This window comes from Trichococcus sp. (assembly GCF_055118575.1).
In genome coordinates this window covers 1-115,343 of the sequence record NZ_JBSQPW010000001.1, presented here as the reverse complement: position 1 = coordinate 115,343, position 115,343 = coordinate 1, and the positions used below count along the sequence as shown (strand labels likewise).

Annotated in this window: 97 protein-coding genes, 1 tRNA gene, 1 pseudogene and 2 riboswitches (1 of these 101 running past the window's edge); of the genes and pseudogenes, 32 read left to right on the top strand and 67 right to left on the bottom strand. The window is 48.3% G+C overall.

Going from position 1 to position 115,343, the window contains the following annotated elements; translation table 11 throughout:
• The 4 genes in view from aroC to aroF are tightly spaced (at most 60 nt apart) and all read right to left on the bottom strand, a layout consistent with a single transcriptional unit that may run on beyond the window.
• Positions 1–711: the 5' portion of a chorismate synthase gene (aroC, locus tag ACTCCX_RS00495; RefSeq protein ID WP_463274229.1), read on the bottom strand. The gene continues 387 nt to the left of window position 1, outside the view; the window shows 711 of its 1,098 coding nt (coding positions 1–711); it begins with the start codon at positions 709–711; its stop codon lies beyond the left edge, outside the window.
• Entirely contained in the window at positions 708–2,003 is a 1,296-nt protein-coding gene (gene aroA / locus ACTCCX_RS00490; protein ID WP_463274228.1) for a 3-phosphoshikimate 1-carboxyvinyltransferase, read from the bottom strand. Before aroA ends, aroC begins: the two co-directional genes overlap by 4 nt.
• A gap of 59 nt (positions 2,004–2,062) precedes the next feature.
• On the bottom strand, positions 2,063–3,136 hold the full coding sequence (aroB, locus tag ACTCCX_RS00485) for a 3-dehydroquinate synthase (protein WP_463274227.1): 1,074 nt from the start codon (positions 3,134–3,136) through the stop codon (positions 2,063–2,065).
• A 60-nt stretch (positions 3,137–3,196) separates the two neighbouring features.
• Positions 3,197–4,222, bottom strand: coding sequence for a 3-deoxy-7-phosphoheptulonate synthase (gene aroF, locus ACTCCX_RS00480; RefSeq protein ID WP_463274226.1), 1,026 nt, complete (start codon positions 4,220–4,222; stop codon positions 3,197–3,199).
• A 454-nt stretch (positions 4,223–4,676) separates the two neighbouring features.
• Here aroF and aroE point away from each other — a divergent pair, with 454 nt between their 5' ends.
• From aroE to ACTCCX_RS00450, 6 genes are all read left to right on the top strand, one after another.
• Complete coding sequence (gene aroE / locus ACTCCX_RS00475) at positions 4,677–5,486, top strand: shikimate dehydrogenase (RefSeq protein ID WP_463274225.1); 810 nt, start codon at positions 4,677–4,679, stop codon at positions 5,484–5,486.
• An 18-nt stretch (positions 5,487–5,504) separates the two neighbouring features.
• Entirely contained in the window at positions 5,505–6,035 is a 531-nt protein-coding gene (locus ACTCCX_RS00470) for a shikimate kinase (protein WP_463274224.1), read from the top strand.
• Positions 6,019–6,879, top strand: coding sequence for a prephenate dehydrogenase (locus ACTCCX_RS00465; protein WP_463274223.1), 861 nt, complete (start codon positions 6,019–6,021; stop codon positions 6,877–6,879). The genes ACTCCX_RS00470 and ACTCCX_RS00465 overlap by 17 nt, the downstream gene beginning before the upstream one ends.
• Before the next feature lie 160 nt (positions 6,880–7,039).
• Positions 7,040–7,756, top strand: a complete 717-nt coding sequence (locus ACTCCX_RS00460) for a hypothetical protein (RefSeq protein ID WP_463274222.1) — start codon at positions 7,040–7,042, stop codon at positions 7,754–7,756.
• A gap of 3 nt (positions 7,757–7,759) precedes the next feature.
• Entirely contained in the window at positions 7,760–8,203 is a 444-nt protein-coding gene (locus ACTCCX_RS00455) for a GNAT family N-acetyltransferase (RefSeq protein WP_463274221.1), read from the top strand.
• Positions 8,204–8,222: 19 nt separating this feature from the next.
• On the top strand, positions 8,223–8,447 hold the full coding sequence (locus ACTCCX_RS00450) for a hypothetical protein (protein ID WP_463274220.1): 225 nt from the start codon (positions 8,223–8,225) through the stop codon (positions 8,445–8,447).
• Between the two features lie 87 nt (positions 8,448–8,534).
• Here the strand turns inward: ACTCCX_RS00450 and ACTCCX_RS00445 are convergent, their stop codons facing one another.
• The 6 genes from ACTCCX_RS00445 to ACTCCX_RS00420 all read right to left on the bottom strand — a co-directional run bounded on the left by ACTCCX_RS00445 (position 8,535) and on the right by ACTCCX_RS00420 (position 16,194).
• On the bottom strand, positions 8,535–9,539 hold the full coding sequence (locus tag ACTCCX_RS00445) for a PfkB family carbohydrate kinase (RefSeq protein WP_463274219.1): 1,005 nt from the start codon (positions 9,537–9,539) through the stop codon (positions 8,535–8,537).
• Between the two features lie 421 nt (positions 9,540–9,960).
• Positions 9,961–10,734, bottom strand: a complete 774-nt coding sequence (locus ACTCCX_RS00440; RefSeq protein ID WP_463274218.1) for an IclR family transcriptional regulator — start codon at positions 10,732–10,734, stop codon at positions 9,961–9,963.
• Between the two features lie 131 nt (positions 10,735–10,865).
• Positions 10,866–11,507, bottom strand: a complete 642-nt coding sequence (locus ACTCCX_RS00435) for a YrrS family protein (protein WP_463274217.1) — start codon at positions 11,505–11,507, stop codon at positions 10,866–10,868.
• A gap of 119 nt (positions 11,508–11,626) precedes the next feature.
• Positions 11,627–12,091, bottom strand: a complete 465-nt coding sequence (locus ACTCCX_RS00430) for a threonine/serine exporter family protein (protein ID WP_463274216.1) — start codon at positions 12,089–12,091, stop codon at positions 11,627–11,629.
• Positions 12,088–12,873: a threonine/serine exporter family protein gene (locus ACTCCX_RS00425; RefSeq protein ID WP_463274215.1), complete on the bottom strand. Its 786-nt coding sequence runs from the start codon at positions 12,871–12,873 to the stop codon at positions 12,088–12,090. The genes ACTCCX_RS00430 and ACTCCX_RS00425 overlap by 4 nt, the downstream gene beginning before the upstream one ends.
• A 39-nt stretch (positions 12,874–12,912) precedes the next feature.
• Positions 12,913–16,194 (bottom strand): DEAD/DEAH box helicase, encoded by a 3,282-nt coding sequence (locus ACTCCX_RS00420; protein ID WP_463274214.1) that lies wholly within the window; start codon positions 16,192–16,194, stop codon positions 12,913–12,915.
• Positions 16,195–16,457: 263 nt separating this feature from the next.
• Here ACTCCX_RS00420 and ACTCCX_RS00415 point away from each other — a divergent pair, with 263 nt between their 5' ends.
• The 7 genes from ACTCCX_RS00415 (at position 16,458) to thiT (ending at position 24,030) form a co-directional block, all read left to right on the top strand.
• Positions 16,458–17,093 (top strand): helix-turn-helix transcriptional regulator, encoded by a 636-nt coding sequence (locus ACTCCX_RS00415; protein WP_463274213.1) that lies wholly within the window; start codon positions 16,458–16,460, stop codon positions 17,091–17,093.
• Between the two features lie 15 nt (positions 17,094–17,108).
• Positions 17,109–17,936: a pyruvate, water dikinase regulatory protein gene (locus tag ACTCCX_RS00410; protein WP_463274212.1), complete on the top strand. Its 828-nt coding sequence runs from the start codon at positions 17,109–17,111 to the stop codon at positions 17,934–17,936.
• A 24-nt stretch (positions 17,937–17,960) separates the two neighbouring features.
• Positions 17,961–20,633 (top strand): pyruvate, phosphate dikinase, encoded by a 2,673-nt coding sequence (ppdK, locus tag ACTCCX_RS00405; RefSeq protein WP_463274211.1) that lies wholly within the window; start codon positions 17,961–17,963, stop codon positions 20,631–20,633.
• 308 nt (positions 20,634–20,941) lie between these two features.
• On the top strand, positions 20,942–21,283 hold the full coding sequence (locus ACTCCX_RS00400) for a zinc ribbon domain-containing protein YjdM (RefSeq protein WP_463274210.1): 342 nt from the start codon (positions 20,942–20,944) through the stop codon (positions 21,281–21,283).
• Between the two features lie 644 nt (positions 21,284–21,927).
• Entirely contained in the window at positions 21,928–22,713 is a 786-nt protein-coding gene (locus ACTCCX_RS00395; protein WP_463274209.1) for an NAD-dependent epimerase/dehydratase family protein, read from the top strand.
• A 147-nt stretch (positions 22,714–22,860) separates the two neighbouring features.
• Positions 22,861–23,181 (top strand): hypothetical protein, encoded by a 321-nt coding sequence (locus ACTCCX_RS00390; RefSeq protein ID WP_068561744.1) that lies wholly within the window; start codon positions 22,861–22,863, stop codon positions 23,179–23,181.
• Positions 23,182–23,295: 114 nt separating this feature from the next.
• Positions 23,296–23,397: riboswitch (TPP riboswitch) on the top strand.
• Positions 23,398–23,454: 57 nt separating this feature from the next.
• Entirely contained in the window at positions 23,455–24,030 is a 576-nt protein-coding gene (gene thiT / locus ACTCCX_RS00385) for an energy-coupled thiamine transporter ThiT (protein ID WP_463274208.1), read from the top strand.
• A gap of 397 nt (positions 24,031–24,427) precedes the next feature.
• On the opposite strand, the gene ACTCCX_RS00380 is transcribed toward thiT, so the two are convergent.
• The 13 genes from ACTCCX_RS00380 to ACTCCX_RS00320 form a co-directional block, all read right to left on the bottom strand.
• Positions 24,428–25,294 (bottom strand): YitT family protein, encoded by an 867-nt coding sequence (locus ACTCCX_RS00380; protein WP_463274207.1) that lies wholly within the window; start codon positions 25,292–25,294, stop codon positions 24,428–24,430.
• Between the two features lie 167 nt (positions 25,295–25,461).
• Positions 25,462–25,545: transfer RNA gene (locus ACTCCX_RS00375), tRNA-Leu, on the bottom strand.
• A 131-nt stretch (positions 25,546–25,676) separates the two neighbouring features.
• Positions 25,677–26,606 carry a pilus assembly protein TadG-related protein gene (locus ACTCCX_RS00370; RefSeq protein ID WP_463274206.1) on the bottom strand — a complete coding sequence of 310 codons (930 nt, stop codon included), beginning with the start codon at positions 26,604–26,606 and terminating at the stop codon, positions 25,677–25,679.
• A 71-nt stretch (positions 26,607–26,677) separates the two neighbouring features.
• A complete protein-coding gene (locus ACTCCX_RS00365; protein ID WP_463274205.1) occupies positions 26,678–27,022 on the bottom strand; it encodes a DUF192 domain-containing protein in 345 nt (114 codons plus the stop codon).
• Between the two features lies 1 nt (position 27,023).
• A complete protein-coding gene (locus ACTCCX_RS00360) occupies positions 27,024–29,516 on the bottom strand; it encodes a vWA domain-containing protein (RefSeq protein WP_463274204.1) in 2,493 nt (830 codons plus the stop codon).
• Positions 29,517–29,538: 22 nt separating this feature from the next.
• Complete coding sequence (locus tag ACTCCX_RS00355; RefSeq protein WP_463274203.1) at positions 29,539–30,456, bottom strand: type II secretion system F family protein; 918 nt, start codon at positions 30,454–30,456, stop codon at positions 29,539–29,541.
• 11 nt (positions 30,457–30,467) lie between these two features.
• Positions 30,468–31,427 carry a type II secretion system F family protein gene (locus tag ACTCCX_RS00350; protein WP_463274202.1) on the bottom strand — a complete coding sequence of 320 codons (960 nt, stop codon included), beginning with the start codon at positions 31,425–31,427 and terminating at the stop codon, positions 30,468–30,470.
• A gap of 1 nt (position 31,428) precedes the next feature.
• Positions 31,429–32,823 carry a CpaF family protein gene (locus ACTCCX_RS00345; RefSeq protein ID WP_463274201.1) on the bottom strand — a complete coding sequence of 465 codons (1,395 nt, stop codon included), beginning with the start codon at positions 32,821–32,823 and terminating at the stop codon, positions 31,429–31,431.
• Positions 32,824–32,856: 33 nt separating this feature from the next.
• Positions 32,857–34,017, bottom strand: a complete 1,161-nt coding sequence (locus ACTCCX_RS00340; RefSeq protein ID WP_463274245.1) for an AAA family ATPase — start codon at positions 34,015–34,017, stop codon at positions 32,857–32,859.
• A 14-nt stretch (positions 34,018–34,031) separates the two neighbouring features.
• Positions 34,032–34,742 (bottom strand): Flp pilus assembly protein CpaB, encoded by a 711-nt coding sequence (cpaB, locus tag ACTCCX_RS00335; RefSeq protein WP_463274200.1) that lies wholly within the window; start codon positions 34,740–34,742, stop codon positions 34,032–34,034.
• 63 nt (positions 34,743–34,805) lie between these two features.
• Positions 34,806–35,198 carry a TadE/TadG family type IV pilus assembly protein gene (locus ACTCCX_RS00330; protein WP_463274199.1) on the bottom strand — a complete coding sequence of 131 codons (393 nt, stop codon included), beginning with the start codon at positions 35,196–35,198 and terminating at the stop codon, positions 34,806–34,808.
• 18 nt (positions 35,199–35,216) lie between these two features.
• Positions 35,217–35,789, bottom strand: coding sequence for an A24 family peptidase (locus tag ACTCCX_RS00325; RefSeq protein ID WP_463274198.1), 573 nt, complete (start codon positions 35,787–35,789; stop codon positions 35,217–35,219).
• A 166-nt stretch (positions 35,790–35,955) separates the two neighbouring features.
• A complete protein-coding gene (locus tag ACTCCX_RS00320; protein ID WP_463274197.1) occupies positions 35,956–36,150 on the bottom strand; it encodes a Flp family type IVb pilin in 195 nt (64 codons plus the stop codon).
• A 755-nt stretch (positions 36,151–36,905) separates the two neighbouring features.
• Between ACTCCX_RS00320 and ACTCCX_RS00315 the strand changes: the two genes are divergently transcribed.
• Entirely contained in the window at positions 36,906–37,490 is a 585-nt protein-coding gene (locus tag ACTCCX_RS00315) for a TetR/AcrR family transcriptional regulator (protein WP_463274196.1), read from the top strand.
• Between the two features lie 108 nt (positions 37,491–37,598).
• Here ACTCCX_RS00315 and ACTCCX_RS00310 read toward each other — a convergent pair whose 3' ends face one another.
• Genes ACTCCX_RS00310 through ACTCCX_RS00300 form a run of 3 tightly spaced genes read right to left on the bottom strand, consistent with a single transcriptional unit; the run spans position 37,599 to position 41,008 of the window.
• Entirely contained in the window at positions 37,599–38,051 is a 453-nt protein-coding gene (locus ACTCCX_RS00310) for a SprT family protein (RefSeq protein WP_463274195.1), read from the bottom strand.
• A 13-nt stretch (positions 38,052–38,064) separates the two neighbouring features.
• A complete protein-coding gene (locus ACTCCX_RS00305) occupies positions 38,065–40,248 on the bottom strand; it encodes a Tex family protein (RefSeq protein WP_463274194.1) in 2,184 nt (727 codons plus the stop codon).
• 52 nt (positions 40,249–40,300) lie between these two features.
• The gene (locus ACTCCX_RS00300; RefSeq protein WP_068558428.1) at positions 40,301–41,008 is read right to left on the bottom strand and encodes a metallophosphoesterase family protein; all 708 of its coding nucleotides are present in this window, start codon (positions 41,006–41,008) and stop codon (positions 40,301–40,303) included.
• Positions 41,009–41,344: 336 nt separating this feature from the next.
• Here ACTCCX_RS00300 and ACTCCX_RS00295 point away from each other — a divergent pair, with 336 nt between their 5' ends.
• Complete coding sequence (locus ACTCCX_RS00295) at positions 41,345–42,808, top strand: NCS2 family permease (protein ID WP_463274193.1); 1,464 nt, start codon at positions 41,345–41,347, stop codon at positions 42,806–42,808.
• Between the two features lie 316 nt (positions 42,809–43,124).
• Positions 43,125–45,797 carry a cation-translocating P-type ATPase gene (locus ACTCCX_RS00290; protein ID WP_463274192.1) on the top strand — a complete coding sequence of 891 codons (2,673 nt, stop codon included), beginning with the start codon at positions 43,125–43,127 and terminating at the stop codon, positions 45,795–45,797.
• A 382-nt stretch (positions 45,798–46,179) separates the two neighbouring features.
• Here ACTCCX_RS00290 and ACTCCX_RS00285 read toward each other — a convergent pair whose 3' ends face one another.
• From ACTCCX_RS00285 to ACTCCX_RS00245, 9 genes are all read right to left on the bottom strand, one after another.
• Positions 46,180–48,783 (bottom strand): cation-translocating P-type ATPase, encoded by a 2,604-nt coding sequence (locus ACTCCX_RS00285; RefSeq protein ID WP_272162267.1) that lies wholly within the window; start codon positions 48,781–48,783, stop codon positions 46,180–46,182.
• A 254-nt stretch (positions 48,784–49,037) separates the two neighbouring features.
• On the bottom strand, positions 49,038–49,880 hold the full coding sequence (locus tag ACTCCX_RS00280; protein ID WP_272162268.1) for a DUF6671 family protein: 843 nt from the start codon (positions 49,878–49,880) through the stop codon (positions 49,038–49,040).
• Positions 49,881–49,883: 3 nt separating this feature from the next.
• Complete coding sequence (locus tag ACTCCX_RS00275) at positions 49,884–51,122, bottom strand: L-lactate MFS transporter (RefSeq protein ID WP_272162269.1); 1,239 nt, start codon at positions 51,120–51,122, stop codon at positions 49,884–49,886.
• A gap of 342 nt (positions 51,123–51,464) precedes the next feature.
• Positions 51,465–51,824, bottom strand: coding sequence for a Na-translocating system protein MpsC family protein (locus ACTCCX_RS00270; RefSeq protein WP_272162270.1), 360 nt, complete (start codon positions 51,822–51,824; stop codon positions 51,465–51,467).
• Between the two features lie 305 nt (positions 51,825–52,129).
• Positions 52,130–54,838, bottom strand: a complete 2,709-nt coding sequence (locus ACTCCX_RS00265) for a cation-translocating P-type ATPase (protein ID WP_411354485.1) — start codon at positions 54,836–54,838, stop codon at positions 52,130–52,132.
• Between the two features lie 471 nt (positions 54,839–55,309).
• On the bottom strand, positions 55,310–56,659 hold the full coding sequence (gorA, locus tag ACTCCX_RS00260) for a glutathione-disulfide reductase (protein WP_463274191.1): 1,350 nt from the start codon (positions 56,657–56,659) through the stop codon (positions 55,310–55,312).
• 33 nt (positions 56,660–56,692) lie between these two features.
• A complete protein-coding gene (locus ACTCCX_RS00255; RefSeq protein ID WP_272162273.1) occupies positions 56,693–57,265 on the bottom strand; it encodes a dihydrolipoamide dehydrogenase in 573 nt (190 codons plus the stop codon).
• 54 nt (positions 57,266–57,319) lie between these two features.
• A complete protein-coding gene (locus tag ACTCCX_RS00250; RefSeq protein ID WP_272162274.1) occupies positions 57,320–57,883 on the bottom strand; it encodes a chromate transporter in 564 nt (187 codons plus the stop codon).
• Entirely contained in the window at positions 57,880–58,458 is a 579-nt protein-coding gene (locus ACTCCX_RS00245; RefSeq protein ID WP_272162275.1) for a chromate transporter, read from the bottom strand. The genes ACTCCX_RS00250 and ACTCCX_RS00245 overlap by 4 nt, the downstream gene beginning before the upstream one ends.
• A gap of 249 nt (positions 58,459–58,707) precedes the next feature.
• On the opposite strand from ACTCCX_RS00245, the gene ACTCCX_RS00240 reads away from it, so the two are divergent.
• The 4 genes and pseudogenes from ACTCCX_RS00240 (at position 58,708) to ACTCCX_RS00225 (ending at position 62,169) form a co-directional block, all read left to right on the top strand.
• On the top strand, positions 58,708–59,328 hold the full coding sequence (locus tag ACTCCX_RS00240) for a DedA family protein (RefSeq protein ID WP_411354484.1): 621 nt from the start codon (positions 58,708–58,710) through the stop codon (positions 59,326–59,328).
• 309 nt (positions 59,329–59,637) lie between these two features.
• Positions 59,638–60,047 (top strand): annotated as a pseudogene (gene tnpA, locus ACTCCX_RS00235) (IS200/IS605 family transposase).
• A gap of 216 nt (positions 60,048–60,263) precedes the next feature.
• On the top strand, positions 60,264–61,712 hold the full coding sequence (locus ACTCCX_RS00230) for a transposase (protein WP_272162276.1): 1,449 nt from the start codon (positions 60,264–60,266) through the stop codon (positions 61,710–61,712).
• A 244-nt stretch (positions 61,713–61,956) separates the two neighbouring features.
• On the top strand, positions 61,957–62,169 hold the full coding sequence (locus ACTCCX_RS00225) for an iron-sulfur cluster biosynthesis family protein (RefSeq protein WP_272162277.1): 213 nt from the start codon (positions 61,957–61,959) through the stop codon (positions 62,167–62,169).
• 80 nt (positions 62,170–62,249) lie between these two features.
• Here ACTCCX_RS00225 and gcvPB read toward each other — a convergent pair whose 3' ends face one another.
• The 4 genes from gcvPB to gcvT all read right to left on the bottom strand — a co-directional run bounded on the left by gcvPB (position 62,250) and on the right by gcvT (position 66,750).
• Positions 62,250–63,698, bottom strand: coding sequence for an aminomethyl-transferring glycine dehydrogenase subunit GcvPB (gene gcvPB / locus ACTCCX_RS00220; protein ID WP_272162278.1), 1,449 nt, complete (start codon positions 63,696–63,698; stop codon positions 62,250–62,252).
• On the bottom strand, positions 63,691–65,046 hold the full coding sequence (gcvPA, locus tag ACTCCX_RS00215) for an aminomethyl-transferring glycine dehydrogenase subunit GcvPA (RefSeq protein ID WP_272162279.1): 1,356 nt from the start codon (positions 65,044–65,046) through the stop codon (positions 63,691–63,693). The genes gcvPB and gcvPA overlap by 8 nt, the downstream gene beginning before the upstream one ends.
• Before the next feature lies 1 nt (position 65,047).
• Positions 65,048–65,443, bottom strand: coding sequence for a glycine cleavage system protein GcvH (gene gcvH / locus ACTCCX_RS00210; RefSeq protein WP_272162280.1), 396 nt, complete (start codon positions 65,441–65,443; stop codon positions 65,048–65,050).
• A gap of 188 nt (positions 65,444–65,631) precedes the next feature.
• Entirely contained in the window at positions 65,632–66,750 is a 1,119-nt protein-coding gene (gene gcvT, locus ACTCCX_RS00205; RefSeq protein WP_463274190.1) for a glycine cleavage system aminomethyltransferase GcvT, read from the bottom strand.
• A gap of 454 nt (positions 66,751–67,204) precedes the next feature.
• On the opposite strand from gcvT, the gene ACTCCX_RS00200 reads away from it, so the two are divergent.
• Both ACTCCX_RS00200 and ACTCCX_RS00195 read left to right on the top strand, forming a co-directional pair.
• A complete protein-coding gene (locus ACTCCX_RS00200) occupies positions 67,205–70,636 on the top strand; it encodes a pyruvate carboxylase (RefSeq protein ID WP_463274189.1) in 3,432 nt (1,143 codons plus the stop codon).
• Between the two features lie 263 nt (positions 70,637–70,899).
• Positions 70,900–71,337 carry an acyl-CoA thioesterase gene (locus ACTCCX_RS00195; protein ID WP_463274188.1) on the top strand — a complete coding sequence of 146 codons (438 nt, stop codon included), beginning with the start codon at positions 70,900–70,902 and terminating at the stop codon, positions 71,335–71,337.
• A 79-nt stretch (positions 71,338–71,416) separates the two neighbouring features.
• Here the strand turns inward: ACTCCX_RS00195 and ACTCCX_RS00190 are convergent, their stop codons facing one another.
• The 12 genes from ACTCCX_RS00190 to coaA all read right to left on the bottom strand — a co-directional run bounded on the left by ACTCCX_RS00190 (position 71,417) and on the right by coaA (position 90,187).
• Positions 71,417–72,031 (bottom strand): NUDIX hydrolase, encoded by a 615-nt coding sequence (locus ACTCCX_RS00190; RefSeq protein ID WP_463274187.1) that lies wholly within the window; start codon positions 72,029–72,031, stop codon positions 71,417–71,419.
• Positions 72,032–72,115: 84 nt separating this feature from the next.
• Complete coding sequence (locus tag ACTCCX_RS00185; protein ID WP_463274186.1) at positions 72,116–72,523, bottom strand: secondary thiamine-phosphate synthase enzyme YjbQ; 408 nt, start codon at positions 72,521–72,523, stop codon at positions 72,116–72,118.
• Positions 72,524–72,574: 51 nt separating this feature from the next.
• On the bottom strand, positions 72,575–73,015 hold the full coding sequence (locus tag ACTCCX_RS00180) for a VOC family protein (RefSeq protein WP_463274185.1): 441 nt from the start codon (positions 73,013–73,015) through the stop codon (positions 72,575–72,577).
• 38 nt (positions 73,016–73,053) lie between these two features.
• Entirely contained in the window at positions 73,054–74,022 is a 969-nt protein-coding gene (locus ACTCCX_RS00175) for a tocopherol cyclase family protein (RefSeq protein ID WP_463274184.1), read from the bottom strand.
• Between the two features lie 361 nt (positions 74,023–74,383).
• Positions 74,384–75,967, bottom strand: a complete 1,584-nt coding sequence (locus ACTCCX_RS00170) for a hypothetical protein (RefSeq protein WP_463274183.1) — start codon at positions 75,965–75,967, stop codon at positions 74,384–74,386.
• A gap of 415 nt (positions 75,968–76,382) precedes the next feature.
• Positions 76,383–77,864, bottom strand: coding sequence for a glutamate synthase subunit beta (locus ACTCCX_RS00165; protein WP_463274182.1), 1,482 nt, complete (start codon positions 77,862–77,864; stop codon positions 76,383–76,385).
• A gap of 14 nt (positions 77,865–77,878) precedes the next feature.
• Positions 77,879–82,456, bottom strand: a complete 4,578-nt coding sequence (gene gltB / locus ACTCCX_RS00160; RefSeq protein ID WP_463274181.1) for a glutamate synthase large subunit — start codon at positions 82,454–82,456, stop codon at positions 77,879–77,881.
• Between the two features lie 315 nt (positions 82,457–82,771).
• On the bottom strand, positions 82,772–83,629 hold the full coding sequence (gene speB, locus ACTCCX_RS00155; protein ID WP_463274180.1) for an agmatinase: 858 nt from the start codon (positions 83,627–83,629) through the stop codon (positions 82,772–82,774).
• A 48-nt stretch (positions 83,630–83,677) separates the two neighbouring features.
• Entirely contained in the window at positions 83,678–85,219 is a 1,542-nt protein-coding gene (locus tag ACTCCX_RS00150) for an aminotransferase class I/II-fold pyridoxal phosphate-dependent enzyme (protein WP_463274179.1), read from the bottom strand.
• An 86-nt stretch (positions 85,220–85,305) separates the two neighbouring features.
• Positions 85,306–85,441: riboswitch (SAM riboswitch) on the bottom strand.
• Between the two features lie 288 nt (positions 85,442–85,729).
• On the bottom strand, positions 85,730–87,283 hold the full coding sequence (putP, locus tag ACTCCX_RS00145; RefSeq protein WP_463274178.1) for a sodium/proline symporter PutP: 1,554 nt from the start codon (positions 87,281–87,283) through the stop codon (positions 85,730–85,732).
• A 405-nt stretch (positions 87,284–87,688) separates the two neighbouring features.
• Positions 87,689–89,242 (bottom strand): glutamine-hydrolyzing GMP synthase, encoded by a 1,554-nt coding sequence (gene guaA / locus ACTCCX_RS00140; RefSeq protein ID WP_463274177.1) that lies wholly within the window; start codon positions 89,240–89,242, stop codon positions 87,689–87,691.
• A 21-nt stretch (positions 89,243–89,263) separates the two neighbouring features.
• Positions 89,264–90,187, bottom strand: coding sequence for a type I pantothenate kinase (gene coaA, locus ACTCCX_RS00135; protein WP_463274176.1), 924 nt, complete (start codon positions 90,185–90,187; stop codon positions 89,264–89,266).
• Positions 90,188–90,545: 358 nt separating this feature from the next.
• Here coaA and mvk point away from each other — a divergent pair, with 358 nt between their 5' ends.
• The 4 genes from mvk to fni are packed head-to-tail and all read left to right on the top strand — an operon-like array spanning position 90,546 to position 94,707.
• Positions 90,546–91,499, top strand: a complete 954-nt coding sequence (gene mvk / locus ACTCCX_RS00130) for a mevalonate kinase (RefSeq protein WP_463274175.1) — start codon at positions 90,546–90,548, stop codon at positions 91,497–91,499.
• Positions 91,492–92,499 carry a diphosphomevalonate decarboxylase gene (gene mvaD, locus ACTCCX_RS00125; RefSeq protein ID WP_463274174.1) on the top strand — a complete coding sequence of 336 codons (1,008 nt, stop codon included), beginning with the start codon at positions 91,492–91,494 and terminating at the stop codon, positions 92,497–92,499. Before mvk ends, mvaD begins: the two co-directional genes overlap by 8 nt.
• A 23-nt stretch (positions 92,500–92,522) precedes the next feature.
• A complete protein-coding gene (locus ACTCCX_RS00120) occupies positions 92,523–93,650 on the top strand; it encodes a phosphomevalonate kinase (protein ID WP_463274173.1) in 1,128 nt (375 codons plus the stop codon).
• A complete protein-coding gene (gene fni, locus ACTCCX_RS00115) occupies positions 93,640–94,707 on the top strand; it encodes a type 2 isopentenyl-diphosphate Delta-isomerase (protein ID WP_463274172.1) in 1,068 nt (355 codons plus the stop codon). The genes ACTCCX_RS00120 and fni overlap by 11 nt, the downstream gene beginning before the upstream one ends.
• 399 nt (positions 94,708–95,106) lie before the next feature.
• On the opposite strand, the gene trpX is transcribed toward fni, so the two are convergent.
• The 3 genes from trpX to ACTCCX_RS00100 form a co-directional block, all read right to left on the bottom strand.
• Positions 95,107–96,132: a tryptophan ABC transporter substrate-binding protein gene (trpX, locus tag ACTCCX_RS00110; RefSeq protein WP_463274171.1), complete on the bottom strand. Its 1,026-nt coding sequence runs from the start codon at positions 96,130–96,132 to the stop codon at positions 95,107–95,109.
• Between the two features lie 364 nt (positions 96,133–96,496).
• On the bottom strand, positions 96,497–96,820 hold the full coding sequence (locus ACTCCX_RS00105; RefSeq protein WP_463274170.1) for an AzlD domain-containing protein: 324 nt from the start codon (positions 96,818–96,820) through the stop codon (positions 96,497–96,499).
• Positions 96,813–97,517 carry an AzlC family ABC transporter permease gene (locus tag ACTCCX_RS00100; RefSeq protein ID WP_463274169.1) on the bottom strand — a complete coding sequence of 235 codons (705 nt, stop codon included), beginning with the start codon at positions 97,515–97,517 and terminating at the stop codon, positions 96,813–96,815. The genes ACTCCX_RS00105 and ACTCCX_RS00100 overlap by 8 nt, the downstream gene beginning before the upstream one ends.
• A gap of 152 nt (positions 97,518–97,669) precedes the next feature.
• Between ACTCCX_RS00100 and ACTCCX_RS00095 the strand changes: the two genes are divergently transcribed.
• Positions 97,670–98,392 carry an MgtC/SapB family protein gene (locus ACTCCX_RS00095; RefSeq protein WP_463274168.1) on the top strand — a complete coding sequence of 241 codons (723 nt, stop codon included), beginning with the start codon at positions 97,670–97,672 and terminating at the stop codon, positions 98,390–98,392.
• A gap of 427 nt (positions 98,393–98,819) precedes the next feature.
• On the opposite strand, the gene ACTCCX_RS00090 is transcribed toward ACTCCX_RS00095, so the two are convergent.
• Together ACTCCX_RS00090 and rpiA are read right to left on the bottom strand one after the other, a co-directional pair.
• On the bottom strand, positions 98,820–100,121 hold the full coding sequence (locus ACTCCX_RS00090; RefSeq protein ID WP_463274167.1) for a pyrimidine-nucleoside phosphorylase: 1,302 nt from the start codon (positions 100,119–100,121) through the stop codon (positions 98,820–98,822).
• A 77-nt stretch (positions 100,122–100,198) separates the two neighbouring features.
• Positions 100,199–100,876 (bottom strand): ribose-5-phosphate isomerase RpiA, encoded by a 678-nt coding sequence (gene rpiA, locus ACTCCX_RS00085; protein ID WP_463274166.1) that lies wholly within the window; start codon positions 100,874–100,876, stop codon positions 100,199–100,201.
• 198 nt (positions 100,877–101,074) lie between these two features.
• Here rpiA and ACTCCX_RS00080 point away from each other — a divergent pair, with 198 nt between their 5' ends.
• Together ACTCCX_RS00080 and sdaAA are read left to right on the top strand one after the other, a co-directional pair.
• Entirely contained in the window at positions 101,075–101,755 is a 681-nt protein-coding gene (locus tag ACTCCX_RS00080) for a serine dehydratase beta chain (RefSeq protein WP_463274165.1), read from the top strand.
• An 18-nt stretch (positions 101,756–101,773) separates the two neighbouring features.
• Positions 101,774–102,712, top strand: a complete 939-nt coding sequence (gene sdaAA / locus ACTCCX_RS00075) for an L-serine ammonia-lyase, iron-sulfur-dependent, subunit alpha (protein ID WP_463274164.1) — start codon at positions 101,774–101,776, stop codon at positions 102,710–102,712.
• Between the two features lie 167 nt (positions 102,713–102,879).
• Here sdaAA and ACTCCX_RS00070 read toward each other — a convergent pair whose 3' ends face one another.
• The 8 genes from ACTCCX_RS00070 to murB form a co-directional block, all read right to left on the bottom strand.
• Positions 102,880–103,257: a Rid family detoxifying hydrolase gene (locus tag ACTCCX_RS00070; protein WP_463274163.1), complete on the bottom strand. Its 378-nt coding sequence runs from the start codon at positions 103,255–103,257 to the stop codon at positions 102,880–102,882.
• Between the two features lie 135 nt (positions 103,258–103,392).
• The gene (locus tag ACTCCX_RS00065; RefSeq protein ID WP_463274162.1) at positions 103,393–103,785 is read right to left on the bottom strand and encodes a cyclophilin-like fold protein; all 393 of its coding nucleotides are present in this window, start codon (positions 103,783–103,785) and stop codon (positions 103,393–103,395) included.
• Between the two features lie 235 nt (positions 103,786–104,020).
• Positions 104,021–105,091 (bottom strand): ABC transporter substrate-binding protein, encoded by a 1,071-nt coding sequence (locus tag ACTCCX_RS00060; protein WP_463274161.1) that lies wholly within the window; start codon positions 105,089–105,091, stop codon positions 104,021–104,023.
• A complete protein-coding gene (locus ACTCCX_RS00055) occupies positions 105,088–105,939 on the bottom strand; it encodes an ABC transporter permease (RefSeq protein ID WP_463274160.1) in 852 nt (283 codons plus the stop codon). Before ACTCCX_RS00055 ends, ACTCCX_RS00060 begins: the two co-directional genes overlap by 4 nt.
• Positions 105,936–106,751: an ABC transporter permease gene (locus tag ACTCCX_RS00050; RefSeq protein ID WP_463274159.1), complete on the bottom strand. Its 816-nt coding sequence runs from the start codon at positions 106,749–106,751 to the stop codon at positions 105,936–105,938. The genes ACTCCX_RS00055 and ACTCCX_RS00050 overlap by 4 nt, the downstream gene beginning before the upstream one ends.
• An 11-nt stretch (positions 106,752–106,762) precedes the next feature.
• Complete coding sequence (locus ACTCCX_RS00045) at positions 106,763–107,851, bottom strand: ABC transporter ATP-binding protein (protein ID WP_463274158.1); 1,089 nt, start codon at positions 107,849–107,851, stop codon at positions 106,763–106,765.
• A gap of 189 nt (positions 107,852–108,040) precedes the next feature.
• Positions 108,041–109,744 carry an ABC transporter ATP-binding protein gene (locus ACTCCX_RS00040; protein ID WP_463274157.1) on the bottom strand — a complete coding sequence of 568 codons (1,704 nt, stop codon included), beginning with the start codon at positions 109,742–109,744 and terminating at the stop codon, positions 108,041–108,043.
• 85 nt (positions 109,745–109,829) lie between these two features.
• The gene (murB, locus tag ACTCCX_RS00035) at positions 109,830–110,744 is read right to left on the bottom strand and encodes a UDP-N-acetylmuramate dehydrogenase (RefSeq protein ID WP_463274156.1); all 915 of its coding nucleotides are present in this window, start codon (positions 110,742–110,744) and stop codon (positions 109,830–109,832) included.
• Positions 110,745–111,054: 310 nt separating this feature from the next.
• On the opposite strand from murB, the gene ACTCCX_RS00030 reads away from it, so the two are divergent.
• From ACTCCX_RS00030 to ACTCCX_RS00020, 3 genes are read left to right on the top strand one after another with little or no spacing between them, the layout of a single operon-like run.
• Positions 111,055–111,303 carry a hypothetical protein gene (locus ACTCCX_RS00030; RefSeq protein ID WP_463274155.1) on the top strand — a complete coding sequence of 83 codons (249 nt, stop codon included), beginning with the start codon at positions 111,055–111,057 and terminating at the stop codon, positions 111,301–111,303.
• A 22-nt stretch (positions 111,304–111,325) separates the two neighbouring features.
• Positions 111,326–112,081: an exodeoxyribonuclease III gene (locus ACTCCX_RS00025; RefSeq protein ID WP_463274244.1), complete on the top strand. Its 756-nt coding sequence runs from the start codon at positions 111,326–111,328 to the stop codon at positions 112,079–112,081.
• A 48-nt stretch (positions 112,082–112,129) separates the two neighbouring features.
• Positions 112,130–112,915 carry an SDR family oxidoreductase gene (locus ACTCCX_RS00020; protein WP_463274154.1) on the top strand — a complete coding sequence of 262 codons (786 nt, stop codon included), beginning with the start codon at positions 112,130–112,132 and terminating at the stop codon, positions 112,913–112,915.
• 117 nt (positions 112,916–113,032) lie between these two features.
• Here the strand turns inward: ACTCCX_RS00020 and ACTCCX_RS00015 are convergent, their stop codons facing one another.
• The 3 genes from ACTCCX_RS00015 to ACTCCX_RS00005 form a co-directional block, all read right to left on the bottom strand.
• A complete protein-coding gene (locus ACTCCX_RS00015) occupies positions 113,033–113,272 on the bottom strand; it encodes a hypothetical protein (protein WP_463274153.1) in 240 nt (79 codons plus the stop codon).
• Positions 113,265–113,918, bottom strand: coding sequence for a phosphoribosyltransferase (locus tag ACTCCX_RS00010; protein ID WP_463274152.1), 654 nt, complete (start codon positions 113,916–113,918; stop codon positions 113,265–113,267). Before ACTCCX_RS00010 ends, ACTCCX_RS00015 begins: the two co-directional genes overlap by 8 nt.
• A gap of 156 nt (positions 113,919–114,074) precedes the next feature.
• The gene (locus ACTCCX_RS00005) at positions 114,075–115,055 is read right to left on the bottom strand and encodes a metal ABC transporter substrate-binding protein (RefSeq protein ID WP_463274151.1); all 981 of its coding nucleotides are present in this window, start codon (positions 115,053–115,055) and stop codon (positions 114,075–114,077) included.
• Positions 115,056–115,343 lie beyond the last annotated feature (288 nt).

The window sequence follows — 115,343 nt, the reverse complement described above, 5'->3', positions numbered from 1 at the left end:
CAGCACGGACTCGACGGAATCGAAGAACGGGTTGCCGACGCCTGCCGGGATGCCCAATACGCAGATTTCCGCGGTACCGCCGACGGAATCGCCGCTGGCTTTCGCTTCGCGGATCAGATTGCGCATTTCCTCTTCAAGCGACTCGTTCAATAAAGGCAGTTCTTTCCCGGCAAAGCCCTTCAGCATTTCTGGTGTGACTTCGGAATTAAGGAAGCTGTCGTCTTGGATTTTGGCAACGCTCTTGACATGGCCGCCGATGGTGATACCTTGTTTTTCAAGCAGTTGCTTCGCGATCGCACCCGCAAACACTAGCGGTGCCGTGATCCGGCCGGAAAAATGGCCGCTGCCGCGGTAATCGTTGAAGCCGTCGTAACGGACATAGCCGGGATAATCAGCCTGGCCGGGACGCATCAATTTTTTCATCTGGCTGTAATCTTTCGAACGCGTGTCGCTGTTGCGGATGATTGCCGCAAGCGGGCTGCCTGTCGTCATGTCGTTGAAGTAACCGCTCAGGATTTCAGGCTGATCTTTTTCTTTCCTCGGCGTCGTCAAAGCCCCTTGGCCTGGCGCTCTCCGTTTCATTTCCTCCAGAACTTTGTCCATATCGATCTGATGGCCTGGCGGCAAACCGTCGATGGTGACGCCGATTGCGGAACCATGTGATTCGCCGAAGATGGATACTTTTAATTTATTCCCAAATACACCACTCATTGTATTTTGCCTCCTATAGTTTTATAGTCTTCCCAAAAATTCGGATATGATTTTGAAACGCACTCGGCATCCGTGACCGTGATCGGCTGTTCGCAGACCGTCGCAGCGATCGCCAGCATCATGGCGATGCGATGATCCTTGTGGCTCCAGACTGTCTCCCCGCCCTTCAGCGATTTGACGCCGTGGATCACCAGTCCTTCCGGCAATTCTTCGATGTCGGCGCCCAGATTCTTCAGTTCGCTGGCCGTTGCTTGCAGCCGATCGCATTCTTTGATGCGCAGTCTGCCGGCATTGATGATTTCCGTTTTGCCTTCGCTCAGGCAAGCCGTCAACGCGACCACTGGAATGATGTCCGGGCATTGCGCCGCGTCGATCAGTGTGCCGTGCAGCCCGGCTGTTGCCGAGCCGATCAAACCGTTGCCCTGCTGTTCGAAAGTGACGCCCATCGCTTCCAAAATGGAAACGACGGCGCGGTCACCCTGAAGGGAATCCATCGAGAGATCATCCACCAACAGCTCGTTCCCCAATGCATCTGCACAAAGGAAGAAGGCCGCTTGGGAATAATCGCCTTCGACGCGGTAATCCGTCGCTTTGTAGGATTGCCCGCCCGAAATCCGGAAGAGTTGATGGCCTTCGTTTTCGATGGTGACACCGAAAGCGCTCATGACATCCAATGTCAAATCGATGTAGCCGATCGACTCAAGCGGTGTCGTGATCGTGATGACCGAGTCGCCGTCCAACAACGGCAAAGTGAACAAAAGGCCCGTGATGAATTGCGAGCTGACATTTCCAGGAAATGAGAAATGACCCGGTTTCAGGTTCCCGTCCACTACCAAATCAAGTTCGCCTTCAGTCGGTTTGTAGGAGATGCCTTGTTCTTCGAAAATATCGTAGAAGATCGTCAAAGGACGTTTGCCCAGATTCCCTCTGCCGATAAAGCGGCTCGCGCCTTGGAAAAGCGTCGAGATCGGTACGACAAAACGCAAGGTCGAACCGGATTCGTTACAATCGATCAGGTGCTCAGCAATCGTTGCGCTGTCATCGGCTTTTGCATCTGAAACGTATTGGCCAGCGCCCTTGATGGTCAAAGTGCTGCCATCCTGCTCGATGACCGCTCCGAATGCCTTCATGGCCTCCGTAGTTGCAATGATGTCATCCGAGAGAGCGATATTATCAATCTTGCAGATGCCGTCGGAAAGCGCCGCACAAATGACAGCACGGTGAGCCAAACTTTTTGAAGGCGGGACAGTCACTGTTCCCGATAGCTTATGTGGCTGTATCGTCAAATCCATTTTTATCCTCCTGTGTGTTGCTTCTATTTTGGTTCTTCGGTTTCTTCTATAGTATCGTTCTACATGTTCTCCAGATCGTCAAAGAAAGCGATGGTTTCATCTTGAACGTAACTGATGCCGACTTCCTTCAACAGAATGACTTTCAGATGATCGTCCAGGTTCTTCTTGTCCAAAGTCATGATTGCCAATAAGCTGTCCAAATCAATAGACTCCATGTGCAGTTCCGTAGGCAATCCTACTTGTTTCGCCATTGCTTCGATTGCAGTTGCCGTTCCCAGCTTGGTGAACCCTTTTTTCTCGGAAAGGCGCGTGATTGCGACCATCCCGATTGCCACCGCTTCGCCGTGCGAATATTTGGAATAATTGGTGTAGGTTTCCAATGCGTGCGCAATCGTGTGCCCAAAGTTCAGGAGCATCCGTTCGCCGGTGTCCTTCTCGTCCTCTTCCACGACTCTGCGCTTGATGTCGCAGCACGTGTATAGGATTCGTTCGATGTGCACCATCATTTCTTCGCGAGTATGCAGCGTCTCCAGGAAGCTGAAGAATGCTGCGTCCTTGATACAGCCATATTTGATGACTTCACCGAGTCCATCACGGAAATAGTGATCCGATAAGGTGTTCAGCATTTCCGGATCGATGAACACTTTCTTCGGTTGATTGAAAGCACCGACCAGATTTTTCCCTCTTGCCAGATCGACGCCGACCTTGCCGCCGATGCTGCTGTCCACTTGGGCCAACAAGGATGTCGGGATCTGAATGAAAGGCACGCCGCGCAGGAAGCTCGCGGCCGCAAAGCCCGCGAGGTCACCGATGACCCCGCCCCCTAAGGCGATGATCAGTTCACTCCGGTTCAGTTGAAAATCCAACAATTGGTCATAGATCTGAGGCAGCATCTGGAAATCTTTCGTCTGCTCACCAGGCGGTAAAGCAACCACTAGCGTTTCGTAACCCACAGCCTGCAGTCCTTCCTCCAATTGGGACCCATAATGCGCATTGACGTTATGGTCCGTGATGATGGCGATTTTTTTGCCGCTGTAGATGTTTTTGATTTCTTCCGGAAGACGGTGGCGCAAACCATTTTCGATCAGAATCGTATAGCTGTTTTTCCCGAGTCCCACATGTAATTCAGCCATTCTTTCACTCCTCATTAAGATCTCATTCAGATTTCGTTTTTCATAAAGAAAATGCTTCCTTTATTTTACCGCATCCAAATGCTTTCCTTCAATGGCAATCAATTGTTTTACGACAGCCATCAGCTCTTCGAACTCATTCGGGTCAAGGCACTGTTGGCCATCGCTCCATGCGTTCTCCGGATCGTGATGGATCTCAATCATCAGACCGTTCGCGCCGGACATGACTGCGGATTTGGACATGGATGGCACCAGGTAAGAAGAACCGCCGGCGTGGCTTGGATCGATGACGATCGGTAAATGGGATAATTTTTGGATGACCGGAACTGCTTGGATATCCAACGTGTTGCGGGTTTCCGTTTCGAATGTGCGGATGCCGCGTTCGCAAAGGATGACGTTTTCGTTCCCTTCGGACATGATGTATTCAGCAGACATCAACCATTCTTCGTAAGTTGCGGACAAACCGCGTTTCAACAGGACCGGTGTCTTTGTCTTGCCGACTTCCTTCAAAAGATCGAAATTCTGCATGTTGCGGGCGCCGATTTGGATCAGATCCACATCCGCCTCGAATTCATCGACGAATTTCGTCGACATTAGTTCCGTTACGATCGGCAAACCGGTCGCTTCCTTCGCCAATTTCAGCAAGCGCAAGCCTTCCAATTCCAAACCTTGGAAACTGTATGGGGATGTGCGTGGTTTGAAGGCTCCGCCGCGGAGGAAGTTGGCGCCTGCCGCTTTTGCGCGTTGCGCGATGCTGATGATCTGTTCTTCGCCTTCAACGGAACAAGGCCCAGCGATTACGCCAAAGTAGCCATTCCCGATGCGCTGGCCGTCGATTTCGACAACCGTATCGTCCGGATGGAATTTGCGGTTTGCCTTTTTGTAGGGCTCCTGAACCTTCAATACGCGTTCAACAAGGTGGTGTTGTTGGATGGTGTCCATCGATACTTTCGAAGTATCGCCCACCAAGCCCAAAATGGTCATTGTCTCGCCGATTACCGGGCTTACGATGACCCCTTTATCCGTTAAGCGTTTTGTCAATTCGTTGATTTCCTCTTGTTTGGCCGTTCTCTTCAAAATGATGATCATGTCTTGTTCCTCCTAGTTTGTTTTTGCTTTTAAAAAAATAAAAAACGGTACCCATGTGATATGAGCACCGCTTTAAGCTTCGTTATCCAAAAATGCCGTTGCCTGACGATCCGTCCTGCAAACTATTTTTCGCATCCTTTGATGTTTCTCATATTCGCTCTATGCAATTTTTTCCAAACAAAATATCCAGCGCTAAAATAGAAGCCCCAGAATGTAAAGTATGTAAAGTAAAAGTTTGTTTGTAAAAGATTGATAGCATGCGTGGAACCCATCGGATGACCTCTTTTCTTGTGCATCATTTAATCAGCTGAACTCATAATGAAAACGTCTGATTTCCATAATTATAACAAACACTCTAATCATTGCAAGAGTTTTTTAATTTTTTTTTAATTTAATCTGGGTATTGAAATTTAGATGGCGATAATCTACACTTTCCTAAAAGGAGTGAAACCTGATGCAATTTTTCGGATTATTCGGCGAACATTTGAGCCACAGTTATTCAGAAAGAATCCATTCGACTTTTTTCGATCTGATCGGAATGAATGCCGGTTATAAACATATTGAATTGTCCCCTGCCGAACTCGAAGCAGCAATCGAAGGGATCCGCGTGCTTCAGTTCGTTGGTGTCAACGTGACGATTCCCTACAAACAGACAGTGATGCCTTACTTGGATGAAATCACACCGGAAGCCTCACGCATCGGTGCAGTCAATACGATCAAGGTGAAAGACGGCAAGCTCTCTGGCGCAAATACCGATTATTACGGCTTCGGCACCATGTTGGCTTCGCACGGCATCACAATCGAAAACCGCACGGCAATGGTTTTGGGTTTCGGCGGTTCCGCAAAAGCGGTCGTTCTGTATTTATTGGACAATGGCATCACGAACGTAATCATCGTTTCACGAAAAAAAGGCGCGCTTACCGATATTCCGGATGACCCGCGCATCTCTTTGATGAGTTATGAGGAGATAGCGGACATCTCAGGCGATCTGATCATCAACACGACGCCGCTTGGTATGTTCCCCGACAACATTGGCCTCAGCGCGGTCCCAATCGAAGTGATCCGTCATTTCAGTGCGGCGGTGGATCTGATCTACAACCCGCAGGAAACGGAATTCCTGCGTCTGGCGGAAACAGCCGGCTTGAAGACGTGCAACGGATTGGAGATGTTGGTGCATCAGGCGATCAAATCGCAAGAAATCTGGCTGGAACGACCTTTCGAACTTGCACTGAACCAAGAAATCTACGACAAAATAACACACTAACGGGAATAGGTGAAGGATTTGGGAAAAAATATCATCCTGATTGGAATGCCTGGCGCAGGCAAGACGACTTTAGGCAAATTATTGAGCAATATAACTGGTTTCTGTTTCATCGATTCGGATGCCTACATTGAGGAGAAAACCGGCAAAAGCATCACCGACCTTTTCCAAACCGGAGAGGATCATTTCCGCGGCATCGAATCGGATGCCTATAAAGAAATTGCCAACTTTGAGGATACCATCGTCAGCACAGGTGGTGGTGTCGTCAAACGCAGCGACAACATCGTGGCTTTGAAAAAGAATGGGACAATCTATTACATCGACCGCGCAGTCGAAGACATCACGCATGACATCGAGGTTTCCCATCGCCCGCTCCTGAAGGACGGCCTGGAACGGATCTATGCGCTGAAGGCTGAACGCGAGACTCTCTACCAATCCGCTGCTGATTTCGTCGTCAAGAACGATAAGCCATTGGAAGAAATAGCCGCCGAAATCATCGCGCGCCACTATGGAGCAGGAAAGGAAGGCCCAACCCATGACAATCCTCAATAAGGATCTGAACATCACGATCGTCGGCCTGGGCGTCATCGGCGGATCCTTCGCGATGGCTCTTCACGATGCCGGCTACCGCAATCTTTACGGGATCGATATCGACCAGGCAACCCTTGATAAAGCTAAGTCGCAGGGGCTCATCAAGGAGGGCTATCAGGATGGGAAAGCTATCCTGCCGCAATCCGATTTGGTGATTTTTTCGCTCTATCCCCGTTTGGTGCACGATTTTATCGTCACCCATAAGCATTTTTTCAAGTCGGGGTCGATTCTGACGGATGCAACGGGTGTCAAAAAGTTCTTCATCGAAGACATTCTGTCGGTTTTGCCTGACTCGATTGACTTTGTCTTTGGTCATCCGATGGCCGGACGGGAGAAGAAAGGTATCGATTTCGCCAGCAGTTCCGTCTATAAAAATGCGAATTACATCCTGACTCCGCTCCCTTCCAACAAAGAGGAGAATCTTGCTTTCATGGAGGCTTTGATCATGGAAATGGGCTTCGGGCGGATCACGCGCATCTCTGCCGATTACCATGACGAAATGATCGCATTCACGAGTCAGTTGCCGCATGCGATTGCTGTCGCCTTGGTGAACAGCGATGTCGAAGGCCGGGAAACGGAGAAGTTCACCGGGGACAGTTACCGCGAGTTGACCCGGATCGCCAAAATCAATGAAGAGTTGTGGAGCGAACTTTTCCTGGAGAATAAGGAGAATTTACTGAAGAGCATCCAGACGTTCGAGGATCAGCTCGACCTGATCAAGGCAGCCATAAAGACCGACGACAGCGTTGCGTTAAAGCAACTTTTCATCAAGTCCACCAAGCGTCGGGAAAAATTCGATAGATAGGCAAGTTTTTTATTTTCGAATGCCACCAGAAAAAGGATGCCATCGGGTATCCTTTTTTTGGCGGCTTTAAAGCATCGACAAGTTGCGTATCCCGGAGAAGTCGACTAAAATGAGAGTAGCGGATATGTGCGCTTATTAACCGAAAGAAGGCTGAAAAACCATGCGTGAGACGCTGAAAAAATTCAGTTATGCTGTTGTGCTGTTCATCTTTGCGAGTTTCATCCTGATCACCGGATACGAATTTTTCCGTTTCGTCCAGACGAGAGGTACCGAAAAGCAAGCCGAGCATTTCCTGCGGCTTGTACAGGTCGGCTTCGGGCTGGTTGCCCTGCTTTTCCCTTCGCTCTTGCGGAAACATACGCGTATCCTATTGCCGCAAAGAATTACTTTTATCTATGCGGTGTTCCTCTATTTGGCGCTCCTGCTGGGGAGCCTTGGCGGGTTTTATGACACGGTTGCCGAATGGGATACTATCCAACATGCCCTGAGTTCCGCTTTGTTCGGGGTGCTCGGATTTTCCGTCATCGCCAATCTGCAGGAGGGCGGTGTCGAAAGGCTGAACCTGACACCGGTGTTGTCTTCGCTTTTTTCTTTCTGTCTGGCAACCACGATCGGTGTGCTCTGGGAATTTTATGAATTTTTCGCCGACAGTGTCATGGGACAGAATACGCAACGGACAGCCACAATCGATGGCGTTCCGCTGATTGGGCAGGCCGCTTTATTGGACACGATGGGTGACCTGATCGTGAACTGTACCGCAGCAGCAATCGTCGCTATCCTTGGCTACTTCGCCTTGAAGAGCAACGGCAATTGGCTTGACGCCTATCTCATCACCTTCGATACAGAACCTGAAAACAAGAAAACGGACAAGGGGTAAAAAATGATCACCATACGTAACCTTTCTACTGAGAATATCCTAACGGCGCTTGATTTGAGCGTTGACGATTGGCAGCGCAAATACGTCCGGCCGAACGCGGAAATGATTGCTTTGGCTTACGTTGAACCGGAGGCACTTTTCCCGATTGCGCTCTATGCCGACAATACGTTGGTCGGCTTGGCCTTCATCAGGAAGGCGCAAAAAGCTTCTGCGATGACCCTCGAACAAATCATGATCGGCCAGCCTTTCCAATCGAAAGGGTTCGGGGCAGAAAGCATCCGGGAGATTGCGAAATGGATCGCAATGCAGTTCGACTGCTCCCTTTTGCACGCATCCGTACAGATCGGCAACCAATGGGCCCGCGAGGCACTTGAAACAGCCGGTTTCATGAAGCGTGGCACCGATCTTGATACACGGGAAATCGAAATGATCTATATCATGAAATAAACATAATGGAGGACACAAAATGAAAGCTGGGCAATACGAAGCATACATCAAATGGCGCGACAGCATGGTCGATTTTTCCGAAGATCTCGGCGAGGATGAGGCTGCGCACACGCTCATCTGGGCCGCCGCCGATCCGGAAGCCCGCGATGATTTCAACCTGCTGTTGGCATCCATGACGCTGGACCAAGTCAGCTACCACGAAATGAAGCAGCTGGAGCTGCAATACGACAGCGAATTCATCTGATTTTTAAAGCATTTCCACATATATGCCGACAAAAAGGCAAGCATTCGGTTATTACACCGTTTGCTTGCCTTTTTTATGCGTATTTTCTTATCGTTTGATTGCGCCGGACTCGGAATTTTTGAAGTCTTCCACTTCTTCGGCGGAGAACTGGTTGCAGTCGCCGTGAATTGTGTGTTTCATGCTGGATGCGGCAATCGCGAAATCGACCGTATGCTCAGCTGTATATCCTGAAAGGATGCCATGCAGGATGCCTGCCGCATAAGCATCCCCACCGCCGACCCGGTCAACGATCGGTGTGATCGTATGCACGTTCGAGAAGGTCGTTTCCCCGTTGCGCCACATCGTCCCTTGCAGCACATTGTGGCTGGCGGAATGCACCTGACGGATTGTTGAGTAGAAGACATCGATGTTCGGATATTTTTCCGCCATCTGCTCATAATAATAGGTCACATCCTCCTGTTCGCTCGTATTTTCCGGAATCCCCATCAGATACAAAGCATCCAATTTGCCTGCAGACAGATAGTCGGTCAACGGCAAGATTTGCTGCAGGAAAACTCCACATTCGGCCTGCGTCCAAAGTTTCGCGCGGTAGTTGATGTCGAAACTGACTTTGATCCCGCGTCTTTTCGCTTCCCGCACCAATTCGACAGTCCATGCGGCCCAGTCTTTACTGAGCGCGGCAGTGACGCCTGAGATATGGAAAAGGTTCACATCCTCGAATAATTCATCGAAATCCCATTCCAAAGCCTCCATGCTGGAAAAACTCGAATAAGCCCGATCATACACGACGGATGCCGCCCGTTCGCCCACACCGCTTTCCAAATAATAGGTGCCGAGGCGTTCGCCGCCCTTTTTCAGCAAGGCTGTACAGATTCCGTAACTCTTCAGATGTTTGCGGACCGCAACACCCAACGGATTAGCCGGCACTTTGCTTGCGAAAGCCACTTCATGGCCAAAATTCGCCAGACTGATGCCGACGTTCGCTTCCCCGCCGCCATAATGCCCGGTGAAATTTGTGGAATAGGTCATCAATGTTCCTGGATCTGTAGATAGGCGCAACATGATTTCGCCCAATGTCAAAATTTTACTCATTTTTTCGCACGCTCCTAATTTTGTTTATGGACTTTCACTGAACGCGGTTACATTACTCTTTACAGAATGACGCAACCACCTGAAATGCGTTGTCAAAATCTTTTATTTCCAAATAGGAAATTTGGTTTTCTTTTAGGAAATACTTTGGTTTCATTATACGGTTTCCTCTTAGTTATTTCAACACCTATATGACCGAAATTCCATTTTATTGGCATTAGGATAGCGGACCGTCCCCTAATATTCTGAATTCAGCGGAGAATCGGAGCTCTGCTACTTTGGAAATTTTCTGCAATCTCAGGGATTCTCCTCTAAAACCTTGTTTGCGGGAATCTCGCTAACAAACGCGACCGGCAAACAAAAAAAAATACCCCAAACCGAAAAAAGCTGTCTCTTCAGAGACAGCTGCATCCTTCGCTAATCGTCAGCCGAACGTGTTCGTCCTACCCAATTCGGCCAACAGATTTTTTTTCGTTTCCAGCACTTTTTCGATGGTCTTCTTGCGTTCGAAACGGTACTTTGGTGTGCTGACGCTGAATGCGCCAATGATTTTGTTGTCGACCACGAGCGCCGCCCCGATGCAGATGACATCCAGATCATTCTCTTCGTCGTCGGTGGCAAACCCGGATGATCTGACTTTTTTGACTTCCTCTTTCAGAACAGCCCGATCCGTTATCGTGTTCGGAGTGTCCGCGACCAGCTCGACCCGGTCCAGATACGCCGTTAATTCTTCCTCGTTGAAGGCAGCGAGCATCGCTTTGCCCATCGCGGAGCTGTAGAGATGGTTGGTGTTGCCTATCCGGGAATTGATGTTGGCAATCGCTTTTTGCGTCTCCAACTTGTTGACATAAAGGACCTCATCCTTATCGAGAATACCCAAATGTACCGTTTCATCCAGCCCAGCCTGCAGATTCCGCAAGTATGGATCGGTTATTTTGATGATGTCCAGATTCGCCAGCCGGTTGTTCGCATAGCGGATCAGCGCGCTGCCCAAAGTAAACCGCTTCGTCTGCTCATCCTTTTCGACATACCCGATCAAGAGCAGCGTGTCCAAAATCTTCAGTGCTGTCGGACTGGACAACCCCGTGTTCGCTGCGATGGCGGCCAGACTCTGGGCTTCTTTGCTTTTCGATAAATGATCGATGATCTTTGCCGCTTTCAGCAGGACCGTACCGTAAGGTTTTTTCTCTTCTTCCATTTTTGACACCCCTCAACTGTTTCCTATTTAGAAACATTTTACTCCAGAATAAGCATTTCGTACAGAGACATTTCCAAATAAGCAACGCAAAAAAAGACGCTCTTTAGTAAAAGAGCGCCTTGCTGTCTTGATCAGTTGTTCGGTATTTCGTTCAGTTCTTCAACAAGCGTGACTTGCCAGCCTTCGCCGTCAACCCAATTTAGCTGGACGCGGGCAATTGTCTCTTTCTGGGTATCCGAAACTGTGGCGGTGACTTTCTGGTCGCCGGCATTGCCGATCCACCATTCGATCATGTTATCAGCGTTGATGCCGGTCGCGGCAGCGACAGCTTGCTTGATTTCAACGCGATCGGCTGAACCGTCGCTGTAATCCGTGATATCATGTTCCCCGGTTTGGGTAGTGCCGATCGGTTCCCAGTCGCCTGTATAAGCCTTTGTCACGTTCTCATCGGTTGACGGCACTTGCTCCGTCTCGATGCCGGTGTCTTCCTCTGATTCCTCCTCGGCACTGTCTTTCGCTTTTTCCGAAGACTCTTCGGCTGAAGCGCCCGTTTCGCTGGAGTCATCCGACTCGGTGATGATCATGTTCTCTGAATTTGTTTGATTACCGGCCGCTACGGATGGTTCTTCTTCATTCCCGTAAAAGATGTTGTAGAGCAGCACGAGCCCTAAAACTGCGGCGGCGATGATGCCCAAAACAACAAGCAGCGGGTTGGTGCGTTTATGATTTCGGTGTAAGTCTTGTCTGGTCGGTTTTTGATTGTTCTCGGACATGCGGTAGCCTCCTTCTGAATGATACAAGTCTAGCATATTTGCGAGACGGCTACGTTAAATCCAGTTTACAACTCTGTGTCACAGAAATACGCACACCGCATGCCCTGTCCTCGCAGACCCTACTCCGCAGAGTGTTTCTGAGCCTTCGAAGCCTTTATTCTGGACATAAGCCCGAAAAGGCTGTCCACAATGAAGATCGCCAACGCGATGGCGCCCGATATCTGCAGTGTCAGGACCAGATGCTGCTGCGCCTCCGCATATTCTTTGTTGATGAAGGCGTAGACCGACTGATAAACGCCTGCTCCGGGTACCAAGGCGATGAAGGCCGGGATGAAATAGATCGTCACCGGCGTCTTCAGAAAACGCGCGAAAAGGTGCGCAATCCAAGCGATGAACAGGCTGGCCAGAAAAGTGGCGCCGACGATGTCCAAAAAGGACAATCCGACAAGATAGACTCCCCAACCCAGAGATCCGGCCAAAGCGCCATAGCTCAACGTGCGCTTCGGTGCTTCCAAAGTGATGGCAATAAAATAAACAGCCACGAAAGCAACGACCATTTCCACCATAATGTTAGGCAAATTCATCGGATCACCTCCCCGCCGACGACCAAACCGGCACCAATGCCGATCGCAATGAATACGGCGATCACAAAGGCCTCCAATATTTTGGCCGCTCCCGACATATAATCCCCGCGGAAGGTGTCGCGGATGCCGTTCGTTAATATGGTTCCCGGCAGTAACGGCATGATGGCACTGATGATGATCGTATCCGGTTGGATCGGAAACGTCAATAACTCAAGCAAAAAGGCGGTCAAGACAGCGATCACAAAACTGGAAACCATGTTTTGGATGAACGGGCGGATTTTCCATTTAGCCGCAATGTGCAGGACAAAGGAGACCGCGGCGCTCACTGGGATCATCGCCAAAAAGTCATAGAAGGTACCGCCCATCAAAAAAATGAACAGCTGGATGAACCCGATCAGCGCAAAGCTCTTCTGGCGCCCGCTGTACTGGATTTCGTCGATGTTCTGCAGCGCATCGTAAGCCTCCTGGATGGTCAACCTGCCCTCGACAAAATTTCGGGAAACAGCATTGACGCGGGACACTCTGTTCAGATTCGTCGTGCGTTCCGTGATCCGTTTGACGACCGTGATCGCGTGCATATTCGGACTGTCGAGTGTGGCCACCAGCCCAGTCGTCAAGGCCAGCGCATCGGTCATCTGCAGTCCGGTTTTATTCAGGATGCGCGTCACCGTTTCCTCAACGCGGTAGGTTTCGGCATTGCTTTCCAGCATAATTTGACCGGCCAAAACAGCCGTATCCATGTATAATTCGAAGTCCATTTCTGGATTAGGTGTAACCGTCATCGAGCTCCCCCTTCCCTTTCAAAAACATAACAGTGAATCTTACATTTCCAGCAGCTGCATCAATTCTTCCTTCGTCAACGAGGTGACAGATTGGCCGCCAGCCTGGATGACCGAATCAATCATTTCGCGCTTCTGTTCCTGCAATTCGTTGATGCGTTCCTCAATCGTACCGGTCGCGATCAGGCGGATGACCTGAACGACCTTTTTCTGCCCGAAACGGTGCACGCGGTCGGTCGCCTGGCTTTCGACGGCCGGATTCCACCAAGAGTCGTAGAGGATGACAGTATCCCCGCCGGTCAAATTCAGGCCGGTGCCGCCAGCCTTCAAGGAAATCAGGAAAAGATCCTTCTCGCCTTCATTGAAACGGGTCGTCAGGGTCAGCCGATCCTGATTAGGCGTCTGCCCGTCAAGATAGAAGTAGGCCGCGCCGGCCGCGTCCAGTTTCTCGCGGATGATTGCCAGCATTTGCGTGAATTGGGAGAACAGGACGACCCGTTTGCCGTTCTCTTTGGCCTCCGCCAAATACTCCATCAGCCGTTCCAATTTACCGGAACCGCCTTGATAATCCGACAAAACCAGCGCAGGGTCGCAACAGATTTGGCGCAGGCGCGTCAAACCGGCCAATATCTTGATGCGATTTTCGTTCAGCGTATCCGCATCCACCATCTCTTTTGTTTCCTGACGCATCAACTGCAGCTGCGATAAGTACACGGTTTTCTGTTTTTCGGTCATTTCGATGTAGGCGATCGATTCGATCTTCGGCGGCAGATCCTTCAGCACATCCGCCTTCAGCCTGCGCAGGATGAACGGTTTGACTTTTTTGGCGATCTGAGCCGGTTCCATCTTTTTGAAATCCGTTCTCGTTCCGAAAAGGCCGGGCTGCGCGATGCTGAAGATGGTGTACAGCTCGGACAAGGCGTTTTCGATCGGAGTCCCGCTCAGGGCGATTTTGTTGTTGGCAATGAGCGCCGAAGCGGCTTTCGTCGTCTTCGCGGTGGCGTTCTTGACGCTTTGGGCTTCATCCAGGATGACGGTCCGGAATGCCAGCCCTTCATACAGATCCTCATCGCGTTGCAGCAGCGGATAGGAGCTGATCCAGACCGGAATGTTCTCAGCTTGCGCGGTTGCAATGCAGTCTCTTCTTTCGTTCTTGTTGCCGGTGATGAGCTGCGTCCGGATGCCAGGCGCGAACTGTTGGAATTCCTTCTGCCAATTGTAGAGCACGCTTGAAGGACAGATGACCAAATAGGGTTTGCCTTCGCCTGCACCGAGCGATCCGGCGATGAAGCTGATCACCTGCAGCGTCTTGCCCAAGCCCATATCGTCCGCAAGGATTCCCCCGAATCCGTAATGGTCGAGCCCCTTCAGCCATTTGTAGCCTGTTTCCTGGTAGGGACGCAACGTTGCCGTCACATCCGCAGGCAAGTCGAAGTCGATCTTTTCGGGTTTCTCCATCCGATTGATGAGCGTCATGAAATCCTCATCCTGATGGACGATTTCCGCATCGGTATCCACCCCGAAAGCTTTATAGAGCGGCAATGACATCTCTTTCTTCAGATCCTTTAAAGGCACGTCCAGCTGTACAACCGCATCGGTCAGTTCCTTGATTTCCTTTTGGCGCAGGTCGACGATTTTGCCGTTGGACAGGCGGTGATAGTTTTTGTTCTGCGCGATCTGGCGGACCATCTGTTTCAGGTCGTCCACATTGATGTCGTCGGTGCTGAAAGTCACATCCAAAAGCCGGGACTGGTTGTTGACTTCGATTGTGACTTTCGGCGGCCGGACCGGTTGGTAAAGCAATCTTTCGGCGGACGCGGTCAGGAATATCTCGCAGTATGGAGCGAGTTCTTCAAGGCCTTCGTACAAAAACGGCATGATGTCATCCAAATCCGTCAAGTAGATGGCTTCATCGATAGTGAAGGCGTCGTTGCCCGAGTCGATGAATTTCTGGAACAGAACCTTTTCGGCGATCCTGTCCCGGACGAGTGTGTCGGGCGAAAGCAACTTTTGGGCTTTGACTTCTTGGGTAACGTCTATTTTGGTTTCGCCATAGCGGAAATACAATTCCGTGAACAACTTCTCCATTTTCCAATCCAGATACAGTTCGGCCTTCAGAGGGAATTGCTGATAGTTTGCCCGAACGGAATCATCCAGCGTGATGGTCGCAATCTGCTGCAAAGCCGGCACAGCAATCGCCAGGAAATCACCGGCCGCTTCGGGCGGTATGTGCAGACCGTCATGATCGGACTGTCCAAGCGCATGGTAAAGGCTGAGCAGGCGCTCCTTCATGCTCGGCTGCAGAAAATAGAAGCGGTCGTCCACCATCAGGATGTCCGCCTCATCGAAGAAAAGACTATTCTTCGCCGGTTCGCTTGTTTCATCGAACAGCAGCCCCCCATTCGGCAGTTCGGAAATCGCGAAACGGATCGGCAACTTATCGAACTTCGTCAGCACGTGTTCCGGCAGGAGTTTCTGTCCGTTGGTCTGATAAGCATTTGTTTGGATAGTGACGAACGGCCGTTGCGCCAGCTTCTCCAGTAGCTCCTTCACTATGCTCGGTGGCAAGATAATTTCCTTACGCTCCTCGCTCGTCGGATAATGATGACTGGAAACAGAAGCGGAATCGATTACTTGTTTCAGCAGCAGAAAAATCGCGCGATCCTGCTGGGATAATATGTGTTTATCCGGGGAAAAACTGAATTTCTTTCCGAAAGGGAGCGGATCCCCTTTCAGGATATGATCGATGACCTGCTCGCAATCCTTCACCATGTAAAACTGACTGGAACCTACCCGCAATCGCATACTGTAGCGCGTTGCATAGCGGTAATCGACCATGGAAAGCGTATATTCCACCTGAATCGGTATCCGCTCGATCAGATCGTTTTCCTGAAGCAATTCGAACTGAAGCACATCCAACAGTCTTTTGGTTTGTTCGACATCGTATTTTTTCTTGGCGGGACTGTTGGGCTTCCTGCTCTGCGCCGCTGCACTGCTGAACGGTTTCACTTTTTCTTCTTTGTAACCCGATGAAGATTTGAGTATCGCAAACAAAAATGCGACAACGTGTTTGCATGGCCCCTCGTAGTTTTGGAAAGCCGGGCAAGAGCAATAATAATCATCCAAGTCCCCGTCATCATCCAAATAGACTTCGACTTCGTATTTTTTCGTCCCCTTTATGTCAGCTATGAAAACGGTGTGCGCAGAGTCCGATCTGAATTTTTTCAATGCCCCGCTCTCATACAACTGCTTTCCTTTCATATAGGTCACATCGCTGTATGTCATATCATAAATATCCTGTAGGTCAAACTCAACTTCGTACATTTTCAGCCACACCCTCACATATATAGTCTCTGTTATTTTACCATATAGCAAGGTGCAGGATACCACAAAATTGGCGCCGGCTTTATCGGAAACCGATCTGAATGTGTTCGAGGATGATGGATAACTCCGAAGAATTCATCATCCACTGCACTACCCAATAAAAAATCAAATCACAAAAATGACGTCACTTTTTGTTGACAACGCCCCTAATGTGACATACTATATAAACATTAAAACATCACATTAAGGATGGAGGTGAGGAAATGGAACTCTCAGACAGGCAAAAACAGATCATCGAAATCGTCAAGAAACAGCAGCCGATTTCCGGTGAAAAGATTGCCTCTATACTGGGCTTTGCCCGTGCGACGCTGCGCCCCGATTTTTCGTTGCTTACGATGAGCGGTATACTGCTAGCCAAACCAAAAGTTGGTTATCTCATCAACGAGGAGCACACCAATTCCGTTTTGGTCGAACAGATCGCCAAACAAAAAGTCGAGAAAGTAATGGCCATCTCGGTCAACCTTACAAAAGAAACGAGTATACAGGATGCCATCATCCAGCTTTTCCTGGAGGATTGCGGTTCCCTTTATGTCACCGACAACCGGGAAATACTGGGGATCGTATCCCGCAAGGATCTACTCAAAAGCGCGTTGGGAGACTCCGATCTGAATGCTATCCCGGTCGGAATGGTCATGACGAAGATGCCGAATCTGCACACTGTTTTCAGCGATACGCTCGTTGTCGATGCCACGAAGTTGCTCATCACCCATCGCGTCGACAGTTTGCCGGTGCTTTCCCGCTCCGTGTATGAAGAGACCGGCAAAAAAGAGGTCATCGGAAAATTTTCGAAATCGACCGCCAGCAGATTGCTGCTTGATATATTCAACAAAGACCTATAGGAGGCAAGTGTGCACATGGACCTTAATGCGATTTATCTAGTATCCGATTCCGTCGGCGAGACAGCCGATCAGGTGATCCGTTCCGCCCTCTTCCAGTTTGAGACGGAAAACTACCAATTGAAGAAGTATTCCTACGTGCAGACGCTCGAGGAAATCGACGCCATCTGCGCCAAGGCTGGCGAAGACGAGAAAGCCATGATCTTCTACACCTTCGTGCAAAAGGAGATGGCCGACTACATGCAGGACCGGATCGAAAAAGCCGGCCTGATCGGCGTCGACATCTACAGCCCGGTGATGAAGGGCCTGGGCCAGCTGTTCCAGATGAAGCCGCTGGAAAAACCGGGCATCAACCGCCAGCTCAACAAAGATTATTTCAACCGCGTCGAGGCCATCGAGTTTTCCGTCAAATACGACGACGGACGCGATCCGCGCGGCATCGAAAAAGCCGACATCATTCTGATCGGCGTATCCCGCACATCAAAAACGCCGCTCTCGATCTATCTGGCGAACAAGAATGTGAAAGTCGCGAACATTCCGCTCTTTCCGGAATCGAAGCCGCCGAAAGAGATTTTCTCGATAGCGCCGGAGCGGATCATCGGTCTGATCAATTCGCCGAAAAAACTCAACGAAGTCCGCAAAGAGCGCCTGAAAACGTTGGGACTGCCGCCCTCAGCCAGCTATGCCGGCATGGAACGCATCCTCGAAGAACTCGAATATGCAGACCAGATCATGAAACAGATCGGCTGCGAAGTCATCGATGTTTCGAACAAAGCGATTGAAGAAACTGCTGACCACATCCTGCATTACATGGATGTCATGAACATCAGCCGTAAACATTTATAAACCAACCAGATGGAGGAAAAGAATATGACTAAGCAATGGGTTTATCGTTTTTCAGAAGGCAAGAAAGAACAAAAGATGCTGTTGGGAGGAAAAGGCGCGAACCTCGCCGAGATGACCAACCTTGGCTTGCCCATCCCTCCAGGATTCACGATCACAACGGAATCCTGCATCCATTATTTCGAAGAAGGCAGAACGCTCTGGACCCCGCTCCTGCAGCAGATCGATTCCGCCCTAATCGACCTGGAAAACGCGGTCGGGAAATCTTTCCATGATCCTGCCAACCCGTTGCTGGTGTCGGTCCGTTCTGGTGCCGCCTTCTCGATGCCCGGCATGATGGACACGATCCTGAATTTGGGGCTGAACGATGCTTCCGTCGCAGGCCTGGCTGAACAGACGCAGAACCCGACTTTTGCTTTCGACAGCTACCGTCGTTTCATCCAGATGTTTGCCGATGTCGTGAAATCCGTCCCACGCATCCATTTCGAAGCAATCTTGGATAAAATCAAAAATGAGAACGGTTACGAGTTCGACAACCAATTGACTTTGGAAAATCTGACTGAGTTGGTCGCGCAATACAAATCCGTCTACCAACGCGAAACCGGCGAAACGTTCCCGCAAAACCCACTGGAGCAACTGCACCAAGCCGTCCAGGCTGTCTTCACTTCATGGAACAATGAAAGGGCTATCTTATACCGCGATATCCACAACATTTCGCATGATCTCGGCACAGCCGTCACCGTCCAAAGCATGGTCTTCGGAAACCGCGGCAACGATTCCGGTACCGGCGTGGCCTTCACGCGCAACCCGGCGACCGGCGAGAAAAAACTGTTCGGCGAATTTCTGATGAATGCGCAGGGTGAAGATGTCGTTGCCGGCATCCGCACCCCTTTGGACATCGATACCCTGCAGGAAGTAATGCCAACCGTCTACAATGAATTCAAGACCATCGCCCAAAAACTGGAAGACCACTATGCCGATATGCAGGACATCGAATTCACGATCGAAAAAGGCAGACTGTTCCTGCTCCAGACCCGCAACGGGAAACGCACAGCAGCCGCAGCGGTCGCAGTAGCTGTGGACTTGGCTGAAGAAGGCCTGATCACGAAAGAAGAAGCCGTCATGCGCACCGAAACCGACCAATTGGACAAATTGCTCCATCCTACTTTCGACGCGAAAGCCTTGGTTGAAGCCACCTTATTGGCTACCGGGCTCGGCGCTTCTCCTGGAGCGGCATCCGGACATATCTACTTCTCCACAGCCGACGCCGAAGCGGCACAAAAGGACGGCCTGCCGGTCATCCTGGTCCGCCGCGAAACATCTCCTGAAGATTTGGCCGGCATGATGAGTTCCGAAGGCATCCTGACGGCACGTGGCGGCATGACTTCGCACGCGGCAGTCGTGGCCCGCGGTTTGGGCAAATGCTGCGTGGCCGGCTGCACAGCTGCAGTCATTGATGAAGAAAACAAAACCGTCGTCATCGATGACGTGACCCTGCACCAAGGCGACCTGCTGTCGCTCGACGGCGCAAGCGGCAGAGTCTACGCCGGCACCATCGCCAAACAGAACCCAACTTTGGGCGGCAAATTCAGCACCTTCATGGAATGGGTCAATGAAATGAAAGTGCTGCAGGTCAAAGCCAATGCGGACTCCCCGACTGACGTCAAGCAGGCGTTGGCCTTGGGCGCGGAAGGAGTCGGCCTTTGCCGGACTGAGCACATGTTCTTCCATAATGATCGTATTCCGGTTGTCCGCCAGATGATCCTTTCCCGTTCTCTGGATGAGCGCAAAAAATACTTGGATAAGCTATTGAGAATGCAGCGCCAGGATTTCCAGGAAATGTTCGCCTTGCTACAGGAACGTCCGATGACCGTCCGCTTGCTGGACCCGCCTTTGCATGAATTCCTGCCGACCACGGGTGCCGACAAAGCTGCGCTCGCAGAAGCCATGGGAATCAGCCTGACTGTATTGGAGGCGCACATCGACTCCTTACATGAGGTCAACCCGATGCTCGGCCACCGCGGTTGCCGTCTGGCTGTCACCTACCCGGAAATCTACCGGATGCAGGCGCGCGCTATCATCGAAGGCGCCATCGAAGCAATCGAAGAAACCAACAGCACAATCACACCGGAAATCATGATTCCGTTGGTGTGCGATGTCGATGAACTGCGCTATGTCAAAGCAGAGATCGTTGCGGAGATCGAGGAGGTCTTCGCTGAAAAAGCAACAACCATCCCTTACTTGATCGGAACGATGATCGAGATTCCGCGCGCGGCCGTCACTTCCGATGAGATCGCTTTGGAGGCAGACTTCTTTAGTTTCGGCACGAACGACATGACCCAGATGGGCTTCGGTTTCTCCCGCGACGATGCAGGCAAGTTCCTGCAGGAATACGAAGACAAAGGCTTGCTGAAGCCGAATCCGTTTCACTCGTTGGATGTCAAAGGCATCGGTAAACTCGTCAAATTGTCCGCCAAATTGGGCCGCGAAACCAATCCTGGTTTGGTACTGGGCGTATGCGGCGAACACGGCGGCGATCCCGAATCCATCGCCTTCTTCTCAAGCGTTGGCTTGGATTACGTTTCCTGCTCGCCGTACCGTGTGCCGATCGCCCGCTTGGCTGCCGCGCAAGTTGCGATCAAAGAAAACAAAGCAAAAATGTCTGTTCAGAACGATGCTGTTTTGAGCAACACAATCTGACCAAATTGAAAACAACCCCACCAGCCATCATCATTGCTGGTGGGGTTGTTTTTGTGCAGATTCGGGATTGTCGGATAATTTGAGTTTATCCGACAATCTAAAGGCAACATCCAGACCACGATTCTCGTTTGATGCCCTTCGAACATTCCTGCTCTTTCTGATTATTGGTTATTATTCTTATATTGTCCGAATTCTATTGTCAACAAGGCGAAAATGTGGCAGTATAGAGGCATCTTCCGCCTCGGAAAAAAAGGCCGGAAATGAAAAGTCAGCAGACATTTAATCATAACAACGGAGGAATAACAATCATGATGGAATTACCGAATTGCCCCAAATGCGGCTCCCCTTACACTTACGAAGACGGCGTAATGCTTGTCTGCCCCGAGTGCGCCCACGAATGGAGCGCGGATGCGGCTGAAGAAACGAACGCGGACCAACTGATCGTCAAAGACGCAAACGGCAACCTGTTGCAGGATGGCGACACTGTTACGGTCATCAAGGACCTGAAAGTCAAAGGCAGCTCGAGCGCTTTGAAAGTCGGCACAAAAGTCAAAGGCATCCGCTTGGTCGAAGGCGACCACAACATCGACTGCAAAATCGACGGTTTCGGAGCGATGAAGCTGAAATCCGAGTTCGTCAAAAAAGCATAATACAGATTCAAAACAAAGAAAACTGGCGATGGACCCACAAAGGATCCTCGCCAGTTTTTTTATTATCAGACTTGATCGGGTGATACGTTACCATTCTATCCGGCCTCACGCCTTTCATCAGTACGATGGCTGTCACACCTGACAGCTAGGAGATATACGTCGGATCACCGTTCCTTTCCGTTTTGACTTGTTTTGAGAAAGTAGTATGGTCATCACCCCCGTTTGATGCGTGTATTCATGATGATAAGCTCCGTTGATCCCGATCAGGACCAAGAAAAAAACACATGCGAAAGCACGTGCTCTGTCGGGCAATAGAATGAATGGGAAGATTGTTGCACAACAGATCCGCACTGACCTTGAGAAGCGCGCATTTGCAAATTCAACAAGTCCATCCGACTCACCCCTTCGTTTTCGATTGAAAAGTGTCTTGCCCTTGCCTATCATCTTACCCCTATTATACAGGGATAACGCCCGTGTCTCAATTAATTTACCTACATTTTACTCAAATATAACATTCCCTTTTCGTCCGACGAATCGCCGTTTTTGTAAGGGCTATTCTTTGACATTTTCCGGTGGCTTGCATACAGTTAAAACAAAGACGTTCACGATAGCAACTGTAAAAAAAACAAGGGGGTATTTCGACAATGACCACAATCATGATCACCGGCGCAAGCGGTAATATAGGAAGAATTTTGGCGGATCATCTGAAGGAGAGCTACGAACTGACTTTGGTGGATATCCATTTCCATAACGTCGATCCGGCCCTTTTGGAGGGCACCATCGTCAAAGAGTTGGACCTGACTGTCGCCGGCAACTGGGACGGGCTGCTGGAAGGGATCGATTACGTTATCCATCTGGCCGGCAATCCTTCACCCGATGCTATTTTTGACGATGAGCTTATCGATTTGAACTACAAGATGCCCTTCTACCTGTTCAAGGAATCCTCCAAGTACGAAAACTTCGTCAAACGTATCATCTTCGCCAGTTCCATCCATGCCGTCAGCGCTTACCCGAAAAATGTGCAGGTTCACGTCGATGAACCTGTCCGTCCGGGCGATATTTACGGCGTTTCGAAAGTCTATCTGGAAGGATTGGCCAGTCACTTCGCCTTTACCGAAGGCCAAGAATCCATCGGCATCCGCATCGGTAATTTTGATGAAAACCTCGATGAGCCGATCGTCGACGAAGCGGGATTGGCCGAATACCTGTCTCCACGAGACCTTTGCCATTTAGTCGACTGCGCCCTCAAAGCTAAACTTGTTGAGCCGTTCCTGTTGGTGAACGGGCTATCGGATAACCGCTTCCCACGCTTGGACATCTCACAGGCCAAAACTGCCCTCGGTTATCGGCCGAGCGATGATGCTTTTGTGCTGAAGGGCTATTTCCAGGATGACAACGGCGACCCGGTCGAACTGTCCGAAGAAGATTAAGGATCCTCCGATTTGGGAAGACTTATATTATTTTTACGATTCTGCGTATATCCGCGAGCAAAGTTCTATTGAAGAGCCGGAAATGAACTGATATGATGTTCATTGGAGACAATACAAGTGTCAGATAGACGGAAGGAAGTACACTGAATGGCGAAAAAGAACAAAGGCAACCAGATCCAACGCAGAAATGTGAAACCAACAATACCGGAACTGCATAAAAACAATACTGGCGCGGTAACCAATAAAAAACTGCCGGTCGACGAAGATCCGAAATTGCAGAATTCATTCAATTTTACGATGTACGGCATGCTGATCGGGGCTTCAATCGGTTATTTCGCGGGCAACCTGACTTATGGCTTCGGTATCGGCATGCTGACCGGTGGCATAATCGATTCCTACATGAATACGCAGAAGAAAAAGAAGCGCGAAGCCATCCTGAAGGCGCAAGCCGAAAAAGAGCAGAAATAGTTCATTTCACACAAGTGTTTAGCCATTCTGGCATAGTCCGGGATGCGGCTTTGTGCACCGTGCAACTTGCATAAAAAAATCAACTATAGTAAAGTATAACTTAACTGAATAAACCGTTTCACAAAGGGGGGCCGTCCGCGGCTGAGATTGAACATAGATTCTGACCCTTCGAACCTGTTCGTTAGTACGAGCGTAGGGATTGTGATTGAGAATTGAATTTTATTCTCCTCCTTTGTTGATGGTATGTATCGCCCAATAAAGGAGGAGTTTTTTATGTCAAAAAATCTGAACATCTGGATCGAAGGAACCATCATTGCTGCCTTGGCGACCGTGTTGTCCCTGATTCCTTTCAATATCGGCCCAAGTTTTTCCGTAACGGTGGGAGCACCAGTCATGATGCTTTACTGCCTGCGCCGTGGTCTGATCCCAGGCTTCTTCGCCAGTTTCCTGTGGGGCGTGCTGCACATTCTGATCGGGACGGCCTATATTTTAACGCCGCTGCAAGGTTTCATCGAGTACTTCATCGCCTTTGGTTTCACTGGTTTGGCGGGTCTTTTCACGCCGAAAGTGCAACAGGCGATTGCGGATCAAAATAAAAAAATGCTCTTGTGGAATGTCTTTATAGGCACTGTCGTCGGGACTGTCGGCCGCTATTTCTGGCACACGATCGCCGGCTACTATTTCTGGGGATCCTACGCGCCTGAAGGCTGGAGCGCATGGTTCTACTCCATCACGCTGAATGGCGCCAGCGCCTTGGCGACCGGCGCATTCACCATCATGGTGCTGGCTATCATCGCCAAAACCAATCCGCAATTGTACGTTCCGAAAAAATCAGTCCGCGGATACTGATTCTGTGCCGGAACAACCGTTGTTCATGAACTATGTCGGCTGGTTGCATCCGCATTCGACCGGAACAGCCGGCACTTCGCTGATTTCTCGGTTGTTTGCGTCCGCGTCCGGCTGGAACAGCCGACACTTCGCGGTTCTCTCGGTTGTTTGCTTCCGCGTTCGTCCGGAACAACCGACACTTCGCGGAGAGCTCGGTTGTTTGCTTCCGCATTCGGCCAGAACAGCCGACGCTTCGTGGATCTCTCGGTTGTTTGCGTATGAACGCAAAGAGAACAGCCGACAATCCATGACTTGATCGCCCAATTTGGACCGGTAACCCGGTCATGAAACATCCACTTTTAATTACAGAAAAACTGAGGCGTGCTCCAAAATTGGAGCGCGCCTCAGTTTTTTGATTCTATTCGACTAATCCGGACTGGCGTTCCAATGTGAAACCCTTCCCGGCAACCTCATGCACCTGACCGATGATCACAAAAGCAAATGGATCGATGTCGTTGACCAGGGCATTGATGGCCGACATCTTATGCTGCTCGATGACGCACAGCACCGCTTGCTGCTGCGCCCCCTCAAAAGCCGTTTCGATATTCACCAGGGTCAGACCGACATCCTGCACATACAGCAACGCCTCTTTGATTTCCTCGAACTTTTTGGAAATGATGAAAAGCTGCATCTTATTCGTTCCGGTTACCATCACTTTGTTGATGACGATGGACGTCAGGAACACCATGATGAGCCCATAAAGAATCTCTTCCATGCTGGAAAAGAACGCCTGGATCAGCAAAAAAATGACGTCGAACGCATACATTCCCACTGCAACCGGAATGCGGAAATGCTTGTTCAGGAGCAGCGGCGGAATATCCATCCCGCCCGTAGAAGCGCCGACCTTGAACACCAGCCCCACACCCAACCCGCACAGGATTCCAGCGTAGATTGCCGAAAGCAAGATATCGTCAGTCATATCCTGCAAAGCCGGTATTGTTCGGAAAAAAGTCAAAAAAGTCGGGAAAATGATTGTGCTCAGTATCGTCGTCAAGGCGAACTTCCTTCCCAACAACGCGGCTCCGATGAAAAACATGAGACCATTGAAAATCAGCACGACCAACGAAATGTTCAACCCGAAGAAATGATTCAAAATGATGGCAAGCCCCGTCGATCCTCCGGCGATCAGATTCTTCGGCAATATGAATGCCGCAATCTCAAACGCGACGATGATGTTCCCTGCTATGACTGCAACTATCGGTTTTAATGTATGTAAAAGCTTCAAACAAGCCCCCTCCTTTGTATGGGATAACTTTCAGGAAAAAGATATCCACGCCATTATAACAGATAAATGGATGATGGGAAGAACAGTATGCAAATTTGGAAATAATTTAAAGAAAAAAGGAATCCCGACATCAGATATGATGAAGGAAATCCTTTTTTGAATTATTATGCGGCCAAGAAGACTCGAACTTCCACGGGAGATACTCCCACCAGCCCCTCAAGCTGGCGCGTCTGCCATTCCGCCATGACCGCAAAACCAACTATTTCATTATACTTTTGAAGTGGTTTTCTGTCAACGAAAGTTGCAAAATATTTTTTTGAGCATTTTGTTGATAATCTTAAAAAGCCAACTGTTGAAAAGCCGGCTTCATTATTATGCTCCCTTATTCAATTAAGGTAGATTTAACCAATCCATTCAATAGATTATAGTCGACAGGGTACTCTCCCGATCCGATATTGTAGACGTTCTTAACCTTCAGTACCAATGCAGGATTGTTGCCGTTTGGATCAAAAGATACAATCTCTACCTTGATCAGCACAAGATCCTTGAAATCGATCACCAACTTATTCCCGATATCTGCATATTTTTTTGAGTCTATGACTGCTTTTGACAGACTCAAGATATAGACATCCTGTTTGCGGTCCATGATGATTTGCATATTTGACTTTATCTTTTCCGGACCTTCCGCTACGACACCTTTCGTGACGGATAGGCCATCCGCATATTCAACATCAAAAAAGGCATTACTCTCGCCGCTGTTGACTGCCTTGTAATCATCTTTCCATAAACTTTCGAAATCACCATTTCCCAACTTTTCCCACAGTTGGATCTGAAGATTGGCTTTAGTGTAATCATCATCCAAATTTACAAACGGCAATGCTTCACCGTCCCATCGTTCCGTATACTTGGCCGTAGCATCCGCCTTGATTATAGTTGTTCCAGCGGAAAGGATGCCGGCAAAAAACTTCGGTGTGACCTGTCCTACAGATACCTTAACCGTCCTGTTCGTTGCATCCACCACGAGGTCATCCGCCTGGGTGTATATGAAGGCTCCATCCAAATTGTCGTCAAGATATGTACCCACCGTAGCGTTGACAGCAGTATTTACGCCAGTTGTCGTTTTCCCTAACGTAATCGCTCCAGCCAAAGCAGCAGCATCCGCTGCGCTCTGCAGTTGACTCTTTTGGACATACATGTAGCCCACATCGACTACCAGTGCCGTGAATCCTCCTAAGACGCCCAGCAGCAAAGCAACCATGATCAGCGCCTGCCCTGACTCTTCTTTCTTGAAATTCTTGAAGATTTTCAGCATGGCCTGCCCTCCTTTCAAAATATATTCCTCCATAAGACGTTACATCAAAAATCAGTCGGCTCACTAACCGCTTAATCATAAAAAGCTAGTTTATCTCCTAGCTCCAAGACATTACTGAGGGTGTCGGCATTGGCTTCGATCACGCTCTTTGCCTTTTTGATGATTGGGGAAATGCTTCCGGGCTTCATGTTTTTTTGGATATGGATGACCTGATTCTGCTTGTCCAAAAAAATGACATCAATCGGAAAACGCATAAAAAAACAATGCACGCTGTTGCACGGAGCAATCCTCAACCCCATATTTTTGGATATCGCCTTGACTCCCATCAGGCCACGGAACCTTGTCAGAAAGGTATCCGCGGTCTGCAGGTCATCCAAGATAATTTCGTTCGTTCTCATATTGATTATTTTACCCATATCACATTTTACCTTCCAATAGATTTCTGGCTTTGTCTTCTATCAGAGCTTTTTCTGCCTGATAGGTGAATTGATAACCACCGGATTCAAAAACGTCCTGATCAAATATTTCTTTGCTCGTGTAAACTTCACCGTTCAATTTGATGATACCGGGAGGTGTGGTGGCAACCGTTATATGCATAGGCAGATGTGCCTTCGAAAAAGAACGCAACCCTTCCAGCCATTTACTTCCAGATGGATGGAAGCCTATTTCCACAGTCAACAGATAAGGGATTTTTGGCCCCAGCAGAAAGAGATCCGCATCAGTAGTTTCTTCGCCCATTGCAATCCTTAATTTCCCAGCTTTCTTCGACAAACGGAGTTCTTTTGCATCCTCAAGGTTTTCTGTGCGGGAATATTTTAAAGAACGTGCTATTTGCAAAGCTTTTTTCATCTTGAGAGCGTACAGGATTCTTCCCAGCATGAAGATCAGCAGTGGCAACAACAGTAGGGACACTATCAGAAGTGTATTATTAGAAAGAAAAATACCCAAATTTCTGATGAACAGTGCATTCCCTGAGAGCACTGCTATATTTGTTTGCTTGCCCGCTTCCACGCCTGTCAAAGGATCTTCAGCCGCAAGCACCAAGGAGACGGGCTGCTTTTCAAGTGGCATGTCATCAGCCAGTTTCACCGAAAAGGATGTTTCGATCTTTTCTCCGGCTTCCAGCGTCAAAGTCTGCTCATCGGAAATTACCTTTTCCGAAAGCAGTGAAACATGGACAGTTTCGTTCCTTCCTGAATTGTTTACGAGTTGTACCGGAATGGTCAGCTCTCCGCCTGGCTTTCCGAAAAGCTCAGCTTCTGCAAATGTTCCGGAGATCATCCCGCCGGAAACGACCTGATAGTTGCCCAATTCCTTTTCGAGCGTAAACGAACCGCCTTGATAAATCCCTTGAACCATCAAACTGGCAGTGAAATCCCCGTCTTCATCCATAGACAGAGGATATGAATAGATGCCGTCTCCATTCAGCGCATCGCCGCTGTTTTCGGATTCGCTGTCCGACATCGGATGAATTTCCTGACGGCCATCCGAAAAATGTTCGATGAGGCTGAAGCTGGTGATGTTAAGTTCCGGTATGCCCGTCAACGGGACACCGTCCAAGTCAAGCGATCCGGTTATGAATTGGCTTTCCGACAATTTATAGATGCCGTCCTGGATACCCGTTTCACTTATCACTGCTGGGAGTTGTTGAACAGAAACGGATGTGGAATTGCTTGTAACTGCGGTTCCGTTTTCGCTGATCTGTGTTTCCAAAATATAGGTTCCCGCTTGGTCGACGTTCTCATAGGTCGCCACGTACGTACCGTCCTTCAGTACCAAAGGAACCGTTTCTATGTCCGTACTGCCGTTTTTTGAGATCAAAACGGCTACGGACATATCTGCTGTCATCTCCCCGGTAACGGCTACGGCTATTTCAATGGGTTCATCCAAAGAAAGCTGCACATTGGCCTTCGGTTCCTGCATCCAAGCTTTCAAGTTCAAATCCTTATCTCCGAACAACTGTGCAGCACCTGCACCGCTGAGCACCAATTCCCATTCCCCTGCCAATTCCTTATCTGTCTGATTCAGCGTGAGGATGGTGTAACTTTCGGTTTTTTGAATATTCATTTTCCCGGTGCTGTCCAATCCATTTATTGACCGTACCCATGCATCCATGCCTGTTGCGTCAAACGTTACTGCCATCGTAACTTGGGAATCATACCCGTCTATCTGAAAAGGTAAAACCGTTTCGCCCGCAACTGCCACTGTCTCGTTCCAGAATCCCTGTCTGTTCTTCAATGTTCGCAGTACCTCAAAAAAATTGACTGCGATTTCATTGGCATTTCCGAGGAATTTGGCTTCTCCACGCGTTTCGCTGGCGATCCGTTGCAGCGTGCTCGGATCAGCTGTTCCGAATCCGAGCGCGTAGACGGCATAGTTCTTCAGCCCAAGTTGGGCGGTCGTTTGCCAAAGCGATTCCATATAGGATGACATGAAGGCAGCGTCCTCCCGCAGCGCATAGTCCGGCTCCGGGACGCCATCCGTAAGGAAAATGACGACCTTGCGGACATCCTCTTGCGTATAGCTGTCCAATTGCTGTTCGGCCTTTTGCAAGGCCAACTGATAGTTCGTGTTCCCGTTCGCATTGACAATTGGGGCAAGTGCACCCTTTATGGCCTGCTTATTCGTCGCATCCCCAACTTGTTGCAGCGGCGCCAATTCCGTCACTTCAGTAGAAAAGGAGACGATGCCAACATAGTCTTCCGGACTGAGCATACCCACAAAGATATCCGCAGCCGTTTTTCTGAGATTGGCAGGGTCCGTTTCCTTCATGCTGCCGGATGTATCGATCACAAGCGAAACCGCAATTTTCTTAGATGTGCCGGTCTCTGCTGCTGAGTAAACCGGCATGCTTCCGAAGCCGACAAGCGCCATCACAACGCAGATTATCCATCCTTTTTTGATGGTCATGCAGCTCGTCTCCTTTCTTTTTTTACTTCATTAATGTGCCCATTATATTGATGGCAGCTGGCCCCAGGATGACGACGAACAAAGCCGGGAACATGAAAAATACGATCGGAAATAGCATGGTCGTCGGTATTTTGGCCGCTTTTTCCTCCGCACGCTGGCGTTTATTCAACCGCATCGTATCCGCCTGTATCCGCAGGACATTCCCGATGTTGGAGCCCATCTCCTCAGCCTGGATGATCGAAGTCACGAAAGTACCCAAATCAGCGACTTGCGTGCGTTTGACCATGTCCCGCAACGCTTCGGATCGGTCTCGCCCCTTATTCATCTCGTTCATTGTGTAAAGCAGTTCTTCACTCAACGGCCCTTTCATCTTATCTGTGGTCCGGTAGATGGCCATATCGAAGGACAAACCCGCTTCCACGCTCACATAGAGGATGTCCAGGAAGCTCGGTAGGGCATATTTGATTTCCTCTATCCTTTTTTGCGATTTGGATCTCAACGAGAGATACGGGAGCAGGAAACCGATGGCACTCGTCAAGAACACATAAAGGTTATTGGATGGTTGGCCGGTCACTCTCATCAGATAATAGACTGCGAATGAGAGGAGTGTTCCCAACATCAGTTGGATGGCGATGACATTGTTGAACCGCATCTTGTCCCTCGTCCCGCTGCTGTTGAGCAACGAGTCATACTGCTCTTTTATTGCGGAGGGTGCCACATTCCCCAACGCCTGAATCAACCGCTCATAAGCTGGGTTGATGACTCTTTCAGCAAAGGTCTCCCGCATTTCTTCGTCAAAGACATCGCGGGTATCAGCCATCACCTTGATATTGTCAAGTCGTTCGCGCAATACTTGTTTCGGATACAGCAATACTTCATAGAAAAGATAGAACAGAAATGAACTGGTAAGAAACAAAGACACGTATACGAGCAATTCCATGGTGATCCCCCCTATAATTTAATTTTTACGATTTTAGTCAAGACAAAAGCGCCTAGCAGGACCATCCCTCCGGCGATGCCTAATAGGACTAATCCGATTGGATCATTCAGCATGGTCCCCATATAATCAGGGTTAAGGACAAACAAGGCTGCTCCGATCGCCACCGGAAGGACGCCGATTACCCAAGCCGACATCTTGCTTTGGGAAATAAGCGTTCGGATATCCCCTTTCAGTTTGACGCGTTCCCGGATTGTTCCGGAAATGGTGTCCAGAATTTCGGACAGATCGCCGCCTACCTGGAGATGAATCAACAAGGTTGTGATGAAGATATCCAGATCCTCATCATCGGTTCTTTTCCCTAAATCCTCCAGCGCTTCATCCATATTTTTGCCGAAGGAATTATCCCGCAGCACTTTGGCGAACTCATCGGCAATCGGTGCTTCCATTTCCCGGCTGACAACAGCCATTGCCTGCGGAAAACTGAAGCCTGCCCGGAGCCCGTTCGCGACCAAGCTGAGCGCCTGGGGCAATTGATCATTCAGTTGTTTCATGCGCTTCCTGCGGATCGTTTCGATGACGGATTCAGGCAGCCTGAACCCCAATAGAAATCCTATCGACGCCAGGAGCCCATTCGAAGTGAGCAAGAACAAGATGCCCGACAAAGCCAACCCCGAAATAAGCGAAATTTCAATGAACTCGATCGGCTTCATCTTGATGTAGGCCTGCAATAATTTCGTCTTTATCTTTGCATAATAATTGGATTTCTCGATGTTTTTGATTGCTTGCCGCACCAATCCTTTCAGCATGCTGGTCTGTTTTTTTGCTTCCTCTGCCTCATAGGGATCGAAAGATTCCCCTGCTTGCATCAGCCGATTTTTGACGGAATAGCGGTGTTCAAAGAACAATAGAAATAACGCATAAAACAAGCAAAGCGCCGTCGTAAAAACAAGCAACAACACTAACGTTCCCATATTAAAACCCCTTTCTTAAAGGGTCTATATTCGTTCCGCCCGTCTTGAACAGGCTAGACGGAACCGTTTCTCCATGAGCTTGGATTTTATCCAAGAAATTCGGCATGATCCCCGTAGCCTGGTGTTTGCCTTTCACGACACCCTTTTCATCGATGCCGTTCTGCCGGAATGTGAATATATCCTGTAAGGTGACCATTTCGCCCTCCAAACCGACGATTTCACTGATTTTCGTCACCTTCCGGCTGCCGTCAATCATCCGTTCCACCTGGACGATAAGATCGATGGCGGCCGCCACTTGTTCACGGATGGCGCGCGAGGGCAATTCGATGCCGGACATCATCACCATCGTCTCCAAGCGGGAAAGGCTGTCCCTTGGTGTGTTCGCGTGGATCGTCGTCAAGGAACCGTCATGGCCTGTATTCATGGCCTGCAGCATATCCAGCGCTTCCCCGCCACGGACCTCCCCGACTATGATGCGATCCGGGCGCATCCGCAGCGAATTGACGACCAGATCGCGGATTGTGATGTTTCCTTTTCCTTCAATATTTGCAGGCCGTGATTCCAACGTGACCACATGTGATTGCTGCAGTTGGACCTCGGCGGCATCCTCAATCGTCACGATCCGCTCAGACTCAGGTATGTAGCTGGACAGGACATTCAGCAACGTTGTCTTCCCTGAGCCGGTCCCTCCGGAAACCAGGATGTTGGTCCTTCCCTTTACGCACAAACGGAGAAACTCTGCTATATCGCCGCTGAGCGTACCGAAGGAAATCAAATCATCGGTCGTCAAAGGGTCTTTGGAGAATTTCCGGATTGTGATGGAAGGACCTTTCACAGCCAATGGCGGAATGATGATGTTCACCCGCGATCCATCTGGCAATCGGGCATCCACCAATGGGGAACTCTCGTCAACCCTTCTTCCGAGCGGCGAGATGATTTTATCGATGATGTGCATAACATGTTTGTCATCCCTGAATTCGTTGTCCGTCTGAATGATCTTCCCCATGCGTTCAATGAAGATTTTTTTGGGGCCGTTCACCATTATTTCGGTGATTGAATCATCACTCAATAAGTCACTAATCGGACCGAATTGGTAAATCTCATTCATGACGGATTGGTTCACTTTTTGTTTATCCGCAAAGGACAGGTGCCGCTTTTGTTCAAAGATGATGCTGCCGATGATTTCATTGATTTTTTCCTGGTTTTTTTTCTGCACAGAGACATCGTTGCCGTCCTCTTTTGTCGCAGAAATTTGGTCTATCACAATCTGCAGAACCTCATAGGCCAATTCATCCAGGTCCCTCCGCCTCTTCACAAGGCCATTTTGAGTTTCCTTTTTTTCTTCACGGCTGGCGCTCTCCGTCAAACCAAAGTTCCCGTAAGATCCTAGATTCATGTCTTTCACCCTCTTTTATGTGTGCATTCTGATTTATGCCTTCAGTGGCTCATTCTGTTCGAATTGTATCTTCATTTTATCGATGTTTTTGGAAAGGATGTTTTTAGGATATTCATGGACAAGTGGTACGCCGCGGTTCAACGATGAAAGCACCCTGCGGTAATCGAATCCGATCGAAGCATCCACCTTTTTATTCAGAGTGGCTTCCACATCATTTTTCTTGATGTCCCCTCGGCTATCTGCTTTGTTCAGGACGATGCGGATCTTCGATTGTGGAAAATTCAAATCTTTCAAGGTGACCAACATGGATTTGATGTTGCGGACCGAGGAGATTTCAGGGGTGGTGATGACCAGGAGATGATCGGCCAGAGCCAAAGCGGGCATAATCGTTTCGAAGAACCGGGCAGGCATATCAACAATGACATAGTCAAAGGATTCCCGCAGGGCTTCCAGAATGATCCGGATATGTTCCGCATTGATGAATTCATTCAGCGATGGCTGACTGTTGGCAGGCAGCAACTTGATGCCTGATTCATGCGGAATGAGGTAGCTTTCGATCAAGTCGCTGTCCACATGTCGAATGTCATCGATGACATCCGAGATAGTGAATTTGGGATACAGATTCAAGGCCAAAGCTGCGTTGCCGAAATCGAGGTCCAAATCGACCAGTACAACCCTTTTTTGAGAGTCCTTTGCCAAAGTCGCCGCCAGATTGATGGATACGAACGTTTTGCCCACCCCTCCCTTGGTGCTGAATACTGTATACACCTGCCCCAATTCGCTCTTCCTGATTTTCTTTTGCGGGGCTGCCTGCTTGGCGGTGCCGATGCGCTCCTTCAGTTGATGGATGCGGTAAATGGCGTTCATCAATTTTTCCGGATCGATCGGTTTGATCAGCACATCCTTCGCTCCAGCAAAAAGCGCGTTGTGCATGGTCTCTTCCTGCAGCTCCCCTTCGATCATTATGATGCCGGCTTGAGGATAGTGGGAAGAAATTTTTTGCGTGAATGCGTAGCGTTCGTCCTTGCTTCCCGCTCCAACCAAAAGGATGTCCGCTGGGGAGCGTTCCATCATTTGCCAAGCATCTTCTTCAGCTATGAAATCTCCGATTAATTGAATGTAATCAATGTTTTTCAACATGTCGACCAGGTCCAGACGCTCGGTTTCTGAGTCCGCTAGTAATATCACTCTCATTTTATTCACTATACTCACCGCTCTCTCCAAGAATCAAAATTTTCCGTGCCATAGCTGGGTACTTCCTGTTTTGCGGTATCAACCGGATTACGCAAGGTGAAGTGGAAGCTGCCGCTCAAATTCGCATAGGCGATCACTTCTGCCTGTGCCGGGGTAACCAATAAGGTCAGGGATGTCGGGACTGCCGATTCAGCTTCAGCGGCTGCAACGTTCGGCCCCGTTTCCAACACTTCAATATTCTGCAATTGGGTGTAGACAACCTGTACCCCATCGGAAGGGACATAGCTGACCAGAATATCCAGCTTATCCCCTGAAACGATGTATCCGCCCACGCCGTTGACTTCCGATGCCGGCACTGTGATTGCCCGCATGTTTTCCGGAATCCGGTAGGACAATTCCGACTCCCCTGTGTCCAAAACGATACGGTCGCTCAATACTTGTTCGCCTGCGATCAAATTCGTCGTCGTTGTGCCACCGACCACATCCGCGATTTCTGTATATGTGTCCGCATGGACCGCTTCCGTCGGTATCTCCTTGACTTCCAGCATCTCCTCCGTCACTTTGACGTGGGCTGGGATTTCACTGAGCGCGACGACTATCTGACTCATTTCTACCTTATTCTCCTGGCTGGCTGCCTTCACTTGGCCTAAATAAAGATAGACCATGGCCGTTGTGATCAACGCCAATACAGCAGTGATGATCCAAACTCTCTTTTTGGTCTTCATAAACCGCTCACCTCTCCTACTTGTTGCATAATAAAATCCGATAGAACAACCAACGAAACAGTTCTACTCCATCCGCATCGTCACACTGCTCGTTATGAGCATATCATCCTTGATATAAAGGCCGACAAGCGGTTCCTTATCATACTTGATGGTCACTTTTACGTTATCTGCCGAAACCGTTACCGTCACGTCGCCAGGCGCCAATGTTCCCACGCCCATATATGCATTCGCAGCAGCAAAAGCTTTAGTATAGGCTTGAGCGCTGTTCTCTTTTCCTACCACAGAGCTTGCCCGCGCCCCTTCCCTTGCTGCGCCGGTAACGGTTATTTTTGCATTCAGCATCCAGCCGTATTCCAGCATTCCCAGGACCAAAAGCAACAGAATCGGCAACACCAGCGCAAATTCAACAAGTGACTGGCCTTTTTCATTTTTTCGTAATTTTGATAATAGCCTCAAGAATGCCACCTTCTTTCATCAGAAAATATGGATCCCTTGACTGGTTGCCAGCAAGACAAGTACGGTTCCGCCCGCGATGGCAACGCCATAGGGAATATAGATTTTCTTGTACGTTTGCCCATCTTTGACGTAACGTTGCTGGATCTGGTCGATTGTTTTGTTGTAGCCCATCTGGTTCAGGAGATGGAATAACTGACCGATCAATGCCAAGATCATTTTTTTGAGTGTGTCCTTCAATTTTCCTGTATAAAGCAGATAGACCAGGACCATCACTCCACCGACCAAAGCTGAATAGAGCGCCGTGACCAGTGAAAAGCGCCAGCCCATCAAGGAGCCGATGGCTCCCATCAATTTGACGTCCCCGGCCCCCATGCCGCCCATCACAAAGGGCAGGAAAAAAATCGCCAGTCCGGCGAACATCCCGAGCAGGCTTTGCAGCAATCCTATCCAACCTCCCGTAATGATGTTGAACAGAATGCCGATGAGAATGCCCGTGAAAGTTATTTTGTTCGGAATTTTTCGCTCTTTCAGATCAAAAAATCCCGATACCGCGACGAGCATCAGCAGCAGTAAGTTGTTTGCCGTAACCATAGTAATTGCTCCTTTCATGTTCTTAGTTTTTATTTTTGGATAAATGAATTATTATTTTATGATTGCTGGATCATATGCGGATATTATGTTGGAGGTTTTTAGAAAAAAATCCCGCCGGAATCAGCGGGAATATAAAATAATAGTAATTTTTTTCTTGGATAGCTTATTATTTTACTTGAGTCGGCGCAGTCGTGCTCGCCCCACTTAGAGACTTTGCAATTGCACTAAATTGTGTACCAACAGCTTCGGTAATCCATGGTCCAACTGTGACTAATACTAAAGAAATTAATGCAATAATCAACGCATACTCAACTAACCCTTGTCCTTCTTCTTCCCTAACTAATCTTCTAATGATTTCCATGATAATTTCCTCCTCTTTCTATCCGTATTTTTAATGTTGTTGTTGTTTATGAGGTGGCTTCGTTTGCTGAAGTCACTTCAATGAGCAACAACTCCATTTTTCAATCGACATACTTTCCCGGTGCATATCTATTCAAAAATGGAGGCCATCGGAATGAATCCGTTAATGGCAATTACATTAAATAATTCTAATGTAGTTATTTACAAGTTACCAAAAAAAGGTTATATTAATAATAAATATATTTTATCATCTTACAATTTATCAGCGCTTTGAAAAGAGCGTTAAACCTACCTTGATTGTATGTTCATCCCACTAACTTAAAGGTAAGTAACTTGGTAGTTGCTGGATTACAAAGATTTGGGTGCGGTGAAAAATTCAGAAGCTGAAGCAAGTATTTGATGGATTTCAAAGAAGAGTTGTGCTGCTGATGATGCGAGTTGGAGGAGACTTTTTTAATAACTTTGAATTTTTTTTTAGATTTAAATGTGATGAAAACAATACGATGATAAAACTCTTGTGGACCAGATTGGTCTGTTTGAAGGTGTGAAGACTGAAGAAAAAAATCGTTGCGTTGGAATGTTGTTCCGTTCTTATTTTTTGGTGTATTTAACTTATGTCCTTATTTTATAATATTTTTAAGTATATTCAATACACATATTCCGGAGCTTTGTGCAAATTCTGGACACAACAGAGTGATTTGTTCATATTTTCAACATTCGGAATGAATTTGTTTCTTTATTGAAGGAGGATTATGGATGCAACATGGATCGGATAGCAGAAGTGCACACAGAACGAGAAATTTATTCAAGAACGCTTTGCTGCGTTTATTGGAGACGGAAAGTTTCGCCTATATATCGGTCAAGGATATCGTTGAAACGGCCGAGTTTAACCGCACGACCTTCTACAATCACTACGTCGACAAGTTTGCGCTGTTGGATGATGTGACTCAGGATCTGCTTGACGAATTTGGTGCTGCCTTCCAAACAAGCTTTCAAAAATACCATCCGAAGAGCAAAATATTGATGGATAAAAAGGACATCATCATTTTTGACTTCGTCTATCGGAACAGATACAGCCTTTCAATCTTTAAGCAAACTGATATTCTGCCGATGATTTCCCAAAAATATTCACAGACTATGCAGGATAAGCTGATGGACATCTGGTCTCCACAAGCCGACACGGCCGAAAACAGATTGCAGACATATACAAAAATATTTACTTATGGATTGATGGGTACAATTTCCGGATGGATATCTGAAGATTTTTCTACTTCTCCTGAAACGGTGACACAAGACTTCGTTGATTTCTACAATTTTAAAATCGAAAACATAAACAAGTAATCATTAGCTTATTGTTGAATTTTTATAGAACCAAAAAGGATGGGACTGCGTTCGTTGTGATCGCGGTCCCATCTTTTTATGTGCCATTGAATCCTGCTTGCCGCAAAGTTAACCCGTTATCTTCAGCTTCCCCTTGCACTTCCCGCACACATACTTCTTCAGATCTATCCTTCTTTTCCTCGGATACATCTGCCCGCAGGCACTGCACCTGTAGAGCCATTTCGGCGGAGCCGTATCCACCGGTCCGCGCAGGTCCTTGACGAATCGGCTCCCGCCGCTCTCCTTCAGCAGGTTCCGGAAGTCGGCATCCCGATGCTGGTATCCCCGGCCTTCCAGATGCAAGTGGTAGTGGCAGAGTTCGTGTTTGACAACCTTCTCCAGTTCTTCCATTCCGTGCAACTCCAGCACCAACGGATTGAAATCCAAATCGTGGCTTCCCAGGTGGTAGCGTCCGCCTGTCGTCTTGAGGCGGCGGTTAAAACTGGCGCGGTGGCGGAACGGTTTCCGGAAAACGGTACTCGAAATGTGCTCCACCAACCGTTGCAGTTCTTGTTCGTTCATCAATTGTTCCTCATTATTTTTGCGGCAGCATCGTCAGGGCAACCCGGCCTTTGTTCGTGTCGACATGATCGACCCAAACGGTCACGATATCGCCGACTGCGACCACATCGGAGGGGTGCTTGACGAAGCGGTTGCTGAGTTTGGAGATGTGGACCATGCCGTCCTGTTTGACCCCGATGTCGACAAAGGCGCCGAAGTCCACAACGTTGCGGACGGTCCCTTGCAGTTCCATACCTGGCTTCAAGTCCTCCATTGAGAGCACATCTTGGCGCAGCAAAGGTTGGGCGATGTCGTCGCGCGGATCGCGGCCCGGTTTCGTTAGACCGGCGATGATATCCTGCAACGTTTCCTTACCGAGACCGGTTGCTTCGCGGGCTTTGGTGCGATCCAACGCTCCCAGCGCTTCACGGGCTTGTTCGGTTCCGATGTCCTTCAGGCTAAGCCCAGCCAGTGCCAGCACTTCTTTGGCGGCCGGATAGGATTCGGGATGGATATCGGTGTTGTCAAGGATGTTCTTGCCCCCAGCAATGCGCATGAAGCCTACCGATTGTTCGAAAGCTTTCGGGCCGAGACGCGGCACTTTCTTCAATTGTTGGCGGCTGTCGAAAGCCCCATTCTCTTCGCGGAAAGTGACAATGTTGTTGGCGATGGTTTTGTTCAGACCGGCAACGTGCTGCAGCAATGGCGCACTGGCCGTGTTCAGGTTGACGCCGACTTGGTTCACGGCGGTTTCGACGACGAAGTCCAAGCGTTCGCCCAACTGTTTTTGGGAAACGTCATGCTGATACTGGCCGACACCAACCGATTTCGGATCGATCTTCACCAATTCGGCAAGCGGATCCTGCAGACGGCGCGCGATGCTGACGGCACTGCGTTCTTCGACTTGGAAATCAGGGAATTCCTCACGGGCGATATCGCTGGCGGAATAAACCGAAGCGCCCGCTTCATTGACGATAGCGTAGTAGACCGTATTCAGCACTTGCTTGATCTGCTCGGATACGAACAGCTCGGACTCGCGGCTAGCGGTTCCGTTCCCGATGGCGACCATTTCGACTTTGTAGTCCTGAAGCATTTTGCGGAAAGCCGGACCGGCAGCAGCGCGTTTTTCCTGGTTGGCTGGTTTGTGCGGATAAATAACGCTCTTCGCCAATACTTTACCGGTCGCATCGACGATCGCCAACTTGCAGCCGGTCCGGTAAGCCGGATCCAAACCAAGCACTACTTTGCCTTTCAAAGGCGGCTGCAGCAACAGGTTGCGCAGGTTGTCGCCGAAGACGTCGATCGCTTGCGCATCGGCGGCTTCGGTCAATTCGTTGCGCAGTTCGCGTTCGATGGCCGGTCCAATGAAACGGCGGTAGCTGTCTTCATAGGCGGCCTTCACGTACGGCGCAGCGATACTGTTCGGATTCTTCAGAATTTTCTTCGACAAATACGCGAAGATTTTCTCCTCATCGACCGCGATCGCAACCTTCAGGATGCCGGTTTTTTCGCCGCGGTTCATAGCCAGGATGCGGTGCGGTACGGCCGTGGCCACACCTTGGGAAAAATCGTAGTACATCTCGAAGACGCCCTTTTCGTCGCTCTCGGCATCCTTCACCGTGCTGACGACCTGGCCGTTTTTGCGCGTGAACTCGCGGATATGTTCGCGGTAAGCCGGTTCATCGCTGACGATTTCGGCGATGATTTCATGGGCCCCAGCCAAAACGTCTTCTATAGTAGAAAGTTCCATTTCCTCATTCAGGAATTCCTTGGCCTTCGCCTCTACTGATAAGGATCCGCTCGTCGGTCCGTTCATCAGCCACTCGGCAAACGGAGCCAAGCCTTTTTCGCGGGCGATTGCGGCTTTCGTGCGGCGTTTTTGTTTGTAGGGACGGTATAGGTCTTCAACGCGTTGCATCTTTTCGGCGCGTTCGATATCCGCTTTGAGCTTTGGCGTCAGTTTGCCTTGCTCTTCGATGATGCGGATGACTTCTTCCTTGCGCTTGTACAGGTTCGTCGCGTATTGGTGGCGCTCTTCTATTTCGCGGATCTCGACCTCATCGAGCGATCCGGTCGCTTCCTTCCGGTAGCGCGCGATGAAAGGGACGGTATTACCCTCTTCCAATAGCTGCAGTACTTTTTCGATTTGTGCGGGTCTGAATTGGCTTAGCTCTGCTTTCACCAAGTCCATAACGATTTGTTGAGCTGTTTCTGTCATAGTGTTATTTATTCCTGCCTTTCAAAACAAAAATGCCGTTTCGGCACCTTCATCATTTCTGTATTATATGGTCCGCTTTCAGACCGGTTTTGTCAAATACGACGCCGTGCAGCGATCCGCCGTAGACGGCTCCGCCATCGATACCGATCTTATCGTCCGAGATCCAAAGGTCCGATCGATCGTTATCGCCGTGGAGATAAAAAGTTGGAGTATGCCCGAACACGATTGTTTTGCCGCTGCGGTTCTTCTTTTTGTGGAACGGTTCGCGGATCCAGAGGAAGTCCTCTTCGGAGCTGTCGTGCCAATCTTTCTTCCCCAAATCTACACCGGCATGGACGAACACGTATTGTTCCCATTCATAGTACAAAGGAAGCTCAGCCAAAAAAGCGAGCAGATCCTTGTAGTAATGTTTCATCATCAGGGCGATTTCAGTAGGCGAATACTCTTCATCGATGCGCTCATGCAGAAAACTTTCCAAGGAACCCAAACCGCCGTTCAGAAAATAATTGCCTGCGTATTCCTCCGGCTTCGCGATGAAATTCATCAGGATAGCCTCATGGTTGCCCTTCAGATAAATAGCACCGTACTTCTCCACCAGTTCCTTCGCCAGCAGAAAACAGGCTTTCGAGTTTTCGCCGCGGTCCCCTAGATCGCCGATAAAAATCAGCTGCTGCTTCTCGCGGTCCCACTTTTCCAATAATTTCTTCAGTAAGGTGATTTCCCCATGGACATCGCCCACCACAAATACTTCTTCTTTCATGCTCTGCACCTTCTTTCGTCCAGACTGCTTCGGTACTTCTCATTTTAGCATATCACCCGCTTTCCTGCTCAGGCATATTTACCGAAAAAGATCCTATTTTCCTGAAATGCTAACGTTAAGAAGTAATAGCAGCGTTTTTGAACCGCTTTCATTACTGGATCAGGTAAATCACGAACATTAAACTAACAAATTGATTAAATCATTCACTTATTTATTGCAAGCCTTAGGGTGATTGGTTATAATAGTCGAGTGGTAAGCAAGGAAAGCATCTGAAATCATTTATTGTACCTGTTTCCTGTCGCTGCCGAAAAAAAACAGATGGGAGATCTTTTCAAAATGGAAAATTTCTTTAAACTCAAAGAACACGGAACAACTGTTTCCAAAGAAGTCGTTGCGGGAATCACAACTTTCTTCGCAATGTCGTATATCATTTTTGTCAATCCGGCAATCCTTTCTTTATCAGGAATGCCTAGCCAAGCAGTCTTCTTGGCGACAATCATTTCCGCTGCTGTCAGCACCTTGGTGATGGGCCTTTTCGCCAATGTACCTTATGCTTTGGCACCGGGTATGGGTCTGAACGCGTTCTTCACTTACACTGTCGTCTTCTCGCTTGGATTTTCTTGGCAACAAGCTTTGGCCATGGTATTCATCTGCGGACTGCTCAACGTTTTCATCACCGTCACTAAAGTCAGAAAAATGATCATCAAATCGATCCCTGAGAGCCTGCAGCACGCAATCAGCGGCGGTATCGGCATCTTCATCGGTTATATCGGAATCAAAAACGCCGGATTTTTGGAATTCACTTCTGACGCAAGCTCGATCACAGCCATCAACGGCGCTCCTTATGACGCGACAGCAGAAACTTTCGCTGGCGGTGTCGGAACAGTCATGACCGGTGGCGGTATCGTCCCTGCTTTGGTTGATTTCACGCAAATGCCTGCCTTGTTGGCTTTAATCGGATTGGTCATCACGGCTGTCCTGATGGTCAAAAACGTGCGTGGCGCGATTTTGATTGGTATCGTTGCGACAACGCTGTTGGGTATCCCGATGGGTGTCGTCGACATTTCAACATCTAGCCTGCAAGCAAACTCGCTTTCAACAGCTGTTTCCGAATTGGGCACAACTTTCGGTGCTGCTTTCGGTTCAGAAGGTCTTTTGTCTCTTTTCTCAGATGCTTCCCAGTTGCCTTTAGTATTGATGACGATCTTCGCATTCAGCCTTTCCGACACGTTCGATACGATCGGTACATTCATCGGAACCGGCCGTCGCACAGGCATCTTCTCTGCTGAAGATGAAAAAGCCCTTGAAGAAGGATCCGGATTCAGCTCAAAAATGGATAAAGCTTTGTTCGCCGATTCAGTCGGTACGGTAATCGGTTCGATTTTTGGAACTTCCAATACGACTACATACGTAGAAAGTGCTGCCGGTATCGGTGCTGGCGGACGTACAGGTTTGACTGCTGTGGTTGTTGCCGGCATGTTCATCATCAGTGCCTTCTTCGCGCCTCTGATCGGTGTTGTGCCTGCCGCTGCTACAGCTCCAGCCTTGATCCTCGTTGGTATTTTGATGATGGGTTCATTCGCGGAAATCAATTGGCATGATTTGGAAGATGCGATCCCTGCATTCTTCGCATCCATCTTCATGGGTCTTTCCTACAGCATTTCCTACGGTATCGCAGCAGGTTTCTTCTTCTACTGCATCGTCAAAGTCGTAAAAGGAAAAGCGTACGAAATCCACCCTATCGTCTGGTTCACTTCGGCTTTATTCCTTGCTAACTTCATCATCTTGGCATTGATTTAATAAGAATAGGCATATTTCCGATTGATTCGGAAATGTGTCTTTTTTTTTAAATGTTTTCGTTTTCGGTAATAAATTGTTGCGATTAAATGGTTTTGTCGATATAATAAGTCCGAGTGTTAAACTGAATATCTCCATAGGGGAGTAACTAGCAGTACAAGGCTGTGGTAACGTCAACAATAAGTAGAGTAATCCTATCTGCTGGTGTTACCTTAAATAGTGAGACTTATGCATACAGTGTTGTCTGATAGACAATTTTATGCATAGGTCTCTTTTCATTTTAACACTACTATATTCAGGTCAAGAGAGGGGAAATACTGTGTCAAAAGAACAACTGAATAAAGCGTTCTTCGCGCAAACGGAAGAGGAAGTCTTAACTGAACTTGATTCAACCAGAAATGGACTTTCCAAAGAAGAAGCTGCGAAGAGATTGGCTGAGTATGGCGAGAACATCCTGGAAGCAGGTGAAAAACGCACCACTTTACAAAAATTCTTGGATCAGTTCAAGGACTTCATGATTCTCGTTCTATTAGCTGCAGCCATCATTTCTGGTACTATCGGTCATGAAATCGCTGATGCCATCATCATCTTGGCTGTTGTTATCATCAACGCATTCCTGGGCGTCTTCCAAGAAAACAAGGCCGAAGAAGCAATCGAAGCTTTGAAGAAAATGGCTTCCCCACTTGCTAACGTAAGACGTGGTGGAGAAGTCATCCAAGTCAAATCAGAATTGCTTGTGCCTGGTGACATCATCGTATTGGAAGCCGGAGATGTTGTTCCTGCAGATATCCGCCTTTATGATGTAAATTCACTTAAAGTCGAAGAAGCTGCTTTGACTGGTGAGTCTGTGCCTGTCGAAAAAGACTTGCGCGACGTAGAAACTGATGCTGCTTTGGGTGACCGCAAGAACATGGCGTTCTCCAGCACTAACGTTACTTATGGCCGTGCTGAAGGGGTCGTCGTCCTTACAGGGATGAACACGGAAGTCGGACATATCGCAAACATGCTGCAAAACGCTGAAGAGAAGAAAACACCATTACAGATCAACCAAGATCAAATGGGTAAATCTTTGACGATCCTGATTTTGGTCATCGCAGTGTTGATGTTCATCATCGGTTTCGGTTTCAATGGCCGTCCTTGGTTGGATATGTTGATGGTTTCCATCTCTGTAGCCGTAGCCGCTATTCCGGAAGGTTTGCCTGCCATCACGACAATCATCCTGGCATTGGGTACACAAAAAATGGCAAGCAGAAATGCGCTTGTCCGTAAATTGCCTGCTGTTGAAACATTGGGTGGTACGGAAGTCATCTGTTCCGACAAAACCGGTACATTGACTCAAAACAAAATGACGATCGAAAAAGTTTACTACGATGGCAAAGTCCACGATGCCGATGAAAACATCGACTTGGAATTGCCTGTCATGAAAATCATGAACTTGGCGAATGACACTAAAATCGCCAACGACAAATCATTGATCGGTGACCCTACCGAAACAGCAATGGTCCAATACGGCTTGGAAAAAGGTTACGACCTTTCCGCTAAATTGGTTGACATGCCGCGTGTCGCTGAAGTTCCTTTCGAATCTGACCGTAAATTGATGTCAACGATCCACCCTGAAGGCAACCAATTCCTGGTCGCTACAAAAGGTGCTCCTGATGAATTGCTGAAACGTTGCACGCACATCATCAAAGCTGGCGTCATTTCACCGATCACAGACGCTGACAGAAACGAAATCCTGGACACAAACCACAGCTTGGCTATCCAAGCCCTGCGCGTTTTGGCGATGGCATTCAAAAACGTCGCTGCTGTCCCTGCAACAATTACAACTGAAGCAGTCGAAACGGATTTGGTCTTTGCCGGTCTGATCGGTATGATCGACCCTGAGCGTCCGGAAGCGAAACAAGCGATCGCTCAAGCACAAAAAGCTGGCATCCGCACAGTCATGATCACAGGTGACCACAGAGACACAGCCTCTGCAATCGCAACACGTTTGGGTATCTTGGATGAAAATTCTTCTGCTCAAGCAGTCATCACTGGTGCTGAACTGAATGATATCTCCGATGATGATTTCTTGCGCACAGTCCAAAACTATTCTGTATACGCACGTGTTTCTCCTGAACATAAAGTACGTATCGTTAAAGCTTGGCAAGATAACGGCAAAGTTGTTGCCATGACTGGTGACGGCGTTAACGACGCACCATCATTGAAACAAGCTGACATCGGTATCGGTATGGGTATCACAGGTACGGAAGTATCCAAAGGCGCTTCCGATATGGTATTGGCAGATGATAATTTCGCCACAATCGTGCACGCGGTTGAAGAAGGACGTAAAGTTTTCGCAAACATCCAAAAAGCGGTTCAATACTTGCTTTCAGCTAACTTGGGTGAAGTATTGACCTTGTTCATCGCTACTGTTTTGGGATGGCAGATCCTTGAACCAATCCACTTGCTGTGGATCAACTTGGTTACTGACGTATTCCCTGCTATCGCATTAGGTTTGGAAGAAGCTGAGAAAGATGTTATGGAACAAGCGCCTCGTGGTCGCTCTTCCAACTTCTTCTCGAACGGCGTATTCACAAGCATGATTTATCAAGGTATCTACGAGGGTGGTATCACCTTGTTCGTATTCTGGTTGGCAACTGGCTACTATGGTTATGAACTGCATATCGGTGAGGCAATGGCCTTCTTGACGCTAGGTTTCATCCAATTGTCGCATGCCTTCAACTGTAAATCAGTCTTCAAATCATTGTTCTCGGTTAATCCGTTCGGCAACAAAATGTTCAACTACGCTGTATTGTTGTCATTGTCATTGATGCTGTTGGTGGCCTTCACACCTGGATTGAACACAATCTTCGGTATCTACGACATGACTGGCCAACAATGGATGATCGTTGTAGCAGCTGCATTGTCAGTTATTCCATTCGTCGAGATTATGAAAGCAATCTTACGCGGTATCGGATACGACGATAAAGTCAATAAAATAATGAAATAAATCTCAAGGATAGCTGAGAAACAACCTTATTTGTGCCCTTCGCTTTAGGAACTAGTTACTCAGGAGCTTCAGCGTTGGTGCGCGGTTTCATAAGTAATTAGTTCCTAAAAATTAAATTAACGCAACACAAGTAGTCGGAATACAACGCGATTTTTTCGCAAGTATTCGGCTATTTCTTTTGATACTGCCACATGGGATAGTACTTTTTCACTTTTTCAGCTCTGGCTTGCATCATTCCGTAAGCCCACATTCAAAAAACGAATATAAATGCTTCGCACATCATGGTATGATAAACGTATCCATTTAAGGAGGTGCGCTATTTTTTTTGGACTTACATCATTACTAACGTAAATATGCAATTTTCAATTTGTATATTAATATCTTATAGGTGTCTGCGCTTTCTAATTCTGCGTGCTGCCTGTATGCATATTAATGGGATTATCGAGAGTCCGAGAACAATAAGATACTGTTCATTTGTAAGGTCGGCAATTTCAAATAGTTTTTTTAGTGGGTTCCAAGTAAGCACAGATAAAAGGAGTGAAACACCTATTATGAAAGCTCCCCAGCTGTATTTATTTGAAAACAAAATATTGAACGTCAATGGCTCCTTAGTTCGGCAATTAAATCCATGAACAAGGCGAGAAAGGCACAAAACGGCAAACGACATCGTTGTAGCCGTAGCTACAGATGTTTGCATTCCAATATAGAATGCTACCATAGTCACAGATGCAATCAATGAACCTTGAGTGAAAATTTCAATTGCAAATGGTTTAGTAAGAAGCGGTTCTTTGATGTCTCTTGGTTTATCATTCATCACTCCAGCATTTGGAGCTTCTATGCCAATGGCAATAGCCGGCAAGCTGTCCGTAACTAGATTTATAAATAATAAATGGACGGGAGCAAACGGGGCCGGGAGATTAACCAGCGAAGCATAGAGGACTGCCAATATTCCTGCAGTGTTCCCTGAAAGAAGAAATTTAACCGCATTCTTTATGTTATCGTATATGCTTCTCCCATTACTTATGGCTTTTGCTATAGTTGCGAAATTGTCATCAGTTAGTACCACAGAAGCAGCATCTTTTGAAACCTCAGTACCGGTTATCCCCATAGCTACGCCGATATCCGCCTGCTTCAGCGCGGGGGCATCATTAACGCCGTCTCCAGTCATTGCGACCGAATAACCCAACTCTTGCCATGCTCGCACGATCCTGATTTTATGCTCTGGAGAAACTCTGGCATAGACAGATACCGTTGGAACAAGCTCCCTAAGTGCTTCATCACTCATTGACTCAAGTCGGTATCCTTCAATAGCTTGAGATGCCTCATCCAAAATACCAATTTCCTTGGCTATAGCTGATGCTGTAATTATGTGGTCTCCTGTAATCATAACTGTTCGTATGCCCGCACTATGACAATCAGAAACAGCTTTTTTTGACTCTGGTCGAGGAGGATCCATCATAGCTATCAGCCCCATGAAAGTCAGTCCATATTCGTCATCGATGTCCAATTTATCTCTATTTAATTCCTTGTATCCAAAAGCAAGGACGCGGAGTCCATCCTTGCTTAAAAGATGATTCATTTGCTCTACCTCTTCTTGAACTTCAGGTGATATTGGTCTGATTTCGTTTGCATCATCTATCATAGTTGACCTACTTAGAATGACATCCATCGCACCTTTTGTAATCATCACGCGTTTATCATCAATATCATGAAGTGTACTCATCAATTTTCTGTTGGAATCAAACGGCAACTCTGATATTCGCTTATTCTGTTGCCTAACCTCCAGTTCATCAATTCCGTATATTTCCCCTAGTTTAACTAGGGCAATCTCTGTTGGATCACCAATTTCATTATACTCATTTGTGATAGAATCATTACATAGCAACGCCATCAACAATAGTCTGAAATCATGTTCTCTGTGAATGTCCAGTTCATTTTCTTTGAATAACTGTCTTCTTGTATATATCCTTTTTACGGACATCTTATTCTGAGTCAGCGTGCCTGTTTTGTCTGAGCAAATCACAGATACGCTTCCTAAGCCTTCGACGGCATGCAACTTTCTTACAATCGCATTCTCCTGGGCCATCCTTCTGGTACCAACAGCCAATACGATTGTGATGATTGAGCTCAATGCTTCAGGTATTGCTGCTACTGCAAGAGATATGGAAAACATCAACGCATCCACAAGGGGATTGTTTCTGTATAAATTCAGGGCAAATATCAATACAGAGATTGCAATGATTATCATAGCCAACTTTTTCCCGAATTCATCAAGACTTTTTTGCAGAGGTGTCGCTTTTTCCTTTGCCTGCTCAATTAAGGTTGCGATTTTACCAATTTCTGTACTCCTACCAACACCTGTAACAATAGCCCGGCCTCGCCCATAAGTGATATGCGTTCCAGAAAAAATCATATTATGCTGATCTCCAGGAGATAAGTTTATTTCATTAATGGGTAAAGTATCTTTTTCAACACTTACTGACTCGCCTGTTAGTGAGCTTTCATCCGCCCTTAGACTGAATGAATCAATAATTCTTCCGTCTGCCGATATGAAGTCACCCGTCTCAACAAGCATCAAATCCCCAACAACAACATCCTTTGAGTCAACTGTCACAATTTCGCCATTTCTTATCACTTTAGACCTAGGTGCCGATAACGCTTTTAACGCAGACAGAGACTCTTCTGCCTTCAAGTGTTGAACCGTTCCCAATATTGCATTGATAAGAACCACAATAGCAATAACAAGCGTACTTTCTAACTTCCCCAAAACCCCTGACAGCACTGCGGCTACTAAAAGAATCCATATCAAGAAGTCGTTAAACTGTAACAAAAAAACGATGAACGGAGATTTTTTTTGTCTTTCCTGTAATTCATTAGAACCAAATTTGATACGCATGTTTTCAACTTGAATACCATTAAGTCCTTCTATACCACTTTGGAATTCATGCATAATTTCATCTTTTGATTTCCTATAAAACTCCATCATATCCATCCTTCTTTCTTAAAAAATCAGTATAAGTTAAGCGCAAAGAATCAGCATCATAAGACACAGGAGGTCAACAATTAGTCGTCCTCGTTGGTTGACCAACGGATGACTCGTTATTAAATCACCAAACATTATTGAACGAGAACTGTTCATCTTTGTGTTACTTTGACCATTTCCGTACCGGCTTCGCGTAACTGGAATATTTTACTTGTTAATTTATGATGTTTATAAGAATGGTGTTGAGTGAAGAACCTCTAAGGATTGCATATGTCACAGTACATCGGTGAAGCAAACTGTCCCTTCGGGTACAAATTTTCCTCCGAATGTCCACATTTATAACAGTCGCTTTTATACTTTAGAGGCATTTTGCTTGGATGGTTACAATCTTCACAAGGCAAACCTCTCACTATATCCTTAACTATAAACCCCGGGGCACCACATTCCGGACATAAGCTCAATAGCTTTGAGACTAAATCTTGGGTTGCGCGCCCGATATTTCTCATTCTCGTTGGATTGGCATACGCGCGCATATCGGTTTCGATGAACACTACACCAGTCTTAGAGAGTTCCGCACATCGTTTAAAGGCATCAAAAAGTTTTTCGTAGTTATGAATTTCCTTAATTATTTCTGAGGAATATTCATTATCAGGACGAAGAATCAAGTAGTGCTCCGGGAATCCAATTTTTTTTGCAAATTCCAACACATCCTCATAAGAACTTGTAAGCATATGGTTATAGTTTGTTTGTGGTCCCTCGTAAATTCCATATATTTCCAGATTTTCTTTTTTGTCAAAAAGTAAGACTATTTCTGTGTTCCAAGGAATAGGAACAAAAGGATGGGATCCAAAACTTCCCTCACTTGCTATTCCAATATCTATACCTTGCAGCTTCATCCCCTCATTAATTTTAATACGTGCAGTATTCAGTTGTGATTCAGTTCGATCACATTCTCTCGAGAATGTGCCCAGTTTGTCAGTGTCAAATCTACTCTCGACAATCACATTACACCCAGTTTCTTTTTCCATTATTGGACTAACGACACTTTCTTTGCTATGCTTTGTTACAAAAACCATGTTGCGGTTTTCAAATATTCTCATCTCCTATACCCCTTTTGAAATGTTGTCCCGCATGAATTTCGTTGTTAAAAAAATGCCTAGGATGCATAATATCAAAACATAATAAAATATCGAATCATAGTTGCCAGTAGCATCTAACAGCCCGCCTGTGGTCGAAACTCCAGTAATCGCACCGAAGCCATATGCCGTAAATATCAGCCCGTAATTCTGAGTGTAATATTTTATCCCAAACAGTTTTAGGGTAGATGCCGGTGCAATTGCAAGCCAACCACCTAAATTGAACCAAAACATCGAAAATGAAATAACGAATATAATTTCATTGCCCTTACCCCACAGCAACATCAAGACGGAAGACGCAAGGATTAATGCATACGATAAGAACATTGCTTTTTGTGGTTTTAATTTGTCTGTCACCCACCCAAATATTGGTCGACCCAAACCGTTAAAAATTGCAAACAATGCCATAAATTGCGTTACTATTTTTGAATCCATACCTACATAGTCAACACCTATATTCACCGTGCTACCTATTAACATCAATCCTATCATTGTTCCAATCACAAAGTTTAAATAAATGCCTTTAAAGGTTCTCATTCTGATCATTTCGTAAACTTGGACATTTAGCGTCTCATCAACTTTTCCTCTATCGTACTCTACCTGCTTTATATCGATTTGTCTCGGATAACTAAGAGGGAAGGCAACTATAGGCAGCAACACGCTTAAGCATACTCCAAGAATAAGGAATGTTTGCATTACGCCAAATGACTCGACCAATACTCTGGCAAGAGGTGCAGTAATTAGTGGCGAAAGTCCAAATCCAATTAATACCATTCCAACTGCAAACCCTTTTTTCTCTGGGAACCACTTTGCAACAACATTCATTGGTGCACCGTATGCAATCCCCACGCCAGCTCCACCTATACAGCCATAGGTTATTGTTAACATTATTATATTTGTCGCAAATGATGACATGATCCAACCTACTGCAACAAGCAATCCTCCAGTTAAAATGATCATTCTTGGATCATACTTTTCAATATATTTGCCTGTCAAAAACATGAAAATCGCGTAAAAGGCTAATGACGTCATATATGGTAGTCCGCTTTCTGTTGAACCAATTTGGAATTCTTCCTCTAGCGGAATCCTGAAGACACTATATGAATAAACGGTTCCAAGAAACATCATAATTATTATTCCTAATAAAACATATAGCCATCTTACTTTTTGTTGCATCTTGTTGTTTATTTTTAAATCCCGTTTCATGTGTATCCCAACTCTCTTCCGATAAGTATAAATAAATCAAATACCAGATTCCCAATTTTATGAGTGCGTCGCAAGAATTATGTTCTTACTGTTTTCTGGTATTCAAAATCAAAACCAAAAATCTTAATTCTACCGTTTTTTATTAGCGAATTTCCCAAGTTATCACACAACTTAAAGTTACGCATCAAACTTAAGTGCAATAATCAATCTATTTGTTTCCTATATAATATTTTTACACATTATAAAGAAATAAGCCAATAACAACACTCTAAAAAGAAGAGATGTTGCTATTGGCTTACTCTTAGACTGATTAAAAACCCTTCTAAAAGTCTTCCACATTTATTATGCTAAAATTTCCTCAATATTCCTATCAACGACAATAACTATGATTTTTTCTCCTGTTTTAGTGCTGACATCAGAGTAAGTGCTGATAACTCCAACATCTATTACTGATTTAAGAGCAGCCTCTAATTCGACTTGAGCGTTTTCAAAGAGAGCTATCCTAACTTTTTTGACTAGCTCAATTCCATGCTTGGTTTTAGCTAGGCTTTTCTCAGAAGGACTCAAAAAACCTTTAAGTCTGATAATAATCAAATCTTGAAAAATTATCGTCCTTATTCTCTCAGGGCCTCTGCCCATTTGTTCAATCTCAAATTTACTTATTGCTTCGCTTATTTTCGATTCAATTTGTCCTCTTGTCATGAACATAATCTCCAAACTCATCAAAATAAATCTATCGTTCAGCATTCTGATAGACCCTAACAAAACTTTACCACAACCACAAGAGCATTACAATATATTTTACAAAAAACAAACATGGTAAATGTTTTGAATATTGAAAAAAATCAGTTCGTTATTAGCAAAATGTCACTTTGTATTGCTTTGAATATACAAAAGCCAAGGTAGAGAAAGCCTGAGTAACCGACCATACATTATTTTACCTTTCATAGATAAGTCCCTCGATATTAAGGGAAAATATATCTCGGCCTAATTTGTTAGTCATTTCATCAGTTCCTGACTCGTTTTATGATTAGCTTCGTCGCTTCCATCAATGCGACCGCAACCAAGGCCAAGCCTGCTGCTATACCAAACTGCACCAAACCGAAATCGGCTGGTATCGAGAAGATACCGCGTACCGCCGGCAGCAAAGTCACTGCGTACAAGGTGCTGCAGAAAGCTACAGCATAGAGCACATACTTATTTGAAAAGAAACCTGCTCCGATTGCCGTCTGGGAATTCGAACGGGCCGGAAATGTCTGCAACGTACGGGCGATGATCAAGGTGGAGAAAGCCATAGCTACGCTCAATTCATCCGAGTATCCGCGCCCGATGAATTGAGAAAGGATAACGGCTCCCCCGATCAGCACCCCACGGTAGATGACTGAAACGAGCGTGTCACCGGAGAAAATGCCCTCGTTTGGATCCCTTGGTTTGCGCGACATCACGTCAGGCTCTCCCTTCTCCATCCCCAAAGCAATCGCGGGAATGGAATCATTGACCAAGTTGATGAACAGCAGTTGCAGAGCTGTGAACGGATTTACCCAATCCATCAGGAGCGCTGCGATAATTGCGATGATCGCCCCCAGATTACCCGAGAAAAGATAGGCGATGGCTTTCTTGATGTTCTCATAGACGTTCCGGCCGACTCCGACCGCGCTGACGATGGAAACAAAATTGTCATCGGTCAGTACCATTGCCGCCGCCTCTTTCGCTACATCCGTTCCGCTGCCCATGGCGATGCCGATATCCGCCTGCTTCAAAGCCGGCGCATCATTCACCCCGTCGCCCGTCATTGCGGTGACATGGCCTTTTTTCTGCCATGCGCGGACAATTCGAATTTTATTCTCGGGGGATACCCTTGCATAGACGGATACTTGCTCTAAGATACCATCCAATTCCCGATCGCTGAGATTGTCCAGTTCTTGGCCTGTCAAAGCGAGGTCCTCCTCATCCGCAATGCCGATGTCCCGGGCGATTGCGCGCGCCGTCGTTTTGTGATCGCCGGTGATCATCACGGTCTTTATGCCGGCCTTCTTTGCTTCCTCAACCGCAGCGTATACCGCTTCGCGAGGCGGATCGATCATCGCCATAAGGCCGACCAGGATCAGATCGTGCTCCGCATCAAAATCGACTGTGTCGTTTGCTTCCATCGGCCTATAGGCGAAAGCCAAGACACGAAGGGCACGCTCCGAGAAATGCTCATTCTGTTGCTTGATTCTGTCCAAAATTTCTTTCGTCAACGGCAATACCTCACCATCAATCAATATTTTTGTGCTGCGCCCGAACACGACATCAGGACCGCCCTTCGTCAGCAGCAAGCGTTCGCTTTCGATCGTATGGACCGTGGACATCAGTTTCCGTTCCGAATCGAAGGGCAACTCCGCTTCGCGGGGATAGGCTTCCCGCAATGAGCCAAAGGGCTGGTTCATTTTGTTGCTGAAGGCGACCATGGCAACTTCCGTTGGATCCCCCAATTCCTGTCCTTCCGTGTTGATACTGGCATCATTGGACAAGACCGCAATCTGCATCAGTCGCTGCTCATCGAATGACCACGTCTCCGGCTGATTGTTGAATGTACCGGGTTGACCGTTCGCCAAATAGTGGTCGACGATCGTCATCTTGTTCTGGGTCAAAGTTCCGGTTTTGTCGGTGGCGATGATGCTAGTCGATCCCAATGTTTCTACTGCAGACAGTTTGCGAATGATTGCGTTTTGCTTGGCCATTTTCTTCGTCCCGATCGAAAGGACAATCGTTACGATCGACTGCAAGGCTTCCGGAATCGCAGCAACAGCTACTGCGACAGCAAACATGAAGGCGCTCAGCATGCCTGCGCCCATATCCGTTGTGCCTTCTCCCATCATACGGACGAACTGGATACCAAAAATGAAGCCGGAAAGCGCCAGGATACCCACGCCCAATCTTTTGCTGAAATGCTCCAGATTCTTTTGCAGCGGCGTTTGCTTTGCCAGCGCATTTTCCAATAGGTTCGCCACTTTTCCGATTTCGGTGTCTTTGGCGATACCCGTTACCACGAACTCGCCCCGGCCATATACCGTCAGCGTCCCACTATGCACCATGTTGAAGCGATCCCCTATCGGCACGGAACCGTTGATATTCTTCACTTCCTTATCCGCAGGGAGGGACTCCCCGGTCAGCATCGCTTCATCCACCTTCAGCGAACCAGCTTCAACCAAGCGGCCATCCGCAGGGACATAATCGCCGGCGTCCAAGCTGACGATATCACCGACAACCAATTCTCTTGCCGGAATAGTGAGCCGAGCGCCAGCCCTTTTTACCTTTGCCATCGGAGCGGACAGACTCTTCAAAGCATCCAGCGAGCCTTCCGCTTTCCTTGTCTGGATGATGCTGACAATCGAATTGATCATCAAAACTGCGAAAATTATCAAGGATTCTGCTGCATGCCCCATGGCCATCTGAATTGCGGCGACAGCCAGCAACACTAAAACCATTGCATCCTTGAACGTCTCAACAAACAACTTCAGGGCCGAATCACGTTCCTTCGTCGCCAGTTCGTTGAACCCGTGCTCCGCCTGTCTGTTTTCTACAGCCTGTTCATCGAGACCTTCCTTGGTGCTTCCTGTTTCCACAAAAATTGTATCCAGGCTTTTCTGGTAGGCCGCCAGGGAAGTCCCTTCCGGCTTGATCTTGTGCGGATGGACCGCCTTCTGTTTTGCCTCTACTATTGTTTTGCTCATTCTTTCGTTTTCCATTTGAAAACCTCCAGTTGGATTATCTATTTTCATCATTCCCCGTTGCATTGATTTCAACTATTGCTGCGTTAAGCTTTTTCCGATTTCATCCCCACTTTCTTCCGCAACTGAGTAACAAAAAAGAGACTTACGCGCTACCGTCTTTCTCAAGAATCGGTAGGCGTAAGTCTCACTATTTAAGGTAAAACCAGCAGACCCTGTCGGATCTACTTACTGTTGGCATTACCGCAGCATGGCTGCTAGTTACTCCCTTACGGAAAACTTCTATTCAGTTCTTATTCAATATAAACGACGGGGAAGAAAAAAGCAAATCAAAAGTTGTTATTTGAAAATTTGTTATTTGAAAATTTGAAAATTGTTAATTATACAGGTACCCAGGTAAAGAGTTGTGTTATCTTTTTTATTGCCATCCGTTTTCTCCAACGAACGATGAATGAATCGGAATTTCTCAATTTTTTATCTCATAGTCACGAATTCTTCCGCTCCAGTGGGATGGATGGCTACGGTGTTGTCGAAGTCGGCTTTTGTGGCGCCCATTTTGATGGCTACCGCGAAGCCTTGGATCATTTCATCGACGCCATAACCGATGCCATGGAGGCCGACGACTTTTTCATTTTCACCCACGCAGACCAGTTTCATCTTCACAAGCTGGCGATGGGCTGTAACAGCCGTGTACATGGATGCGAAGGTGGATTTGTATACTTTCACCTGATCAGCACCAAACTTCGCTATGGCGTCTTTTTCGCTCAATCCGATGCTGCCGATTGGCGGGTGGCTGAAGATAACGGTCGGGATGTTGTCGTAGTCCAGCTTTTCGTTTGGCTTGTTGTTGAACAGGCGTTCCGAAAGTCTGCGTCCGGCTGCGATCGCTACCGGCGTCAGCATGTTCTTGCCGGTTACGTCCCCGACTGCATAGATGCCATCGACAGAGCTGTTCTCGTATTCGTCGACGATGATGAACTTTTTGTCGCTGACTTTCACATCCGTCGCTTCGATATTGAGACCGTCGATGTTGGCGGTCCGTCCGATGGCCCAGATGATTTTGTCGAAAACTTCCGATCTGCCGTCCTCGAGATGCAGCGTCAAAGTGCCGTCCGCATTCTTTTCGACAGCTTTCGATACGGCATGCGTGTGAAGCGTCGGACCGTCATTTTCGATTTCCTGCATCAGGCCTTCGATGATGATGTCATCGTATTTGCGCAACGGCGAATCGTAGCGGACATAAAGATGCGTATCCACGCCCAGATTGTGCAGCACGCCGGCCAATTCGATGGCAATGTAACCCGCACCGACAACAGCGACTTTTTCCGGCAATTCGGTCCATTCGAAGAACGTATCGGAAACGTCGCCGAGTTTCGCTCCAGGAATCCGTGGGCGGATCGGTTTTGCGCCGGTCGCAATCAGGATATGCTTGGAGCGGATCAGCTCCCCGTTCACTTCAACGGTATGGTTGTCGACGAATTTGGCGAAGCCTTCGATCACATCGACATTACGGCGTTCGAAGCCCGCTTGATAGGAATTGCGGGAGCGCTCGACGTAGGCATCCCGGTTCTTCAATAAGGTCGGGAAGTCGATTTTATGCGCGCCAGTAGCGAACCCGTAATCGGGTCCGTATTTGTGGATCGCCTCGGATATTTGGGATGCATACCACATGATTTTTTTCGGTACGCAACCGATGTTCACACAGGTTCCCCCCAATAAATTCCCTTCAATAACAGCTGTTTTGGCACCATATTCTGATGCTCGGTTCATCGTCGCAATGCCGCCGCTGCCTCCTCCGATGGCGATAAAATCATATTCCCTCATCTTTTTCCTCCCAATAATAGCTATGTATTCTAATTATTTTTTTCTCTCTTCCAACCAGACACAACCGATCGTCTGCGATGCCGGCAAAATGGCCTGGTAGCGGCCGTGGTTATCGTAAGCCTTATAGTAAAGCTTTCCGTCTTCGTTGTAGCCGTAAGCATAGACGACCACCCAATGGTTCTTGTACTTGCTGTTGAACAGACGCGTCGTTCCGACTATGACAGGTACCGGATCCGGGCGATCCAACAGGGCTGGTACGATTTTTTCCGTGATGAGGCCCGATTTTACAATCCAGTCAGGAATATCTGCCAGCAAGACTTTCAGGCCGTGTTGCACATCCCAGAAGAAGGTGCCTTTGTAGGGCATAAATTCGTCAACGACCGTCAATAAACCTGCCAGCAAGGTATCTTTATCAAGGGAATGCTTGTATTTATGCAGAACCGCATCATGGACCAGCACGGCGCTGCAATAAGTTCCGCAGATTCCCGGGCTGCCGCTGTTGATCCAACTGCGGTACTTCGCGAAGCGTGACGGTTTCAGACCGTTCCATTTCTTTGGCAAACTCTTTTTGGACTGAAGCTTTTTATCTGAATGATTTGACGTCATGACTAGTTCCTTTCTTGACAAAGCGAATGAGCTATCTTTTTATTATACACCCTGTCAACTGAAAAAATGGAAGAGGATGCTCACGGCTCCCGATACGAGTATCAGCCAAATCGAATCGATTTTTGTGGTCCGGAGCGCATACAGTGCCGCAAGGAAGATCGCCACCGCGAGGAAGTTGATTGTGATTCCGCCGATTGCTGTCCCGCCGGATTGGAATAAGGCAGCCACAAAGAGCGCCAGTCCTGCCGTAGCAATCAAAGCCACAACTGCCGGACGAAGCCCGCCGAGGATCCCCTGCATGATTTTGATGTCGCGGTACTTATAGTAGGCCCATGCCAAAATCAGCGATAGGATGATCGAAGGCGTGACCGTACCCAGCGTCGCGATGATCGCTCCCGCAAAACCGCCCACCTTTGTGCCCACGAAAGTCGCTGAATTGATGGCGATCGGGCCTGGCGTGATCTGCGAAATCGTGATGATGTCCGTGTATTCCTGCATCGTCAGCCAGCCCTGGTTCACGACGATTTCATCCCGGATCAGCGGCAAGGAAGCATAGCCCCCTCCGATTGTGAATAAGCCGATCTGGAAAAAAGACCAGAATAATTGCAGATAAATCATTTGCCCACCCCCATCTTCGCGCGGTAGCTCAGATTGATGAAACCGACCAGCCCTGCCAGGAAAATGATCAGGACAACGTGGACATCAAAAAAGTAAGAAGCGATGAATGCTGAAATCAACAGTAGTGTGTTGATGATGTCCCGTTGTTTGACGACGCCGCTGACCATGCCGATGACGACATTGACGATGACTGCCGCCACACCGGCCTGCATCCCGATCATCAAAGCATCCACGATCGGATTTTCACGGAAATTCATGTAGAAATAGGATATGAGCGTGATGATGATCAGCGGCGGTGTAACCGTCCCGAAGACAGTCACCAAAGCCCCCAGCAATCCCGCCATCCGGTAGCCTACCAGAATGGACGTGTTGACGGCGATCGCACCGGGCGCGGACTGCCCTAAAGCGACCAGATCCAGCATTTCATCCGCCTCGATCCATTTGAGTTCCTCCACGAATTTCTTTTGCATCAACGGCACGATGACGTACCCGCCGCCGAAAGTGAATGCGCTCAGCACAAACGTTGATTTGAACAGCATCCAAAACAATCGGCCTGACTTTTCTTTATTTGCCAAAGAATCTCCCCCACCTCTTCATTATTTTCAACCCATATACCTTTGATTCTACCAAAATTGGCTTTCGATGTAAAAAGAACGATTCGGCAAATGCGCGTCCAAACTGGTCGTGGACATGATTGAGCAGCGATCATTCCAATAGGATTTTCTTAAGATTATTCAAAATAAATTGAAAATGCCGGTGCTTCGTGTATAGTTAGATTAGAACATTGGAATAATATAGAACTAATTTTTGAGGAGTGAATCACTATCGAAGCTTGGATTCAAAGCATTATGGAGCAATTTGGCTACTTAGGTGTAGCATTTTTGATTATGATCGAAAACCTTTTTCCGCCGATCCCTTCTGAGGTCATCTTGACTTTTGGCGGGTTTATGACAACCACTACGGAGCTCAACATTCCCTTGATGATTGTCGCTGCAACAATCGGTGCAGTAGTCGGGGCTGCGATTCTTTATGGTATCGGTACCCTTTTGGATGTCGAAAGATTGGACAAAATCGTCGATAAGTACGGCAACATCCTGCGCATCACACATGCTGATATCCACAAAGCGGATTCGTGGTTCGACCGCTATGGCTTCTGGACGGTTTTCTTCTGCCGCTTCGTGCCGTTGATCCGGAGCTTGATTTCATTGCCTGCCGGAATGGCCAACATGAACTTCGGCCTTTTCCTTCTGTTCACGACTGTCGGTACCGTCATCTGGAACACCGTCCTGATCTACCTGGGCGCGGCTGTCGGCTCGCAATGGGAAACGATCGTCCATTACATGGACATCTATTCCAATGTCGCCTACGTCATCCTTGGCATTATCGGGATCGCCGTCATCATTTGGTATATCCGCAAACGAAAACAGACCGTAAAAGCAGACTGATAAGCCTGGCCATCCTCCATTTGGAAGATGGCTTTTTTTGATTTTTGAATGATATATCATATAGTTCTTGTAAGAAAACAGAACCGGATAGGCAGTTTGCCCGAACCGTTACAAGTATTAGGCAAGGAAGCCATCGACTTCAATCGAGGGGAGGAATTGCGGTTCTGGATTCAGGCTACATTTAGTTGGCTCGAAAACAGGGGATTTCTCAAAAATTCTTGTTGACACACCTATAGTACCCCAAAATCAAGGTAGTTAATTATTTAACAAATTACTCATATACGGTACAATAAACTTAACAGAACGGTTGTGGCACCAGTGGTTAAAGAGACATACACCCATAAAAAAGGGATCGTCTATAAGAATCAGTTCCATATTGTCTTCTGTCCGAAATATCGCCGCCCGGTTTTGGTGGATGACATAGCGGAACGCTTGAAAGAAGTCCTTTATGAGATTGCAACAGAAAAGGGTTTGGAATAAAAGCCCTTGAGATTATGCCGGACCATGTGCATCTCTTCATCGATTTCGATCCACGTTTGTTACTACATAAAATCATTAAGGATTTCAAGGGACAGTCTGCCAGTATCCTGCGCAAAGAATTACCATCTCTGAAATCGCGCTTGCCGAGCCTCTGGATCCGCAGTTATTTCTCAAGTTCCATTGGACATATCGACGAGGAAACAATCCAAAAATATATCGAAAACCAAAAGAATGTCTGAACAAAATGCGTATCCTATCTTTAGAAGGCAATCGAAGCTTTTTCCCAGCCAAAGAAAGCCTATTCAAATTTAGCAACATACTACGACCTTAGGTCTCTTTCTTTCAAATGATGCACCTGTATGCTAGTCCAAACCAATCCTTCCGCTGTCCGATCCAACCGCTGAAACTGCACGAGAGACCGTCGGTGGAACGACGACTAAAGGAGCTGAACCCGGATGGCAAAAGCGAAAACACCGAGTTATGTGTTGGAACTCGAACTGCAGGTAAACAAACGACAACGTGATTTCCTGGAAAAGAAAATGCGAATCGCAAAAGCAATCTACAATACCTGTTTGGGCGAAGCACTCAAACGTTTGAAAGCCGTGCGTGCCGACAAAACCTATCGCGAATTGGTCGCAGAAAAAGGCGGTGTGGATCGCGTGAAGGCACTTCGTGGCATCGAACTTGCCTATGGGTATTCCGAATACCAACTGCATGCATTTGTCGTTGCGTCCAAACATCACTTTGGTTCTCTCGGTATTGATGAGTGCCAAAAACTGGCTACGCGTGCTTTCCAGGCAGTAGAAAAAATTAACTATGGTCAAGCCGATCGCGTACATTTCAAGTCTCAATTGGATAACATAAGCATCGAAGGAAAGTCCAATAATTCCACGATCAAACGCAAAGAAGGATACATTACATTTGGCCGTGGCAACGTGTTTGACTACCTACTCAAACCAAATGACGTATACGCACACCTTGCTCTGATGGATCGAACCAAGTATTGCCGGATAATCAGACGGGAAATCCGCGGCAAACAACGCTACTTTGTCCAATTCGTGCAGGAAGGCTATCCCCCACAGAAACGGAATCGAAAGCTTATTGCTGAAGACAACCTACGAGTTGGGTTGGATATCGGTACGTCCACAATCGCAATCGTTTCGGATGAACGCGTGACCCTACGTGAACTGGCACCTGAAATCAACGAAGATGCGAAAGAACTTCGCCGCATCGAGCGCGCCATGGATCGGTCAAAACGAGCAACCAATCCCGATAATTTCAAAGAAAATGGAGTTGCGAAAATCGGGGCCCGGTGGATCTTTTCAAAGCGTTACCTGAAGCTCAAAGCAAAACGGAAAGACAGACATCGTAAGATTGCCCGCAAAAGGAAACAAGCGCACGAACAACTGGCGAATGACATTTTGGCACTGGGTTCGGATATCCGGGTTGAAACCATGAGGTTTCAATCGCTGCAGAAACGTGCCAAAAAAACAACACGAAACAAACAAAACGGCAAAATCAACAAAAAGAAACGCTTTGGCAAGTCCATTCAGGTCCATGGCCCTGCCTTGCTTCTGGAGATTGTCGCCCGAAAACTAGGCTATCAAAACCGGCCCTTACAGAAAATCGATACTTGCGCAACGAAAGCAAGTCAATTCAATCATGCAACCGGCGAGTATACAAAGAAACAACTCAATGAGCGCTGGAATGCGGACATCCTGGGTGTACCAATCCAACGCGATCTCTACAGCGGATTTTTAATTGGAAATACAACGGACAGTCTGGACAGTGTTGACGTAGACTTGTGCAATCGTAAATGGGAGAACTTTGTCAAACTGCATAACCAAGAAGTGGAACGATTATGTTGTTCCCAAAGTAAAACATTGCGTTGGTTTGTCGCATAAATGCAAACCCGTCCGATTGACTGCACGGACGTAAACAGCGGGTGCCGAAAGTACACGACAGGTCATTCTTGGCTGAGTCAGAGTAGTACCGAGCTATACGCACTAGCCCCGCGAAGTTCCGAGAATAAATACGCTAGTGGCCCTATGGCCTTTCGACCACAAGTTTGAAAGTCTTATGAGCAGAAACGTAGATAGCTACAACTGTGCGCTATCTCTCAGAACCCCCTGACTTCAGTCATGGGGAGTGGTCAGTTTTACCGATTCCGCCATCACGGAAATCCAAAAATATTACAACTTCAAAAACATCGGACCTGTCCCTGCTCAAAAATGGGCGCTGGTTTTCCTCGACAGTGACAATGTCGTCGATTTTAATGAGCGTCTGCGAGCCCTCCAACTGAAGAGCGAGCGCGGCTTCCTGAACATGAACCTGTTGCTGGAACAGACTGTCGCACAATAATCACGTCGCAGACAACGAACAGCCCCCGCCGATCCATTAATCAATGGATAAGCGGGGGCTGTTCTTTTGATTTAACCCATTCAGTATTTTACCTTGATCACCCTGGCAGCGCGCACTTCATCCAGTCGTCTGACAGATGTCTGATGCGGGGCCTGGGTGACGGTTTCCGGCGTTTCGGCGGCTTCGCGCGCAATCGCGATCAGCGCGTTCGCGAAGTCATCGAGCGTTTCTTTGCTCTCGGTTTCCGTCGGCTCGATCATCAAGGCTTCCTCGACGATCAGCGGGAAATAGACGGTCGGAGCATAGTAGCCGTAATCCAACAAGCGTTTAGCCATATCCAATGTCCGCACGCCGCCTTTCTTCTGGCGGTTGCCAGAAAGGACGAATTCGTGCTTGCAGATGACCGGATAAGGCGTGTCGAAATCGTTCTCGAGAAGCTTGCGCAAATAATTCGCATGCAATACGGCGCTCTCAGAAACTTTGCGCAAGCCGACTGGACCCATTGTGCGGATGTAGGTATAGGCTCTGACAAGGACGCCGAAGTTGCCGTAATAGCCTTTGACCGGCCCAATCGAAGCGGGATGATTGCTGTTCAGCACATAGCCTTCTTCCGTCTTCTCCACTCTCGGGATCGGCAAGAACTCCTTGAGATAAGCTTTTACGCCTACCGGACCGGCTCCCGGTCCGCCACCGCCATGCGGCGTGCTGAAAGTCTTGTGCAGGTTCAGGTGGACGATATCGAAGCCCATCGTGCCCGGCGTCGTTTTGCTGAGGATTGCGTTCAGGTTCGCTCCGTCGTAATACAGCAATCCGCCGGCTCCGTGGATGATTTCGGCAATCTGGACGATGTCGCGTTCAAAAAGGCCCAACGTATTCGGATTCGTCAGCATCAAGGCGGCAGTCTGGTCATCGACTGCGTTGCGCAAGGCTTCGAGATCGACCAACCCTTCAGCGGTCGATGGGATGCTTACCACATCGAAGCCCGCGATATGCGCGCTGGATGGATTGGTGCCATGCGCACTATCCGGCACGAAGACTTTTGTGCGCTGCAGGTCGCCATTCTTTTCATGGTAAGCCCGCACCATCATCAATCCGGTCCATTCGCCGTGCGCTCCGGCTGCCGGCTGCAAAGAAACGCCATCCATGCCGGTGATGACTGCCAGATCATCCTGCAGCTCATGCATCAGTTGCAGTGCGCCTTGGACGGTCTCCACCGGTTGATACGGGTGGATGTTGGCGAACCCGTCCAAGCGGGCGGTCACCTCATTGATTTTCGGATTGTATTTCATTGTGCAGGATCCCAGCGGATAAAAGCCGTTTTCCACGCCGAAATTATCCTGGGAAAGGTTGGTGTAATGGCGCATCAGTTGCAGTTCGCTGATTTCAGGCAGTTCGGCTGGCTGTTTGCGGACAAGATGCTCCGGCAGTTTTGCTTTGAAGTCCGTTTTCGGGACATCGCTTTTCGGCAGGGTGTAGCCGACGCGACCCGGACGGCTTAATTCAAAGATCACATTTTTCGTTTTACGCATGGTTCATACCCTCCAATACCGCAATGAATCGGTCGATTTCTTCCTTCGTGCGTTTTTCGGTGGCACAAACCAACAGCTGATTCGGCTTATGATAAGTCTCCGCCAAGCTGTAACCGCCGATGATTCCCGCCTCCAGCAGAGCGCGGTTGGCTTCTTCGGCTGGGAAAGACAGATCGATGACGAACTCATTGAAGAATGGCGCTTGGTTCAGGATCGCGAAGCCTTTAGCCTGCAAAGCTTGGGCAAAATAAGCCGCTTTGTCGACGTTCAGCTGCGCCATTTCCTGGACGCCCTGCTTCCCGAGGGCCGCCATGCAGACGGCGGAAGCCAACGCATTCAAGGCTTGGTTCGAACTCATGTAGGATGTCGCTTTTTCGCGGCGGATATGCTGCTCCCTGCTTTGGAGCGTCAACACAAAGGCGCGCTCCCCAGCCGCATCCACGGTTTCCCCGACGATTCTGCCGGGAACTTTGCGGATATGCTTTTGATTAACGGAGAAGTAACCGCAGTGCGGGCCGCCGAATGACATCGGCAAACCGAAAGGCTGCGTGTCGCCGACAACGATATCCGCACCCAAATTGCCGGGCGCTTCGAGGATTCCCAGCGCCAACGGATTGGCCATCACGATCAACAGCGCCCCTTTGTCTTCGGCGATCTTTTTAACAACAGCCAAATCTTCCACCGATCCGAAGAAATTCGGGTATTGGACTACGATCGCAGCGGTATCCGGAGTCGTCAGGCATCTTGTGACATTGAAATTGGTGACGTCCTTCTCCATCAACACTTCGATGACATCCAGACCGCGACCTTTTGCGGCGGCGTGGATGACGGCACGGGCATTCGGATGGACCGCTTGTGAAAGCACGATTTCGTTCCGTTTCGTGACTGCCGCTGCCAAACCGACTGCTTCACTCAAGGAAGCGAATCCATCATATAAGGAAGAGTTTGTCGCTTCCATCCCGGTCAATTCGCTGATCATCGATTGGAATTCAAAAATCGCCTGCAGCTCCCCTTGACTGGCTTCCGCCTGATAGGGTGTATAGGCTGTATAGAATTCGGAGCGCGAAATCACTGCATCAACCACGCTCGGAATGTAATGATCGTAGGTTCCGGCGCCCATGAAGATCGGCATCTGCCCGGCGCTGACGTTTTTTTCGGCCAAAGCTTTCATTTGCTTCAATAGTTCCGATTCGGAGACGGCAGACGGAATCGCCAATTCTTCCTTCTGGCGGATCTCTTCAGGGATATCCGTGAACAGGTCCTCCATGCTTTTGACCCCGATGACAGCCAGCATTTCCTTCTCGTCTTCGGCTGTATCCGGTAAATAACGGAATTGCTCCTCAGTCATCTTATGCTTCCTCCTCGGCCACGAATGCTTCGTACTCTTCGTAGCTCAACAATTCATCCAATTCGCTGGCATCGCTCAAGCGCATTTCGTACATCCAGCCACCTGCAAAAGCTTCCGCATTGACGGTTTCTGGCGCATCAGCCAAAGCCTCGTTCTGTTTGATTATTGTTCCGGAAACCGGCGCATACACTTCCGAAACGGATTTTACGGATTCAACAGTGACCGCTTCGTCCCCTTTGGCCAATTCCGCATCCAGATCGGCAACATAATCGACGAACACGATGTCGCCCAGTTGTTCCGCCGCATGTTCCGTAATGCCGATGCGTACCGTATCATCCGTGATTTTTTCTACCCATTCATGCTCTTTTGTGTAATAAAAATTTTTGTGGTCTGCCATGTTGATCATCCTTCCGCGCAGTGCGCTGGTTTATTGTTATAGAGAATTATAAAATTTATCCTTATTCAATAATGATGGCTAGCTTCACGGGTAAGCCCTTCGGAAATTATATAAATCGTACCTATTGCGCTCTACGATGCTCAGTCGGCACGATTTCCTAAATTTCTTTCAGGGCTGAACGAACCCGTTCAGCTTTTCTTTCTTTTATAAAATGGTTTCGGAATGATTGTCGCTTGGATGCGTTTGTTGCGTATTTCGATCTGGATTTCTGTGCCGATGGCGGCCGCTTCCGACTTCACCAAGGCCATCCCGATACTTTTCTTCAAAGTCGGCGATTGCGTTCCGGAAGTGACGATTCCGATTTCCTCCCCGTCCAAGGAAAAAACTTTGTATCCTTCGCGTGGGATCCCTCTTTCGGTTGCTTCGAAACCGACGATCTTTTCGGATGATCCGTTTTCGCGGATTGCCGTCAAGGCCGCTTTGCCGATAAAATCGCTCGTTTTTTTCGTTTTGACCGCAAATCCCAGCCCAGCCGCCAACGGATTGATTTCCTCGGACAATTCATGGCCGTAGAGCGGCATCCCTGCTTCCAGGCGAAGCGTGTCCCGCGAACCGAGCCCGCAAGGCAACACACCGTAGGCTTCCCCGGCGGCCAACAGTTTTTCCCATAAGGACGCGGTCTGTTCACCAGCCAGATACAATTCAAAGCCGTCTTCGCCGGTATAGCCCGTCCTCGAAATCAGGACATGCGGAATGCCCGCCACTACCTGGTCCGCGATGAAATGATAATTTCCGATGGCATCCAGATTGGCTTCCGTCAGTTCCTTCAAAATCTTGATGGCTGCCGGTCCCTGCAGGGCGAGCAGGCCTATGCTGTCGGAAATATTGTTGAGGATCGCTTCCGATCCGTTGTTTTGCTGCATCCATGCATAGACATTATCCGTGTTGGAAGCATTGCAGACCAACAGGTAGCGCTCTTCGTCCATTTTGAACAAGATGACATCGTCGACTGCCCCGCCATCCGGATAACACATGACATTGTATTGGGCTTGTCCGATGGTCATCTCGCTGACATCATTCGTCAGCAGCCCGTTCAGGTAGCTTTCGGCTTCCCCGCCGGATATTTCGATTTCCCCCATATGCGAACAATCGAATAGTCCGGCGCGTTCACGGACTGCTTCATGTTCGGCAAGAATTCCGGAAAATTGGATCGGCATCTCCCAGCCTCCGAAATCAATCAGCTTCACGCCGTTCGCTTTATAATACTCAAATAATGGCGTGCGTTTGCCTATCGTTGGTTCACTCACGTACAAATCCCCCTTTTCTTTCCTGGATTCCGCATTTTTTACGACTGTTTTTCGGCTTTCCGTCACATTAACGTGTAACCGCTTCACGTCCCTTTGTTATCTATTTTAGCACAGAAAACGGGCAATATACTCTCATAATAGATCGTTCGCATTAAACGCAAATCCATCCTCACAATAGCATGGTTCATTTCAAATTACGAAAAATATGCTTACGTTATGAAGAATTACGATTCATATAGTTCGTATTTTGTCCAAAAACGACATTTTTCTCAATTATTAACAGATTCTTAAAAAGGTAGTTGTAAACAAGCAGAATAATGTGTAAAATGAATAATTAAAAAGATATAATTGATTTCTCTCGCCAAATTTTCATCTTTGGCGGAAATCACGAATCATTTTTAATCATTGTATAAGAAATGTTTCTGAATTTAATAAAACTGGCGAGGTGGAAATATTGAAAAAAGTTTTGGTTGCAAATCGCGGCGAAATCGCGATACGTGTATTTCGTGCACTGACTGAACTGAAAATCCCTACTGTTGGCGTTTATGCGCAAGAGGATGAAGGTTCTGTGCACCGTTTTAAAGCAGATGAAGCCTATTTGGTCGGAAAAGGCAAAAAGCCTATCGACGCCTATCTGGACATCGAAGACCTGATCCGCATCGCTAAAGAATCCGGTGCAGACGGCATTCATCCAGGATATGGTTTCTTATCTGAAAATATCGACTTCGCTAGACGTTGCCAAGAAGAAGGCATCAAATTCATCGGCCCTTCTTTGGAACATCTGGACATTTTTGGCGATAAAATCAAAGCAAAAGTTGCGGCTGTGGAAGCCGGCATCCAGTCAATCCCAGGTTCAGACGGTCCAGTCGCAAACATCGACGAAGTCATCGAGTTTGCGGAAACCTACAACTACCCAATCATGATCAAAGCGGCTTTAGGTGGCGGCGGACGCGGTATGCGTATGGCCTTCAACGAACAAGAAGCCCGCGAAGGTTTCGAAAGAGCCCGCAGTGAAGCTTTAGCAGCATTCGGCAGCGATGAAATTTATGTCGAAAAATACATTCAAGATCCAAAGCACATCGAAATTCAGATTTTAGGGGATGAGCATGGCAACATCGTTCACCTTTACGAGCGCGACTGCTCCGTGCAACGCCGCCATCAAAAAGTTGTCGAGGTGGCACCCTGCGTTTCCATGTCGGATAAAGTTCGCCATGAAATCTGCAACTCTGCACTTCAATTGATGAAACACGTCGGCTATGTGAATGCCGGAACTGTTGAATTCCTTTTGGAAGGCGATCAATTCTACTTCATCGAAGTGAATCCGCGTGTCCAAGTGGAGCACACAATCACAGAATTGATCACAGGAGTCGATATCGTGCAATCACAGATCCTGATCGCCCAAGGTCAAGATCTGCATAAAGAAATCGGCATCCCGCAACAGGCAAATATCCCATTGATCGGCGCTGCTATCCAATGCCGGATCACGACGGAAGATCCGTTGAACAATTTCTTCCCTGACACCGGAAAAATCAACACTTACCGTTCTCCAGGCGGCTTCGGTATCCGATTGGATGCTGGTAACGGATTCCAAGGTACGGTCGTAACACCGTTCTTCGACTCCTTATTGGTTAAATTATGCGTACACGCTTCGACATTCGATCAAGCCGTCCGCAAAATGGAACGTTCCCTGATTGAATTCCGTATCCGTGGCGTGAAAACGAACATTCCGTTCATGTTCAACGTCATTACGCACCCGATCTTCGTATCAGGCGATGCGAAAACGACTTTCATCGATACGACGCCTGAATTGTTCGAATTCCCTAAAACGCGCGACCGTGGTAACAAAACGATGCAGTACATCGGAAACATTACCGTTAATGGCTTCCCGGGCATCCAAAAAGGCCACAAGAAATTCTATGATAAGCCTAGAATCCCGACCGACATTGTCGTGCCGGAGCAAAACATCATTACTGCCAAAAACATTTTGGATGAAAAAGGTCCTGCAGCCGTGAGCCAATGGATCAAGGACCAAAACCGTGTGCTCTTGACGGATACGACTTTCCGTGACGCGCACCAAAGCTTGTTGGCTACCCGTATCCGCACAAACGAGATGCAAGCCATCGCAGCCGAAACGCAAGCAGCAATTCCGCAACTGTTCTCTTCGGAAATGTGGGGAGGAGCTACCTTCGACGTGGCCTACCGCTTCCTGAGCGAAGATCCATGGAAACGATTGAAGAAACTGCGCTCGCAAATGCCGGATACGCTATTGCAGATGCTGTTCCGCGGATCGAATGCAGTCGGATACCAAAACTATCCGGACAACGGTTTGGAAGAGTTCATCAGACTTGCCGCTAAAAACGGAATCGATGTTTTCCGTATCTTCGACAGCTTGAACTGGACGAAGCAGATGGAAAGAAGCATCCAGTACGTGCGCGACAACAATAAGATCGCTGAAGCAGCCATCTGTTACACAGGCGATATCAATGATCCTACACAAACGAAATACACGATCCAATACTACAAAGAGATGGCCAAAGAGCTGGAATCATTGGGCGCACACATCATCGCGATCAAGGATATGGCCGGTCTTTTGAAACCGCAAGCGGCTTACCGTCTGATCAGCGAATTGAAGGATACCGTCGACCTTCCGATCCATCTGCATACGCATGATACAAGCGGAAACGGCATCTACACGTACTCAGAAGCGATCAAAGCCGGCGTCGACATCGTTGACGTGGCCATGAGTGCCATGAGCGGTACGACCAGCCAACCGAGCATCAGCAGCTTGTACTATGCTTTGGAAGGTTCTGAACACGAGCCGGACATCAACATCCATAACGTTCACAAAATCAACCGTTATTGGGAAGATATCCGTGACTACTACGAAGAATTCGAAGGCGGCATCCAAACGACATCAACAGAAGTCTACAATCACCAAATGCCGGGCGGACAATATACGAACCTGCAACAACAGGCGAGCGCTGTCGGCTTGACCGATGAATGGGATAAAGTCAAAGAAATGTACGCTGACGTGAACAAAATGTTCGGCGACATCGTGAAAGTGACACCATCCTCCAAAGTTGTCGGCGATATGGCCCTCTTCATGGTCCAAAACAAACTGAATGAAGAAGATGTCTACGCAAAAGGTGAAACCATCGACTTCCCTGAATCCGTCATCAGCTTCTTCAAGGGCGACTTGGGTCAACCTACAGGCGGATTCCCTGAAAGATTGCAGGAAATCATCCTGAAAGGCAAAAAAGCCATCACAGAAAGACCGGGCAGTTTGCGTGAGCCGATCGACTTTGTTGCTTTGAAAGCTGAGTTGGAGGAAAAAATCCAACGCACAGCCAGTGATGAGGATGTCATCAGCTACCTGATGTACCCACAAATTTTCTTGGACTATGTCGCAGTCTACGATAAGTTCGGCGATGTCACAAAACTTGACACCCCTACTTTCTTCCACGGCATGCGTACAGGCGAACAGATTGAAGTTCAGATCGAAAAAGGCAAAACTTTGATCATCAAATTGAACTCGATCGGTGAACCGGATTCGGATGGGATGCGCATCCTTTACTTCGAACTGAATGGCCAAGGCCGTGAGATTGAAGTCAAAGACATGTCCATCACCAGTACGAAAGCGATCCGCAAAAAAGCAGAGCCTACCAACAAAGAACACGTCGGCGCAACAATGCCTGGTTCTGTATTGGAAGTACTCGTCAAACGCGGCGATCGCGTATCGCAAGGCGATCCAGTCGTGATCACCGAAGCGATGAAGATGGAAACGATGATCCGTTCAACAATCAACGGTGTCGTAGATCAGATCTATGTCATCGACGGCGATCAGATCGAAGCCGGAGACCTGCTGATCGAGATCGAGGCAAAATAAAAAAAAAGCGGAACGGGTTCGTTCAGCCCTGAATGAATTTTAGGAAATCGTACCGCCTGAGCATCGAAGAGCGCAATATGCTGAGAGACTTCCTGCGTCAGCAGGTTAGTCGAATAGTATCCTTGGCTCGCAGAGACAAGGGGTTCCTTTATCCTTTCCGAAAGGCTTACCCGTGTAGCTAGACAACTTATTATACGCACTAGAAGGAGCAGATTTCTGCTCCTTTTCTTATTGAAAGAATGCTATCGCAAGGAGGAACTTTTTTGAATAATGAATTAAAGCCATATATCCATGTCGCTCAATACTATGAAACCGATCAGATGAAAATCATCCATCACTCCAATTACATCCGTTGGTTCGAGGAAGCCCGCGTGGACTTTCTGGACCAGATCGGCGCGAATTATGCAAAATTGGAAGAAGCCGGCATCACCAGCCCAGTCCTTTCTGTTGAAGCGCACTACAAGACGATGGTCCGGTTCGGGGATTCCGTCTATGTCCTGACCGAAGTTTCTTCCTACACCGGCGTGAAATTGGGCTTAACCTACCGTGTCATCGATGTCGCAACCGGTGAACTGCGCACAACCGGCAAAAGCCAGCATTGCTTCCTGAATGATGCTGGACGCCCGGTTTCGTTAAAGAAATTCAAACCAGATGTGCACGATAGCTTCGAAAAATATCGCGATCATATTTTTAATATTTGATCAGATATTTCCGTATTCTTGTGCCAATAAGCAAAAAGGGACCGGCCCTTAACGAGTCGGTCCCTTTTTGCTTATTTGATCATTGCTCATTTTGCTCCAGTAAGTTGATGAATCGGTCGGTCAGGTTCGCGGTGAACCCCCAGAGTCGATGGTCCTCAAGATGGTAGAACGGCACGCTATGGACGCCGATCCTGAATTTATAGTCCTTCCCATTCGGAATCAATTCGAAGGGAAAATCATCAGGATGTTCCAACCGGACCGTCGAGGAATAATAGGTCGGCCTATTGTCCATGAAATACTGAAGCGGCACCGTGAAGATTTCCTGCACTTCCTTATTGAAGCGGATATCATCCTTGTTCACACCGACGATTTCGCCGACATAGCAATGGATGATCGCACGCTCATTCATGATATAGTCCATTTCCCCCAAAATCGTGATGTTGTCCCTTTTTATGTTCAATTCTTCCATTGTTTCCCGGATCGCCGTTTCTTCAAAGCTTTCCCCCGGCTCCACAGCCCCGCCCGGGAATGAAGTATCCCCCGGTTGGGAGATGTGTTCGCCCCGAACTTCATAAAGCACATGAAGCTCCTCTTCCACCCTGATCAAAGGAAGCAACACGGAAAAGTAACGTTGCTCTCCGATCGGCATGGGTTTACGTTCAGCCAATATTTTTTTGATATCCTCCAGCATCATGTCCTCACCTACCGCTTGTTTTTCTTACATTATACACGTTTTTATCTCGAATTCGAAACATTATGCTCAAACCGCACCCCAAGCCTATCCGGGGATGATTTTCACATGGAATTTACGGTTACGTGGGCCATCATAATCCCAGAAATAGATGCTTTGCCAAGTACCCAACAGCATCTGTCCTTCCGCCACGATGATCATTTCGCTGACACCCGTCAGCGAGGACTTGATGTGCGCATCGGAATTGCCTTCGACATGTCTGTAACTTCCCTTGTTCGGAAACGTATCCGTATACCCCCAATTGAGGTCCTTCTGAACATCAGGGTCAGCATTTTCATTGATCGTGATGGCTGCTGTCGTATGCGGACAGAAAACGACCATGATGCCATCTCTTACGCCGCTTTTCGCCAATGCGTCCTCTAGATAGACATCGATGTTCGTCAGCGACTGTTTGCCGCTTGTCTGGATGCGATAAGTAAACAGATTTTGGCCCATCCTCTTCCCCTCCATTCTGCAACATAAGGGCATTTCCTGAAACTCAGCAACTTAATTTGCGTCCACAGAAATCTGCCATTCGACGCCATAACGATCCGTCAGACTGCCATACAATGGGCTCCAGAAAGTCTGTTGGAGTTCCATGCCGATGGTGCCGCCATCGGCCAAGCGTTTGAAGACGGCTCGGGCTTCCTCTACATCAGCGTAGGTAAGTGTCAACGACAGATTATTGCCTAAACGAAATTCCATTCCCGGGAGAACATCGGAAATCATCAACATGGCGCCATTCTTCAGTCTGATCTGTGCGTTCATGATCCGTTCCTCCACACCTGGCGGCAAGGAAAATGCTTCTGCCGTCTCGGATTCGTCCTTCGGGGCTTCCCCGAAGGATGTCATACCGATCAATTCGCCACCAAGGACCTCCACATAAAAATGTGTGGCTTCCTTGGCATTGCCGTCGAAATTCAGATAAGGGAATAAGCTTGTCAACATACGGATTCCTTCTTTCGCTCGTATTTTATTTTTAAACCTCAACGCACGACTTCAATGCCTGCCACATTTCCCACATCATGGTAATTTTTCCCGGTTTTCTTGTCTGTGAAATCGACCGTGACGATACCGGAAAGTCCTTCTTTGCCGATCTTGTTCATCCCTTGGTCTGTCGGCGCCAGCAGCGCCTCTCCATGGAGCACTTCCGCGCAGATCGTCAGGGAGGCGGATGCGTTGGAAACTTCGATTTCGATGCGATCATCAGTCAAGAGGCCCAAAGTGAATTTGCTGCGGTTATAGGTCGCAAAACGGTATTCCTCCCCATCCAGCATGAAACTGCAGATGAAGCCTTCGAACGAGGAACCTCGAAAAGGGATTTTCGCCACCGAGAAGAAGAGGCTAGTCTGCTCATTCCGGAAATGGTTGCATTGGATCCAGACATATTCATCCGGGAAGGACGTCCCCCAATCCTTCTCGAGGTAGCCTTTGCCGCCCGTAAAATCACCGGTTTTGGTTCCGATCGCCACTGTTCCATCGATCGCATGAGTCATGCTGATGACGCCGTGGTAGCACTCCATATTGGGGATGTAGGCGAAGAAACCCATGATGGACGGAGAAACCGGCGTCCGTTTGATCGTTTGGAAAGGCCCCAGTTTCAGGATGCCTTCTATCCGGAAATCATCCTCCTCCAGGTGCACACTGACGAGCATTTCCGAGAAGACGCTGCTGCCCACTTTCAGCAAAAAAGGGCTTCGGTTGCATTTGAACTCAGACAACGGGTAGCGGATGTATCCGGTCCGCAGCTCTTTTTCGAGCGTATTTCCGCTATGGACATAGGAATATTGGATGAAACAATGAGGGTCTTCCTCCGTAAGCGAAATGCCGGGAATCAGGCTGAGGACGGTCTTTTCATCCGCCGATACACTCTTGAAATACCAGCCTTCAAAATAGGGGCCTTGTTTTTTCAGGTCACCTTGAAACAGGATCGGATGGGTCACTTTATTCGCCATGGTACAGCGCTTCCTTTCGCATGCATTCTTATCTTTACTATGCAACAACAGCCCATGGTCCGTCAATTTTTTTAAATTGCAGATCGATCTTTTTCCGTTTTATCCAATACCGTCAGAAATGTTTGTTTATGGAATTTGAACGCTAACTCCGATTTAGGTGTGCCCTATTGGAGAACAGCATTGCGCCAGTCAGCTCAAATCCGGCGAGCGGATGTTCACCGGAGGAGCTGTTTTTATGGACCGCCGAACTCCGGCGAAGCCGTCGTGGTAGGAGGTGATCGTCTTTTAGTCTCTCCTCCTCCGGCAAAGCAACAAAAAAGAGCCCGCCTTAAATAAGACGGACTCCTCTTCCGATTGTCACTTATTCCTTGATGATGGATACGACGCGTGCACCATCCACTTCTATCGTCACACTGTCACCGGCTTTGATGAACGGCAACTGCTTGTCGATGGATACTTTGGCGACATAAATGGTTTCTGCTTCGCCCTCCAGCGTGAAGTAATAGGTCGTTTCGCCACCGATGACCACTGATTCCATGGCCGTGATGGCACCGCTGATGGTTTCGGTCTCGACGATTTCTTCGGCTTCATCCTCGTCTTCCGTTGCACTCACGACGCCGCCGGTATAGGCATTCCAGGCCGCAGCCAAGGAATTGCCAGTCCCGACTTTCTGGTAGTTCGTCGCATTAACGAAGGCGTACATTTTGATCAACCCGGCATCATCCTTCAAGGACAATTGATAGACCGGCTTATTTTCCATGTTGAACAAAAGCGGGAAAGTACTGATGTAGCCTTTTTCCTGCACGGATCCCTGGGCGCTTTCCATAGCGCTCCATTCTGTGGCAGTGCTGATGTTGTAGCGTTTCGATTCCTTGGTCCTCGAATTGACGAGCACAAAACCGATGTTGGACTCATCCGCCGCTACGGAAGTCAAGCCGGTATACAGATACAGATCGTCATTCAACACGATGTAGTTGTAGCCTTGTGCATTCTGGATGACGCCCTTCTTGCTGATGACGCTGTTCAGGTAGCCGCCTTGGTATTGCCCGTTGTAATTGATCTGCGTCATCACCATATTCGCCGGGAACACGCGGTCTACCCAATCAGGCACATCGGAAACACTGTAACGCGAAATTTCACCCGTTGAAGCATCCACAACGAAAACACCAACGACTTCCTTGGGCCCCATGAAGCTGAATTTCTTTTCAACGATGGGCGCGATGTAGTAAGGATTGCCCTCTTCATCCAATTCAAAGACCGGATTTTCGAACATCACGGTCGGATAGTTGAAAAAGATGTGCCGTGTGATATCATCCCCGAAAAAGCCGGAATGGGAGTAATGGATGTTCTTCTCAAGCTCCACCAATTCAGCATCCCCCGTCACCATATCGACAGTCACATAATGCGGAATCCCGTCAGATCGGTTGTTCAACCAACGGAAAAAACTGACATATTCCAATGGCGAGACACGGACCGAGTCGCCTTTATAAGCAATCTGCGTATATTCCGTGCTGACATCAAATTGCGAAACCAAATTGAGGACTTCGCCGAGTTTGCGGCTGCCCAAACGCTCCGCCATATCGCGGTCGATCGTCGGTATCTGCGCAGGGTCCGTGATAGTCAGGTCCTCCTCGAAATTGCCTTCCGTATGCGTAATCAAGCTAGCATAATCCTTGGCCCTGAAAATTTGGGAACCAAGGAGCATCCCCCCGATAACGAAAACGATACTGATCCCGATAATGGCTCCGGTAACTTTGTTGACCTTATCTGCTTTCGTCCGATCCAAAATGTTCATCAATCCCGCACTCGCAACCAAATACAAAAACATATTCGTCCAAAACTCCGGCGACTGGATCGACACCGGGGTCAACGCCGAATACCAATATCCTAAAAGAACGACTGCCGGTAGGCCATAGGCAATCGCCACACTTTTCCAATTTTTCACAACTCTGCACCCTCTCTTTTCCTTCATTCATCCTTTTTCGATCACGTAAGGATTTGTTGCTGTTATTATACCATTTTTTTGAGTTATATTTCGATTTTCAATATATGGAATTGTTTGACCCTCCTGACAGCTTTGGATTCTCGATGAAGGTTGTACCTGAATGTACGTTCACCGGAGAAAAGCGCTCCGGGATGGCGTCAGCTCCTGTCAGGATTGGCCCGACGGAGTTGATGATATCATTCTTAGCCTTTCTCCTGTTAAGGCATTCTCGCCGGTGTTGACGGTGCTATTTCCCGCCCAGCTCCAGCCAAATGTATCCTCGCCGGAGCAGCGCACGTGTTTCGGTTGCCGCACCAAAAACCCACAAAAAAACCGAAGCAGCGCATCTCGGCTGCTTCGGTTTCATTAATGAATATCAGTAGATAGCTGTGTCGCCTGACAAGAAACGGTCCACTTCGCCTGCGGCTAGTTTTCCTTCTTGCAGTGCCCACACGACCAAGCTTTGTCCACGACGCATGTCGCCGCATGTAAAGACTTTGTCCACGTTTGTTCTGTAGTCGCCCTCTGTTGCTTGGATATTGCTGCGCAGATCGCGTTTCAAGGCCAATTCATCCGGAATCGTATCTTCAGGACCGGTGAATCCCATAGCCAACAATACTAGGTCCGCTTTCCAGACTTTTTCGGTTCCTTCAACAGGAACAGGATTCATTCTGCCCAACGCATCACGTTTCCATTCGATCTGTACAGTATGGACAGCCGTCACTTCGCCTGCCTCATTCTTTTCGACTTTCGTCGTGTTGATCTCATAGTTACGCGGATCGGAACCCGTCAAGTAGATCGCTTCTTCTTGGCCGTAGTCCGTTTTCAGCTTTTTAGGCCATTCCGGCCATGGATTCGTGTTTGTGTCACGTTTGTCCGGAGCTTGCGGCATGATTTCGAATTGATGCACACTCTTCGCGCCATGACGGATGGATGTACCGACACAGTCGGTACCGGTATCCCCGCCACCGATAACGATGACATGTTTGTCTTTGGCAGAAATTTTGCTTTCCTGTGTTTCCCCTGCAAGGATATTTTGTGTGTTTGCAGTCAGGAAGTCCATGGCCATGTGCACACCTTTCGCGTCATTGCCTTCGACATTTATGCCGCGGGCGCGGGTTGCGCCTCCGCAAAGAACGACTGCATCGTACGTGTCAACCAATTCCTGCGCGCTGATGTCTTTGCCGACTTCTGTGTTGCAGACAAATGCCACGCCAGCTTCTTCCAGGATGTCCAGTCTTCTTTGGATGATATCCTTGTCCAATTTCATGTTCGGGATACCGTACATCAACAATCCGCCTGGACGGTCGCTTCTTTCGAAGACAGTGACCGCATGGCCGACTGAAGTCAGATAATGCGCAGTCGCAAGACCAGCAGGACCGGAGCCGACTACCGCAACCCGTTTGCCGGTAGCCGGAGCCTTAGCCGGTTTGACCCAACCGTTCTGGAAAGCATGTTCGATGATTTCGTATTCGATGCTGCTGATCGTAACGGGTTCATCGATATGTCCCAATGTACAAGAACCTTCACAAGGAGCAGGACAGACACGTCCTGTAAATTCCGGAAACGGATTGGTCAAAGATAAACGTTCGTAAGCTTCTTTCCATTGCCCGCGGTACACCATGTCATTCCACTCGGGGATGAGATTGTGCAGAGGACAACCGGACGCCCCATTCGGCAGCATGATGCCTGCCGAACAGAAGGGAATGCCACAGCTCATACAACGGGCAGCTTGGGTCCGAATTTTTTCATCTGATGTTTCTTCACGCATCTCGCCCCAATTTTTGATGCGGACTTCCGGAGAAATCTTTTCGTAATTGGAACGGCTGTATTCCTTAAATCCAGTAATTTTTCCCATCTTATCCCTCCTCCTTAGTTTGTCACAACTGGTTTGTAGCGCTCATCAAAGGCATAACGCATTGCGTCTTCACCGGTGATGCCCATTTGGTTCGCTATTTCGATGTTTTCCAGGATGAACTTGTAGTCATTGGAGATGACCTTAGTGAAGCGGGATTTCATTTGATCCCAGTTAGCCAAAATGCTTTGTGCTTTTGGACTGCCCGTGAAGATCATATGCTCCTGCAGCATGCGTTTGATCGTGTCATACTCTGTGTCGTTCAGATCTGTCGTTGCGCTGACCATTTCCATGTTCAGGTTGTTTTCATCAAAATCAAGGATATACGCTACCCCACCTGACATACCGGCAGCAAAGTTGCGTCCGGTTTTACCGATGATCAGAACCGTTCCACCTGTCATGTACTCACAACCATGGTCGCCGATTCCTTCGACAACTGTATCCACGCCACTGTTACGGACGCAGAAACGCTCTCCGGCGATTCCGTTGATGTATGCTTTACCACTGGTTGCGCCATAGAAAGCGACGTTACCGGTGATGATGTTTTCTTCAGGTGCGAATGTAGCCTCATTCGGTACGCGTACGATGATTTTACCACCGGACAAGCCTTTACCAATGTAGTCATTCGAATCGCCTTCCAGCGTCAATGTCATCCCTTTCGGAATGAATGCGCCGAAGCTTTGCCCTGCCGAGCCCACGAAGGTCAATTGGATCGTATCTTCAGGCAAGCCTTCAGCACCATATTTTTTCGATATTTCGCTGCCAATGATGGTTCCGACAACGCGGTCGATGTTTTGGATAGCTGATTTCGCTACAATGCGTTTCTTCGATTCGATTGCAGGTTTCACGATTCTCAACAGTCGACGCATATCCAATGTTTTCTCCAACTCATGGTCTTGCTCCGTCATGTTGTATCTGCCGACGTTCGGTGCAGCATAGGGTTGGTATAATACGCTGGACAGATCGACTGTCTTCGCTTTCCAATGCTTCACATTTTCTTTCATCTTCAGCTTGTCGCTGCGTCCGACCATTTCATTGATCGTGCGGAAGCCTAATTTTGCCATGATTTCACGCAATTCTTCGGCAACGAACATCATGAAGTTCACGACGTATTCAGGTTTGCCTTGGAAGTTTTTGCGCAATGTTTCATCCTGCGTTGCGATACCTACTGGACATGTATTCAGGTGGCAGACACGCATCATGATACAGCCGATAGCGACTAGCGGTGTTGTCGCAAAACCGAATTCTTCAGCACCCAACATACAGGCGATGGCAACATCGCGACCAGTCAATAATTTTCCGTCTGTTTCGACGCGGACACGATCACGCAACTTGTTCAAGACCAACGTTTGGTGCGCTTCAGCCAATCCCAGTTCCCACGGCAAGCCGGTATTGCGGATGCTGGTTCTTGGTGCTGCACCTGTACCGCCGTCATAACCGCTGATCAGGATCGTATCGGCATTTGCTTTCGCAACACCTGCCGCAATCGTACCGACGCCGGCTTCTGAAACCAACTTCACGTTGATGCGCGCATCACGGTTGGCATTTTTCAAATCGAAGATCAATTCTTTCAAGTCTTCGATGGAGTAGATATCATGATGTGGAGGCGGTGAAATCAAGCCTACACCCGCGATGGAACCACGTGTTTTGGCGATTTCAGGGTACACTTTCGGTCCTGGCAATTGTCCGCCTTCACCCGGTTTTGCACCTTGGGCCATCTTGATTTGGATTTCCTTCGCGTTCACCAAGTAGTGGCTCGTTACGCCGAAACGTCCGGAAGCGACTTGTTTGATGGCACTATTGCGGGAATCTCCGTTTTCATCCAATTCGAAACGGCGCGGATCTTCTCCACCCTCACCGGAGTTGCTCATACCGCCGAGACGGTTCATTGCGATGGCTAAGGTTTGGTGCGCTTCGATACTGATCGAACCGTAAGACATCGCTCCGGTCTTGAAGCGTTTCACGATGCTTTCAGCCGATTCGACTTCTTCGATCGGAATCGCATCCTGTGCGTTTGGCTTGAATTGCATCAATTGGCGCAGTGTGTATGCGTTCGTGTCCGCATTGATTTCGCGGGAGAACTCTTTGTATTGCTCATAATCCCCTTGACGAGTCGCTTGCTGCAGACGGTAGATCGTGCTCGGATTGTACAGGTGTTCTTCACCCATTGCCGAGTATTGGAAATGACCGCCCACTCCCAGCGTTTCGCTGTAAGGAGCAGTAGCTTTATAGGCACTGTCATGACGCATCTTGTTTTCTGTAGCGATTTCCTGCAGGCCGATCCCTTCGATGCGGGTAGGCGTACCGGTGAAGTATTTAGCGACAACTTCGCTGTTTACCCCCAGCGCTTCAAAAATTTGTGCCCCGTGATAACTGCGCATTGTTGAAATACCCATCTTGGTCAATACTTTGGACATGCCGTGCACAGCCGCGTGGATATAGTTCGCTTCCGCTGCCTCAGCATCCAGTCCGTCCAGCAGATCTTCTTCAGCCAAATCGCGGATAGTCGCATAAGTCAAGTACGGATTGACCGCGTTACAGCCATATCCAACCAAGGTACAGAAGTGATGCACTTCTCTTGGTTCGCCGGATTCCAGCACAAGGCCGACGTTCGTGCGTGTTTCTTCGCGGATCAGATGATGGTGCAGACCGGAAACAGCCAATAGAGCCGGAATGGCTGCCCATTCAACGTTCACGCCACGGTCTGAAAGGACCAAGATGTTCGCGCCGGAAGCAATTGCTTTGTCAGCTTCACGGAAAAGGCGTTCCAAAGCTTTTTCCATCCCTTTTGCATCTTCTTCGACGCGGTATAACAGGGAAAGCGTGACCGTTTTGAATTTATCGTCCTGCAGTGCTTTGATTTTCGCCAGTTCGGAATCAGTCAAAATCGGGCTGTCCAAGTAGATGGCATGCGTATCCGCATTATCCGGATCCAACAGGTTCCCGCAATTTCCGACAAGCATCGTATCAGAAGTGACGATTTCTTCACGGATCCCATCAATCGGAGGGTTCGTGACTTGCGCAAATAATTGTTTGAAGTACAGATACAGCATCTGCGGTTTGTCCGATAGGACTGCCAACGGAGAATCAATCCCCATCGCGCCAACAGAATCAGTGCCTGTAACGGCCATCGGTTTGATCAACAATTGGATGTCCTCGAACGTATAGCCGAAAGCTTTCTGTTGCGGCATCAATTCTTCAGCAGCAACTGTCGCGGTAGTTGGAGCAGGTGCTAGGTCTTTCATTTTGGAAATGTGCTTCTCCGCCCATTCGCCGTAAGGTTGTTTGGCAGCAACCGTTTCTTTGATTTCTTCATCCGAAATGATCCGTTTTTGTTTCGTATCGATCAGGAGCATCTTGCCCGGCTCCAGACGGCCTTTGTAGGCTACATCTTCCGGATTAACATTTACGACCCCTACTTCAGATGAAAGGATTACGCGGTCATCTTTCGTCACATAGTAACGGGAAGGGCGCAAACCGTTTCTGTCCAGGACCGCTCCGACGATTTCGCCATCCGTGAAGCCCATTGCTGCAGGGCCATCCCATGGTTCCATCAGGAAGTTGTTGAAGTTATAGAAATCTTTTTTGGATTTCGACATTGTTTTGTTCTTTTCCCAAGGCTCAGGAACCATCATCATGACGGCTTCCGGCAATGAGCGCCCGTTCAGATACAAGAATTCCAGATTGTTGTCGAATTGGGAAGAGTCGCTCCCTGTTTCGTCGACGATCGGATAGATTTTTTCGCTGGCATCCAACAGATCCTGGGACATGCTGCCTTGACGAGCTCGCATCCAGTTGATGTTGCCGCGGATCGTGTTGATTTCGCCATTGTGGATCAAGTAACGGTTTGGATGAGCTCTTTCCCAGCTTGGGAATGTATTCGTACTGAAACGGGAATGGACCATCGCCAAAGCGGATGTGAAGTCCAAATCCGTCAAATCAAGATAGAAGCTGCGCAGTTGTTCCGCAGTCAACATTCCTTTGTAGACGATGGTTTTTGAAGAGAAGCTGGCAAAATAGAATGAGCCACCTCGTTTTTCACTCATCGGAACAATTTGTTTCTCGGATAATTTACGGATGACGAACAATTTGCGCTCGAAATCCATTTCACTCATATCAGGATTTCCTTTACCGACAAATACTTGGATGAAACGCGGGATAGCTGCTTTTGCAGTCACACCGATTTCGGAACTGTCGATTGGAACCTCACGCCAACCCAACACTTTTTGACCTTCGGAAGTGATGATCTCTTCCACCATTCGCATCTGTTCGTGACGTAGATCCTCATATTTGTGGGCAAAGAGCATCCCTACTCCATAATCGCCTTTTTTAGGCAAATGGATTCCCAGGACGTCACACTCCCTGCTGAAAAAATGATGCGGAATCTGCACCATGATACCCGCTCCGTCACCTGTTTTGGCATCAGCGCCGGAAGCACCCCTATGCTCCATATTTTCTAATAAATCCAACGCATCAGAGACTAATTTATAAGAGCCATTCCCATTGATGTCAACGACAAATCCCATACCGCATGCATCATGCTCGTAGGCGGGATCATACATTCCTTGCTTTTGTGGAGGAGTGTAACTATTCATTTCGGCGTCCCTACTTTCTATTTTGTTATTCTGATATTATAATCAAACTCTCATTTAATTACAATCCATTTTCATTCATTTTTTCACAATTAGTTGCATATTTTTTTTGATAGTAACAATATTAACTTCTGGAAAAACATTCGCTATAACAGGATTTCACAATGATTGGGATATAAAAAGTTTGTGATACATTTCCTGACATGCTCGTGTTAGAAAACGGTAATTTCATTACATTTTAATGTAAATATTTTCAGCAAAGAATTTTAAACAAAAAAAACCTTGGCAAGGAGCCAAGGTCGGGTAATTGATTTCGTTCTATTTAGTAAGTGTCAAAAGCATTTCTCTGACAGTCTTGCAGGCCATGGCAGTCGAAGCGCCTGATGGATCATATTGTGGAGAAAGTTCCACGACGTCGGCTGCAACAATTTGGTTCAGGTCCTGAAGTGCAGCGATACCCGTCAACAATTCCTTGTAAGTGATGCCGCCTGGCTCAGGTGTGCCGGTTCCAGGGAAAGTTCCCGGGTCCAATACGTCCAGATCGATCGTCACATAAACGGGAACATCCTGCAATTGCTGCACAATCTGCGGCAACGTATCAATGGTGAATTTTTCCATATAGGTGTGCTCTTTTGCCCATTCGAATTCTTCCTTCAAGCCGGACCGGATACCGAATTGGAAAATGCGGCCGTCTCCCAGGAAATCGAAGCAACGGCGGATGACCGAAGCATGCGACAACGGTTCGCCCATGTAGTCTTCACGCAGATCTGTGTGGGCATCGATATGGATCACATGCAAATCCGGATATTTTTCATAGGCAGCTTCGATGGTAGGCAGGCTCACGAGATGCTCTCCGCCGACCATCAGGAACTTCTTGCCGCTGTCCAAAACTTCTTTTGTGTAAGTTGCGATAACGCTCAAAACGCGTTCTGTGTTGCCGAAAGGCAGATCCAGATCTCCGCCATCATGGATGGCTTCTTCTTCAAGGTCGCGATCCAAATAAGGGGAATAACTTTCCAAGCCGAATGAATCTTGTCGGATCGCCTGCATCGCAAAGCGCGTGCCTGGTCGGAAGCTGGTCGTTCCATCGAACGGGATTCCGAATAATACGGTGGATGCTTCTTCAAAGGAAGTTTCGCAGCCGATAAAAGTCTGGATGTTCATGTTATTTTTCACTTTCTGCCGTCCTCCAACTGTATGCTATTTGATGAGTGTTTCGGTTGCTTAATCTTTCAGGACTTTGATCTGATGAGGCATTTTTTCCTCAGTCAAGACGTTGCCTAATGTTTCATTGTAGTAGTGGTAGTGTTGCACGACCGCTTCAGAAATCACTTCACCAGGGATAATCAACGGAATTCCTGGCGGGTAGATCATGATCGAGTCGGCACTGATGCGGCCGATTGCGTCGTCGATGCTGACCACTTCATTGTCCGCGTAGAATGCGTCGCGCGGGCTGCAGGCCAATTCGTTGATGCTGCAAGTCATCACGTGCGCATCGAAATGTTGGCTGGCTTTTTTGTAGCGTCTGCGGATATCCATCAACGCGTCGACTAGTCTGCCGATCGATTCGCGTGTGTCGGCTGTACTGATGACCGCCATCACAACGTATCCTTCAGCGAGCTCCAGTTGGATGCCGTATTCTTCCTTCATGATTGTGTAGACTTCGAAACCGGTCAGGCCGATGTCGTTGACACGGATCACCATTTTGGTCCAGTCATAAGTCTGGTCGAATTTATCTTTGATGTAGTCGGCTTTCAACACTTCATAGTCGCCGAATGCTTCGATCGCTTCAATCGCTTCGCTGACGATTGGGCGCAGTTTTTTGTAACGGTCTTTGCCGTACATCGCTAATTCACTGCGTGCGGCATCAATGGAGCTCATCAACAGGTAATTTGCGCTGGTCGATTGCAGCATGTTCAGCACTTTTTGTAATTTTGTTGCGGAAATGCGGTCCCCTTGCATCACCATCAAGGAGCTCTGCGTCAAGGATCCGCCGGTTTTATGCATGGAATACGTCACCGCATCGGCTCCGGCTTTCATCGGATCCTTCATTTTCCCGGGCATGAACGGCAAATGCGCGCCATGCGCACTGTCGACGATGACAACAACACCGCGTTCATGCGCGATTTCACAGATCGTTTCCAGATCGTTCAATGATCCGAAATAAGTCGGATAAGTGACCAGGAGGGCTTTCGCCTTGGGATTTTCATCCAGGCCTTTGATGATGCGTTCCACGGAAATACCATGGGATATCCCGAAGGCCAGATCCATTTCAGGCTGGATAAAAATCGGCTTTGCGCCGCTCAGGATCAACCCGTTCATCACTGATTTATGGCAGTTGCGAGGAACCAAGATCGTATCGTTTGGCCCCACCACGCTCATAATCATCGCTTGAATGCCAACAGTCGTACCATTCACCAAGAAATAAGCCTGATCAGCATTGTATGCTTTTGCTGCTAATTCCTGTGCTTCTTTTATGACAGATTGCGGATGGCTCAACAAGTCCAATTCTTTCATGGAGTTGACATCCATCTGCATCGTCATATCACCGACCGCCATTTTGAATGGCGTCATCTGCGCACCCATTTTATGTCCAGGGACATCGAAAGGTGTAACGTCCTGTTTCGCATATTTAACAAGCGCTTCGAAAAGCGGCATTTTGATATGTGTAATATTTTTTGGTTTAACGTTAGAAATTTGGTAAGTAATTTTGTCGGAATGACCTTCCAAATAAGTGTCTGAATTGAATAAAACCTTTTCAGCCAAATAGATTTCCCCCTTTGATATAAAAAATGGGCATAAAAAAAGCTCTCCAACCAAAGGAAAGCTTCGATATCTATCAGCTGCTTTTCCTCTTATTGCTCATAGGACTTGGATAATCCTACGCTCAGGTTGGGCACCCAATATCAATCTGCACTGCAAAATAATTAGATTGATTGGTTTGCCACCGTATCTTCGACCCCTCGTCTCAACGGCTATTAATAAGAGATATTCAATTTATGCAAGCTAAATTCTATACAAATACAGCGGATATGTCAATGATTTTGGAAAGAAATTTATATTTTTTTTCAAACGTTTTTCCCGAACGATGCGTTTTATGTTGTGGTCGAACATTCATAAAAATGATCGGAAGCGTCCAGATGCGCGCTAAATGCGTTCGGACCGGTTGATTATCCTCTGTTCGCCGGAGTTCGGACACCCAACATTCGCTTTTGTATGCACAAATCACAAAGAAAAAACACAACCCGTCAGGATTGTGTTTCTTCAGACCGTTTTTTAAGCTTTCGCTTGATTTTTCACCATTTCGAATTCCTCTTCCATCGCTGCGGACGGTTTTTCCCCGATTAAGGAGAAAAGCACGATCGCCACGCAAGAAAGGATGAATGCCGGCAACAGTTCGTAGATGCCGAACACGCCACCCAGCGGTTTGACCAGCAGTTTCCAGATGAAAACAGCGATTCCGCCTGTCAACATACCGGCGATGGCGCCTTGACGCGTCGTTTTTTTCCAGAACAAGGAGAACAGCATCAACGGTCCAAAAGTCGCACCGAAGCCCGCCCAAGCGAAGGATACGATCGTGAAGATGACGGAGTTCTCATCCAAAGCGATGATGATTCCGACGATCGCCAAAACGATCAAGATCATCCGTGTCATCGCCATGATTTGCTGATCGGAAGCGTCCTTGCGCAGAACGCCTTTGTAGATGTTTTTCGAAAAAGCACTTGCGGCAATCAGCAAGTACGAATCAGCGGAACTGATCGTCGCCGCCAAAATGCCCGACATGACAATTCCAGCCAATAGCGGCGGGAACAACAAAGTCGCCATCTCGATGAAAATCGTTTCCGAAGTGGAAGCCGTCGTCAAAGCCATCGGAAACATCGCGCGCCCGATCAGACCGATCAAAACGGAAGCGCTCAGCGAAAGTGTCGTCCAAGTGATGCCGATTCGGCGTGATTGCTTAATTTCGTCAGCCGAACGGATCGCCATAAAGCGCAACAGCACTTGCGGCATCCCAAAATAACCGAGCCCCCATGCCATGCTAGAAGCAATGGTGATCAATCCGTAATTGCCTGCAGGTCCAAAGGCAGCCGTCGCCCCATCCGCCTGTTGCACACCATCAACCAATTTAGGTGTTGCGATACCGAAGAAATCCAAAAAGCCAGGAATGCCCTTCAGGTTATCGATGACCGCTCCAGGACCACCGGCATGCACAACGCCTCCGACCAAAACAACTGCTAAAGCCGCGATCATGATGATGCCCTGCATAAAGTCGGAGACACTCTCCGCCAAAAATCCGCCGATGAACGTGTAGAACACGACGAACACCGCTCCGGCAATCATCACCGGGATGTAAGGCACTTCGAACAAGGTTGCGAAGAGTTTCCCTACCGTGACGAAACAGCTGGCGGCATAGACAGAAAAGAAGACGAAAATGAACGTTGACGATACCGTCAAAATAATGCGCTTATCCTCATGGAATCGATTGCTGAAGAATTCCGGCAACGTGATTGCTCTAGCCGATTCGGAATAATGACGCAAGCGTTTCGAAACGATGATCCAGTTCAACGCTGTCCCCAATGCCAAGCCGATTGCTGTCCAGAATGCATCTGACAAACCCGACCAATAAGCTACGCCCGGAAGACCCATCAGCAGCCAACCGCTCATGTCCGAGGCACCGGCACTGATTGCGGCAACCCAAGGACCCAGACTGCGTCCGCCCAAGAAGAAGTTATCGGAGCTTTCGTTTGATCGCTTGTAGTAATAAAAACCGATACCGATGATGATCGACATGTAGCCGGCCATCGCAATAAAAATTAATGCTTTATCCATAGTAACCTCCAATAATAAATAATGACATGTTCCTTCATTCAAATTTAATTGAAATTTAATGAATACACTACGCCATCATAGCACAGGAGTAAATTTGTAAGCAAGTTAATTTTAGTGGAAAGCAAGATACGCTGAAATCTCATTTCATTTAAAAAATTCAAATGCCGATCAGAACATTTCCAAACAAGCATGCACCCACGAAATGACGTCCTACGTCACAGCATCTTTGATCAGCTCGTTCAAAAGCTCATCTCGGGCACCCTCATACAGTTTGTAGCTCACATCCTGAATGCCGGCCTTCCGATAGTTCTCCTTTCGTAGGTTCTCCAAAAAGCCCCATCAGTTCAAAAACATGAAAAAAGCCTGGAAACGTTGAAAAATCAACGTCCAGGCTATAAATTCCACTTACTCCCACTCGATGGTCGATGGTGGCTTGCTCGTGATGTCGTACACTATGCGGTTGACGTGCTTCACTTCATTTACGATGCGTCGGGAAATTTTATCCAACACGTCGTAAGGGATGCGCGCCCAGTCGGACGTCATGCCATCGATGGATGTCACGGCGCGGATACCGATTGTGTAGTCATACGTACGGCCATCGCCCATTACGCCGACGCTACGGAAGCCCGGCAGGACAGTGAAGTATTGCCATACATCGCGTTCCAAACCGGCATTCGCGATTTCTTCGCGCAAGATATAGTCGGAGTCGCGGACGATCTCCAATTTTTCTTCGGTGATTTCGCCGATAACGCGGATACCCAAACCAGGGCCTGGGAATGGTTGGCGCCAAACGATGCTGTCAGGCATGCCAAGCTGTGTTCCCAATTCACGGACTTCATCTTTGAACAAGGTGTTCAAAGGTTCAATCAATTTGAATTGCATATCTTCAGGCAATCCGCCTACGTTGTGGTGGGACTTGATTGTTTGGGCAGTCTCGGTTCCACTTTCGATGACGTCGGTGTAAAGCGTTCCTTGCGCCAAGAAGTCGATGCCTTTCAATTTCGTAGCTTCATCGTCGAATACGTAAACGAATTCGTTGCCGATGATCTTACGTTTTTGTTCCGGATCGCTGACGCCTGCCAGTTTGTCCATGAAACGTTTTTTCGCATCAACGCGGATGATGTTCAAGCCGAATTTTCCTACAAGGCTTTCCATAACCTGGTCGCCTTCGCCTTTGCGCAACAGGCCGTGGTCAACAAAGATACAAGTCAATTGGTCGCCGATTGCCTTGTGCAGCAATACGCCTACGACGCTTGAATCCACCCCGCCGGAAAGACCCAATAATACTTTTTTGTCGCCGACGGTTTCTCTGATTTTTTTTGTTTCGATTTCGATGAAGTTGGCGATCGACCAGTTACCTGAGCAGCCGCAGACTTCGAAAGCGAAGTTCTTCAGCATTTCGTTGCCGTGTACAGAGTGCTGTACTTCCGGGTGGAACTGGACGCCGTAGAATTTTTCTGCTGTATTGGCGAAAGCAGCGACCGGACAGTTGTCGTTTGTTGCAGTCACTTTGAAGCCGGCAGGGATATCCGTAATTTTGTCTCCGTGGCTCATCCAGACTGTCTCGATGTCGGAAAGGCCCTTGAACATTGGTGTATCCAAATCAAGGATTTGGATGTCGGAACGTCCGTATTCCCGTTCGTCAGCAGGAATGACTTTTCCGCCGAAGTGGTCGGTCATCAACTGCATGCCGTAGCAGATTCCCAATACAGGGATGCCCATAGCGAAAATGGCAGGATCGACTTTGAAAGCATCGTCTTCATAGACGCTGTTCGGGCCGCCGGAGAAAATGACCCCTTTGACGTTCCCCATCGCTTTGATGTCTTCAGCAGTTGTGCGGTGTGAAACCAACTCTGAGAATACGCCGAATTCGCGGATACGTCGTGTGATCAATTGGTTGTATTGACTGCCGAAATCCAGGACGACGATTTTTTCCAACTCGGTAAATTGCTCTATCATCTAATAATCTCTCCAATTTCCTTAATATTTTTTTATGTATAATTCATCAATAAAGTGATTCGTTGTTTTGTGGATCACTAAATTTGCCCGTGTGATTGTGGGATAGATATACTCCCGAAGGTTCTTGAGGTTTACTCTTTTCCAGACGCCTCTGGCCATCTCGATGGCGTCCTCGCGTTTGCCGATTGCATAGTTGTAGTAATAATTGTCCGGCTGATCGATCGCCAGGTCCATCAGCATTTCGAAACGTTCGATGTACCATTTTTCGATCATCTCTTCTTCTGCATCCACATAGATGGAAAAATCAAAGAAGTCACTAACGTAAATCTGCTGATTACTCGGCAACTGCAGCACGTTGATCCCTTCCACAATCAGGATATCCGGATGATTCACTTCTTCGTACTCTCCAGGGACAATATCGTAGATGCGGTGGGAATAGACCGGAAACCGGACATTCGGCTTGCCTGTCTTCACATCCAACAGGAATTGCACCAAATTCTCCATATCGTAGCTTTCCGGGAAGCCTTTGCGGTCCATGATGTTGCGTTCCCTCAATATCCGGTTCGGATACAGGAATCCATCCGTCGTCATCAGTTCGACAGCTTTTGTCGGATAGGCACGCTTCAAAAGGTTCTGCAGGACACGTGCTGTCGTACTTTTCCCGACAGCGACACTTCCCGTTACGCCGATGATGAGCGGAGACGGTTCGTAGGGTCTGCCGAGAAATCTGCTTTTATCCCGTTGAAGATTCCGGTACTGCTGCAAGTAAATATCGAACATATGCACTAAAGGCACATAGACATCCTTGACATCTTCCAATGAAAGCCTATCATTCAATGATGTCAATTCCTTCAGTTCTTCTTCCGTGATTGCCGGAATGGAATCTTGATGAAAAGTTTGCCATTCTTCACGATGGATTTCGTAGTAGTTTCTATCTTCTATCATAGCTTTTCCCTTCTGGAAATAATCAAACTTTTGGTAATTGTATCACACTTTTCTGAAAATTTAACCCCCATCAAATACGAACATTTAATTCTAATTGAAACCTAATCTTTGTTTTCTGCGCCGGGAAAGCTTTTTAAGTTTCTGTAAAATCCGAAAGATTTAATTTACTTTGCATTTTTGCTTCGATACAATGAAAATGCTGAAAGAAAATAGCAAAAAATATGTGCCGAATTTGTCAAATTTTATTCAAAAAGAGCATTTCAAAGCGAATGGGCCAACAGAGTCCTATCGATTTGCAAAATCCAGGCACAGCAAGCATAATAGAAGACGCGCAAGAACCAGTAAAGGACGATCTTATATGATAAAAACACGTTGCTCCACCGGCAAGTCGCACGGCAAAATCATCCTGATGGGTGAACATGCCGTCGTCCACGGGGAGCCATCCATCGCACTGCCCTTCCCGGCCGTCGAAATGACTGCGACCATATGCGAAGCTGAAGGTCCTTTGACCATTGACTGTTCCTATTATAACGGCATCGCTGCCGAAATGCCTGAAATTCTGGAAAGCATGCGGACCGCCATCCAAGCGGCTTTGGGCGAACTGCAGGTTTCGGGCGAGAACTTGGCGATTTCACTCGCGAGTACTATCCCGGCAGAAAGAGGCATGGGCTCCAGTGCAGCCGTTTCTGTGGCTCTGACCCGCGCCCTTTTCGCCTACTTTGATAAGCCGTTGGACCAAGCCACTTTGCTACGGCTCGTCAACATATCCGAAATGGTCGCACATGGCAATCCCAGCGGTCTGGATGCCGCCACAGCAAGCGGCGACGCACCGCTCTTCTATATCAAGGGCAAGCCTTTTGAAGCTTTCCCGCTGAATCTGAAGGCTTATCTGATTGTCGGGGACACCGGCGTGACCGGACAGACCAAGGAAGCCGTCGCCAGCATCGCTGCAAAGCTGAACGGAGAAAGTCCGCAACCGCACCGCGAAGCCATCACCCATTTGGGCAGTTTCGCCCAAACAGCGAAATCCGCCATTGAGGCGAATAACCCGCAACAATTGGGACAACTGATGAACCAGGCCCATGAAGTCCTGTCTTTTCTGGAAGTATCCAGCCCTGATCTGGACAGGCTCGTCTCAGCGGCAAGGTCTGCAGGAGCACTGGGCGCCAAATTGACGGGCGGCGGACGTGGCGGTTGCATGATCGCTTTGGCCGGTAATCGCTCCGAAGCGGAAAAAATTGAAGAAGCTCTACGTCAAGCCGGGGCGATCCGGACTTGGATCTATCAAATGGGAGGAACTGAAGATGCCTAATCAAGCTTGTGTCCGAGCACATACCAACATCGCGCTGATCAAATATTGGGGGAAACGGAACGAAACCTACTTTCTTCCTATGAACAGCAGCCTTTCCATGACCTTGGACAAACTCTACACGGATACGATGGTCGTCTTCGATGAAGTCCTCACGCAGGATTCCTTCTATTTGAACGGCGAGAAGCAAGGCGAAAAAGAGACACAGAAAATCTCCAGATTCCTTGATTTGTTCCGCGCAGAAAAAAATACAACCATGCGTGCACGCGTTGAAAGCATCAACCATGTCCCGACTGCAGCCGGTTTGGCATCCTCCGCCTCCGCCTTCGCCGCTTTGGCAGGAGCAGCGAACTTGGCGCTGGGACTTGATCTGGATCCGAAGCGCCTCTCAACTTTCGCCAGACGCGGCAGCGGCAGCGCAACCCGCAGCATCTACGGCGGTTTTGTGGAATGGGATATGGGAACCTGTTCCGAAGATTCCTTCGCAATACCGGTCGACGATGCGAACTGGGATATCGGCATGGTCATCGTGGCGGTCAACCAGAAAGCCAAAGAAGTCTCCAGCCGCATCGGTATGAAGCGTACGGTCGAGACTTCGCCCTTCTACCCGGCTTGGGTTGCATCGGCGAAAAAAGATATCCTCGACATCAAAGCAGCCATCGCCGCCAAAGATTTCATCCGCTTGGGCGAAATCACCGAAGCGAACGGCATGAAGATGCACGGAACCATGTTGGGGGCGGAACCGCCTTTTTCCTATTGGGAACCGGACAGCATCGTCGCAATCAAGATTGCACAGGCTTTGCGCAAACAAGGCATCCCTTGCTACGTCACGATGGATGCCGGCCCGAATGTGAAAGTGCTGTGCCGCCTTTCGCAAGCCGAAACGATAAAAGAAGCGTTGCTGGAACATTTCGGCGAGGACAAACTGATCATCACCAAGCCCGGCAAAGGCATCCGGGAGTTGACGGAAGAAGAACGTGCTGTCTACGGTTGGAACATTTAACAGGAATGGAGAGGGTTGAACGCATGTCTGTAACAGAAGCAAGTGCTCCGGGCAAATTATTCATCGCCGGAGAATATGCAGTAGTGACGCCGGGACATCCATCGATTTTGGTCGCCTTGGATCAGTTCATTACGGTATCTTTGGAAGAAGCCGATACGACCGGGACGATCCGCTCGGCACAATATGGCGGTTTGCCGATACCTTGGACCCGCGAAGAGGATCAGTTGGTCATCGACCAGCGCGAAAATCCATTCCTCTACATTACCGAGGCAGTCAAGGTGACGGAACGCTACATCAAAGAATCCGGGATTCCGTTGTCCTATTTCCATCTGTCCGTCAAGAGCGAGTTGGACAACGCCAGCGGGAAAAAATACGGGCTGGGATCAAGCGGCGCGGTGACGGTCGCGACGATCAAAGCCTTACTAAAATTTTATGCGATCGATCCAGCGTTCGAGTTGGTCTACAAATTAGCCGCTTTGGCGCACCTTTCCGTCAAAAGCAACGGTTCCTTCGGCGACATTGCCGCGAGCACATACGGCGGTTGGATCGCGTATGCCTGTTTCGACAGGGAATGGGTAATGAAGAAGGCCACAGAGCTGACGCTCACTGAGTTGTTGAACACGGCGTGGCCGCAATTGATGATCCGGCCATTGACACCACCAGCCAATCTGCGACTGGTGATCGGCTGGACCGGCTCCCCGGCTTCAACCACCCATCTTGTCGACCGCGTCAATGATGTCCGCGGCGGCATCGACGATTTCTACAAAACGTTCCTGAAAGCCAGCAAAACCTGTGTGAACGCTATGATCGCCGCTTTCGAACAGGGCGATCTGCAGGCGATTCAAGCAGGCATCCGGGAGAATCGCTTGCTGCTGAAGCAGTTGACTGCGCACACCGGTGTCGTCATTGAGACACCCCCATTGACGCAATTATGCGATTTGGCCGAGAAAAACCTGGGCGCGGCAAAATCATCCGGTGCGGGTGGCGGAGACTGCGGCATCGTCATCATCGACAGACAATCGGGCATCATCCCTTTGATTTCGGAATGGGAAAACGTCGGGATCATGAACTTACCGCTGCACGTCTTCAGCTACGTGCGAAGTGCGGCACCAATCGAATGGAAAGGAGAGGAGCACCTGAATGACGCTTGATTCAAACAGAAAAGACCAACACGTCGATTTGGCCGAAAAACAGTATCAGTCAGCCGATCTCTCCGATTTCGGCAAGATGCGCTTCGTTCATCACTCTTTGCCCAACCTGAAGGTGGCTGACATATCCCTGCAGACAGAAATGGCCGGGATGAGTCTGGCTGCACCTTTCTACATCAACGGCATGACCGGTGGCAGCACACGCACCAAACAGATCAATGCCGATTTGGCGATGGTCGCAAAAATGACCGGCTTGGCGATGGCTTCCGGTTCCGTCAGCGCGGCGTTGAAGGATCCCAGCGTCAGCGACAGCTTTTCGGTCATCCGCAAAGTGAACCCGAATGGTCAGGTGTTCGCGAATATCGGAGCACACCACTCGCTCGAGAACGCCAAGCGCGCCGTGGATATTCTGCAAGCTGATGCTCTGCAGATCCACATCAACGCACCGCAGGAAATGATTATGCCTGAAGGCGACCGCGATTTCACGATGTGGCTACGCCAGATTGAAGCAATCACCACGCATGTCGGCGTCCCCGTCATCGTGAAGGAAGTCGGCTTCGGCATGAGCCGGGAAACGATCCAGCAATTTATATCTGTTGGCGTCCGGACAATCGACGTCTCCGGCAAAGGCGGTACGAACTTTGCGGCGATCGAAAATGCAAGAAGGACGTCAATAGCCTATGATGACCTGGAAAACTGGGGCCAATCAACAGTGATTTCCTTGCTGGAAGCCGATTTTCATCGCGGCAAAGCGGAGTTCCTTGCTTCCGGCGGCATCAAAACGCCATTGGACATCGTCAAGGCTCTGAGCTTGGGCGCGAAGGCTGTCGGACTTTCCGGTCAGTTCCTGCATATGGTCCTGAGCGACGGCCCGGATCAGACTGCGGAAACTGTAAATGGCTGGAAGGAACAGATCACAACGATGATGGCGATGCTCGGCAAAAAATCGGTTCACGGCTTGACCCGGACAGACATCATCTTCCAGCGCGACATCCTCGACTGGTGCGAGATGCGCGGAATCGACTACCGGCAGTACGCCAACCGTTCGATTCTTGACTAAATGAATAGCGCGCCAGCGAACGGTAGGATGATACCGTTCGCTGGCGCGTTTTTGTTTGGTGGGTGTTTGTCGGATCGGGCGCATGCAGTCGGGATTGCTGTCGGCTGTACTTTTGGATTTACGCATGAACAACCGACAAATTGGGATTCCGTTTGCTTTTCGGGGTAACACTTGAGCCGTTCAGTCAACGTACTCGATATATCTTGACTGTTCGCGGCAACTCTTGATCCGTTCAGTCGACATATCAGGCATTCGTCTGCTGTTCCCACTAACACTTCATGCGTTCAACCGACACGCAAGCATTGCGCGGCTTCCGGGAACCTCAGCAATCCCTTTTCCAGTACCAGACCTAAAAAAGAAGCCCATCCGCAATTGGATGAGCTCCGTCATAAACAACAATTATTCAGCCAATTCCACAAACACCGCATCGGCTTTGACTTCTTCCGGAATCTTCAAACCCAGTTCGTCCACTTTTGCTTGGTTGATGTAAACGGAATTCTCTTTGACCAGTTGGACCGGATACGTTGCAGGATCCGCGCCCTTCAGGATGTCGACCGCGATTTGGCCGATTTGCGTACCCATACCGTATTGACTAGGTGCAAAAGTCGCAACGCCGCCGTCTTTCACCATTGTGTCGGCCGCCGGGAATACCGGGATGCCAAATGAATCGGCTACATCCACTAAGGTTGGCATACCGCTTGCGATGACATTATCATTCGGTACATAGATCGCGTCCACTTCTTTGGCAAGGCTTTCTGCTGCTTGGGCGATGTCGTTCGAAGTCGTGATCGTTTTCGTGACAACTTCAAACCCAAGATCCGCTGCTGCCTGCTCCGCGCGTTGTCCAGAGATGACCGCATTGTCTTCGGCAGTCGTGTACATGATGCCGATTGTTGCGACTTCCGGCAGGAATTGTTTGATCAATGTCATCTGTTCGTCGGATGGTGTCCGGTTCGACAGACCCGTCGCATTGCTGCCGGGAGCTTCCAAGGATTCGACCAAGCCGGCGCCGACCGGATCCTGGACCGCGCCCAGAATCACCGGAATCTCATCAGAAGCATTCTTCAGCGCTTGCGCGGCAGGTGTCGCAACACCGATCATGATGTCCGCATCGTGGCTGACGAAACTTTCGGCGATCGATTTCATGTTCGCCTGATCACCCTGCGCATTTTGGAAATCGATGGTGGCATTCTCGCCGTCGACATAGCCGGCCGCCGCCAATTCATCCAGGATGCCTTCCGTGATCTGATCCAAAGCAGGATGGGTCGTCAATTGCAGGATGCCGATGTACACCTGATCCTGTTCGCTTTCCGTCGTCGCTGCCGAAGAATCACTCTCCGAAGCCGTGTTTCCGCAAGCAGCCAATAACCCGATCACCAATACCGAACCCATCCGCAGCATGTTTTTTATCCCATTTTTCATCATCACTATTCCTCCGTTTTTTGAATTTTGGTTTTCCTTGCACATCCCGATCCGGATCAAAAAAGCGTTTTTTGGATGCAAAAAAACCGCAGAGACCCTAAAAGTCTTTGCGGCAATCTATTCCTAAAATTGCAAAAGAAGGAAAAATCCGCATAGACGCTAATCCAGATCGAATCTGAGGTTGCATCTATGGACAGTTCTGTCACACGATCAACCTACTCTATGCGGCTTTGCCAGCTTATTCCGTTCGTTGCTGTTACACGCGTGATCGTTTTCATTGTGACTGCCTCCTCTTCTCTTATGCATTCATCATAATCAACAAACAAAAGTATGTCAACAGAATAATGATAATACGATGGCGAAAACATTAAAGAACCCACACCATAAGACTGATGGACACAATGCCGACGATAACGGAAAGGATCATGTTTTTCGAATAATAGGCCACTAGAGCTGTAACGAGCGACGGCAACAGTTTGGCGTTTTCAAATGCATTCAGGGAAACGATGCCCTCCCAGAAAAAGATATCCGAAGCGATCAAAGCCGCAAAAATCGATACCGGAAGGAAGCTCATCCATTTCTGGAACCAGATCGGAATCCGCGCATTCTTCAAGGCGACAATCGGTAGCCATCTTGGCAAAAATGTCACCAAGCCGCCTCCCAAAATGAGCCACAATGCTTTATCATCCACGCAAAATCCCCTCCTTTTCGTCTTTTATGTTCTGCAGATAGAGCCCGAATCCCGAAGCCAAGATCGATGTCAGGACGATTGCGATATTATGGTGCAACAGGTTCATCAGCACGACTGCTGTGATCCCGGAAAATACCGCCGTCCAGAACACGATGCGGTTCTCAATCTGCGAAACGAGCAGAAAGATGAACATCGCGATCAGGATATAGTTCATCACGATCGGCGACAAAGCAATGCTCTTGCCGGCCATCGCTCCGATTCCGGTGCTCAAGATCCAGGTAGCGTAAGCCGTCACGTTCGCAGCGATCGCTTTCGTCGGATTCCACAGGCCATCGGATTTGAAATAAAGCGTATTGACGGCAAACGACTCATCGGTGATCGTCTGTGCAAAGAACATACTGAAAGCTGTGCTCTTCTCGCGGATCCTATGGGCTAAACTGGAACTCATCAACAAGTGCCTTAAATTGATGAAAAAAATCATGATGACCATTTCCAGTAGACCTGCCCCGGCAACTGTCATCGAAGCGATCATGAACTGCGCAGCGCCACCGTAGATGAGCAGACTCATCAGCACGACAGCCAGCCAGTGATAGCCGGCTTGCTGCAGCAAGACCCCGCAGGCCAACCCCATCGGAATATAACCGAAACAGACCGGATAAATGGCCTTCATCCCCGCCAGCCATTCTTTTTTAGGCATATTGTCACTCCTCTAACCAAATATTCATACTTCGTGTTTCATTTTATCACATCTTGGCGGAAGCATCGGCTTGTTTCTTCACATTTTCAGAAAATCGCCATTTCCTTTTACAGAGGACAACCTATGCATTAGAATAGAGAGAATGACTTATTATGAAAGGGGGAACTGCTGTGTATTCCATCAGCACATTGGAAATAACGATGCGTTTGCTTGCGGCGGTATTTGTCGGAGGCGTCATCGGCTATGAACGCGAAGAAAATCGCCAAGCAGCCGGACTGCGGACGAACATCATCGTTTCGGTTTCTGCCTGTCTGATCACCTTGATCCAGGTCGAAATCGGCTACTACAGCCTGAACCTGGCGATCGCCAATCCGGATGTGGCATCCAGCATCACGGTCGACTTCACCCGCATCATCGCCCAGATCGTGAGCGGTATCGGTTTCTTGGGTGCGGGCACGATCCTCATCACTAAACGGGATACAGTCACCGGCCTGACCTCTGCGGCAACGATCTGGACGGTCGCCGGACTCGGGATTGCCGTCGGGATGGGCTATTATTTCCTTGCATTCATCGGCTGCCTGATCCTTTACGTCGTGCTGCACATCATCAAAAAAATCCGGACTTCCATAGGCGGTCTGCATGTTGAGATCCATTATCGGCGCCAGGATCTGAAAAAGGCGATCGAATTGTTCCTTTCCGAAAACAACATCGAGACTTCGGACATGAAGTTCCTGATCGAGAATCCGGAGAGCGAACAGCCGAACTACATCGTCATCTATGGGATCGATTTGCCGCACTACTACAAGAAAAAGGATCTGGTGAGCGACCTGATGAACATGAGCAAGGACATCACGAACGTATCCTTCGACCAGTAGTGAGGGCAAATATCCGCCGGCAACTCAGCCGGAGCAGCAAAGAAGCAACCGGAGCGCGTGCCGGTTGCTTCTTTGCTGTTATCCGTAAACAATTCTGTGCGTTTGCTTTTGCTCTCCAGCGAACCTCGGCGAAAGGAGGCGATCAGAATTCAGAAGATATGCTCAGTGCGGTGGTCCAAATTGTCGAATAGGTGAGGTAGATCCGACAATTCGATTCCGGATTAAGCCGAGATTATCGAATGTCGAGAAGCATTCAACAATTTGGCCCCATGTCGGACCGAAATTATCGAATAGCTGCGGAACATCCGACAATTCGGCCTCGTGCCTTGCAATCAAAAAAAGCGGGAATGCATCATGCATCCTCGCTTTTTTTAACAGTTATAAAATTACCTAAGTTACTGAGATTGTCCTTTTCAGGACAGCCTCCTCAATCCGTAACGATGCCGTGGATCAGGGTGATTTCTTTTCTTTCATCGCCGATGGAGTAGGCTTCCTGGATCAATTTTTCGGCCGGGCCGAAATCTGCTTCATTGGCGTACATCCTGACAATCGCTTCGCCTTTTTCGACCGGATCGCCGACTTTTTTCAGAATCCTCAGTCCGGCCGCCAAATCGATTGTGCTTTCTTTCGTGGCGCGCCCTGCCCCCAACAGCATCGCGGCCACGCCGATGTCATCCGCAATAATTTCTGTCACGTACCCGGATGCTACAGCCAAGACATCCTGTTGGCGCGAGGCTTGCGGCATCAATGAACAATCATCCACGACTCCCGGATTTCCGCCTTGGGAAGCAACAAAAACCTTGAATTTATCCAACGCTTTGCCGTTACGGAGGTTTTCTGTAACCAGTTCACGGGCTTCAGCCAAATCAGCCGCTTTTCCGCCCAAAAAGACCATCTGGCTACCCAATTCGATGCAGAGTGTTTCCAAGTCTTTCGGGCCGTTGCCCTTCAGCGTTTCGATTGCCACTTCGACTTCCAAGGCATTCCCGACCGCCACGCCCAAAGGCTGGCTCATGTCGGAAATGATCGCCATCGTTTTGCGGCCGGCCAGATTGCCGATTTTGACCATCGCATGGGCAAGTGCCCGCGCATCCTCTTCCGTCTTCATGAACGCGCCCGCTCCAGTTTTGACGTCGAGCACGATCGCATCCGCACCGGCTGCAATTTTTTTGCACATAATCGAACTGGCAATCAGCGGCATGGAGTTCACGGTTCCTGTCACATCCCGCAGCGCATACAATTTCTTGTCAGCCGGACAGAGATTGCCGGATTGGCCGATGACGGCGACCTTGTTTTCGTTCACGATGGATGCGAAAGTCGCTTCATCGATTTCGACATGGAAACCAGGGATCGATTCGAGCTTATCCAAGGTACCGCCTGTGTGTCCCAGTCCGCGTCCGCTCATTTTCGCCACCGGCACGCCGCAACTGGCGACCAAGGAAGCCAGCACAAGCGTCGTTGTATCGCCGACGCCGCCGGTTGAATGTTTGTCGACCTTGATTCCCGCGATGGCGGAAAGATTGATCTGATCGCCGGACTCCGCCATCGCCATCGTCAATTCCATCCGTTCCTCATCGGTCATATCCTGAAAAAAGACGGCCATCGCCCAGGCACTCATCTGATAATCAGGAATCGACCCGTCCGTGTAGCCGTTGATTATAAAACGGATTTCTTCTTTCGTCAATGCTTTGCCTTCTTGTTTCTTGATAATTAAATCTACCATTCTCATAGGTTATTCCTCCATTTGAATCCGACTTTTTGCCTATCAAGCACAACGCAAAACGTTTAGGGTTCTTAAGTTGCAGCTTACCTTTTTGCTTCGATTACTTTCACGCCATCTTTTGTCCCTACCAAAACAGTGTCCACACAATCCAGGAACAAACCGTGTTCCACAACGCCGGTCAGATGGATCAGTTCCTCCGCAAGCGCCTTCGGATCCAAAATTTCGCCCAGATGCAGATCGATGATGTTATTTTTCTCATCCGTCAAATAATAGTCCCCGGTTGTTGTCTTGCGGAATTCCGGATTGTAGCCTTTTTCATTGAATTTATTGAACAGTTGGATCGATCCGTAGCAGACGACTTCGACCGGCAACGGGAAGGCCCCCAGATGTTTCACCATCTTGCTTTCGTCAACGATCCAGATGACTTTCTTGGAATTGTCAGCAACAATTTTTTCAAACAGCAAAGCGCCACCGCCGCCTTTAATTCCTTGGAAATCTTCACTGATTTCATCGGCTCCATCCACCGTGATATCGATGCAGCTCACTTCATCCACGCTCTTTAATGGAATCCCTAGCGACTCAGCCAATTCCTTCGTTTGGATGGAAGTCGTCACCCCAGTGATCTTCAATCCTTCCTCATTCACACGTCTGCCGATTTCCTTCACAAAATAGTAAGCAGTCGAGCCCGTTCCCAGACCAACTGTCATTCCGTCTTTGATATATTCTGCAGCTTTTAATCCAACCAGTTCTTTTAGTTCCATTTTCTCACGCATTCCTTTCAGGATGATGAGGTCATTATATCATACGGAAAGGAAGCGTTACTATGATTGGCAGCGGATACTCCGTTAAAAAGCCATTAAAATCCGGTGAAAAAACAGCCGTGCATTCTGTCATTCCGACAGCCTTTTCGCTATAATGAGAGGCAAGCTTTCATCAAGCAATAGAGAAAGGGGATCGTCATGAGCCATACATTCAGAAGCATTTTCGATATCATCGGGCCGGTGATGGTCGGCCCTTCCAGTTCGCATACCGCAGGCGCCTTGGCGTTGGGGAAAGCGGCAGCACAACTATTCGAGGTTAAGCCGAAAAAGGTCACGATCCATTACTACGAGTCGTTCTCGGATACCCATCTCGGGCACGGAACCGATTTCGCCATCCTCGGCGGCATACTTGGTTTTGCGGCAGATGATCCGATGATTCCGCAATCCCTGAAGATGGCAGATTCCCAAAAAATCGCGGTGACGTTCATCGAAGAAATCGGCGAATCTCCCGTGGGCCATCCGAATACAGCTACAATGGTGTTGGAGCGGGACAAGAAAAAAATTTCCGTTACGGGTAGCTCCATCGGGGGCGGTTCTATCGTTCTGAACCATGTCGCTATCGACAACTTTTCGATGCGTTTGGATGCGCATCTGCCTATCTATTTCATCCATCAGAATACGCTCCAATACCATCTTTACAGCGAAGCGGAATGGCAGAACTATTTCGCGTCCAAAGGCTATCCGTTGCAGGACATCCGCATCTTCAGGGAAAAGGATACCGAATGGGTTGTCCTTTATCTGGATACGGTCCCCACCAAAGAAATGATCTATGAAATCAACGATTTGCCTTTCATCGAAAAGGCGATATTGATCAGTTAGGAAAGAAGGAATTTCGCTTTGTACAATAAAATAGCAGACCTGGTGAGAGCCGCGGAGGAAAGCGGCAAACCGATTTCCGAATTGATGCTGCTGCAGGAAATGGCCAAGAGCCATCGAACGCGTACGGAAATTTGGGAACAGATGCGCAACAATTACCAAGTCATGAAAGCCGCAGTCGAAAAAGGTTTGGCTGGTGATGGCGTGTTTTCCCCCACTGGGTTGACAGGCGGTGAAGCCGTGAAACTGCGGAACTACCGCCAACGCGGCAAAACGCTTTCCGGCGATGATCTGCTGATCGCGGTGGAGAGCGCCATCGCCACGAACGAAGTCAATGCTTCCTTAGGCATCATCTGCGCCACTCCGACTGCCGGCTCGTCCGGGACATTGCCCGGTGTAATGTTCGCCATCAAAGACAAATTGGGTCTGACCGAAGATCAGATGGTTCAAATGCTTTTCTGCGCCAGCGGCTTTGGTATGGTGATCGCCAATAACGCGATGATTTCCGGTGCCGCTGGAGGCTGCCAAGCCGAAGTCGGCAGCGCCTCCGGAATGGCCGCAGCTGCCGCGGTTGAAATCGCTGGCGGTACGCCTGAACAGGCATCGGAAGCGATGGCGATGGCCATCAGCAATCTGCTCGGCCTCGTCTGTGATCCGGTTGCCGGGCTTGTCGAGATTCCTTGCGTCAAGCGCAATGCGATCGGTGCGGTCAATGCCCTGATCAGCGCCGATATGGCCTTGGCCGGGCTGACGAACAAGATCCCCGCTGATGATGTGATCGAAGCAATGCGCAAAGTCGGCAAAAACCTTCCCGCCTCTTTGCGTGAAACCGGCTTGGGCGGCCTCGCCGCCACCCGCGAAGGCGTCCGCCTGAAAATGATGATCTTCGGCCAGCAGCTGGAAATCAAGCCGGAATGGGTGGACGACCAAGCACCTGTCAAAGTGAATCCGTTCGAATGACGGACGTCTCTCTCCTAATTGATAGACCTGATATTCAGCGTGCTGTGTCCGCGTAACTGCCAGGAATGTCCGATAACTCGAAAGAATCGGACAGCCAGAACACAATCCTATCAAATAAAAGAAGAACAGCTATCTCACTCGGAGACAGCTGTTCTTCTTTATTAGTGTTAGTCTTTTGCAGCGATGGCTTCGATTTCGATGACGGCATCTTTCGGTAATGCGGCAACCTGCACCAAAGAACGGGCTGGTTTGTGTTCGCCGAAGAAGGCAGTGTACGCGCCGTTGATGGCGTCGAAATCATTGATATCCTTCACGAAAACATTGACTTTCACGATTGATTCCAACGAACCGCCGCCCGCTTTGATGATCGTCAGCACATTGTTGAGGCTGGCAGTCGTCGCTGCTGCAGGGTCGGTTACAAGCTCCTTCGTTTCCATATCGATCGGCAATTGACCGGATGAGAAGATGAAGCCGTTCTTTCTTGTTCCTTGCGAATATGGTCCGATCGCTGCGGGCGCTTTGTCTGTACTGATGAATTTAGTCAAGAAATTCCCCTCTTTCCTTTTAATCTTATTTTAATGATAGCACATCCCAGCACGTATTGTGAAGCGTAATTTCTTGAACCGACTGTTTAAGAATAGTCTGAAAGCGGCCACCAAACCAATGCATCCCAACTGATTTCAATCAGAAACCTTAGCAACAGAGATTTCCCCCGTCAAATTTTTGATGTTTTCTCCCCCTGAAACAGCTCTCCCCAAATCATATAATCCCCGATAACGCCCAAAGCTGCCATAATACATGACGACATTCCCCCAAGGTTCAAAATATGCAAGTGTGTCGGCAGGGCCTTCTGCACTTGGAGTGTTGCTGGTATTCAGCTTTGTCGGCGGATAAAATATTTTTTCGTTGTTCCCGTAATTCTCCACCCTTATTTTCAGCGGCAGCTGATTATAGAGTGACTCTGCTGCAGCACTATTATTCAGCATAAATACAACGGTATGCGAGTTATCTTGCACTTGTATTTGCATTTTATCCTCTCCTGTTTCAATAAATTCTTGTATGTCTCTATGCAATCTTATCTCTTAACCTAAAGATCAAGTCAATAGTTTTCTCCAGGAATTGAATTTATGCTCAAGAAACCCGCCAAAAGCATTTTGGCGGGTTAAATCAGTTCAAATCCCGTTCAGAAACCCCACCGAAACCAACTTGGCGGGGAAAAACGGCTACGGACAACACGAGATTCCCCGCGAAAACCTCTTTGGCGGGGAGTCCCGACGCGGGTTCACGTCATCTCGAATATTTTAAATATTATTTCCTGTACATCTTGATTTCAAGAAACAAGTCATTGTACGTCCCCAAGGTTTTGGCTCCCAAGTTTTCGTAGACTTCGAGTTTGTCCATGATTTCGTTGGAAGGGTAGAATTGCTCGTCGCTCGTGATTTCGGGATCCATCAGTTCGATTGCGATTCGGTTCGGTGTGGCGTAGCCGACATATTCCGCGTTGATGGCTGCGTTTTCCGGTTCCAGCATGAAGTTGATGAAGGCATACGCGCCGTCGATATTCTGGGCTGTCTTCGGTATGACGATGTTGTCGAACCAAAGATTGGAGCCTTCCTCAGGGATCACGTAATGAAGATTTTCATTTTCCCAAAGCATCTCGCTGGCTTCGCCCGAGAAAGTGACTGCGATGGCCGCTTCCTCCTGGATCATATACATCTTGATTTCATCAGCAACGATTGCCTTCACGTTTGGCGTGATACTTTTTAGTTTCTCAGCGATTTCTCCCAAAATGATCGGGTCTGTCTCGTTCAATGAGTACCCTTCACTTTGGAGGCCCAGCCCCATCACTTCTCGCGCTCCATCGATCAAAAGCAGACTGTTCGCATAGTCCGGATTCCACAAATCGGACCATGAAGTCGGCACCTTCGTCACCAATTTATCGTTATAGATGATGCCCAAAGTTCCCCAGAAATAAGGAATGGAATATTTGTTGCCTTCATCGAAAGGCAAATCCAGGAAGCGCGGATCGATGTTCTCCAGACCCTTGATCTTCGAATGGTCCAATTCGATCAGCAAGTCCTCTTCGGCCATCTTGTCGATCATGTACTCTGAAGGGATACTCAGATCGTAAGCCGTTCCACCTTGTTTTACTTTGGTGTACATCGCCTCATTCGAATCGAACGTCTCATAAGAAACTTTGTAGCCAGTCTCCTCCTCGAATTTCGTAATAAGCTCCGGTTCGATATAATCACCCCAGTTGTAGATTGTCAGCGTATTCCCGTCCGAAAAGCCTTGCGCTCTGTTCAAAGCGTTGATTCCAAAAGCGATTGCCGCACAAGCAAGCAAGATAACAGCCGCCATTCCCATTAATTTTTTCATCCTCTTTTCACCATCCGTTCCGAATCGGCGCTTTTTCCGATCGCCTTCATTTGCTGCGCATGCTTATTGTGCCCGTACTGTTGAATGAAATAGTAGCCCAGGACCAAAAGCAGCGTAAACAGGAACATCAGCGCACTGAGGGCATTGATTTCCAGGCTGACTCCACGGCGCGCCCGCGAATAGATTTCCACCGCTAAAGTAGTGAAGCCATTCCCAGTCACGAAAAAAGTCACCGCAAAATCATCCAAGGAATAGGTAAAGGCCATAAAGAAGCCGCTCAGGATTCCGGGAGTGATACTAGGGATCAGGATTCTGCTGAAAACCTGACCGCTGCTGGCCCCCAGATCCTGAGCCGCGCTGATCATCGAATCATTCATCTCATAAAGTTTCGGCAGTACCATCAGTACGACGATCGGAATCGAAAACGCAATATGCGAGAGCAGTACAGATGAAAATCCCAACGAAAAGCCGAGCATCGTGAACAGGATCAGTAGGCTGGCACCGATGATGACATCAGGTGAAACCATCAGCACGTTGTTCAGGCTCAAGAGCATATTCTTTCTATTACGCTTTTTCGTGTAGTATATGAAAATTGCACCCATCGTTCCTATAGCAGTCGCGATAAGGGACGAAAGCAAGGCCACTAAGAAGGTATTCAAAACGATGCCGATCAAACGCGTATCTTCAAATACGGCTTGGTAATGCTCCCAGGTGAAGCCGGTAAAATCGTTCATGGTCCCGCCGGCATTGAACGAATAAAAAATCAGATAAAAGATCGGCAGGTACAGAATCGTAAAAACGAGTCCAAGAAAGGCATTGTTCCACTTCGTGTTGGCTGTTCCCTTCATTTAGATCCCCTGCCCTTCTTCTTTTTTTCGCTCGTAACAGTCATGATAGCGATCATGCTGATGATCAGGATGACGCCAATCGTGGATCCCATCCCCCAGTTCTGGGTGACGAGAAAATGTTGTTCCACAGCGGTTCCCAACGTGATTACCCGGTTTCCCCCGATCAGCCGCGTCAGCATGAACAACGACAGCGATGGAATGAAAACAGCCTGGAAACCGCTGCGCACGCCGCTCAACGTCAAAGGAAAGATGACCCTCGTCAGAGTCTGCATCCTTGTCGCACCCAAGTCTTCGCTGGCTACGATAAGTGACGGCTTCAGTTCTTCGATCGAATTGAAGATCGGCAGGATCATGAATGGCAGCTCGATATAAGCCGCGACAAAAATGAAACTGAAGTCGGTGAACAGGATTTGCTGCGGACTTATCCCCATGAAGCCAAGGAATTGATTGACCGTCCCGCTCTGGCTGAACAAGCCGATGAATGCATAGGCCTTGAGCAAGAGATTGATCCATGTAGGCAGAATGATCAGGGACAGCCAAAGCTGCTTGTGCTTCGTCCGACTCAGGAACAAAGCGGTCGGATAACTGATCAGGAACGTGACGAGGGTGATGATGAGCGCATAAAGGAACGAATTCAAGGTCATCCGCAGATAATTTCCCGAACTGAAATAGGTCGCGTAGTTGGAAAACGTGAAGGCCCCGGTGATATCGAAAAAGGATTGATACAGGATCAACAACATCGGGGAAATCACAAACAGTCCCAGCCACAGTAAATAAGGAACGGAATAGAACGCTCTAGAATTTTTCGTCATAGCTCTTCCCCCTACTCTTCATAGCTTTCGAGACGGGCATCGAACTCTTCTTCGGATTCGCCCAGACGCATGACATGGATATCCTGTGGCCCGAAATGAAGCCCGACATCTTTGCCGATTTCTGCACTTTTAGTGGAGTGGATCATCCACTCGTTTCCATCCTTGTCGTAGCCGATGATCTCGTAGTGGACGCCGCGGAACAGTTGTGTATCAATATTCACGACCAATTTCCCATTTTCGACAGACGTCAGTTCCAAATCTTCCGGTCGGATGACGATTTCGATTTTTTCACCCGGCGTGATTCCGGCATCGGAACATTCGAACTCTTTGCCTACGAAACGGACTTTAAAGTCCTCAACCATCGTACCCGGAACGATATTACTTTCACCGATGAAATCTGCGACGAATCGATCGATCGGCTCGTCGTAAATGTCGACAGGCGTTCCGCTCTGGACAATTGCACCCTTGTTCATGACAAATATCCAATCGCTCATGGCCAATGCTTCTTCCTGATCATGCGTGACAAAAATGAAAGTGATGCCAAGACGCTGTTGCAATTCCCTAAGTTCATATTGCATGTCCGTGCGCAATTTCAAGTCCAACGCCGACAAGGGTTCATCCAGGAGCAACACATCCGGTTCGTTGACTATCGCTCTGGCGATTGCAACCCGCTGTTGTTGGCCGCCAGACATTTCACTGATTTCACGGTTTTCATAGCCTTCAAGTTGGACCATTTTTAAGGCTTCTTTCACCTTTTGTATGATTTGGTCCTTAGGCATTTTCTTGATCGTTAATCCGAATGCAATGTTATCGAAAACATTCATGTGGGGAAATAAGGCATAGTCCTGGAAAACCGTATTGACTTTGCGTCGGTTCGCTGGAATGTGATTTACGGTTTCGCCATTGATTTTGATGACGCCTTCCGATGCGTCCGCGAAGCCGGCTATCAAACGCAGGATTGTTGTTTTTCCACAGCCGGAGGGGCCCAACAGAGTATAGAATTTGCCTTTTTCTAGCTCAAAGTTAATATCGTGCAACACAGTTTCATCATCGTACACTTTTTTTACATTCTCCAAAGTGATGATCGGTTTATCAGTCATTTTCTCACGCCTTTGTCATTAATTTGTCGAAGCATAATACAGCAGACTTCCATTGCCCAGCGGCACTCAATACTTTCATGTTAACATATAACACGATTATTATATAAGAAGCTGTCCCATTTATAGTGAAACCCGTGCAAAAAACGCCAGAAATCAGCATCCTGGCGTTAGGGACTTATATGAATTTTATCAGAAAAGGCGCGCGGCCCGATCGTAGTAGACAAATTTTTCCGTAAAGGAATAAGGGTCCGTCATTCCGATCTGGTTTGCGAAGGTGAACAAGGTGGTCTCCTTCAATGAGGCGATCTGGATCAACCTCGGATTGATCAGGACAAAGGCTGAACTCGTATCAGCCACAATCTTCCCTTTGGCCATGACGACCGCTCTGCGTGTGTATTCCAGCATCAAGTGCATATCATGCGTTACGATCACAACGGTCACACCGTTCTGATGGATCCGCTGGAGAAAATGCATAATGTCTTTGTAATGGCTGAAATCCTGTCCCGCTGCCGGCTCATCCAAGATAATCAACTCCGGATCCAACGCCAACACGGCTGCAATCGAAACCCGCTTCAGCTGACCGAAACTCAGCATCGATAACGGCAAATATTTGATGTATTGCAGTCCGCAAACTTTTGCAACTTCATCGACTTTCCTTTCGATCTCTTCCTCAGGCATATTGCGCTGTTTCAGCTTCAAAGCAATCTCTTCATACACGGTTTCTTGTGAAAGACTGTCTTTCGGGTTCTGCGGAACGTAGCCGACATAGTTTTCCGCTTCACCTGCATCGATGACACTGACTTCATGGCCTTTCCAGTAGATACGGCCACTTTGCGGTTTTTCCTCTCCGGTCATCAAACGGGAAAGCGTCGATTTGCCGGCGCCGTTTGCACCGACCAAACTGAGCATTTCTCCTTTGTAGATGCGGAGATAGGCTCCGTCGACGATATCTTCGTCGTTCCAAGGATACTTGAACGACAAGCCATCCAGTTCCAGAAGCACTTCATCATAATCGGGATACCTGAATTGCGGCAGATAATTTAACCAGCTTTCCATTTGCTGCTTTAATTGCGGCCCGTTCACCTTTTTCACATTCGCGAGCTCCCGGACATTGTCCAGATCGACTCCTGCATAGCGCATGGCCGTGATGTAAAGTGGTTCCCTGATGCCGATATCGCTCAAAATTTCCGTGCGGAGTATCTCTTCCGGCGTCGCATCTGCGATGATCCGCCCGCCGGAAAAAAGCAGGATACGGTCGATTGGTTGTGCCAAGACATCCTCCAGCCGATGTTCGATGATGATGACGGTCGTGTCGCTGACTCGGTGAAGATCTTCAATGAATTTCATTGCCAAATCCCCGGAGTTCGGGTCCAAATTCGCCAATGGCTCATCGAATAAAATTAAAGGTTTGCCATCCAATGAAATGCCGGCCATTGTGATATCACCTAGTTGCTGTTCCGATAATTTCATAAAACTGCGCTTCAGATAAGGGCGTTTCTTCAAAAAGGCATGCCAATTATCCATTTTCTTCAAATCTTCCGCTGTACGGAACGGAATCTGTTGCTTCAATCCAAATTTTCCCATTTGATCTGCGTGGGGAATCAGACTGTTCTTAACCAATTTCATTTCATTCGGAAGAAAATCTTCAAAGGGGGCTACTGTCTGATCTACCTGATGGTGAAAGAGGATGTTTCCGATCGCATCGCCGTTTTCTTCGCTCGGCAACACGCCTGTGAGGCAACGGGCAAAGGTCGTTTTCCCGGAGCCGCTAGGGCCGAGCACAAGTATTTTTTCTCCTTCATAGATGGTGACATTCAGTTCTTCCAACGTCGGTTCCTTTTGATCTGAATAGGTGAAACTAAAGTTCTGAAAAGATATCAGTGGTCTTCGCATGGCTATCCTCCTTCGTTATATTCAAAAAAATAATTGAGTGCTATCCAAAAAAGAGCTGAATGTTCACACCCAGCCTTCTTTTAACCTATACGCTTCCCACTGTATCCTCTCCGATGATCCGGACTTCCGTTTCCAATGGCACGCCATAATGTTCCATTATGACTTCTTTAATATGTGCAATCAGTTCAATGTAGTCGGTCGCTGTAGCCTGGTTGATGTTCACGATGAAGCCTGCATGCTTCATCGACACCTGTGCACCACCCCAAATCAAGCCTTGCAGTCCTGCTTCCTGGATCAATTTTCCTGTGAAATAGCCAGTTGGTCGTTTGAAGACACTGCCGCAGGAAGGATATTCCAACGGCTGCTTCGATTCGCGCAAAGCTGTCAATTCATCCATTCGGTCTTTGATCGCTTCGTACTTGCCTTTTTCCAGATGGAAAACGACTTCCAGAACGATTTCATTCGTTTCCTGCAGTTTGCTGTGGCGATAGGAAAAGTCAAGTTCATCCTTCGCATATGTTTTGATTTCGCCTTCGCGTGTGATCACCACTACCGATTCGATGACTTCTTCAACCTCACCGTCATAGGCTCCGGCATTCATGTAGACTGCTCCACCGACGCTGCCGGGAATGCCGCAAGCGAATTCCAAGCCGCTCAGCCGCTCAGCTAATGCCATCCGGGAAGCATCGATCAGGCGTGCACCGCTTTGAACGATCAAACGATGACGCTTCACTTCCATGTGATCCATTTCCGTCAGGATCATGACGATGCCGCGAATGCCACCATCCTTGATGATGACATTGCTGGAATTGCCCAATACCGTCAAAGGCACTTTTTTCTCGTTCACCCATGCGACGATTGCCGCAACTTCATCTTTTGTTTTAGGAAAGACCAACACATCCGCCGGGCCACCTGTTTTTGTGTATGTATAATGTGATAATTTTTCGTTTTCTTTAACAATCGTTTCAGGAAACTGTTGTTTTATTTCCGTCCCCAACATGCATTTCACCCACTAATTTTATTATGTAGTCCATTTTAACATCACTTGATACCGATTTGTATCAAATTAGTAAGCGGCAGCAATTAATTATATTTTTCTAATCAAAGATTAATCAAAATTTAACCAAAAACATTTCCGCACCTGTTCATGCTATTTTAACACAAGTTTATGAAAAAATTTACATTTTAATGAATTTGAAACACTTTGTCACATTGCACTATTTTTTGTCCCTGCTCCAGTCTTCTTGCATGCGATTCAACCGCTTGGGTATGGTAAAATATGACAGATAACAGAAAAAGGAGGCTGCTTCATGCAACCGAAACAAACCAGAAATGGCATCACATTCACTTTATTGTCCATCATTTATCCGCTTTACCTCTTCACTACTAAAGATCCCGGTTCGGTATCCACTACATCGCTGGTATTGGCGCTGTTTTTGCCGATCGTCGGAACGGTTTTTGCGCTGAACATCCCGGAGCCGAAGATGAAGTGGACACTGTCCACCATCAATCTGATCATCTTCATCCTGTTCCTCTACTATACGATTGCATTGCGTTAAGGAAGGTGGAAACAAAATGGAACTGACATTTGTCTCATGGAATGTCAATGGCTTGAGGGCTATCGTAAACAAGAATTTTGCGGATGTTTTTTCGGATTTCGATGCTGATTTCTTCTGTCTGCAGGAAACAAAATTGCAGGAAGGTCAGATTGAGCTTACTTTCCCAGGATATGAATCCTATTGGAATTATGCGGATCGCAAAGGCTATTCCGGTACGGCCATCTTCACAAAGCACACGCCTCTTGCTGTAAGGTTAGGTATAGGCATAGGTGAACACGATTCGGAAGGTCGCGTCATCACTTTGGAATATGGCGATTTCTTTTTGGTCACCGTCTACACGCCCAATTCCCAGGAGCAGCTGAAGCGGTTGGATTACCGGATGGCCTGGGAAACCGCCTTTCTGGCTTATCTAAAAGGGTTGGAAACGACAAAACCAGTCATCGTCTGCGGTGACCTCAACGTCGCCCACGAAAACATCGACCTGAAGAATTGGAAAACGAACCGCAAAAACGCGGGCTTTTCGGACGAGGAACGCGCCAAATTCAGCGAAGTGGTCGCCAATGGTTTCATCGACACGTTCCGCCATTTCCATCCGGATGCGGAAGGCAGATATTCCTGGTGGAGCTATCGCTTCAATGCCCGCAAAAACAATGCCGGTTGGCGGATCGACTACTTCCTCGTATCAGAATCTTTGAAGGATGTATTGGTCGACGCGGACATCCATGAAAATATCTTCGGCAGCGACCATTGCCCGGTATCGCTGAAGCTTTCGCTGTAGTCCGGGCGCGATAGAATCGAAAAAGCAATCAGTAGGGAGGAATGGAATATGGATTTTCAAAATCGTGTGGTCGTGGTGACCGGCGGGGCGAAAGGCATCGGTCGGGCCACGGTAGAATCTTTTTTGAATGCGGGTGCCGCTGTCGCATTCGTGGATACGGATAAAGAAGCCGGGGACAAAATCGTTTCGCATTGCGAAGCGGGCGACGTGTATTTCCATCACGGGGATATCGCAATGGAAGATGTCCTGTATGCTTTTGCCGAAGCCGTCAAGCAACGCTTTGGCAGAGTCGATTATCTGGTGAACAACGCCTGCGTCAGCAAAAAAGGAATCTTGTCGCAGTGCTCCTACCAGGACTTCAATTACGTCATGGCTTTGGGCGTCACGGCTCCGTACCTGTTGACGAGCTTGTTTTTACCGGTGTTCACAGCTGACGCCTCGGTCGTGAACATCGCATCAAGCCGCGGTTTCATGTCGCAAAAGGATACCGAAAGTTACTCGGCAGCTAAAGGTGGCATTCTTTCCTTGACGCACGCCCTCAGTATTTCATTGGCCGGGAAAGCCCGTATCAATTCCATCAGCCCAGGGTGGATCGACACGGGTTCCTTCCATAATGAGGAGGATTACCACCCTCAGTACGAGGCAGCGGATCTGCTGCAGCATCCTGTCAGGCGTGTCGGTGTACCGGATGATATCGTGCAGACGATCCATTTCCTCTGCAGCGATGCGGCAGGGTTCATCACCGGACAGAACTTCACTGTCGACGGCGGAATGTCCAAGCTGATGATTTACCACAACGACCACGGCTGGACCTACAACCCCGAAGCCGAGTGATCAGCCTGGTTGGGTGAACGCGCATGCTGAAATACCCACAAAAATAAGCAGGACGACCTTCATATGAAAGGTATCCTGCTTATTTCTGTTATCCGGTCCGAATCAATTCGGTCGGCCTTATTTTCCCGGAAACTGCTTCACGAACCATTGTGCAGCCAACTCGGCAACCTGTTCGAGTGTCCCGGCTTCTTCGAACAGGTGGGTGGCTCCCGGAATATTGTTGCGCACACTGTGTCGGCTGCTGCCGCTGCCGTGAGCAAAAATGACAAGGCCTTTCGGGTCTCTGTGCAGGACCAGATCACCCATCAAGGTGACGCCAGCACCGGTTATCTTGACTGCCTTTTCTGGATCACTCATCTGCCTTCTCCTCCTTCACATGCATACTTCGGAGCAAGGCGACGACCTCCTTGTCGTCAAGCTGATCGAAGCGGACATAGTAGGCCCCCACCGCTCCGAGATAGTTATCCGTCCGCTCCAAGGCAACGACTGCATCCACCATCTGGTCCATCTTTTTTGCGGTATCCTCCGGCGTGACCGGAACCGCCACGATGATACGTTTCGGATTCCGCTTTTTGAGGGCTGCTATTGAGGCGAACATCGTGAATCCGGTCGCGATGCCGTCGTCCACGATGATGGCCGTTTTTCCTTCGAGGGACTGGATGTTCGCTGCTCCGATATATGTTTCCCTGCGCCGTTTGATTTCTTGACGAAGTCGCTTCAGCTCCCATTCCAACCAATGCTTATCCAGCACCCCATGTTCGCCCGGAATGAAGATCGGATCCGCATCTTCTGTGATGGCACCGATGGCATACTCAGGATTGAACGGGTGTCCAATTTTTTTCGTGATGAGTAAATCAAGCGGTGCGGCCAATTTTTTGGCGATTTCAACACCCAAAGGAACTCCACCTCGAGGCAAAGCAAAGACAACAATAGCTTCTCCGCGGTACTTCTCCAAAGCCTCCGCCAGCAGCATGCCGGCCTCTTTACGATCGGTAAATAACATACCTTTCCCTCCTTGTCCGGCAATATCTTCCCATTGACTGAAACAAGTGCATGTTGTTCGACTGTTTTCCGACTTTCACTGCAATTTTTCTGCAGTCTTTTCTCAACCAAATCATAGCACGCAAACGTCCCAAGGAGGAGCAATAACACTTCTGGATCAGTTGATACTTTGCTTCAATGCTTCAAGATTATCCAGCATGACCGAAATATAATCCGAACCACTTTCCTGGTCCTCTTTGGTGATCCCTTCGAGAGGACTCAACACCGCCAATTCGACGCCGACCTCTTCCGCAAGCGTCTCCGCGGTCTGTGAAGAAGCGTTGTTCTCAAAATAAATATGCGAAATATTGTTGGCTTTCACGTAATCGGAAAGTGTCGCCAAAGCAGCCGCACTCGGCTCAGTTTCGGCATTCAGCCCCGTTATGGCCAGTTGAACAAGATCATAGCGGTCCGCCAAATAGGCGAAGGCAGCATGTTGGGTTACGAAAGTACGATTTTCCGCTCCCTCAAAAGCAGCACGGTAAGCTTCATCCAACTCATTCAGTTTTCCGATATACGTTTCAGCATTTTCCAAATAATTCTCAGCATGATCCGCATCCGCTTGGGCCAATCCTTCTGCAATGGCCGTTACTTCTGTCTCTGCCAAAACAGGATCCAACCAAACGTGCGGATCGACTGTATGGGTATGTCCAGTTTCCGCATCTTCTTCCTCGGACTCGTGATCATGCGCGTGCGCTTCGCCTTCATACTCCAACAGTGTAATCGCTTCGCTTGCACAAATGACCAGCATATCCGAAGTATCGAGGGATGCCAGTACATCCGGGACCCATGTCTCCATCTCTGGACTATTGTAAATGAATACATCTGCGTCCTGGATTTCAGCGATCATTTGGCTCGATGGCTCAAAGGAATGGACTTCCATTCCTGCTTCCAACAATAGGCTCACATCGGCATCGTCCTGCGCAACTTGTTTCGTAAAATCGTACATCGGATAAAATGTCGTTACGACCTGCAACTTGTCCTTCTCCGTATCCGCACCGCCTCCAACCGCCATTTCGTTGTTTGCTCCGCATCCTGCCAATAATGCTGTTGTCCCCAATAGTGACAACGTCCACTTCATACACCTTTTTCGTTTCATGTTTCTTAACCTCCGCCTTCTCAAATGGACTATCCGAAATCGGATAATGATTTCATGTTACAAATCGTAACGATTACGATTTAAAGGATAGCTTAAAGATTTTGCGGATGCAAGCATTTTTTGTCAAATAATTTATTCCTTCATAAGTACAAATTTTTGTGCGCAACACATTAACGTACCCAACAAGCGAATCAAAACCACCCGTGTGAACGGGTGGTTTGCTCTGCGGCTGAAAGCCTTTGTTACTAACCAACCCCTAAAGGGGCTCTGAATGGTTCGCCAATTGTA

Coding starts and splice junctions, on each gene's coding strand:
- ACTCCX_RS00270 (WP_272162270.1), bottom strand. CDS start 51,824: ATGACAAGAGGACAAATTGAATCGAAAATAAGCGAAGCAATAAGTAAA.
- putP (WP_463274178.1), bottom strand. CDS start 87,283: ATGGATAAAGCATTAATTTTTATTGCGATGGCCGGCTACATGTCGATC.
- ACTCCX_RS00230 (WP_272162276.1), top strand. CDS start 60,264: ATGGCAAAAGCGAAAACACCGAGTTATGTGTTGGAACTCGAACTGCAG.
- ACTCCX_RS00365 (WP_463274205.1), bottom strand. CDS start 27,022: ATGGGTAAAATAATCAATATGAGAACGAACGAAATTATCTTGGATGAC.
- ACTCCX_RS00030 (WP_463274155.1), top strand. CDS start 111,055: ATGCAACCGAAACAAACCAGAAATGGCATCACATTCACTTTATTGTCC.
- ACTCCX_RS00445 (WP_463274219.1), bottom strand. CDS start 9,539: ATGAGTAAAATTTTGACATTGGGCGAAATCATGTTGCGCCTATCTACA.
- ACTCCX_RS00340 (WP_463274245.1), bottom strand. CDS start 34,017: ATGAGAGTGATATTACTAGCGGACTCAGAAACCGAGCGTCTGGACCTG.
- ACTCCX_RS00370 (WP_463274206.1), bottom strand. CDS start 26,606: ATGCTGAAAATCTTCAAGAATTTCAAGAAAGAAGAGTCAGGGCAGGCG.
- ACTCCX_RS00045 (WP_463274158.1), bottom strand. CDS start 107,851: ATGACTGATAAACCGATCATCACTTTGGAGAATGTAAAAAAAGTGTAC.
- ACTCCX_RS00305 (WP_463274194.1), bottom strand. CDS start 40,248: ATGACAGAAACAGCTCAACAAATCGTTATGGACTTGGTGAAAGCAGAG.
- ACTCCX_RS00450 (WP_463274220.1), top strand. CDS start 8,223: ATGAAAGCTGGGCAATACGAAGCATACATCAAATGGCGCGACAGCATG.
- ACTCCX_RS00415 (WP_463274213.1), top strand. CDS start 16,458: ATGGAACTCTCAGACAGGCAAAAACAGATCATCGAAATCGTCAAGAAA.
- ACTCCX_RS00250 (WP_272162274.1), bottom strand. CDS start 57,883: ATGATTTATCTGCAATTATTCTGGTCTTTTTTCCAGATCGGCTTATTC.
- ACTCCX_RS00355 (WP_463274203.1), bottom strand. CDS start 30,456: ATGGAATTGCTCGTATACGTGTCTTTGTTTCTTACCAGTTCATTTCTG.
- ACTCCX_RS00190 (WP_463274187.1), bottom strand. CDS start 72,031: ATGATGCTGGAGGATATCAAAAAAATATTGGCTGAACGTAAACCCATG.
- fni (WP_463274172.1), top strand. CDS start 93,640: ATGACGCTTGATTCAAACAGAAAAGACCAACACGTCGATTTGGCCGAA.
- ACTCCX_RS00005 (WP_463274151.1), bottom strand. CDS start 115,055: ATGAAACGAAAAAGGTGTATGAAGTGGACGTTGTCACTATTGGGGACA.
- ACTCCX_RS00175 (WP_463274184.1), bottom strand. CDS start 74,022: ATGGCGAATAAAGTGACCCATCCGATCCTGTTTCAAGGTGACCTGAAA.
- ACTCCX_RS00055 (WP_463274160.1), bottom strand. CDS start 105,939: ATGAAGGGAACAGCCAACACGAAGTGGAACAATGCCTTTCTTGGACTC.
- ACTCCX_RS00050 (WP_463274159.1), bottom strand. CDS start 106,751: ATGACGAAAAATTCTAGAGCGTTCTATTCCGTTCCTTATTTACTGTGG.
- ACTCCX_RS00315 (WP_463274196.1), top strand. CDS start 36,906: ATGCAACATGGATCGGATAGCAGAAGTGCACACAGAACGAGAAATTTA.
- ACTCCX_RS00020 (WP_463274154.1), top strand. CDS start 112,130: ATGGATTTTCAAAATCGTGTGGTCGTGGTGACCGGCGGGGCGAAAGGC.
- ACTCCX_RS00295 (WP_463274193.1), top strand. CDS start 41,345: ATGGAAAATTTCTTTAAACTCAAAGAACACGGAACAACTGTTTCCAAA.
- ACTCCX_RS00460 (WP_463274222.1), top strand. CDS start 7,040: ATGCGTGAGACGCTGAAAAAATTCAGTTATGCTGTTGTGCTGTTCATC.
- ACTCCX_RS00455 (WP_463274221.1), top strand. CDS start 7,760: ATGATCACCATACGTAACCTTTCTACTGAGAATATCCTAACGGCGCTT.
- ACTCCX_RS00120 (WP_463274173.1), top strand. CDS start 92,523: ATGTCTGTAACAGAAGCAAGTGCTCCGGGCAAATTATTCATCGCCGGA.
- aroF (WP_463274226.1), bottom strand. CDS start 4,222: ATGATCATCATTTTGAAGAGAACGGCCAAACAAGAGGAAATCAACGAA.
- ACTCCX_RS00285 (WP_272162267.1), bottom strand. CDS start 48,783: ATGATGGAGTTTTATAGGAAATCAAAAGATGAAATTATGCATGAATTC.
- ACTCCX_RS00345 (WP_463274201.1), bottom strand. CDS start 32,823: ATGAATCTAGGATCTTACGGGAACTTTGGTTTGACGGAGAGCGCCAGC.
- gcvH (WP_272162280.1), bottom strand. CDS start 65,443: ATGGCAGACCACAAAAATTTTTATTACACAAAAGAGCATGAATGGGTA.
- ACTCCX_RS00060 (WP_463274161.1), bottom strand. CDS start 105,091: ATGAAAAAATTAATGGGAATGGCGGCTGTTATCTTGCTTGCTTGTGCG.
- ACTCCX_RS00090 (WP_463274167.1), bottom strand. CDS start 100,121: ATGAGAATGGTAGATTTAATTATCAAGAAACAAGAAGGCAAAGCATTG.
- gcvPB (WP_272162278.1), bottom strand. CDS start 63,698: ATGCGTAAAACGAAAAATGTGATCTTTGAATTAAGCCGTCCGGGTCGC.
- ACTCCX_RS00095 (WP_463274168.1), top strand. CDS start 97,670: ATGAAAGGGGGAACTGCTGTGTATTCCATCAGCACATTGGAAATAACG.
- murB (WP_463274156.1), bottom strand. CDS start 110,744: ATGTTGGGGACGGAAATAAAACAACAGTTTCCTGAAACGATTGTTAAA.
- ACTCCX_RS00010 (WP_463274152.1), bottom strand. CDS start 113,918: ATGTTATTTACCGATCGTAAAGAGGCCGGCATGCTGCTGGCGGAGGCT.
- mvaD (WP_463274174.1), top strand. CDS start 91,492: ATGCCTAATCAAGCTTGTGTCCGAGCACATACCAACATCGCGCTGATC.
- guaA (WP_463274177.1), bottom strand. CDS start 89,242: ATGATAGAGCAATTTACCGAGTTGGAAAAAATCGTCGTCCTGGATTTC.
- ACTCCX_RS00080 (WP_463274165.1), top strand. CDS start 101,075: ATGAGCCATACATTCAGAAGCATTTTCGATATCATCGGGCCGGTGATG.
- ACTCCX_RS00100 (WP_463274169.1), bottom strand. CDS start 97,517: ATGCCTAAAAAAGAATGGCTGGCGGGGATGAAGGCCATTTATCCGGTC.
- ACTCCX_RS00440 (WP_463274218.1), bottom strand. CDS start 10,734: ATGGAAGAAGAGAAAAAACCTTACGGTACGGTCCTGCTGAAAGCGGCA.
- aroA (WP_463274228.1), bottom strand. CDS start 2,003: ATGGATTTGACGATACAGCCACATAAGCTATCGGGAACAGTGACTGTC.
- ACTCCX_RS00275 (WP_272162269.1), bottom strand. CDS start 51,122: ATGAAACGGGATTTAAAAATAAACAACAAGATGCAACAAAAAGTAAGA.
- ACTCCX_RS00420 (WP_463274214.1), bottom strand. CDS start 16,194: ATGTACGAAGTTGAGTTTGACCTACAGGATATTTATGATATGACATAC.
- gltB (WP_463274181.1), bottom strand. CDS start 82,456: ATGAATAGTTACACTCCTCCACAAAAGCAAGGAATGTATGATCCCGCC.
- ppdK (WP_463274211.1), top strand. CDS start 17,961: ATGACTAAGCAATGGGTTTATCGTTTTTCAGAAGGCAAGAAAGAACAA.
- ACTCCX_RS00265 (WP_411354485.1), bottom strand. CDS start 54,838: ATGAGCAAAACAATAGTAGAGGCAAAACAGAAGGCGGTCCATCCGCAC.
- trpX (WP_463274171.1), bottom strand. CDS start 96,132: ATGATGAAAAATGGGATAAAAAACATGCTGCGGATGGGTTCGGTATTG.
- ACTCCX_RS00255 (WP_272162273.1), bottom strand. CDS start 57,265: ATGACGTCAAATCATTCAGATAAAAAGCTTCAGTCCAAAAAGAGTTTG.
- ACTCCX_RS00350 (WP_463274202.1), bottom strand. CDS start 31,427: ATGGGAACGTTAGTGTTGTTGCTTGTTTTTACGACGGCGCTTTGCTTG.
- gorA (WP_463274191.1), bottom strand. CDS start 56,659: ATGAGGGAATATGATTTTATCGCCATCGGAGGAGGCAGCGGCGGCATT.
- ACTCCX_RS00310 (WP_463274195.1), bottom strand. CDS start 38,051: ATGAACGAACAAGAACTGCAACGGTTGGTGGAGCACATTTCGAGTACC.
- ACTCCX_RS00280 (WP_272162268.1), bottom strand. CDS start 49,880: ATGAGAATATTTGAAAACCGCAACATGGTTTTTGTAACAAAGCATAGC.
- ACTCCX_RS00400 (WP_463274210.1), top strand. CDS start 20,942: ATGATGGAATTACCGAATTGCCCCAAATGCGGCTCCCCTTACACTTAC.
- ACTCCX_RS00165 (WP_463274182.1), bottom strand. CDS start 77,864: ATGGGAAAAATTACTGGATTTAAGGAATACAGCCGTTCCAATTACGAA.
- ACTCCX_RS00185 (WP_463274186.1), bottom strand. CDS start 72,523: ATGGGCCAAAATCTGTTTACTTATCGCATCCAGACAAGCGGCAAACAG.
- ACTCCX_RS00430 (WP_463274216.1), bottom strand. CDS start 12,091: ATGAATTTGCCTAACATTATGGTGGAAATGGTCGTTGCTTTCGTGGCT.
- coaA (WP_463274176.1), bottom strand. CDS start 90,187: ATGATAGAAGATAGAAACTACTACGAAATCCATCGTGAAGAATGGCAA.
- gcvPA (WP_272162279.1), bottom strand. CDS start 65,046: ATGACTGAGGAGCAATTCCGTTATTTACCGGATACAGCCGAAGACGAG.
- ACTCCX_RS00435 (WP_463274217.1), bottom strand. CDS start 11,507: ATGTCCGAGAACAATCAAAAACCGACCAGACAAGACTTACACCGAAAT.
- ACTCCX_RS00300 (WP_068558428.1), bottom strand. CDS start 41,008: ATGAAAGAAGAAGTATTTGTGGTGGGCGATGTCCATGGGGAAATCACC.
- ACTCCX_RS00390 (WP_068561744.1), top strand. CDS start 22,861: ATGGCGAAAAAGAACAAAGGCAACCAGATCCAACGCAGAAATGTGAAA.
- ACTCCX_RS00465 (WP_463274223.1), top strand. CDS start 6,019: ATGACAATCCTCAATAAGGATCTGAACATCACGATCGTCGGCCTGGGC.
- mvk (WP_463274175.1), top strand. CDS start 90,546: ATGATAAAAACACGTTGCTCCACCGGCAAGTCGCACGGCAAAATCATC.
- ACTCCX_RS00410 (WP_463274212.1), top strand. CDS start 17,109: ATGGACCTTAATGCGATTTATCTAGTATCCGATTCCGTCGGCGAGACA.
- cpaB (WP_463274200.1), bottom strand. CDS start 34,742: ATGAAGACCAAAAAGAGAGTTTGGATCATCACTGCTGTATTGGCGTTG.
- rpiA (WP_463274166.1), bottom strand. CDS start 100,876: ATGGAACTAAAAGAACTGGTTGGATTAAAAGCTGCAGAATATATCAAA.
- ACTCCX_RS00015 (WP_463274153.1), bottom strand. CDS start 113,272: ATGAGTGATCCAGAAAAGGCAGTCAAGATAACCGGTGCTGGCGTCACC.
- ACTCCX_RS00040 (WP_463274157.1), bottom strand. CDS start 109,744: ATGCGAAGACCACTGATATCTTTTCAGAACTTTAGTTTCACCTATTCA.
- ACTCCX_RS00180 (WP_463274185.1), bottom strand. CDS start 73,015: ATGTTGACAAGCTTATTCCCTTATCTGAATTTCGACGGCAATGCCAAG.
- aroE (WP_463274225.1), top strand. CDS start 4,677: ATGCAATTTTTCGGATTATTCGGCGAACATTTGAGCCACAGTTATTCA.
- thiT (WP_463274208.1), top strand. CDS start 23,455: ATGTCAAAAAATCTGAACATCTGGATCGAAGGAACCATCATTGCTGCC.
- ACTCCX_RS00325 (WP_463274198.1), bottom strand. CDS start 35,789: ATGGTTACGGCAAACAACTTACTGCTGCTGATGCTCGTCGCGGTATCG.
- aroB (WP_463274227.1), bottom strand. CDS start 3,136: ATGGCTGAATTACATGTGGGACTCGGGAAAAACAGCTATACGATTCTG.
- ACTCCX_RS00395 (WP_463274209.1), top strand. CDS start 21,928: ATGACCACAATCATGATCACCGGCGCAAGCGGTAATATAGGAAGAATT.
- ACTCCX_RS00360 (WP_463274204.1), bottom strand. CDS start 29,516: ATGACCATCAAAAAAGGATGGATAATCTGCGTTGTGATGGCGCTTGTC.
- ACTCCX_RS00320 (WP_463274197.1), bottom strand. CDS start 36,150: ATGGAAATCATTAGAAGATTAGTTAGGGAAGAAGAAGGACAAGGGTTA.
- ACTCCX_RS00425 (WP_463274215.1), bottom strand. CDS start 12,873: ATGACGGTTACACCTAATCCAGAAATGGACTTCGAATTATACATGGAT.